Here is a 114,343-nt window from a genome sequence, read left to right as displayed (position 1 = left end):
GGGTTAGAGCGCGCCACCAATACCGATGAGGCTATCGTCTCATGCGAAAATGGCCAGCCGTGCGGACGACATGTTCGATCCATCGACGTCGCCGATGACTTAGTACTTCCAGGTCACCTTTATTGATTGGACCGGCACGGATTTCCCTCAGCCTGTCCCACCTTCCATCAATCGGAAGAGATGGGCTGCGCCGGCTTGTCCTCAGGGGTACCCGCGCGATCGCTCTGCGAAATTGCGAGCGCCGCAAGCACCGTCCGGTTACTGATCTCGAGCTTCTGAAAAATGTGATGAAGATGCACCTTGATGGTGCCGTCGGTAATACTCAGGCGCCGACCAATTTCCTTGTTCGATAATCCTTCGGACACCAAGCGCATGATCTGGCGCTCACGATCCGTCAACGTTGTCAGCGCATTCTCAGCGACCGCGCTTTGCTCCCGAGTTATCGTTTGCTCAGGCGAAAGCAGTGGCAACAGCCGCTGACCTGTCGCAACCTCGCGCAAGGCCTGCATCAGAGCTTCGGACTCCGTATCCTTCGAAATGACGCTGTAGCCTTCGGCCGCAGCTGCCATAACCAGTTCGCAGTCCTCATCAGATGCGGTGAAAAACACCAGTCGCGTGGAAAGATTCTCGGAATTGATGACGGAGAGAATTTCCGACTCGGTCACGCCAGGAATTGAAACGCCAAGAATTGCGATGTCCGGCCTGAACTTCCGCAGCGCCTCGATGCAACTCGCACCGTCACTGCAACTCGCAACAATGTTGAAGTCGCCGTCGGCGCCAAGCAGGCGGCTCAACCCCTGCAGAACGATCGGATGCCGGTCTGCGATCACTACGCTGGTACAACGCATCGGGCGGTCCTCAGCCTGTCCTCCCAATAACTTAAACCCCACTCGCCCCTGCTTGTTTCACTGCTAGCCTAAACGAGTTCGAGACAAATTTCCAACAATGCACGGCATTTGATGCCGCAACGCAAAACGAGGTTAACCTGCGTCCTGTCTGCCTGTCAGTGTCTCAAAAGATGTAACCCCTTCGCAGTGCTTCCGTAGAAGTACGGATCGGTTTCGAGTCACGCGTTACTCGCTTTCGCATTTCATCATTTGAAGCTCTCGCGCCAGTGCATCTGTACTTGGCGACACCGTCAGCAGCGCAAAAGTTTCACAACGCTTGATTAGCGTCGCGCTATCAACTCGCTCAGAGAATGCGGCAGAAGGGGTCGTTAGCCATTATGAACGACATCCATCTGCCCGAGCGGGCACTATAACCAAAGGTATATAGGGATACGGAGAATTCGAATCTAACATTCGTAAAGACTTTACTAACGCGGATCCCTCGAAACCTGCCAAGCCGATATCCCTGCGAACGTAGGAAAGCAAGCATCACAGATTCGGGGCCTTTCAAATCCGCCAACAAAAAACCCCTTTGAACGAAGGAGCAAGACGACCGGAGAAGAAGTCCGACTGAAGTACGAGCCAATCATTTAGTTCAAAACAATTGCGTTTGGCGGGAGAGTAAAATGCGGAGGCAAAAATCTTTTACAACGGTTCTCGTTGGCAAGAGCATCTTAGTTAGGGAAGGAATTGCCAGAATCCTACGCGCAGCAAATTGTCGCACATCCGCCTCGGTATCGTGCGCTGATGATTTGCCGCCCGGCAAACTCCAACCACATCAATTGCTATTTCTCATTGTCCACACCGGTGACGATTTCAGCGTCGCCCTCGAACAGATCGAAATCTTGCGACAGAGGTATCCGGGCGGCCGCTTTGCAATCGTGGCCGATCACTATCGGCTGGATGAACTGGTTTCGGCATTTCGGGCCGGCGCCAATGGCTTTTTCGTCGACGTAATGAGGTGTGACGTATTCATCAAATCCGTCGAGTTGGTGATGATGGGTGAAACATTTTTTCCGCCGGCATTCCTGTCATTGTTCCTCGATTCCAAAGGCAACCATCTGCCTGAGGCGACGCCGAGCGACGAAAGCGGCGAGGCAATCCTCGTTACAAGCGAGGACACAATCGCGCCGCAGCTTTCCCCTCGGGAGAAGTCGATCCTGCGCGGCCTGATCGAAGGCGAGTCCAACAAATCCATAGCGCGAAAAATCGACATCGCCGAGGCGACCGTGAAGGTCCACGTCAAGGCAATCCTGCGCAAGATCCGGGTCCAGAACCGGACGCAAGCGGCGATTTGGGGGATGAACAATCGGGCAAGCAGCTTTCAGCCCTCAATCGCAAGTGTGAGCGAGCGACACCCGAACACCATCGCGGCGATCTCCGAAATCAAGCAAATCGGGGGGCCGGCGCCAGTGGAAGTGCTTAACCACGAGACAAATCAAGCCGAGGTAGCGCGTTACGACGGCCTGATCCGCAAGGACATCAACCCAAGGACTGTTGGCGCAGCGCGGTTTGGTAAATAGCCGGCGATCGCGGCGGGATTTGAAAGTCAGTGCCGCCGCGGTTTGCATGCGTTGCGTGCGCAATAGCGAGGCGTGCCGCCACGACGTCTTCGCGTTGCGCGATGTCCGGCTGCCGACATCGAGATCGAGCCAGAATGGCACGCGAAAGGCCGCGGCGAAATCTCGCGGGCGCTGACGGGCAGGCGGCCCAAGCTGGCGGCCTATCTCGATCTGCACGAAGTCCTGCAATGTCACACGGACACATCGGCACCGAGGACGCTGCAGACGATCCGGCTCGTGTGCGACCACCGGGAGCCGTCGATGCCGACCTAGGTCGGGTAGCGTCCCTGCGTCTTGGCCAGGCGAAGGGCGGCGACGACAGTCGTATCCGTCGACGGTCGGGAATGCCGCTCGTTGCACGCCCTTGACCGGACCCACACGTCGCTGCGTTCAGACCGCGACGGTGCTCCCCGCCCCTTCTTGCGACGAAGCCTTCGAAGACGGGCTTGGCCGGCCCCGGGAAGCCTCGCGAGAAGCGGACGGCATCAAGACCGTACCGATGAACGCGGCGGGCCTGGCTGGGGCTCAGGGGCGCGCACACCGCTGACCGGGCACACCTGCTTCTCGATGATCTCGGCGGATGATCGGATCGTCGATGATGCGCTGGGATCATGCTGGCTGGAGCTGCGATCGCTCCATCAGACGATCCCTGAGGTTATCGTAACGACACAAACCGCATTGATGTGCGGCAGAGCGTCACGGTGCGTCCTGGTGTCAGGATGGCGGTGGCGCGCGCTTGCGCCGGTCCTAGTGCGCGAGGGCGCCTCGTCGCCGCTTGGATCGGTCCGGCGGGTTCTCGAATTTGAACTGCGCGACCTGTCGCCAAAGCTGCACCTCGTGGCCGTTCACCAACTGCTTGGCGCGCTCTTTCGCGGCATCGTCGTCAGCGCAGTCAAAGTTGACCACAGCCACCAACCGGCCGTGTTCGTCCGAAACGTAGACACGATAATGCGGCATCGTTTGTCCCTACCGTCACCGTTTTATCTGCAAGTTACGCTGCCAGGTATGGAGATTTCGGGTCTTAACGGGCTACCTCTGATGGGCGGCGTGCGCGCTGCCGCAACTCGTCCTCAAGCCCGCTCATGCGGTCGGACCATGCGGTGCTTGCTCACCCCCCTGGAGCGGACGCTCGGGCGGTGCCGGTCGGCATGCCTGGACCGCTCCTGGACGTTAAGCTCGATACCACGATAGCCGTTGGGGTTCTGCAATTGCCAACGCCAATGGTCCGCGCACATTTGCTCCAACGATCGCGCCGATTTCCAACCCAACTCCTCCTTCACAAACGTGGGGTCGGCGTAACAGATGGCGACATCCCCTGCCCGGCGCGCGCCGATTTCATACCGAATCGACCTGCCGCTCACCGCCTCAAATGTTCGAATGACTTCCAGAACGCTGCTGCCGCTGCCCGTTCCAAGGTTGACCGTGAGCACCCCGGGCCGTTTCAGGTGGCGCAAGACACTGAGGTGTCCGGATGCAAGATCGACGACATGGATGAAGTCGCGGATACCGGTGCCGTCCGGAGTGTCATAGTCGTTTCCCCAAACGAGCAGCTTTTCTCGCTTTCCAATCGCCACTTGCGCCACAAACGGCAACAGGTTGCTCGGAACGCCCAGCGGGTCTTCTCCGATGAGTCCGCTTTCGTGCGCGCCAACCGGATTGAAGTAACGCAGGATACCAATCCGCCACTCGTCGTCGGAGCCGTAAAGATCCCTCAGCATTTCCTCGATAAAGAACTTCGTGCGGCCGTACGGATTTGTCGGTCCGAGCGGGTGCTTCTCGTCGAGCGGCAGATAGCTGGGTATGCCGTAAACGGTTGCGGACGAACTGAAGACGAGCGACTTCACGTTTGCCCGTTTCATGGCCGACACGAGCCGCATCGTTCCCAAGACGTTGTTCTCGTAATACGTCATTGGCCGAACGTTGGAATCGCCCACGGCTTTCAGCCCCGCAAGGTGAATGACCGCAGTCACCCCGCAGGAACGAAGTATTTCGTAGATGGCCTCTTCATTCCGGATGTCAGCGTGCCGGAAGACGAGCGACCGCCCGCAGATGGATTGCACCCGTTGGAGAGAGGCCTTGTTGCTGTTGGAGAGATTGTCGACTGCGACGACGTCATGCCCGGCCTCCATCAAGGCGATACAGACATGAGACCCTATGTAGCCAGCGCCGCCTGTCAGCAAGATCATTTCGGCCACTTTCCGTATTGGTCCAACCGGCTTCCGTGCAATGCCTGCCTGGGCGCCGGCTACGCTCTCCAGACCCGGACCGCGATAACTATTTCTGCGAGAAAAGCTTCGGCAGCCGCGCCAAGGCGTGTCGTGGCGTAGACGAACGCCGTTGCCGCAACCCTCGTCACCTCCTCCCGACGCGCAGCGAATCGTTCCCAGTCGCGTCGACCCGGCCTATCGCTGACGGGATACTTGAACTGCTCAGGCTTCGGGGAGAAGCGTCAGGCCGGTCATGATATCGCAAGGTGACCTCGACTGCGTCACCCGGCGCCAACTCGGTATCTTCGCTTGCGATGATCCGTTCCGGGCCCTTGTCGCCTTTTCTAATGATGGCAATCTCCGTTTGGTTACCGCTTCCGCGCGCGAGTTGTGATCGCACCATCGAAGTGTACTGAAGCTTCTCGCCGACGCTCTGCAACTTCTCGCGAATCTGGTTGAGCTTTACGCTGGTGTCTTGCAGCTCACGGAGCAGATCGAGCCTGCGCTGATCGTCAAGCCTTGCCAGCCTTCTGGTGAGCTCGTCCTGTTGCTTCTTGGCCTGCAGCAGTTGCGCAGAGGTCTGCAGCTTCCGGGTTGACGACAGCAAGACCGCGCGACGCGCATCCGTAACGCGAGGGCTGGTCAAGGACCCCCTGCCGTAGAGATCGGACGCCTTTTGCAGTTCTTCGAGGTCTGTGTGAAGTCCCTCTTCCTCTTTCTTCTGCTGCTCTGAGAGCACGCGGATCTCGTCGTCTCCCCGTCGGACGCCGCCCTGTAGGAACGTCTTTTCCTGCTGAAAGTCACTCTGCTTCGTTTTCAGATATTCCGTTTCTGCATTGACTATTTCCGAGATCGCCGATCGAGCTATCGGCACGTCCGTCAGAATGCCTGGATTGAGCTGCGTCGCCTCTCCAAGCTCATTCTTGATGCGCCACATACGCGCCTGTTCTTTGGCGAGTTCTGTCCAAAGCGATCCGTACTCGCTTCTCAAATCCGCCGACTCGAGATACGGATTGTTCATTCTAATTCGCATGATGTCGTAGCCGCCTGCCACAGCAACGAGTTGGCGCGCGGTGATGGACGGACGGTAAGGGTACTCGCCCGGCTTCGACACGTCCCCATTTACGTATATCGGTCTGTATTCCGCCACCATCGTTGTGACTTGATCTGCGTCTATCACGATGACGGCCTCGCGCTGTCGAAACACCTTGCTCGCGAGTGCGGCACCAATCTTGTCCCGGGCCTGCGGCAAGGGCAGGCCGGCCACTGGAAGCATTCCGACCAGTGGTAACGAAATATTCCCGTCCATTTGGACGGCAGCACGATGCCGCAGCTCCGGAACACCCGCCACCGAGACCTCCAGCACGTCTCCGATGCTTACCCGATATTCGGCCTTTGCTTGAGGAACGAAAATCGTGAGGCCAACGGCCACCAGGCCCCATTTGATGCTGCGGCCCAGGATGCTGCCGAAGACATCGATATGGAAATCATTGCGCAGTCCGGCATTCGGCATGGTAGCAATTCCCTGCTTGGACGTGGTCTATGGTTGAAGTTCTTCAAAGCTCCTGATGGAAGGCAGCGCGCCTGCATCGCTATCGTCCGAGCGACCGTCCAGATAAGCGATCCGCACGACTTGCCGTTCTTTTGCTCTCCACATTGGCGCTGTGCCGCTCAGTGTCTCCCTCGCCGTTCGATTGATCAGTGCTGAGCATTGCGAGCGGATTTCTTTCCGGCAATTTTAATCCCGCGTTGCCGCAGCTCAATCGACCATCGTGGTTACCCCTCCCTACCCATTTATTGCCAGTTCGAAGCGGCGACTCCGATGCTACTGATTTGGCCAGGGGGACGGAATGGCTGGGTGGCAGATTGCGATGAGTTACGCCTCCTTTACCAATTTGCCGGCCTCTACACGTTCGGTCGGCGTCGGCAGGACACTTCCGGCACGCGTCGGCAAGAACCGATTAGCTGCCCTGTTGGCATTGGCAGCAAGTACCGAATTCCTGCTCATAACTGTAGCGGCCTATTTCGCCGCCATCCTTTATCATCGACTGATCCTGGGGCAGGTCCTGGTCTCGCCGGATCCCGCCAAGTACATTCAGGAATCCCTTCTGATTGCTACCTTGGAGCTGCTCGTTTCCATTGCGCTCGGCCAGTACTCCCGGATCCTGACGCAGCCCCGCCACATGTTCCTATGGAGTGGCGCAAGCAGCGTCTTCCTCGCATTCTCCTTCTTCCTTTCGACGATATTCGTTCTGAAGATCTCCGAAGAGTACTCACGTGCCACTGTCATCGCCCAGGCCGTGAGCGTCCTCCTTGCGGTACTCGGCACACGGGCAATATGGTTCTCACTACTGCAGCCAGCCATTGCAGCGGGACTGATCGACGCCAGGCGCATCGTTCTAATTGGAGACCAGGGTCACTGCCTGCAGTTCTCCGTTCGAGCGATGGGCACCGGAATTCGCACCATCCACTCGTTCGACTTTCCGACGGTTCGCACCGACGCCTCCGTACCGGCGCTTCCCGACGCGGCCCAAGCGCTACTTGATGCGCGCCAGCTTGTCGCAAACTGCCGGCCCCTCCGAGCAGACGACATTGTGATTTTACCTTCGGAAGCGGACGTTCCGTCTGCTCTCGCGCTTGCCAGCGCCCTGTCAGACCTCCCGGTTGACGTTCACGTCCTTCCGGTTGGATCCATCGATCTCATGGCCGTGTCGCGGATCACTCAGTTCGGTGACATGGTGACGATGCGGATCTTCCAGTGTCCCCTCGATCCTTTCAACCGGGCAATAAAGCGAGCATTCGACGTCGTCGCTGCAATCGCCGGGCTGATTATGGTTAGCCCCCTCTTCGTCATCGTTGCGCTCGCAATCAAGCTCGATTCCCGTGGGCCGGTTTTCTTTCGCCAGACACGGCACGGCTACAACAACGAACCGATTCGCGTGCTGAAATTCAGATCGATGACCGTGATGGAGGATGGCGACAGTTTCAGCCCTGTCACCAGACACGATCCACGGGTGACTCGTCTGGGACGCCTCTTGCGCCAAACCAATGTCGACGAGCTTCCGCAGTTGTTCAATGTTCTGGCTGGTGACATGTCGCTGGTCGGGCCTCGCCCACATGCGACCGCGCAGAACGAGGTGTTCGTCGAGCTGATTTCGTCATTTTCCCGTCGGCATAACGTCAAGCCGGGCATTACCGGCTGGGCTCAAGTCAACGGGTACCGTGGCGAGACTGATACCCTCGAGAAGATGCAGCGCCGTGTGGAGCACGATCTCTACTACATCGACAACTGGTCACTCCTTCTCGATCTCAAAATCCTACTCATGACCTTCTTTTCCAGAAAGGTGTATTGGAACGCCTACTAAGCGACTCCGGCTGCCGCATCTTCCGTCAGCTGACTTCTTATTTGGTAGTTCGCACAGCGCAACTGGCTTGGGTATCCGTGGTATCCCATTTTGCGCCCGTTGTGCGGAACCGCGGTAATACAACTAGCAGGGCTGGGAAGTGAAAATGCTGCAGAATTTTAGAACTGATAGCTCCGCAAATCAGGACACTATGCTGCCTGAGTCTCGTTCGCCTATCGAACCCCTGCTGGAAGGGTTTTCCTTCATACGCCGGCACCTCGCGCTCATGTTCCTGGCGTGTCTTGCAACGGTTAGCGCGGCTCTACTCTACCTCGCTATTGCAGTACCGACGTATACCGCCACCGCGAAACTCGTCGTGGATGCGAAAGCGACTCCAGGAGACACAGCATCCGCGTCAACGATGGTGGAAGGTCAGATCGCAGTCATAAAGTCTGAGGGTCTCGCACGCACCGTGATACGGAAGCTCGGCCTAGCAGACGATCCGGAATTTGCCAGGGGCGGCCTGCGCAGCACGATCAAGTCGACATTCCGGATGCTCGGCTTGAGTAAACCGGACACGGAATCCAGCGCGATGCGGCGCGCTCTCGAATCGTTCGATCGCAAGCTTTCGGCCAAGCGCGTCGGCACTACGTACATTGTCGAGATTGCCTTCGATTCCGTCGACCCTGAGCGCGCGGCCCAGATCCTGAACACCGTTGCGGAGATGCATATTGCGGCGCAAATGGACGCAAAGATCAAATCCTCTTTGCGAAGTGAGAAATGGGTCAGGGATCAGATAAAAGAATTAAGCAGCCAAGCGTCAGCCGCCCAAAACGCTCTGGCGAATTACCGTAAGAACAAGAGCAACAGCGCCGATCCTGCAGAGCCCGCCGATCCGGGAACATCCCCATCGCAATTGACGGCGAAAACGCAAGGCGACCTCTCCGAACTTGAAGCCACCGCGGAATCCACCGCAAAGGCTTATGATAATTTTCTTCGTGTGCTGCGTTACATGGAAGCGCAACAGCAATCCTCGCCGACGCTACAAGTGTACCTGCTGATCGAAGCGGCCCCTCCCATGGACGCCAGCTCGCCGAAAGCGGCAATCGTCCTTGGAATATCGATCGTGGGAGGCGTGCTTCTTGGTGTCGCTATCGGAATGCTGCGCGATCTGTCGGATCGAGGCTTCCTCCGCACCAGTGGGGACGGCACCGTTCCCGTGGTGGTCCTTCAGCAAGGTGAAGGGGCGCTGGCCAAACAGAACTATACACCCGCGGCCTTGTCGACGCTTCGACGCCAGAACCCGAGGGAGGAGCCCGGCGGGGTAGCGGAGCACGGCGGAATCAGGCGTGGCCTGGACGCGTGATCGAGTCCCGAGGATGACGACGTCACGGCCGGGCTCGGGCACAGCGGTGGTTCAAGGCGGCGATGCTTCAGCCGGCCTCCCTTCGGCACGAGCCGGAAGGGGTAGTCCAAAAGGGTCGCGGCTCGATGCGGCAGCACGAATATACTCGGTGGGACGTCCTCGATATAACAAACTCATTGTTGATTTTTTTTATCGTCGGCGCCAGCCGTAGATGTTCACAACGGCAGATATCCTGGACTCCTGCTCCTCCTCATCGAGTGGAGCCGCCCAGGGATTGGCTTGGTAGAGCACGCCCTCGGCGCAGCACGAAGCGTATATAGCAAGAAGCGTACATGGCAGTTTGCTTTGTGCAGTATTCAATGAAGTGAATCGAGGGCCTTGGATGCTTGGATCCCTCTTTGGGAAGTCTGTACTGGCCTTCGCTTATCGTTGCTCTGGCGCAGTGGTCACGTTCGCCTTTGGCGTCTGTTTTGCCAGGATGATGAGCATCGAGGAGTATGGCGCCCTCATGTCGCTGATGACCTTCGGGTTGATCGCCTCGACGATTGGCCTCGTCGGTCAGCAACTTCTTGTGGTTCGGGAATTACCAAGTCTCGCGGCCCGGCAGGACTATCCGGCGATCGGCTCGATCGTCTCAAGCCGGGTTCGTGTGATGTGCGTGGGCAGTATTGCTGCGACCGTGATCGCGCTCCTGATATTCGCCGTCGCTCACGGCCGGGGAGGAATATTCGGACGCTGGGAGTATTCCGCGAGCTTGCTTCTGATACTGCCATTGGCATTGATCGAAATGCAGAGCTCGGTCGGTCGCGCGCTCGGCTCCGTCTACCTCGCACTCGTGCCGAAGGACGTGTTGTGGCGATTGCTCATCATACTTTTGGGCGGAGCTCTCTTCGTAACGTATGGCCATCCGCTGAAGGCGGCAGATGTTCTCGTGATCGCAACCGGCGTCCTGATCCTGCTGATCGCCATTCCGGAAGCTTACCTGCGACATCTCGCCGACGGCCATAATAGACTGTTCACCAGGACTGCGAGGCGATCGAAGGAGAGCATTGCCGACACCCTCTCCACTTCAGCACCGTTCTGGGTGACCAGCGTAGCCCTCGTCCTGTTCGTCGCAATCGACATCGTCATCGTCTCGGTTATGGTTGGCCCGGAATCCGCCGGGTATTACTACGCCGCCAATCGAATTGCGCTCCTTCTCGATTTCTTCCTGGCGACCTTCTGCGTTCCGGCTGCACCTCTCATCGCGCGCCTGTTCGACGAGGGACGTCGCACGGAGATCACACGCGTCATGTCGGGTGCGACACTGGCTGCCTTTATCGCAGTCCTTGTATGCGTCGTGGCATTGGCACTGGTCGGCGACCTCGTGCTGATGGTGTTCGGACAGAGTTTCGTTCGCGCTCACGGCGTCCTGATGGTCCTGTCGATCGGTATGCTGGCGTGTACATACTTCGGCGTGGGCAGCATCGCATTGAACATGACGGGGCACCAGCGGGCCGCGATGTACATCATGGTCATAACTTCCGCATTGGGCGTCGTGGCCATGGTCGGCGCAACCTGGAAGTTCGGGATTTGGGGAACAGCGGTCGTTGTCGGCATCGCCTGGGTGGCGAACAGGGCATCGATGGCGGCCTACATCTATGCGAAGGAAGGGATCGATCTCACCGCCACCACGGCGCTGCTCACTGTCCTGAAACGCACAAAACGGGTGCCCGCATGAAGGCGAACCGGGACGCATTCGATCACGAGATTTTGCGAAGCCGGCTTTCGATTGGGCCGGTGAGGCTTCGCACCGCTGGTGCAGGGAAATGATGGATGAACGGTGGCTAACCGAGGTCTTGTAGAGACAGATGTTCAGCAAATTTCACAGGCAAACGGCGTCGCGGCTCACTGTCGTGGTGGTCACCCCCCTTGGTGAAGGAGGGAAGGGTGGCATCGATCGCATGATGGATTCGGTCCGATACGAGTTTCGCGAGCACCCGCGTGCCAATGTTGATCTTCGGTTTGTGGCCAGCCGCGGAGCTAATATTTATCTGTCACCCGTCGTGTTAGCCTGGGCTCTTCTAAGAATAATCTTCCTGCAAGCGTCGCAGGGGATCGATGTCATTCATATCAACCTTGCTGCAAATGCAAGCGCATACCGGAAGTTTATCGTTGCGGCAGTCGCGTCAGCGTTGCGCATTCCCTACATCGTCCATCTTCATTCAGGTGAATTCGATCACTTCTGGAACTCGTGCAATGGATTTGCGCGCCGTCGGATAGAAACTCTCTTTTCCAAAGCCGAATTCGTAATCGTTCTCGGTCAGGTATGGTCCGATTTGGTCGTTACAAATTTGCCGGAACTGGCAGACCGCATAATCATTATGCCCAATTCGACCAGGAAGCAGCGTCATAACTTTCACTCCGATGGTCCGGTCAAAATCCTGTTTCTCGGCCGCCTTAGTCCAGCCAAGGGAATTGGGGAGCTCCTTGATTCGTTCGAGATAATTCGGCATCGCAATGACTGGCAAGCAACACTCGCTGGTGATGGAGCAGTAACAGAGACCCGTATTCTGGTCGAACGCCTTGGGCTTGCCGAACGCGTGAGAATACCTGGATGGCTCGATGACGGCGGTGTAACGGCTGAACTACAGGTGGCTGATATTCTTGTCTTGCCGTCCTGGGTCGAGAACCTGCCAATGTGCGTGGTGGAAGCTTTCGCTCATGGACTAGCCGTTGTGTGCACTCCCGTCGGTGCCTTGCCAGAGATTGTGGAGCACGAAAGGACGGGTCTTTTGGTCCCTGTGAAGAACGCCCCGGCCCTGGCGCAGGCATTGGAGCGGCTTCTAACTGATCCCGCGCTTCGTGCCCGGCTCGGGATTCAAGCGCGCGCCCAGCATGCCATCCAGTTTGAGATCGGCGCCTACGTCGATAAACTCGTAGGCGTGTGGCAGGGAGCTTCACGGGCGGAAAGGCGCCGCGCCGACCCTTCAAGCTCGATGACCGCCGGCGCCCGGTGATCGCCAGCACGATTATTGGGTTGACCCACATGCGCCCTGGCGCGGGTTCCGATTGATGAGATCGTATCGGGGCAGATCATGCCGAACAGACAGGCGCGCTTCTCATAGCGTTAACCGGCGAGTTGACGCGGCCGCGTTGTATGCGGGTCCCGACCACCTTCAGGAGTACCCACAATTGGTAGCTACTCAGCGACCGGTGAACTCGTCGATGTGTTTTTATTCTCAACGCTATTGCCTACACTTGCTCAATGAGGTCGGCACCTCCAGGACGGCCGCAACAGGAGGAGAGGTAACGGGTGGATTCGATCCCGAGTAGCTGTCATCGGCACCGGGCATCACACACCCGCTGAGTGGGTCCTAATGAACCAGATTCTGAAAGACTGTCTGTACTACGGCGCCAGTCGAGTTGTAGAACTGCCCTTCTTACGCGCACGCTTCGCGGCTCGAGCAGCTATCATTCTATTTCATGAGATACAGCGGGATTGCCAGTCGGAGTTGATGACCGGAACATCCGCTTCGCTTTTCGAGTACTCACTCAGTTGGCTGCAGCGCGAAGGATGGTCAATCGTCAGCCTGGATGAGTGTCTTGAAAAGCTGGCAAGGAACGATCAATCGCGCCGATATGCTGTTCTGACTTTCGACGACGGCTATCGCGATAATGTCTCGGTGGCGCTTCCAATCCTCGAGCGGCATAATGCGCCGTTCATGATGTACGTGCCCACTGGCGCCCCAACGCGAACGATGCATTCGTGGTGGCTCGGTTTACGAAAACTGTTCCTCTCGAGCGACAAGGTTACAATCGACGCATTGGGCCGGCATTTTCAATGTTCTGATGTTCGAAGCAAGGCATCGGCATTGGCCGAGGTGTGCCAATGGGTTCACCAGGATTACCGGCGCAGTGCAATGCTCGCGCCGACGTTTCAAGAGAATGGGATTTCGCTAGCGGCATTGAATGACGAGTATTTCCTGGACGAACGCGAGCTTGGCATTCTTGCGCGTCATCCGCTTGCGTCGATCGGCGGCCATACGACCTCACATGCAGCCCTTGCCACCCTGGACGAGCCCTCAGCGCGGGCCGACCTGGCCGATAACCGCGGCTATCTTGAAAATCTGCTTCAACTACCGATTCGGCACCTTGCATATCCGTATGGCGGTCCCACGGCGTGCGGTCCTCGTGAAGAGCGCCTGGCGAACGACGTCGGTTTTCAAACTGCGGTAACAACGCGACAAGGGCGATTGTACGATCACAAGCTGAATCAATTCGCACTTCCCAGAATTGGATTTAGCAGTCGTTCAGGCTTCACGGCTCGAATGAGCGGCATCATCGAAGCGATGCAGGCGCCATGACCTTGCCCTCACAGACTTCATGCAATTTGACGCTTGATGTTGCCCACGACAGGATGACGCACGGCCGATTTTCGGACGAGCAGATCATCGGGATTGGTTATCGACGTTTTCGGATTCGCAGAGGCGTACACTAGCAGGTTCAGGATGGCCCGATGAAATTGCTCTCAGCATGAACAAGTTTAATGGATCAGCATTTCTCTCACGGACAGTCAGTTCGCTAAAGCTTGGCTTGATCGCCCGCATCTGTCTAGGCTTGAGTCCGCTTTTTCTTGTCCTTGGACCGGCGTCAACCACCGACGCCCCCCGGCTTCTTTTCAAGTCGGGTTTCGAGGGGAGCCTGCAGTTGGGTGAACCTTATGATTGTGAAACATCATGTTGGCAGGACATCAAGGGTTCTGATTCAGCGACCGGCTATAGCTGGCCACCTGAGATTTGGCAGGGCGGCGCAAAGCTTCAACTTCTCGCCGACACGCCCGTTACGCCAGACACGGTCGGCACGTATGTCTTTAATGAACTCCAAAGAGCCGTGGGGCCTCACGGTCGGCCAACCTCGGTGCTGTATAGTGAGATACGGAAGCGCGGCGGCAGTGCAACACAAACCCCGTATCTTGTCACGCCCTCCACTACCGCTTTGCAAGGCGACCTTTACGTGAGCTACTGGATCAAACTTCAGCCTGACCTTCTGGAAAGACTTGGGCCAAACAATTGGTGGGTGCTCTTCGCATGGAAGACCAATGCACAGCAGAGGCTTATTACCTATATCTACACCGACCGTATGAATAAGCCTTACTGGTATCTGAAAACGGACGATCTTTCGGGTAGTCCGACCAAGGAGTTCTGGAAAGTTGCAAACCACACCGTTCCGGTGCCGATCGGGGAATGGTTCAAGTTCGAATTTTTTTGGCACCGGAGTCCTCAACGCGACGGTCGCGCATGGCAAGCCATCAATGGACAGGTCGTGTTCGATCGCCTCGGACCATTGCTTGGCGGAAACGATCCCATAGACCGGATTATGCTAACGCAGGTCTATGCTGGTGGAACTCTGCCATTGTATCAGTGGGTCGACGACATCGAAATATGGGATGGATTTCCCTGCGGAGACGGCGCGCCCTGTGGGACCAAGGCGGCTGCCCCCCAATGACGGATGCATGGTGAAATGTGGCGGCGGACCAAGCGCGTCGTCGCAGCCGCCGCATCAAGGTTTACTATGGCTCAGCGGCACATGTCACATCAACGACAGCATCGAACTCATCCACGTGCCGGCAAACCGCGCTGCCTGATCACCTCATCATCCACGATCCCTGACAGCTGCTTTTTTCCGGCCATGAAAAGCACGAACAACAGATTGGACTGATGGAATATCACACCATTCGTGAAGAAGAGCACGAGGAACAACGCAACGCAGGGCATCCTGTATTCAGGATCCAGGCGCGACAGGATCACATACCATGCATAGAGGACGGCTGTTGTGCCGGCGAGTCCGTAACAAACCATCAAATTAAGAAGGTCGTTATGAGCAGACAACGGGAAGGATCCATATAGCCAGATCGCGCCACGCCCGAACAGCAACTCCAACAACGATGACTTTTCCAGCATTTGACCATAGTAGAGCCAAATTTCGTCGCGCCCGCTCGTCAAGTTAGTGGTGTCCTGCTCAAGGAAATCTCGATCTCGATAGAGAAGTCGTTGGAGGAATGCATCCAGCAGTTCGGAGTTCGACAGAAGAAAGGCGATACAGGCGCCCGAAACCACAAGCGTCACCAGAAACGCTCGCAAGTTGAATGAGCTGTATTTCTTGATCAAGAATGCCAGAAGGAAACCCAGGAGAGCGGATCGGACGTTGAAAGCGGTTAGCAAGATCAATGCAACGATCGGAAGACCGATCCATTGATTGATGATCAGAATTGAAAACTTGGCTATCGTCTGGGCGACGACGTGGAAAGGTTGCTCATTGAGGCTGGTCAACAGATCTGCGTCGAGCCCGCCCTCGCGCAGAAAGAAAAAGATCAATAGCCCGCACAACACGGGTGTACCAAATACCAAAGCCCGCCTGCGTAGAGCGACAAAGATTGACGGCTCGCAGCGCGACAGGAACAGCAGGAACATGATAGGCAACAGGACTGTTATGGAAAAGTAGAGTTGTGGGGTCGCTGCGCCAGGTATCCAGAGCAGGTTGACGATCACCAGCCAGAAGACGGCAAGGAAAATAGCCATGTCCCCGCGAGTGGTCCCCGATAGAGCAATCTTTATGGCCGTCAGCCCTAGCGCCACGACGACATAAAGAGCCACCACCACTGTTCCCTTATCATCGGGACTAAGAATATCGGTAGCGCACCTAAACATAAGGAAGAAGAACAGCGCGTTTACGAACATCCGCGGGTGCTCCCTAGGGGTCACAACTTTCAAGTCCTGGTTATCTTTTATGGTATGAGTTTTTGCTTGGCATTGCTACCGTTTTGCGTCGTATAGGAGCCTCAACAACGTTGCCTTCGAACGCAGCCGGATTGCTGCTTACTCTGCGGACTCGCTCCGATCATTCAGCGAGGAGACCGCGTCCTCATATTGTTGATCGTGCTGTACGATAATCAACCGATTTAGACCCACGCCGTCACGTCTGGAAACACGCCACGCATGGGACGGGTTGCCACGAAGGGGTAATCAGAAAGGGTTTTAGCCGCCCGGCGATTTACGGATTAGAGTTGCATTGCATTATTCAGGTGATCCTTTTGCCTTCCCGGAATCTGGCGCGTCGAATGGGATGCTTCACGAAACGTTCCGCTGGAGGCCATAGCCGACGCCTGATCGCGTAAAGGGGTTTGTCAGCATGTCCGGAATCGCCATGGCGGAACACGATATAGATCCAGTCTACCGTACACGGGAGGCTAACAAGAGCGTGGCTCTTGTCGATGTCATAAAAGACGAAATCCGTATGCCAATAGATGACATACTCGTTGTCGGTTGCGGATCAGGGCGTGAAGCAGGTCTTCTTGCGCGATTACTTAAGTCCAGGACAGTGGGAATCGATATCGGAGGTGAGTTCTCGTTCGATCGTGTTGGATCCGCGCCGGCAAGACTAATCGAAATGGACGCCAGGGAGCTCCAGTTCCCCGATGGTACTTTTGATTTTGTTTTCTCATTCCATGCGCTAGAGCATATTCCTCATCCCGAGAAGGCCCTCGCAGAGATGGCTCGTGTTCTGCGATCCGGTGGAACCTATCTAATCGGCACCCCAAACAAGCATCGGCTGATCGGCTACATGGGCTCACCAACCTCGATAAAGGACAAGATCCTATGGAATTTCGCCGATTTCAAGAAACGCTTGAAAGGAGAGTGGAGCAATGAAGCCGGCGCTCATGCAGGTTTCACGCAACAAGAGCTCTTCGACCTGTGTTCTGCGGCGTTTGGCAGCAATCCTATCTCTGTCTCTGGTCAGTACTATTCGAGGCTTTACGGAAGACTTGCAACTGGGTTGAGCTTGACTGGAATGCATTCAGTCATTTTCCCATGTGTCTACGTTATGGGGAAAAAGGCCTGAGAATCCGATAGAGTCCGCTTACTGACCATGGGCGGGTGATACGGCGGAGTGTAAGGCTGCTCATAGCTGCCAAACTTCGACCGCTTGATCCCTGGCATGCTTCTGCGCTTGGGCGTCCTTTTTCTTTTCCTTGGTCAGCGCCGTCCAAGGTATGCCGCCACGTTATGCATCGCCGCCCACGGTTTTCTGATCTCCGAAAGGGAGACGATTCCCCTCACGACCTCGTCGGCCCGCGTTCGTCAAAGGAATTGCGTTTCCCAAAATCAAAAGCCCTGCGGCGCTCCCGATCAGAACCGAGCGTCACATGCCGAGTTCGATCGCTGCAATGCGGCGGCGCCTCTCGAGCGTATTGATGAGGCGGCTACGTAGATATCCGTGCTGCGCAATCCAAATCGAGGTCCTGCGCCTCATGAATTGTGACGCAGTAAGATTAGGCCAAACATAAGAAATTCCTAACTTAGCGGTCATCGACCCCCTCGGTCACCGATAGCCGACAATCCAAATCTTATCGTGGTTCGAAGGTTGCAAGAATCGCCAACTCTGGCGCTTCCGACAAGGGTGATCGTAGGTACGACTACATCGTAGGATGGGGAATACCAGCCGAGTAAAGGGTCCTTCGTTTCAGAAACTGCCCGCCATTTCATCAATTCCGGCAAAAGAATCTCGGCTTGTTCTCCCCCATTCTCACCAGACCAGGAAAGCTGAACTGTGTTGCCAGCGAGAACGCATCCGATGGCCGGATGCAAGTGAAACATCAGTCGAAGCGGCACATCACCAGAACCGGAGATCTGATCATCAATAATCAACTCGCGACGTCCACGGTTGAGCTCAACACGCCGGCTGTGCGTTATTCCGAAACGTCGCTGGTAGCCATCATGTTTTCCTTCAGCAGTCGCAACGGGCAGCATCTCCTCCAGACCGCTCGCTTCAAGTAGGAGCGCCTGAGCCGCCTTCGTCCATAGGAACGGTCCACCGCTCTCCGATTGATCTGCGCCGCACACCTCGAGCGTATTGTGCGCTGCAGTCGACCGGAAATACTGTCTCCAAAACTTAGAGGCATTGTAACTAAATGTACCGGGATCGACCAAGATAGGCTGACCACCGCAGCGCAGCTCAATCGCCAGGGCATCCGCATGACCGTGGGCAGCAATTGAGAGGTAGCCGAGCGGCCCAGTGTCAAAGACACAGTAAATCTCATTCGAAGTGTTGCTCTCAGAGCGCAAGATCACGAGTCCCGCATCAGGCGCGAGCGAATTTCTGCTCTGGTGAAGTTGGCGCGTGAGTCCTCCCGGCGGTTTCACAATGCCATCCCACAACCACGACCGCAACGGCTGCTCGTTCAGACGCGGCCACCAGGCAGCTCGCCCAAACCACGCCGCACCGAGTTGGAGCAGATCGATCCATTGGCTGAAACCTGGAGCATCCAACAAAAGACCTTGCGCGTCGTCGCTGTCGCCCTGTCGAGGAGGACGACCTGTATGATCCGTAAAATCGGCTAGTCGAAAAAGAATATCCGCCGCTAAATTCCAGGCGGCAGGCGGCCAAGGATCGTCGCTCAACCGCCCTTCAATTAAGCAAAGCACTAGCGCTTCCAGCACATAAGCGTTGTAGCCACTGCCCAGCTCACGATTGATGCCGCTCTCGAAGGTCTGACTCCGGAACTCCCTCAGCAAGATAGTCCGAGCCTTCGTGCGCCAAACCGCGCTTTCCGAAAACCAAGGCATACTGCACGCCGCCAGATAAAGCCCAGTCGCCTCATAGATTAAATGGTTGTTGGCTGACGATCCCAAGCTCAAGCGGCGGACCAGTAACCATTGATGCTGGTAAACACATTCGACGAAGGCTTTGTCATTCTCAAAATTGCACTTCGCATATTCCCAATCCGCAAGTAGTCTGCGTGTCCAAACGAATGCTATCAGCCTCATACCAAGCTCGATCCCGCTGGACCAGTGTACGCCGTTGAGAAACGGGTTGGCCGTTCGCCACGAACTAATCTGATTCGCAGCGGCCTCGGCGTAAGGAATGCTACCTGTTAACCAATAGGCCATCGCGAGCATAGTAGTGTGGTGATGCCGAGATAGCTCCCACACATACTTCGTTTCGAAGCCAACTCCCTCCCCGTGTATTCGAATGTCAAACGCATATGCCTTCCGGGGAAGTGTCACTTGGCTTTTCGGATCAAGATGCCAATCGACGTTTGGTGTTACATCCTCCCGCTCGACGGAAAACGTAGACCAGCGTCCTTCTAGGAGTGCATCTGCGGACATTATTAGAGCGTCGCGCGACGCCCCCGGCGCCCCCAGCGCTATCGAGCGATTGAGCGTACCCTGGAACTGCAGCTTGTCAGCTACTGTGTTTGGCCGCGGCGTAGTACCGCGTGCATAGAAACGATGTCGCCAGTACTCCTGCGCGACCCAATCTCTAACCCGGGCGCAAATCTCACCCGGACCCATTGCTCGCAGACGTCGAAAGTACCAAGTAGCACTCATGTGAGGCGCCAATCAGCCAATGCCCTTAAGATGGTCAGCAGCGCCGAGCATACCAGTAACAAGCACGCTCTTCCAAACAGTAAGGACGTGCATCGACAACTTACCCGGGCATGGGCCAGATCATTCCGGCTGACCCCACGAGGAGTTACCCGCAAAGGCATTCGGAATTGAGCGCTCTCCCACAAGCGTTGGTCGGGATGGCGAGGCGGCTCACCAATTGGAGGTCGGGAAACTCCACGCCAAGATCGGACAATTGACGGTCGAGCGAGATTTCTTAGCCAGGAGGTCCGGAAGATGAGCGCGCCGGATCGCCGAGGATGCTTCAGCGCGATCATGAGAGTCTATCGATCCGCCGGCAATGCCAACTGCTGCGCGGCGCGATCGAGCATATATCGGCCGCCGCGGCCGGCCAATGACAACGACGTTGAGCTGATGCGGCGGATCGACCATCTGTTCACGGCATGGCCGTTCCCGGGCTCGCGGCGGATGATGGCGATGCTCAATGGGGAAGGTGGTCGCATCAATCGCAAGCGCGTGCACTCCATTACTCAGGTCGCAAAGGACCTCGGCGAAGACTGGCTGCGGAACGTCGCCAACGAAATGGAGATCGAGGATGGCGTCATCCGGGTCTACGGCGTCGGAGAAGATGGCGTCCAGGCGTTTACCGACTTCGGAATTGCCGCTATTTCAAGGGGCATGCCGCGATGAGGATCATGTTGTTTGCACGGCTCGGCGAAAGAAGAGACGCTAAGAAGCGATTGAGTCGATCTGCACCACCGAAATAAGAAAATTCAACCGGCGTAAAGCCACCAACTTCTAGATATTGTTCCAAATCAGCGAGGGTTACGAAATGCTGGAGATACTTGATATATTCCGGCCGACCAGTAATGCCATGCACCCCACGAACGAGTTTGCGTGAAATGGAATCTCGATTAGACATAGAAAAAATCAGCGTGCCCTGGTGTTTGAGCAGACCGCGCGCAAAGGCCAGCGCATCTGGCACAGAGTCCATATACTCGATGGCGCTTGATGAAATCACAATATCAGCCTGGGGCAAAGTCACCTGGCCCGGTATAGGTAACCTGCTCTGCCGGAATTCGATCCGGTCAGAGACTCCACGCGCAGCGGCATTCTTACGCGCAACAGCGAGCATGCCCTCTGCTCCGTCGATGGCAATAACACGCTTAGCATATTGAGCGAGCAGGGAAGTGATAGCGCCGCTGCCGCAGCCGAGATCGTAAGCCAAATCGACTCCAGAAGCGTATTTGGCTAGATACGCTTTCCAAATGTTCAGACGCTCCAACCGGTTGGAGTCATAGGAATAACTCTGATCGAACTCGATTGCGATCTTTGTGTGAAAATCGAGGGCGTCAACCGGTCTCTGTTTGACGCTTCTCCCTCTAAGTGCATCCATTCGAGTCCCCTTCGCAACTGCCAAAGCGGGCTGAAATTGCATCACAGCTCAGCCAGTTTACGTGACCAAACGGCAAGAGAGACGCCCGCGTCGAACGCTCGAACCGCTTGATCCTGAAGCTGCTTCTTCCACGCATAAATCTGGTTCACATGTACCTGTAGCGCCGCTGGCGGCCTGCTAAACGTCTTAGATTGAATGCTTTCTCATATGCTCCCAGGAGGTTTGCCGTCTCGTGGTCCCAGGCGAGCTCGTCATGGATCCTCTTCTGGCCGAATGCGCCCATACGGTCACGCCGCATCGGATCATCTACAAGCTCCAATACCTTGTCGCCGAAGTCCGCCGTATCCGTATTCCGCGCATATAAGGATGCCTCTCCGGCCGAGACGCGTCCTTCGGTGAGGTCAAACTGGACAATAGGCTTGCCCAGCGCCATGTACTCCATGATCTTGTTCATCGTTGATTTGTCGTTCATCGCGTTGGGGCGGTCCGGATTCACGCAGACGTCTGCTGTCGAGAGTATTGTGAACAGGGTTGCGTCATCAACACGGCCGGTGAACGTGACCAGATCGTCCAGCTTATGGGCCGTTGCTAGTTTCTTGACTTCCTCCAGCTCCGGCCCGCTCCCGACAATGACGAACTGGACGTCGTCGCGGTTTCGTCTCCTGCGGATGTGCGTGATTGCTTCCAGCAGCAGATCGATTCCCTCTTGTTTTCCAATGACACCTACGTACGCGACAAGGAACTTCCGCCCTTTCTTCCAGACCGGGTCTGGCCGAAGCGACCGAACGCGCGAAAGGCTTGGACCGGAGCGCACCACGAATACGCGATCTGGGTTCATTCGCCCTCGCTCGATGGCGATGGTGCGATATGACTGGTTTGTCGCTATTGATACGTCAGACAATGCGAATGTAATGCGTTCAAGCAGAACCATAACCCGCCAGAGAAAGCCACGTTGTCCGAATTTTGCTTCATAAAGTTCCGGGTTGATATCGTGCTGATCGAAGATGAAAGACTTTCCAAATAGAAACTTGTGAAATGCACCCACCAGGAAAATGAGATCCGGCGGATTGCAAGCGTGGACGACATCAAACCCGCGCGTGGTGAGAACTTTCAAACTCAGCACGAACTCCCAGAACAATGCCGCGCTGTACTCGGCGAGATAGCCCAGGACCCCGCGTCCTTCTCTCGGCAACCAGTGACGATAGACGGCGATTCCGTCGATAACTTCAAACGAGGCGGTCGCGCCCGGTCCCTTGGGACAAATTATGGATACTTCATAGCCATGCCGCGACAATGTGCTGGCCTCCGACCACACCCGGCGGTCGAACGGCACCGGCAGATTTTCGACGATGATAAGCACCCGGCGGCGGACCGAACCATCGATCCCGGGTTGCGCGGCCGGCGCGGCGTCGACAAAATCCGCAGAAGTGGCATTCGAACCGGCCAGTTTGTGGAGTTCGCGGTTGACGCCAGCCGACTTAAGAGAGTGCGCTAGACCCGCTTGATCAGGGCGGCTTGCACCGCGACCGTCACGAAAGAGTGTTAACATCGATGACCCGCCTGGTGCGTAACGCCATTTGCTTCGCCCATCCTCTGGTGTCGATGACCAGGTCGAACAGCTCCGACTCGGCGACCGACTTTGAGACCAGCAGTTTGCGGAGTGCGGGCAAATTCGAGAACGCATAGCCGAGATTCTGGCCCAACAATTTGGACGGCTCGACGTGAGGATCGTAGATCGACAAGCCGATATGCGACTGAAGGAATTTGCGCGCCAGGTCGATATTGGGACTCTCGCGAAGATCGTCGCTGTTGTCCTTGAAGGCGAGCCCCAGCATGAGCACCTGTCCGCCGGCCCGGACTGTTTTCACGCAGCTCTCAAACAGAAAATTCTTGTGCGCGTCATTCGACCTCAAAAGCGAATCCACAAGGTGCGTATGCGCCCCAACATCGCTTGCGATGTATTGGAGTGCGCGAACATCCTTCGGCAGGCATGAGCCGCCGAATGCGCCACCCGGCCTCAAATAATATGGCGAGATGTTGAGCTTCGTGTCGGCGACGAAGATGTTGTGGACGGTGGCTGCGCTGATATTGAGCTTATCGCAAACGCGACCAACTTCGTTGGCAAACGCAACCTTTAATGCGTGAAACGTGTTGTCGACGAATTTCGTCATCTCTGCCGCGCGATAAGTCGTATAGAAGACGGGCGCCTTGATTTTTGCGTTCAACTCGTCAAGAGCTGAGCACCTTCCCCCGTCCTTCGTCCCAATCACGATCTTCGGCGGATTGACGAAGTCCTGGATCGCTACCGATTCACGCAGAAACTCGGGATTGTAGACCAGCTCGACCAGATCCATCCTGTCTTTCAACGCTTCCTCGAAGATCGGGAGCACCAGCTCCTCGATCGTGCCGGGTCGCATCGTCGAGCGAAATACGACCGTCAACGTCGTCGTTCGAGCGGGCCCGACCAGCTCCGCGAGCTGATGGGAAACCTCGACAATAAAGCTCATATTGTGAGACCCGTCCGGCGCACTGGGCGTTCCCACACAGACTATGGCCATGTCGCAACTGTCGAGATGCGGGCTCGCATCCTTCGTCGCGAGCAGCAAACCTTTCCTGATCGCACGAGCCACAAGCTCATCGAGACCGGGCTCCGTGATCGGCGACTTACCGGCATTGACGATCGCCACTTTTTCATCGCTGACGTCAACACCAATGACTTCGTGGCCATCCCTCGAGAGGCAGGCGGCCGCCGTCATGCCAACATAACCAAGTCCGAACACTGCAATTTTCATCCCGCTACAATAGCCTTGGAGCCTGCCAGGCAAGTGTAAGCAGAAGGATTGTTACCTGGGGCTGAGTGGGTACCCAATTGTGAGTACGGTGGCGCTATAATTTCAAGTTGCCGTTGTTATGGAATGCAAGCAGAGCGGGCCGCAACCAACCACAGCCGTAATTGCTGCGGCTCGGCCTCGAGGGCGCGGTACCGGACACTCGACCTTCTCCAGGAATAGAGCCCGCCGGAGAACGCCTTGAGCTCTCTTCCGAACGCCTTGCGGCCGACGGCGCCTGCGGGTCAGCCGAGATGCTGGGTTGGTTGGTAAGCGAGCTGGCGATCGAGCCGCACATTCCGGTGTTCGATAGATTGGCCCCCTGCCGACGGGGCTCGCGCGAAGACTTCGCCTACGCTCAACGGCCCGACACTTACATCTGCCCAGCCGGCAAGGAGCTGACCTCGACCGACACTCTCGGGAATGATGCGACAACACTGCTTGTCGCGCAGCAAACCCAACTGCGACGCCCGCGAAATTCTCCGTTGCTCTCAGAAGATGCCAAGCCCGCGTTCGACCCGCGAAACCGCACGAGAAATCGCGCGCGATATCGCCAGAATCTATGCCGATGTGACGTCGCGAACGGGAGAAGAATCGAGATGCTGTTCGCACATCTGAAGCGCCGTCGCTTTCGACCTCCCGCAACGCTGACGACGAGGCAATCTGAAGGAAGAATCGTGGGAGTGCCTTGAATCGACCCGATATGGGGACGTATTAGGCCGACATACATGGGTATAAATCATACTTTGAAAGTTTTTTCGCCATTTTTGCTTATTAACCAGCCAACCAGCAGTCGGGGGGGCGAAATCCCACTGCTTTGAAATATCCTCGCGGTTCGAGGCGCAATGCTTTGAAAGTGCTCGCGGTGCTAGGCGCTGCGAGCAGCGGTATGTCGTGCACCATCGTGATGCACGGCAGTGAAATACCCTCGCGGTTCGAGGCTGCAATGCTTTGAAATGTGCTCGCGGTGCCAGGCGCTGCGAGCAGCGGTATGTCGTGTGCCTTCGTGATGCACGGCAGTGGAATACCCCTCTTCAACGTCAAAAGGATAACGGAATGGCTTCCGCACCTGTAATCAAGTCGATCTCTCCCGATACCCTCACTGCGGGTGATAGAATCACCAGCGACAATGAGCTAACGGTGGCTGGGACGGCTGGAGCAAACAGCACGATACGCGTATTCGACGGCACGACGCTTCTCGGCACCACCACGGCGAACAGCAGCGGCGCGTGGTCCTTTGCAACCAGGCCATTGTCGGATGGCGTTCACAGCTTCACCGCGACGAGTGCGGATGCAACCGGCACAAGTCCGGCGTCGGCGGCCCTCAGCGCGACGATCGTGCCGAACATCAACTCGTTCTCGGGTGCCTCTGGTTCCAGCGTAACGGTCGATGGGATGAGAGCGGGCGTCCAGAACGCGAACGAGTCATGGAGCCTGACATCGCCCGATTCCCACACGCTGCGATTCTCGCTCCGCTCCGGGGATAATTGGAGCACTTCGAGTTGGAACGACCTTACCCAAAACAGGGGTGCGGAGCGTTCCGAGATCAGGATGGTGCCGGAGTATGCACAGGGCACCCAGATCAACGTGGATTACCAGCTTACGGTACAACCGGGCGCGGCGAATACGGCATCGTGGTTGCTCCTCGGCCAGTTTCACCAGCATCCCGCGGACGGTCCGGTTCCCTTCGCTGTCGAGATGGTCGGCGAGCGTATGCGGATCACGGTGCGCTATCAGGAGCCGGGCCAGTCGGGCACAACGTCAAAGGCGGTCTATACGGATCCAAACCCCATTCAGCGGGGTCACTCCTATGACATGAACATTCAGGTCAACTTCGACAACAACGGAAATGGCTATCTCAATGTTTGGAGAGATGGCGTCCAGATCGTCGATTATAACGGCTCGATTGGATACGGGAGCGGGCAATCGTACTATTGGAAGGAAGGCATCTACCGTTCGCCGGCCGCGGAAACGATGACGGTGGATTACAGCAATTTGCACATCACGACCGGCTCGGCGCCGGTCCCCACCGTACCGACGACGCCGACGACGCCGACCACGCCCACCAACCCCACCAACCCGGTAAACCTCGCGCCGACAGTGACGCAGGCGTCCGCTTCACCGGGGACGGGAATCGAGCATGTCGGCGATACCATCACCTTGACGCTCGGCTTCAGCGAGGCCGTGACCGTCACCGGTACGCCTACGCTGTCGCTCAATGATGGCGGCAAGGCCACCTATGTGGGTGGGACGGGCACGAGCACGCTCACCTTCAAAACGACTGTCGCGGCGACCGACCGCGATACCTCGGCGCTTGCCATCACCGGCGTCGATTTGACCGGCGCGAGCATCAAGGATGCATCCGGCCTGGCGGCGAACCTTTCGGGCGCGTTGAAGACCTTCACCGGTCTCCAGATCGATGTCGATCCGATCTCACCGACGAACCCGACCTCGCCGACGAACCCGACATCACCGACGTCTCCATCCTCGGTCGCGCCGGTCCTCGCCGTCGCGGATCACACCCTCACGGTGGCCGGCAGGGGCGGTACGGTCGACCTGGGCGTGAAGGTGTCAACGACCGATCCCAACGACAGTGTGACCGTGAACATCAGGGGATTGGCGTCGTACGAGACGATCACCGACGGCCTCGGTCACACGTTCAGTGGCAGAAACATCACCTTGACGAAGGCACAGGTTGACAGCGGACTGACGCTGCACAACTACTACCGAGGCTCGCGTGATCCGGTCGACACAATCACGTTGACGGCAACCGCCAAGGATCCGGTCACCGGCGCCGTTACGACATCCGCGACGCAGAGGATGACCCTGTCGGATGCGCCGTCTTGGACCACCACGACGCCGCAGACCCCCACGGTAATGGCGCCTTCGACCTCTACCCCAGTCGTCAGCACGGTGACGGCACCGCAGCCGATCTCCGTGACGAATGCTCCTCCGGGGATTGCCACGGCCACAGCACCTGCGACCACCACGACCGCAGCGTCTTCGACGAGCCCGGGTTCGGCGTTGCTTAGCCGCATCGGCGACTTTGCCGCCGGCGGAGTTGCGACCTCTGCGCCGCAGATGATCAACGTGACCGATCTATCGCCTGCGACCAGCACTCCCGCAGGATCCCTGGCAAACCAGGGCTTTGCGCTGCTGAACCAGTATATGGCCGCCAACACCGGCCGGGTCGATCCCGGTCAGATTGTGGCGGCTACATCGAATGGCACCACTTTGGGTCAGGTTTCGTTCCTCACCAGACCACCTGCCTGATCGGCTTCCGCACCCGGGCGCTCGTCGCCCGGGTGCGCCACCATCGAAATTTGGGAATGCATGAGAAGGAACATCGGAAGCGGTCGGTAGCCGCGAAGGATTGAGTAGAACAACATGGCGATCCAGAATGGAAATGCCCACGCCGCAGATCTGGGGTTTCGAGCCTTGGCTCTGTTCCTGCGGATTCATGGCGTAGACGCTGCGCCCGACCAGCTCCGCGATCGATGCGGAAGCAACGCATTCGGCATCGGCGCAATGCTGCGCTGTGCACGCGAGTTTGGCGTCAATCTCGGTTCGCGGACGACGCATTGGAAGCGACTTGCGGGCATCCAGCTGCCTGGAATCGCATCGCTGCATGACGGCGGATTTTTGCTTCTCGGAAAGGTCGACGACAGGGGTGCGCTTGTGCTGCATCCGACCTGGTCAAATCCCCGGGTGATGACGCGCGCGGAATTCGAAGAAATCTGGGACGGTCGTTTGATCCTGCCCGGACCTCAGACCGTCGCTAATCGGGTCCTTCATGCACTCGCCGGCATCAGCACCCGCGGCGTTGACCTTGCACGCCGTGCAGGGGACGTCCTGGTGCGTGCCCTCGGGCCTTTGATGCGTCCTGGCGATGCCTTGATGAAAGCCCGCGATTCCTTGATGCGCGGACGTTTCGCCGCTCGAGGCGATATTGCTTCCCCGCCGGTAAACACCGAACTCGCGGTGGCGAGTACCGAATCCGACAATGCCGATGAATCGGCGCTCATTGCGCTGACGATATTGCTGCGTAGCCATGGTATCGCGGCCGACCCGGGTCAAATCCGCCATCGGGTAGGCGCGGCGCGCGTAGGTGTTACCGAAATCCTGCGTTGTGCCAAGGATTTCGGGCTCAAGGCACGGGTACAGAGGACGAGCTGGAGTCGGCTTGCGGTTACCCCGCTGCCGGGAATCGCCGTGCTGCGCGACGGCGGATTTCTGATCCTCGGCAAAGTGATCGACGACAATCTCCTCGTTCAACGCCCGTTGTCGCCCCGACCCGAAACCATGACGCAGGCCGAACTGGAGGCCATCTGGGACGGCGAGATCATCCTGATGGCCCGGCGCGCGAGCCTGACGGACCTCTCCCGACGCTTCGACATCGGCTGGTTTGTCGGCGCAGTCCACAAGTATCGCAGCCTGCTCAGCGAGGTGCTGGTCGCCTCGTTCTTCATTCAGATCTTTGCCGTCGTCTCACCGCTGTTCTTCCAGGTGGTCATCGACAAGGTGCTCGTGCATCGAAGCATGAGCACGCTCGACGTGCTGATCATTGGCCTGGTCGCCCTCACCGTCTTCGAGGCCATTCTCGAAACGCTGCGCGTCTATCTGTTCGCGCACACGACAAACCGTATCGACGTTGAGCTCGGCGCCCGGCTGTTTCGTCACCTGATGGCGCTGCCGATCGCCTATTTCCAGACCCGCCGCGTCGGCGATTCGGTGGCACGTGTCCGCGAGCTCGAGAATATCCGCCAGTTCCTGACGAGCTCGGCGCTTACGCTGGTCATCGATCTGCTGTTCACGGTCGTTTTCCTTGCGGTAATGTTCTACTACTCGACGACGTTGACGCTGATCGTCCTGGCGTCCTTCCCGTTCTACATCGGGATCTCCGCGGGCGTTGCGCCGCTGTTTCGCCGGCGCCTCGATGAGAAGTTCAATCGAGGTTCCGAGAATCAGGCCTTCCTGGTCGAGAGCGTGACGGGCGTCGAAACCCTGAAGGCCATGGCCGTCGAACCGCAGATGCAACGCCGCTGGGAGGAGCAACTCGCCGGCTATGTGGCCGCAAGCTTCCGCGTGCTCAGCCTGAACAATACGGCGAGCCAGGCAGTCCAGATGATCAACAAGCTGGTCATCGCCGCAATCCTTTACTTCGGCGCCAGGCTGGTGATCGGCGGGGAGCTGACGGTCGGCGAGCTCGTCGCGTTCAACATGCTGGCCGCGCGCGTCAGCACGCCGGTGCTGCGGCTCGCACAGATCTGGCAGGATTTCCATCAGGCCCGGCTGTCGATCGATCGCCTCGGCGACATCCTCAACACCATACCTGAGCCGAGCTTCAATCCCGGCCGCGCCGCGCTGCCGGCGATTCGGGGCAAGGTCACATTCGAGCACGCGACCTTCCGCTACCGCATCGACGGCCCCGAGGTGCTGCACAACGTCTCCTTCAGCGTCGAACCCGGCCAGGTCGTCGGCATCGTGGGCTCCTCGGGCTCGGGCAAGAGCACCATCACCAAGCTGATCCAGCGCCTCTATGTGCCGGAGAGCGGACGCGTGCTGGTCGACGGCGTCGATCTCGCGATGGTCGATCTGAGCTGGCTGCGACGACAGATAGGCGTCGTGCTGCAGGAGAACGTGCTCTTCAACCGCTCGGTTCGCGAGAACATCGCGCTCGCCGATCCGTCCATGCCGATGGATCGGGTCATCGAGGCGGCATCGCTCGCCGGCGCTCACGACTTCATCCTTGAGCTGCCCGAGGGCTACGACACCGTGGTGGGCGAACGCGGCAGCAGTCTGTCCGGCGGGCAGCGCCAGCGCATCGCGATCGCGCGCGCACTTATCACCGATCCGCGCATCCTCATTTTCGACGAGGCGACAAGTGCGCTGGACTACGAAAGCGAGCGCGCCATCCAGCAGAACATGAAACAAATCTCTGCCGGACGGACCGTCTTCGTCATCGCGCACCGGCTCTCTACCGTGCGCAATGCGAACCGGATCATCACGATCGAGCATGGTCGGATTGTTGAGGACGGCAGCCATGATGAGCTGATCCGCACCAACGGTCGTTACGCGAACCTTCATTATTTGCAGGCTGGTATCCATGACGTCCGCTAACCGAAACGTCGTTGCATTTCCGAGAGCCGAAGTTCGCCGGCGCGAGAACGAAATTGCGTTCCTGCCGGCGGCTCTCGAAATCACCGAATCGCCCCCCTCGCCGATCGGGCGTGCGATCGGGGCGAGTATCATCGCACTCTTCTGCGTCGCGCTGGCTTGGGCGTCGCTCGGCAGCGTCGATATCGTCGCCACCGCGACAGGCAAGATCGTGCCGGGTGGGCGCACAAAGCTGATCCAGCCGTTCGAAACGGGCGTTGTCCGCGCCATCCAGGTGCGCGACGGACAGCGCGTCAAGGCCGGCGACGTCCTGATCGAGCTCGACCCGACGATGACGGAAGCCGACCAGGAGCGCCAAAAGAGCGATCTCCTTGCGGCCGAGCTCGAAGTCGCGCGGCTGCGCGCGGCGCTGGCGGCGGATCCTCTCGCCGCCTTCCGGCCGCCGCAGAACGCAAGCGCTGCCGAGGTCGAAATGCATCGCCAGTTCCTGATCAGCCAGCGCGCCGAACAGAACGCGAAGCTCGCGGAGATCGAGCGCCAGCTGGGTCAGAAGGAAGCGGAACGGGCGACCACGTCGGCGAGCGCAGCGAAGCTGCAGGCGACGATACCCGTGCTGCAGGAACGCGTCGACATCCGCAAAGGCCTCGTCGAGAAGGCATTGGCCTCGAAGGTCATCTACCTTTCGGAGTACCAGGACCTGGTCGGCCTTCAGCAGGACCTCGTCTTGCAGCAAAGTCGACTGCTCGAAACCGACGCGGCCACCGCGCTCCTGAAGGAAACCAGGGAAAGGACCGCAGCGGAGTATCGTCGCACGACCTATGACGCACTCGCGAAGGCCGAGCAGAAGGCTGCGAACGCCGCGCAGGAGGTGGTCAAGGCGGATCGACGTACGAAACTACAGCGCCTGACCGCACCGGTCGACGGTATCGTGCAGCAACTTGCCGTTCATACGGTGGGAGGCGTGGTGACCCCGGCGCAGGCGCTGGCTGTGGTGGTTCCGAGCGACAGCCAGCTTGAGATCGAGGCCATGCTCTCCAATCGCGACATTGGCTTTGTTCATCCAGGACTGAAGGCCGAGATCAAGGTCGACACCTTCAACTTCACGCGTTATGGGCTCCTTCATGGCGACGTGATCAGCGTGTCGTCGGATGCCATCACGCGCGACAGGCCGCAGAGCGGTTCGAGTGACCGGGGATCGGGTACAGCGCAGAGCAGCAGTGAGCCGAAAGGTCAGGAACTGGAATATGCCGCGCGCATTTCGCTCGACCGTCCGGAGATGCAGGTGGAGGACAAGCTCGTCAAGCTCGGCCCCGGAATGGCGGTGACGGTCGAAATCAAGACTGGCACGCGCAGGATCATCAGCTACCTTCTGTCGCCACTAGCGCGATACAAGCAGGAGTCGCTGCGAGAGCGGTAGACAGACACCATCGATGAGCCTTGCGGGCAACAATTGCCCGTAAGGCGCTGCCCGCTTTTGAACCAAGTGCGTGCCGGGAGATGCCGGCCGGGGAGACGGTTGCGCGGCTGGCGCCGGTCGATTGGCGTATGCGCTAGCGACGCAGCGCCTCCAGCCGCGCTTTCGCCTCCTGGATTCCTGCGGCGTCGGCCGTTGCATAGAGGCCCTGCGCCTTGCTCGCATCGCCGCGCGTGCCCTGAGTTTTCCATTTCGCAAGGATCAATGGGTCGTAGGTTTCTGCCAGCGCGAAGCTCGCCTGGGCGCTGCCCATCTCGACGGCGCGCTCGAGTACAAGCCGCGCCGCGCCTATATCGCCCTGCCGGAGCAGCGCGGCCGCGCGCGCAACCAACCCTGTCGCCACCGCGGCTTGTTCGGGATCGAGCTGAGCATCGCCACGCGCGGGCGCCGCTGGTGCCCGCTCGGCACGCGCCGCCACAAGATCCTGCTGCAGCCACGCGGGCAGCTCGCGCTCCTGTGCCGATTTGCGATGCAACGACGCGCCGTTTGCAGCCGCCTCTCTGACTTCCGCCGCTTCGTCTCCAGCTTTGCGGGCCTGCGCCCTGTACGCATAGATCGCGCTCCGCGTCATCGAGAGGTCTGCTGGCAAATCGGCCGTTTCGTGCTCTTTTTGCATCGATCGCCTCGACTCCGCGGCACTGGCTACCGTCCCCTGCTTCCGCCGCGAAGCCTCCTCGCCTGCCTTTGCCGCCAGCGCGGTCTGGGTCTCGATATCGCGGCGCGCTGCCGCGATATCCTGCTCCAGCCGCGCGGACCGCTCGCGCTCCTGTTGCAGGGCCTTTTGCAGCTCCGCCACACCGCTCTCGGCCGCGGCTTTCAGCCGGGAAGCTTCCGCGCCTGCTTTCGCCGCCAGCGCGGTCTGGGCTTCGACCTCGCGCCGCGCCGCTGCAAGTTCCTGCTCCAGCCGCACGGATCGCTCACGCTCCTGTTGCCGGGACTTCTGCAGCTCCGCCGCACCGCTCTCCCCAGCCGCTTTCAGCCGGGAAGTTTCCTCACCCGCCTTCGTCGCCAGTGCGGTCTGGGTCTCGACCTCGCGCCGCGCCGCTACAAGCTCCTGCTCCAGCCGCGTGGATCGCTCACGCTCCTGTTGCCGGGCCTTCTGCAGTTCCGCCGCGCCGCTCTCCCTTTCCTGTTTCAGCCGGGAAGTTTCCTCGCTTGCCTTCGTCGCCAGCGCGGTCTGGGTCTCGACATCACGCCGCGCCGCTGCAAGCTCCTGCTCCAGCCGCGTGGATCGCTCTCGCTCCTGTTGCCGGGCCTTCTGCAGCTCCGCCGCGCCGCTCTCCCTTTCCTGTTTCAGCCGGAACGCTTCCTCACCCGCTTTCGCCGCCAGCGCCGCCTGGGCCTCGACGTCACGTCGGGCCACCGCCAGATCCTGCTCCAGACGTGAGAACCGCTCGCGCTCGTCCGGAGCGGCCTTGCCGGTCGACGGCGCGCCGTTTGCAGCTGCTTGCCTGAGTTCCGCCGCTTCGTCTCCAGCTTTGCGGGCCTGCGCCTCGTATGCATAGATCGCGCTCCGCGTCAGGGAGAGGTCTTGTGCCAGCGCGTCGGCCCTTGCGCGCGACTGCTTCAGTTCGGCAGCTCCCGCTTCCGCCGCCTGCTTCCGCCGCAAAACCTCCTCGCTAGCCTTTGCCGCCAGCGCGGCCTGGGTCTCAACATCACCCCGCGATGCCGCAAGGTCCCGCTCCAGCCGGGCGGACCGCTCGCGCTCCTGGTGCAGGGACTTCTGCAGCTCCGCCGCGCCGCTCTCCTCCGCTGCTTTCAGCCGGGAAGTTTCCTCACCCGCTTTCGTCGCCAGCGCGGTCTGAGTCTCGACCTCATGCCGCACCGTCGCCAGATCCTGCTCCAGCCGTGCGGACCGCTCGCGTTCCTGTTGCAGGGACTTCTGCAGCTCCGCAGCGATGCTCTCCCCCGCCTGTTTCGACCGGGACGCTTCCTCGCCTGCCTTTGCAGCCAGTGCGGTCTGGGTCCCGACATCGCGTCGCGCCGCCGCGAGGTCCTGCTCCAGCCGCTCCGCCAGCTCGCGCGCCTGTTGCAGGGAGTTCTGCAACTCCGCCGCACCGCCTGGCGCAGCCTGCCTCATGCGCGCGGTTTCTTCGACCGCTTTGGCCGCTAGCGCGCTCTGGGTTTCGACGTCCCTTCGCGCTGCCGCAAGACTCTGCTCCAGCCACTCGGCCCGATCGCGCCCCTGCTCGAGACGTTGCAGCAACTCGATATCGCGCCTTGCATTGGTGAGTTCGCGCGACAGGGACTCCGCCCAGTGAAGTTCCTGTTCCGGAGACTGCCTTGTGTCGCCGATCGTCGCTTGGACAACCTGCACCGATCTGTCGTTGCCGGCTCGGCTCGGCGGCAAGGCAACTGACAAGGCAACTGAATCGCCATCACCTTCCGTTCCAACAGAATCGAGATTGCGGGCAACCGTCACGTGCTGCGCATCCGCCAACGGTTGCTCTCGATCGGAGCAAGCCTGCGTTTCCGACGCCCAAGTGATTGCGAGCATGGCGGCGGCCATCCACAGCGGCGCGGATCGTCCGGGCGCAGGCAGCTGCCTCCCTGTCCTTTGCATTGTCTTCTGCGCAAACGGCGTCGTGTCCGAATTGTTGCGCGACGCGCTAGCGATATCGGAGACGGTATTTGATCCGTCACTGAGAATAACCGTGCGGCCCATCTGCAATCACCCGTCGCTTGGCGATGCGACCTGTTCAGGTCGCGCTATTATGCGCTCCGCCGCCACGCAAATCCTATGATTCGCATGGCGGACCCCCACCCCTTTCGGGTTAGGGTTTTACATAGGACCAGCCCTTCTCCTGCAGTTCCATCACGCGCACGACGCCTGACTTCACCACCTCTGCCTGACGAACAATCGGGATGCTCTTGTTCTCGGCTTTGTGCATTCGTTCCTGAGTATTGCCGCAGGCCTTGAACGATACCTCCGGCGTGCTCAGCGCCATCTCCTCGATACGGGCCTTTACCGGCGAGGTGTCATCGCGCAGCATATGCAGGCCGGGCCCGAACGTGACCACCTCGATCTTCACCTTCTCGCCGGCATCCTTGTAGTATTGCGCGACGTTCGTGGCGTTGTTGAGCGCGAGATTCATGGCGGCGGGGTCGTTCGTGTTCACCTGCAAAATCAAACGGTGCGCTTTGGAGTCGGCAAGCCGAGCGTTGGCGGCGAGAGGGGATCGCGCGGCAAGGGAGGATCGTGCCTTCTTTTGTTTGGTTGCTTTGCTATGTGTGGTGGCCTTTGCCGCAAAGCGCTGATGGTGCGTAGCGGGCTCCGTCGTTGTCGGCACCCAGTACCGTCCGCCTTGCTCTGCCGCAGCGAATGGCGCGGCGAACAGTACCGTTGCGGCTGCCATGGTGATTACCCGCGCAATATACTGAAACATGCTCATTATGCCTCTCCTATCGATACACGTCATTGGACTGCTCATCCGTTGGGTTTCGTGGCTGGATGAGGCCACCTGCACACTGTGGCGATCTTCGCACGCACCGCCTCCAACCCGCCTAGCGAGAACACTGCATCCAGAGCAGTCCCCATCCGGGATGTAAGGTGAATACTGAGGCTCCCGCTGTCTGGAAGGGACTGCAGCAACCGAACAACGTCGCCCCCGAACGCGACTCCGACTCCGGACATCGGCACGGCTGCCGCGATCTGCAGCCCCTGACCGTCGTTGACGCGATAGGAAATCGCATAATCGTTGCCGCGACCGGGAACGCCGGGCCCGGCGACCACCAGTTCGCTCCGCCCGCCGCGGCAGCGGATCGAAAGCTTGACGCCGGATTCGCCGGCAGCATCGCGTGACGATGTTGTGGCGGTAGCGACCGGTGAATAATCGACGGGTGAGATCGTCACGCTAATGATCCAGTTGTTTCCCTGGTTCGCCTGACGAGGCGCGGCGGTCCGCGGCGCCCTCTCGGGGCACTCCAGGCCTGCTGCGCGTTCCGCCGGGGAACAATCGTGAACCTGCGCTGTCGGATGATCTTGTGTCCCCTGCGCCAAAGCAGTGCCGCTTGCGAGCGTGATTCCAGCCACGAACAGACCGGCCGCGCGTCTCATTGCGATGCATGCGCAGCACGCGGCCCACGATCGAGCCATGCCTGCGCCGCAGGGAAGCGCGCAAGACCAGGAACGGTAGCCGCGAGATTGATCGATTTCCACTTCTGGTCGAAGCCAGGCTGCTGCAACTTTTCAATCCGGGAGAACAGATGGTCCACGAAGCGCGCCAACCGCTCGTAGCGGTTCGATTTGGCTGGAAAATTGAAGGCGACGAGCGCGGTCGGCACCGCAATCGTCGTTACGCGTTCGCCCGGCTTGATCAGATTTGGGTATTCTGCGGCATCGAGCGCAGCGGGAAGATAATAGTCCTCGAACTTGCGGTCATAGGGGACAGGCAGGAACTTGAAACCTGACTCCCAACGGCCGCGCACGAAAGCATCCACCGGCTTCGAGGTAATGAAGACGACCGCGGCCATCTCGCCCTTGCGCATCTGCTCGAGCGCGATCTGATGCGGGATGAAGGTCTTTTCCACGTCGAGGCCAAGACGACTGAAGATCAATGGTCCCGAATAGGCCGCAGCGGTGCCTTGGGTATTGAAGTTCACCTTCTTGCCGACGAGATCGTTCAGGCTCTGAATCTCGGGACGAACGAAGATATGAAGTTCGGACGGAAACAGGTTCAGCACATAGGCCAGCCGCTGCTGAATATCGGGCACCTGGCTCTTGTATTCCTCAAGTACGTCGGAGTTGATGATGGCGGCATCGATGCCGCGCAAATAAAGCAGTGAGTTCACGTTTTCCGTGGCTCCGCGCGTCACGATCGGAAGAACGTGCAGTTTGTCACCATCATCCACGACGCGGGCGACTTCGGCCGCCAGGCGAATGGGCGCGCCCTCGAGAAGACCTCCGGCGAGGCCAACCGTCCAGGCGTTCATCGTCACTTGCGGCTTCTGCGGCGGTGCCTCACGTCGCAATTGCCGAGCAGCAGGTTGCGTCTGTGCATCCACGTCGGACGGTTGAACGATCATGAGCAGCGGGGCCAGCGCCGCCCGCACAAGCAGCTTGCGCAGCGCAGCCTTTGCGTTCCGCGCCCCAACTGCAATCACCTGTCCCATGGTGATATCCTTTCTAATCCGTCAGCAGTTTTATGCACTTCGCCCATGCATCCTATTCCCTGCATGAAGGAACCACACCTACCCCTTCGGACTAAGCCGCGGAGCCCTCATTACGTGAACAGATGGAACGGTACGAATTCCCTCTCGCGAATCCTGTTTTCACTACGCAGCTGATATCCGTAGGTAACCCTTCAGAGGTACACCTAGCGGGGAACGATCAGCATCATTAGCCGCTCGCGGCCTGAGGACCGCCGATAAACAGCCTACCGGCGCTCCGATGCATCAGCGCGCGCAGCGGCGAGGGATCGATCGAGTGTTTGGCGCACATCAGATCGAACTTCGAGCACTACGGGGCCCTTGGCCGACATTGCTTCCGCGACGACCTCGGCTGCCTGCGCCGCGTTCGTGATCGTGTAGCCCTGCGCGCCGAATGCGCGGGCAAGGGCCGCAAAGTCGGGGTTGGACAGGTCCGTACCGCAAGGACGCTGCGGAAACGCTTTCTCCTGATACGAGCGGATGGTGCCGTACGATTGGTTGTTGGAGATCACAATCTTGATATTGAGCCGGCGGGCAACGGCTGTTGCCAGCTCATTCCCGGTCATCAGGAAGCCGCCGTCTCCGCAGAACGCGATCACCTGATTGTTCGGATAACGAAGGCTCGCGCTCAATGCAGAAGGAACACCACTGCCCATCGCGCCGCAGGCGGAGCCAAGCAGGCGGGCCGACGGCTGGAAGCGGAATATGCGGTGTACCCAAGCGGCGAAGTTGCCGGAGTCGGTCGTCACGATACCATCTGCCGGGAAGCGTTTGGCGATGGCCGCAACAGCATGCCCGAAGACATCGGCGCTGGGGATGCCCGGCTCGGGCCATGCGTGCACCGCCTCTCGCGTTTTCGCCACGGCTTCAATCCACCCACCGCGCTCGCGCGACACGACCGGTACGTCGAGCCAGGATTTCAAGAACGGATGCGCCGACGCGACGATTGGAAGATCCGTATGGAAGTGGGTCCCGATCGCATTCGGATCGGGATAGACGTGAACCAGAGGCTGAGACGGCGGCGATTGTCGCGGAAACCGAAAGCCCATGGAAGACAGGTCGCCGAGCCGTGTTCCGATCGCAACGATCAGATCCGCTTGCTCAAAGAGCGCAACGTGCGCTGGCGACGTGAAGAAGCCAAGCTGTCCAATCCAGAGCCGGTGATCGTTCGGAAACAGATCCTGCATCTTGTTGGTGGCCGCGACCGGTACATTCCAGCGCTCGCTCAGCGCGAACAAGTCCTTACGAAATTCCGCCGTTCGACACTCTCCTCCGACCAGCAGGATCGGTCGCTCCGCCTTGCCAAGCAGGACGGTCGCCTGCTCCACGGCGGCTCGACTGGGCTCGGCTCGCGCGACGCCGTGAACCCTGGCGGAGAGCGGACCCGCCTCCATCTCGAGAACGTCTTCAGGAAGCTCGATCACCACCGGCCCGGGCGTGCCGCCAAGCGCCACGGAAAATGCGCGCGCCAGCATCTCGGGCACCTGGGCCGCCGAATCGATTCTGGTGGACCACTTGATAAGGCCACCGAACGCCCGCCCGGTGTCGATCTCCTGCACTGCGTCGCGATTCAGCTCAGACGTACCGACCTGACCAACGAGCAATACGAGGGGTATGGCCTCCTGGGAAGCTACATGCAGACCAAGCACCGCGTTGGATGCGCCCGGCCCGCGGCTTACCATCACCACGCCGGCCCGGCCGGTAAGCTTGGCGTCGGCAACTGCGGCAAGACTGGCGCTTCCCTCGTGGCGGCAAGTCACGAGATCGATCTCGTCGCGTTCGTACAGAGCGTCAAGGAGCGCAAGAAAGCTTTCGCCGGGTACGCTAAATGCCCGGTCGACGCCGTGCGCGATCAGAGAATCGACGAGTAGATCGGCAACTCGAAAAGCCATGCGACTTGATCTCGGTTGAAAGGTCATCATCACGCCGCAAGCTTTACCGCGTGCGCAAATTCCCAGTACAGTTTCCGTGCACGCGTATAGAACGGCCCGGGCGTAAGCTGCCGGTCGTCAATCCGAATTACGGGCGCAACCTTGGCAAAATTGCCGGACGAGAAGATCTCGTCCGCGGCAAGGAAATCGGCATAGCGCAGCGTGGCCTCCACCACGGTGACGCCCGAACCGCGCAGGAGTTCGACCACCCGCTGCCGGGTGATGCCGTTCAGGAAGGTGCCGTTCGCCGCCGGCGTGTACACTACACCGTCTTTCGCCATGAACACGTTGGCATTGCCGAACTCCGCGACGTTGCCCAGCATGTCCAGCATCAGGCAGTTCTGGAAGCCGCGCGAGGCGGCCTCGATCAGCGCGCGCGAACAGTTCGGGTAGAGACAGGCGGCCTTGGCATCGACCGGCGCGCATTCGGCGGTCGGTCTGCGGAACGGCGACAGCGTGATCGCGTTGCCGACCGGCTTTGGTAGCGGCGCTTCGTAGATGCAAAGACACCAGTCCATCGTTTCCGGATCGAACAGCACGCCGCCGCCCACGCCATTCTGCGGCCAATACATCGGGCGGACGTAGAGTTCGGCATTGGGCGGGAAGCGCTTGATGCCTTCGCGCGCCAGACCCATCCACGTGTCGAGATCGACGATCGGCTTGAGCCCGAAGTTGAGCGCGGATTGATTGACGCGGGCGCAATGGCGGTCGAGATCGGGCGTAACGCCTTCGAAGGCGCGTGCGCCATCGAACACGGTCGAGCCGAGCCAAAGCCCATGGGTGCGTGGCCCCATGATCGGCACATTGCCCTCGTGCCACTGGCCTTGGTAGAATGTCCATGTCTGCGAATGGCTGACGGACTTGCTGTTGGGAATCATGACGGCTCTCCATTGGCAGCAGAGTTACGGTCCATAGATCACCAGCTCGGTATCCGACAGATCGGCAAGCCGGGGGCACCGCGGACCCTTGAAGTATTTGCGGCCGCGCTCTCCCCTGTAGAAGCCGACCAGATCCTTCATGCGGCCGTTGGCGTCGAGGGCGACCAGGATCCGGCCGCGCCGGAGCAGGAAGCGGCCGATGGCGCCGGCGCAGGCGACATAGTCGGCCACATCGGGGCAATAGATCAGCCGCATCGCTGGCAGGGGGATCCCGCGTTTGCGCATCGGCTGCAGGACGAAGGGGTAGCCGCGGCCGTCGCCCGCGCGGCACACCAGGCTTAGGCAGCCGTACGAGGCGTGCCGCGCAAGCAGCGCGACGTCGGCGTCGGACAATCCGTCGACCGCATGTGCGCCCTTCTGAACGACTTCGACGCGCATGCTCTTCGGACGCGACAGCGCCGGAAAGGAGAAGAACAAGCCGCCGCAATAGGGACGGAATCCCTGGGCCTCAATGGTCCGCCAGGTCGAGAAGGCCGGACTGATGTTGACGTAGGTGACGCGCTTGTGGCGCTGCGCGACGCTGGTCAGCATCGGCGCGTAGTTGCGGAAGGCAGGTTCCACATACCAGCTGGAGAGGTTGCAGCGGATCGAGGTTCCGCCGTCATCGTCCCGCTCAGTGTAGATCAGCAGCAGAACGCCGACGGGCATCCCTTCATGGTCGAGCATGTACCCGAAGCGGGGGAAACCATCGGGTACCTCGCGCACGGAAGCGCGCCGGAGCCCGTCCATCCAGTAGTCGCGCGAACGGCGGGCAAAGCCACGCGTCAGAAGATCGGCGATGGCAACAAGATCGGCCGGTCCTATCTCGCGGCATCGGATCACGGTCCGAACTCCATCATGCAATCCGCTCCCGCTTCTTCGTCGGCAGGTCGGCGATCGAGAGCCCGGCTAGCAGATCGCGGCCGTTGCTCCGGTTCTCCATGTTGCCCGCACGCACCCATGATCTACGCCGCGGCAGGCCTGGGCCTCGTTCGATAACTTCCGTTGAAGGCAAACGGCTTTGAGCGTCCAGCTCGCTGCGAGGCCATGTACAGCAGCCAGTTGCGGTAAATGCGCCTGGCCGGCTGATGCCAGGCGTTTCTCAGATCCTTCGCCAGTTGGTCGACTGGGAAATCGGCGAAAAGCTCCGGACTTCTGTCGGAAAGGGCTTTCCGCCGGAAGGCCGTCAGAATCTCTTCCGCCTCCGAGGCGAAATAGCCGCTCGGTATCGTCGGACAGACCTCGCTCTCGCTCCGGAGGAAACGACCCATGTCCCTTCTGAACTCAGCCAACAGGCTATGGGTGTCGTACTCCGGATGGCCCTGGAAATTGACGAAGAGACTCTTCCTCTGTTGCTTGACGAAGCAGTCGACGCCGGCCTCTGCCGACTTGGTGAGAACGGAATATCCGCAGCTCTCGACAGCCCTCTCCTGCACCTCGTTCCACCGGGCGTGCGGTGTTCTGAAGGTCGCCGGAACATTGCGCATCAAGGGATGATCTCTCGTCTTCGTTTGAGCGAAGACGCCGATGCATTTCGCAGGCAGCTTGTGGCGCTCCACACCATCCAGGTGCAGGACGGCACCATGGACGGCCAGACAGGAAAACACCGAAGAGACGGTGCTCTCCCTGGCCCAGTCGATGATTTGGACGAAGCTGGACCAGTATGGTTCTTCCGGCAGGTTGGCGGCTCTTGGTTCGGCGCCGGTCACGATCACTCCGTCCAGGCTCCTGTTCAGCAGATCGTCGGTGCCACGGTAGTAGCGACGCACGTAATCGCGCCCCCAGTCCGAACGGGGCGTCGTCTCCATCGTGTAGAAATGCAGCCTGACCAGGAGCTCTCCGGCCGCCGCGCCGAGCAGGTCGAACAGCTGGCGCTCGGTGGACATCAAGGCGGCATCCGACATGTTGTTGATCAGCCCGATGTCGAGGCATTCCTTCCGGTTTCCGGGGGACTCAGCGCCGCTTCCGTTCCGCGCTCTTGAGAAAAGGTGGTGTTCGTACGAGTCTATATTTACAAGGACGGGCATCTGAATGCCTTCATGGTTGACCTGCACTCAATCTGCGGCACGGAGCGCCTGATCGAGGTCGGCGATGATGTCGTCGGCGTGCTCGATCCCAACGCTCAGCCTGATCATCTCGGGCCGCACGCCGGCCCGTTCCTGCTCTTCGGGCGACATCTGCCGGTGGGTGGTCGATGCCGGGTGGCAGGCAAGCGATTTCGCGTCCCCGATGTTGACCAGCCGCTTGAACAGTTTCAGCGCATCGTAGAACCGCTTGCCGGCCTCGAACCCTCCAGCCACGCCGAAGGTCAGCAGCGAACACGCGCGGCCGCCCAAATATTTCTGCGTCAGCGCGTGATAGGGACTATCGTCAAAGCCTGCGTAGTTGACCCATCCGACGCGGCGGTCGTCGCGCAGAAACCGCGCGACCTTCTCGCCATTCTCGACGTGCCGCTCGATCCGCACCGCGACGCTCTCGATGCCCTGGAGCAGCAGGAAGGCGTTAAAGGGTGCCAGGATGGAGCCGGTGGTCCGCTGCGAGACGGCGCGGCAGCGGGCGATGTAGGCGGCGGCCCCGTAGCGCTCGGTGAAGACCATCCCGTGGTAGGATTTCTCCGGCTCGTTCAGCATGGGAAAGCGCCGGCGATGCTTCGCCCATGGGAACCTGCCGCTATCGACGATGATTCCGCCGAGCGTGGTGCCGTGCCCGCCCATGAACTTCGTCAGCGACTCGACCACGATGTCCGCACCGTATTCGATCGGCCTGAGCAGGATCGGGGTAGGAACCGTGTTGTCGACGATCAGCGGCACGCCATGCCTGTGGGCGACCTCGGCGATCGCTTCGATGTCGCAAACGTTTCCGGCCGGATTTCCCACGCTCTCGCAGAACACCGCACGCGTATCGTCGTCGATCAGTTTCTCCATGCTCGCCGGACTGTCGTCTTCCGAGAACCGGACCGTGATGCCCTGCCTCGGCAGGATGTGCGCGAACAGCGTATGCGTGGTGCCGTAGAGCTGCGGGACCGAGACGATGTTGCTGCCCATATCCGCGATGTTGACCACCGCATAGTTCACCGCGGCCTGGCCACACGCCACGCTCATCGCCTCGACGCCTCCTTCCAGGGCGGCAACGCGCTTCTCCAACACCGCGTTGGTCGGATTGCCGATCCGGGTGTAGCGAAAGCCGTCCACTTCGAGGTTGAAGAGCGCGGCGCCATGGTCGGCGCTGTCGAAGGCATACGAGGCGGTCTGATAGATCGGCACAGCGACGGCTTTGGTGGTCGGATCGTTGTCGAAGCCGCCGTGTACGGCGAGGGTCTCTCTTTTCATAGAGGTTGGCCCTTCGGCTCTTCTGTCGCGGGCTACCTCGGGAGTTCGTTGGTGCATTTCAGTTCCTCGAATGCCGACGTCGGCTACCGGTCGTTCCGCGGGAAGCCGAGCAGATCCCGCACCGCGGTCGGCCACCTTGCGACGGACTTGCCGTGGGTATGGAACATGGCCACGGCGAGACGATCCATTCCGAAGGCCACGCAACCAGTATGGGCCGGCTCACCGGTCGCGTCCGTAATGCCCCAGGTGGTGCCGAAGTGATCGCGGTGATAGTTGAAGCTCATGCATGCAGTCGGTTGCTCCTCGGAGCGCAGAGGCACCAGCAACTCGAATTTCAGCGACTGCTGCTTTTGGCTCACCGCCATCATCTGGCCGACCCGGCCGAAGAACGGATCGCTGGCATAGTCGACCCTGAAGGTCAGTCCGAGATCGCGGGCGATCTCCTGAGCGCGCACCATCCAACGCTCGCGGAACGCCGAGACGTGGTCGGGGCTGCCGATGCAGACGTATTCGCGCATCCTGAACGACTGCAGCCGGTCGAGATGGCGCGAGGGTTCGCGACGGAAGCAATCTGCGGCCACGTCGAAGCATAAGCCGCCCGCCGGCAGGGGGCCCCGGCTCGCCGCGATCGGATAGACCGGATAGCAGGCGGCCGGCGACAGCACGAGGTCGGCCGGTGAAAGTGACATGGTCCAGTCGCCGCCAGCATCGAAACGGCTGACCGCCGCGTCGATCTCACTGTCCGTGCCGTGCAGGCCGCAGACACACCCGAGCAGGTTCGGAAAGCTCTTCAGATAACCCGACTTCTCAAGCTGCGTGCGGCTCATGACGGGAGGAAAGCGCATCACCTCGGTGTCCGGTTCGCGGTGCCGCGTGATCAGCGCCGCGAGCCGCTCCACGACGTCTTCATAGAGCGCAGTGCGGGCGTAGACACCCGGAGAGCCCATCTTGTGGAACAGCACGTCGGCAAGATGGTCCAGCGGATCAGCCTCAGCCTGAGTGGGTTCCGCCGGTGCAGCAAACATGGCTACGTTCATATCAACCCCATTTCCTAGAGAAAAAAATCAATCGCGCAGTGACGCCGGGACAGCGCTCATCAGAGTGGCGCTCCCCATGCTGGCAAGGATGCGATCGTTGTTGATCATGATCGGAGCCGACAGCACGTCGCGGAGATGGCGGCCGACACTGACGTCGGTGTCGTTGCGATAGCCGGACAGGCCGCACCCGCGCATCGCATGCATGACGACCGTGACCGCGAGTTCCGAGGCCTCCACCTTGAGAAGGTTGATCGAGGACTGGAAGTCGATGGACGAAAGCGCGCGCTCGTCCTGTTCGCGGGCCGCAAAGGAGTCGAGGTTCGCGGCGATGATGGCGCGCAGTTTCGTCAGAGTCATCTTGGCGGCGGTAAAATGCGGCGCGCCGGGAGGCAAGTTGCCGCCGGCCCCGCGGGCGGCCTTGCGGATGAAGAGCTGCGCCCGGTCCACCGCCGCAGCCGCGATTCCCGCCCAGACCGACGACCAGCATAGGTGCGCGACGGGCGTCATGGTCTGCGCATGGACCTTTTCGTATGCCACGGGGAATATCTGTTCCGCGGAGCCCTTGAAGCTCAGCTTGAAGCCGGCGCTGCAGGTGCCACGCATGCCGAGCGTCTCCCATGCGAGAGTTTGCTCCAGCGTGTAGTCGTCACGTGTGATGGCCAACAGTACCTGATCGGATCCGGTGGCGTCGTCGGAGCGGCGGGCGATGGTTACGATGCCGTCCGCCTCGGCGCCGTAGGAAATCACCGTCGCGTCGCGCACCAGCGAGATCTCGGCGCCCTCGCGCTCCACCGCAGCCGAGCTGAAGCGTATGTTTCCACCGTTCTGGCCTTCCGTGGTCGAAGACGCCAGGAGCATTTGTTCGGCCGCCACGCGGCGCATGAGCCGTTCGTGCCAGCTGCTGCCCGCGCCGTGACGGACCAGACAGGCGATCTTGGTCTGATGCATCGCGAAGATCATCCCGGCCGAAGCGCAGGCGCGTCCGAGCGCGTAGCACATGTCGGCCACCTCGGAAATCGACGCGCCGTCGCCGCCGAACTCGATCGGGATCTGGGCGCCTAGAAGTCTTTCCGCGCGCGCCGCGTCAATCGCCTTCTGCGGGAAGCGCGCCTCGCGGTCGACCGCTTCGGCTTCCGACGCCGCAGCCTCCGCGACGGCGGCAGCCCGCTGCTGGAACGAGGCGCGATCGGGAGAGAATGGTACTCGGCTGCTTTCCCGGGCGAGGCTGCGGAACTGGACTTCCTGCACATTCATGGCCCAACGGCTCCCATTTGTTTGATGGTCGGAGACCCGAACCGGGTCGAGATGAATTCCGCGCGAGTTCGACGGCGGCAATCTAACCGACCGCAGTTGCGGAGTCGGCGGCGCAAAGGTGGATGTTACCGAGAACGTGCTCCCAAGCGGGGTACCCCCGAAGTGGAGCTACTGACCTGAGCTGCAGTCAGGTATCGTCACGTCCATCATGATCTGCCCCGTCACGCGATGAGTGGAGCTGAAATGCAAGACTTTGCCGCAAACGTCCAAGAGCGTGTTCTTTCCGTCGTCAGGAACGTTCTCGCGCAGAACGCTATCATCGCGGATGTCCACCCGGAATCCCGGCTGGTGGATATCGGACTGGACTCGATGGATATGGTCGCGCTGATGCTCAAGGTCGAAGCCGAGTTCGATCTCACCCTTCCCCAGCCCGAGATCACGCCCGAGAATTTCCAATCGGTGAAGACGCTGGAGGTTATGATCCTTAACCAACTCGGACCCGCGACGGGATAAGGGAGTTGGACAGAGATGCGTCTTGTGCGATCGAGCGAAACCTCATCGACAGTGATCGCAAGATCGCGCGCGGTCCGGTGCGCCTCGTCGCTCCTTCCGCCGCAGCTCTACCGCCTCGCGACCTGGTCGGCGCGAACAACGATCGAAATCATCTGGGTCAGATCATGAAAGCAGGCGCAGCTCAGCGGGCGACTGAAAGCGGTGACTCGCGACACAGACCGTCTGCCACCAAAGCCTGGCTGAAGGCCATCGAACTGACCTCGCGGATCGAGGCCGAGCCGCAACGGCTGTTCGCCGACGTCGTGGAAGAATGGGCGAAACGGCAACCCGAACGCCCTGCACTGCTCTCCGACCGCCAATCCTTCACCTACGGGGAACTCAGCGCCCGGATCAGCCAATATGCGCGTTGGGCGCGGAGCCTGGGCGTCCGCGCCGGCGACACCGTCTGTCTGCTGATGCCGAACCGGCCGGAGTACGTTGCCTGCTGGCTCGGCATCAGCAGCGTTGGCGGTACGGTGGCGCTAATCAACACCCGGCTGGTCGGCCGGTCCCTTGCCCACTGCATCGACGTTGCCCGTGCCGACCACATCATTCTTGCCGCCGATTGCATGAATGCGTTCGAAGCCGCACGTCCGCACCTTGATCGCGTGCCCCAGATCTGGAGACTGGGTCCCGGCAGCGCTGGCGCCGATCTGGATGCGGCGCTTGCCGGCACGGATCCACGCCCGCTATCCTCCGTCGAGCGCGGCGACGTCACGATCAATGAACGCGCCCTGCTGATCTACACCTCCGGCACCACGGGATTGCCAAAGGCGGTAAACGTCAGTCATCGCCGCATCCTCAGTTGGGGAGGATGGTTTGCCGGGCTGACAGACGCTTCCATCCACGACCGCCTTTACGATTGCCTGCCGCTCCATCATTCGGTGGGCGGTGTCGTCGCGCCTTGCAGCATGCTTCGCGCCGGCGGTTCAGTCGTGATCGCCGAGAAGTTCTCCGCGGAAGACTTCTGGGACGACATCATGTATTTCGACTGCACCGTCTTCCAGTATATCGGTGAACTCTGCCGCTACCTTCTGAACGCACCGGCGTCCGGGCTAGAGGTCGGACACGGGCTGCGGCTGGCCGTCGGCAATGGATTGCGCGGCGACATCTGGGAGGCGTTCGCGAAGCGGTTCGCGATTCCGCAGGTCCTGGAATTCTACGCCGCGACGGAAGGTAATTTTTCGCTATTCAACTTCGAAGGAAAACCCGGCGCGATCGGCCGTATCCCGCCGCTGCTGGCGCATCGCTTTCCCGCCTCGATCGTGAAGGTCGATGCCGACAGCGGCAGCCCGGTCCGCGGCGACGACGGGCTCTGCATCGCCTGCACCCACGGTGAGGTCGGCGAGGCAATCGGGCGCATCGGCACCGCAGATCGGGGCGGCGGACCTTTCGAAGGCTATACGGAGCCGGCCGAGACCGAGAAGAAGATTCTCCGCGACGTGTTTGCGGAAGGCGATGCCTGGTTCCGGACGGGCGATCTGATGCTTCGTGATCAGCAGGGCTACTTCTATTTCGTCGACCGGGTCGGCGACACCTTCCGTTGGAAGGGCGAGAACGTCGCGACCAGCGAGGTGAACGACGCGATCATGGACTGCCCCGGCGTTGTTGACGCCTCAACCTACGGGGCCGCCGTCCCCGGCGCCGACGGACGCGCCGGCATGGCGGCTTTGGTCGTGGACCAGCATTTCGATCTTGGGATCTTCGCGGAACAGCTGTCGCGCCGGCTCCCGGTCTATGCCCTTCCGGTCTTCGTCAGGTTCTGCGCGGAGCTCGACGCCACCGAGACCTTCAAGAGGAACAAGCAGCGGTTGATCCGGGAGGGATTCGATCCTTCGGTCGTGAACGACCGGCTGTTCCTGCGCGATCCGGCGACCGGCGCCTATCGTTCGATCGACCGGGCCGTCTACGCGCGCGTCGTGGAGGGCGGAATCAGGTTTTAGCATCGGCTCGAAGAGCCGCTTTTTGAAGAGGTGAGGTGTTCATGTCGGTAAAGTTGAGGATTTTCTCGGCGATGCAGCAGATCGCTGAAGAGCAAAAGGTCACCCTTCCGCAGCTCCGGGATGATCTGGCGCTGCAGGACACAGGGTTCGATTCTTTGGCGTTCGCGATCCTGGTCGCGCGGCTGGAGGACGATCTCGGCATCGATCCGTTCACCATCGCGGAGGACGCCGCCTTCCCGTCGACCGTCGGCGAGTTCATCAGAGCATACGAGAATGTCCCAGCCTGACGTCCTAGCACTGCGCGAATATCTCGGCCCGGAGCTGAAGGGCCGCACGATTTCCGATGCCCGGCACGTCATATCGCTGACCGACATTCTCGGGCACAGCTGTCTGATCGGCAGATATCGCGAGCTGTCCGGCCGCTCGGTGATGCTTGCGACGTCGGGACAGCTGCAGTCTGCGCTCGCGATGATCGAGCTCGACGGCATCGCCCGCCGCATGCTTCTGTGCCCGCCCGACCTCGATCCGGATCACATCGAGGCCTTGCTTGCGGATGCCGAGATCGACGCCATCGTGACCGACAGGCCGCTGCACCGATGCGATGACGGCGCGTACCTGGTCGTCGGCGCCGGTCTGCCTGAACGGCCGGGTGCGGGATGGAAGACCGAGCGCGCGACCGAGTGGCTGATGCTGACCTCCGGCACATCCGGGCCGCCCAAGATCGTCGGCCATACGCTCGACGGGCTGGCCGGCGCAATCATCGCCGACGGAGCTGCGCGCTATCAGAACGCGACCTGGGCGACGTTCTACGACATCCGTCGCTACGGCGGCCTGCAGATCTTCCTGCGCGCGGTGATCGGCGGCGGATCGATGGTGCTGTCGGAGCCCAGGGAAGCCATCGTCGATCACGTGGCACGGCTGCGCGCGGGCGGCGTCACCCATATTTCCGGGACACCGTCGCACTGGCGCAAGCTCCTGATGAGCAGCGCGGTCGCGGACTTCTCGCCACGCTATGTCCGCCTGTCCGGCGAAATCGCCGACCAGGCGGTGCTCGACGGCCTCGCCCGGGCGTTTCCGCAGGCATCGATCGGCCATGCCTATGCCTCGACCGAGGCCGGCGTTGGTTTCGCGGTCAACGACGGGCGCGAGGGTTTTCCTGCCGACCTGATCGGACGGAACCGCGACGGCGTCGAGATGAAGGTCGTCGACGGTTCGCTTCGGATCCGCTCTCACCGCACGGCACGCTCCTATGTCGGCACCGGCGCGCCGCAGCTCACCGACGCCGAGGGCTTCGTCGACACCGGTGACCTGGTCGAACTGCGCGACGAGCGCTACTATTTTGTCGGCCGGCGCACCGGCATCATCAACATCGGCGGGCTGAAGGTCCATCCCGAGGAGGTCGAGACCGTGATCAATCGACACGAGTGCGTGCGAATGTCGCGCGCCCGGTCGCGCAGGAGCCCGATCACTGGCGCCATCGTGGTCGCCGACATCGTCCTCGCCGACGGCACCGACGCTGGTCGCCACGAGACGATCCGTACGGAGATTCTCAGCCGGTGCAACGACGCGCTGGCAGCATACAAGGTGCCTGCGGTGATCCGCTTCGTCGAGCGGCTCGACCTGACGGCAGCCGGCAAACTGACGCGCGCCGATGCATAACGTCCTCGTCACTGGCGGCAGTCGCGGCATCGGGCTTGCGATTGCACGCAGGCTTGCCGCATCCGGCGACTACAATGTGGTCGCGGTCGCGCGCCGCCAGAGCGAGGAGCTGGGACAGGCCATCCGCGAGGCGGGAGCGGACCGACTGCACTTCAGGGCGTTCGACCTCGGCCAGACCGACAAGATTCCCACCTTCGTGAAGGAGCTGCGCGACGCCTTCGGCGCGATCTACGGTCTCGTCAACAATGCCGGGATCAGCAGCGAAGGGCTGCTGGCCAACACGCGCAATTCGGAGATCGAGGCGTTGATCCGTCTGAACGTGCTGTCGCCGATCGTTCTGACCAAATACGTGGTGCGCCATATGATGGCCGACGGCGCCGGGCGCATCGTCAACATCTCCTCCATCATCGCCTCTACCGGCTACAACGGCTTGTCCGTCTACGGCGCGTCCAAGGCAGCGGCCGGCGGATTCACCCGTTCGCTGTCCCGCGAGGTCGGCAAGCTCGGCATCACCGTGAACGCGATCGCGCCCGGCTTCGTCGACACCGAACTGACCAAATCCCTGGACGACGACGGCCGCCGGCGGATCGCCGGCCGCAGCGCGTTGCGCCGCCTGCCCGAGGCCGACGACATCGCTTCCATGGTCGAGTATCTCCTGGGCGAAGGCGGCCGGAACATCACCGGCACTGTGCTGACGGTGGACGCCGGCAACACCGCCTAGAGCATTATCGGTTCTGATTGAATCAGAACCGAAGCTCTAGACTCTTGTTTTGACGCGCTTTCTTCACGCGAACCGGTATCCACTTCGCTCGAAAACGCTCTAGACGTCGCCGGCCCTCACGTCCGCCTACCCTGACATGCCGGGGAAGCAGCGGCTGAAAACCTCCCGAACAGCGATCAGACTGCCAAGCTGGCTCTCCAGCTCCTGCACGCGCTTTTCGCCGGCTATCATCTGCGACTCGTATTCCTTGATCATGGACGCGTCCCTGGCATCCCGGGTCAGATATTCCTCGTAGTCCGTGCCCGCGGCAAAGGAAGCCAGATCGCGGGCCGCATCTACTCGCCCGCGCAACGCGTCCCTCTCCTTCTGAACTGACGCAACCGCAGCGCTAATCGCGGCCGAAATCGAACCGAACCGTTCGCTATCGGTCCGAGCATCGCGCTCGGCGGAACGAACCTTGAAACCTCGAAGCATAGCCAGCCTCCTTGTCGCACCAGCTTCGTCGCATCATCGACCCTTTTCGCCGGGCGCCAGCTCGCATTCTAGCTTCATCTCGAGTTTCGACACGGCGCCTGAGCTGCCTCTTTGGAGGTAACCCGCGTTGAGCGACCACTCTTCGTTCTTTTTGGGGTAATCTAATCCATCCGCCTCGCGAGAATTGGCAATCTGCAACTCGCGTGGCCGGGACGCTGTTGAGCCGTGCCTACTTATTCAATCCGCTGAGGTGATCGATGCCGCTTGCGCTTATTGAAACCGGCCATTTGAACGTGGATCTCAAGCCGTCGCCGATCGAGCCATCCTGGATCCTTGAAGGCAATCCGGAAGCCCGCTCGCATGTGCTGTCGACCAGCGCGGACGGCGCTGCCACAACCGTGATCTGGTCCTGCACCGAGGGCAAATTCAACTGGTACTACGATGTCGACGAGACCATCGTGATCCAGGAAGGATCGATCGTGCTTGAGAGCAAGGGCATGCCACCGAAACGTTACGGCGTCGGTGACGTGATCGTTTTCCACAACGGTGCCCACGCCAAATGGCATGTCGAGGGCTATGTGAAGAAGGTCGCCGTCTTCCGCCAGACCAGTCCGTTCCCGCTCGGTCTGGCCGTTCGCGCCATCAACAAGCTGAAGCGGACGCTCGCCCCCGTCCATTGACTTCCTGACTGCTGATCCGACATGCGGAGCATTCAGATATTGCTCGGCCGCGACCGCGCAAACGGTTCGCGGGCTGCGGCTATCTGGCCAAGTTCTTGAAGGGCTTGGTGGGCGCACCAGGGCTCGAACCTGGGACCCGATGATTAAGAGTCATCTGCTCTACCAACTGAGCTATGCGCCCGGACTTGGTCCGGAAAAGCCCATGCAAGAGGGCGTCGTTTAGCAAAGCGATTCCCCGATGTCCAGCAAACTGGAGCGAGTTTTCCCGGCCTTTGGCGCGGGCCCGGAAAGGCAAAAAGCCGCTGGATTTCAGCGGCTTCCGCCCCTAGAGCCTTTTCCGTTCCGATGGAATCGGAACAGGGCTCTAGATTCTTGTTTTGACGCGTTTTCTTGACGCGAACCGGTGTCCACTTCGCTGGAAAACGCTCTAGCCGGGCCGAACTCGGCAAACCTGTGCTCAGAGCCGCTCCGGGCCCCCTCGGTCCGGCCCGTCATCCCGGTCGTAGCGGTTGCGGTTGTAGCCGCGATCCCGGCCGCCATCGTCGCGATCCCGCTCAAAACGCTCCATGCGGCGTTCCCGCCAGCCCTCGCCACGGCCATGAAACCGGTCCATTCCGGTCAGCACGGCCAGGCGGCGCTTCTGGCCGTCATCCAGCGTCTTGTACAGCGGATCGGCCGCATCAGCGATTTTCTTCATGGCGGCCGCCGAAGTCGCCATGTTGTCGGCGCGCTCGCGCAGGCGCGCCACCGGATCATCCGGCTTCTGCGGGCTCGAATCGTCCCGCCGCGCATCCATTCGCGCATTGGCGCGGTCGATCCGCAGTTTGGCGAATTCCCGCACCGCGGTTTCCACCGCTGGCCAGAGCTTTTCCTGGTCGGCGGTCAGCTTGAGCCCGGCATGCACGGCGGCGATCCGCGCGTCGGCAAACGCCGCCCGGTCTTCCGGGTTCATCCGCATATGCCCGTAGCCCCAATGACGGTGCTGGGCATAGACCGCCGTCGAACCGGCGATGGCGAGCACCGCGACCGCGGCGATGGTGAACTTCCTCATGCTGACCTCCGTTGAAAGGTTGCATGAAGATGAGCCGGCCACTGCCGGCAATCAACTTAACGATAGGCAAGAGTGCCTTCCCTTACCAAGATGTAATGTCGCGCCGCCAAACCTTCCTGAACTAAAGCATCCCGAGCGTCCGCGGCAGCCAGAGCGACAATTCCGGGATGTAGGTGATGAGGCCGAGGAAAACCAGGAGCGTGACCAGCCATGGCAGCACCGCGATCGACAATTCGGTAATGCCCATCTTGGCGATGCCGGAGGCCACGTAGAGATTGAGACCCACCGGCGGATGGCACATGCCGATTTCCATGTTGACCACGATCATGATGCCGAAATGCACCGGATGGATGCCGAGCTTGACCGCGATCGGATAGAGGATCGGCGCCATGATCAACACGATCGAAGACGGCTCCATCACGTTGCCGGCCAAAAGCAGCAGCAGGTTCACCACCAGCAGGAAGGTGATCCAGGTGATGCCACTGTTCGTGATCCAGTTCGACATCGCCTGCGGGATCTGCTCGCTCGTCATCAGGAACGAGAACAGCACCGCGTTGGTGACGATGTAGAGGATCATCGCGCTCATGTTGGCGGAGACGAGCAGGACTTTTGGCACGTCCTTCCACCTCAGGTCCTTGTAGATGAACATCTCGATCAGGAAGGCATAAACCGCGCTCATCGCCGCGGCTTCGGTCGGCGTGAACCAGCCGAGATAGATGCCGCCGAGAACCACGACTATCAGGGAGACGCCCCAGAACGAGTCCACAAACGCCTTGAACGCCTCGCCCCACGAAGCCTTCTCGACCCGCGGAATGTTGTTCTTCCACGCGCGATACCACGTGGTCCCCGACAGCATGATCGCCAGGATCACGCCCGGCACCATGCCGGCCATGAACAACTGCCCGACCGAGGCAGAGGCGACTTTCTCGCCATTCGGGCCAAAGTAAACCGCCCCGCTCGTCGCCACCGCATAGATCACCATGATGATCGACGGCGGAATCAGATTGCCGAGCGCGCCGCCGGTGACGATGACGCCGGCGGCAAAGCGCTTGGGATAGCCGACCGACAGCATCGCCGGCAGCATGATCGAGCCGATGGCGACGACGGTTGCGGGCGAAGACCCCGACACCGCCGAGAACAGCGCGGCTGCCATGGTGGCGGCGATGCCGAGCCCTCCGGGCCAATGGCCGATCATCGTTCTGGCAAAAGCGATCATGCGTCTGGCGACGCCGCCATGGGTCAGAAAGTTGCCGGCCAGGATGAAGAACGGGATCGCCATGATCTCGAACTTCTCGATGCCGGTGAAAAGCTTCAGCGCCACGGACTCGATCGGCACCGAGGTCATGAAGAACAGGAACGTCAGCACGGTCAGGCCGAGCGCAATCGAGATCGGCATACCCGTCAGCATCAGGGCGACGAGCAGCCCGAAGATCATCAGCGTGATCATCGGGCGATCCCCCCAGCGCCGACACCGGGCGCATCGATCTCCACGCCCTCGACCTGGGTTTCGTCGTGATGCGGCAGATGCCCGGTATGCCAGAAATTACTGGCCACCTGCAGGAAGCGGAAGCACATCAAATAGGAGCCGAGCGGAACGCAGAGATAGGTGATCCAGCTCGGAATCTCCATGTCGGCCGTCACCTGGTCGGTGTGGTAGAGCCCCCAGACAAATTTCGCACCCATGGAGCCAACGACGAACGTAAACAGCGCACCGCACAGCAGACTGAATATGACGGTGACTTTGCGCTTATTCGGACCGAGCTTGTTGACCAGCACGTCGACGCCGACATGGATGCCGGTGCGCACGCCATAGGCGGCACCGAACTTCGCCATCCACACGAACATAATGATGCAGAGCTCCTGCGCCCATGCGAGGTTGATGGGAAACAGGTACGGGTAGAGAAGAGGAATGCCGACCAGATAGCGATGCATCACCGCGATGAAGATGATCACCGTGGCGGCCGCGATCAGGAATGTGATCAGCAGTTCCTCGAGCCGGTCGAGGATGCGTAGAAACATCAAGTCCCCCAATTATCGAAGCTCGTCATGCCCGGGCTTAGCCGTTCGAAGAACGGCGTCGCTTCCGCTCGCCTATGTCCCGGCCATCCACGTCTTTCACGCTGCTAAGCGAATAAGACGTGGATGCCCGGCACAAGGCCGGGCATGACGGATAACGATTTATTCACCCCTCCCACGAGCTTAAAAAACTCGCGGCATCCCTCTATCGCCTAGTTGGTCGCGCCCCTGGTCTCCTTCAGGAACTCGTCGATCAGCCCTTGGCCGACGCGGCCGGCGACATCCTTGTAGATCGACTCCATCGCCTTGCGCATCGCAGCGTCCTGCTCCGGCGTCAGCGTGACGATCTCCGCCTTGCCGCTCTTCTTGATGTCGGCGAGCGCTTCGTCGTTTTCCTTCTGCGACTGGCCGTTGCCGTAAGCGGTGGCTTCCTTCATGGCCTTGTCGAGCTGGCCACGAACATCATCCGGCAGGCCGTCCCAGAACTTCTTGTTCACCACCACGATATAGCCGATGTAACCGTGATTGGTGACGGTGATATGCTTCTGCACCTCGTGCATCTTCTGGGTGTAGATGTTCGACCAGGAGTTTTCCTGGCCGTCGACGACGCCGGTCTGCAGCGCCTGATAGACTTCAGAGAACGCCATCACCTGCGGGATCACGCCCAGCGCACGCATCTGCGCCTCGATCACTTTCGAGGACTGGATGCGGAATTTGAGGCCCTTGTAGTCGGCCGGCGTGATCAGCTTCTTGTTGGCGCTCATCTGCTTGAAGCCGTTGTCCCAGTAGGCGAGACCGGTCATTCCCTTGGCATCGAGCAGCTTCAGCAGCTTTGCGCCGAGCGGACCGTCGGTGACCTTGCGCAGCGTCTTCAGGTCGGGGAGGATGTACGGCAGATCGAACACCTCGAATTCCTTGACGCCGATCGGCCCGAACTTGGCGCTTGATGGCGCCAGCATCTGCACCGCGCCGAGCTGCAGCGCCTCCAGCTCTTCCTTGTCCTTGTAGAGCTGCGAATTCGGGTAGACCTCGACCTTGACCTTGCCGCCCGTGTACTTCTCGGCCAGTTCCTTGAATTTCTCCGACGCCAGCCCCTTCGGCGTGTTCGGCGCCACGACATGGCTGAGCTTGATGACGATCGGCGACTGCGCCGAAGCCGGACCCACCAGGGCCAAAGCTGCAATGGATGCCGCAGCCAAAATCAATCTCTTCATGTTTCCTCCCACGTAATTTTTTGCGGAGCGCGAGTACCCGGCCCCGAAGCTTGTATGCCACCGAACCAATACAGAGAAGCCGGGCGAAACGCCATTGCCCGTTAGCAGGGTCCGGTCTTCAAGGTTTGCTGCATCGCAAAATGCGACATCCTGTCCAATTACGGTGGTTGGCCAAGGGGGCGGCTTTCGCAGGGGCATGGTTCCGCACCCTCGCGACGCGATGCGCCCGAGTTGTGCTTGAAATCGCGCCCTCTTAATCAAAGGGCGCAGGGAATGCCGGATGCGCGCTGCACCCGCGGTCTCATGTGCGATTGTGCTAAAGGAGCTGCACATGAGCATACAGGGCAGCGGAGAGCATCCGACATTCCCTGCGCAATGGCTTTACGGCTTATGACGCACTCTCCCCGGTGAGACGGCCTCTATTGCCACCGTCGCCCCTCGGAAGCGTTGGCTTCCTCAGAGCTTGACGCCGTTACGGGCGCCAGGACCACACGCTTTCGCCGTACGCTTCAGCCGCGACCGTCAATCGCAACATCAGCGTCCACCGCGACCCGCCCCTCGTTGTGACGATGGCCAACGCCCTCTGAGTGGGACGGGATGAGTGAGAATGTGCCGGTGATTTGGGTCGAAGGGAAGAGAGATATTTTTGATTTACAGAAATTTTTGGCTTGACATGATTTCTATAAATCAGAACTGATTTGCCCGTCGTGTTGTTTTGTCGCAGCCCGGTCGCAAGATTGCGCTTGCGCGCGAGGCGACGCAGTTGGCGTTTTGCAATTGGGCCGGAAGAGAATTGCGACAGTCGCGTAGGGCGGGTTCGCTTTAACCCGCCATCTCGCAATCAAAGCGGCGGGTTAAAGAGAACCCGCCCTACGAAGCGCGCTACGCTTTCTGCGGCGAGATTCAGGGGAGCCATCATTGCGGCGACGCTTTTCCTCATGGGAGTGAATGACATGTCAAACCACGCAATCAGTTTCGAGAGCACCGGGATCGGTGTTGCGCCCGAGGGCTGGACGGCGCCCCTTACAGGATCAGGTGATCCGAAATGGACGGTCGAGAGCGATGACACGGCAACGTCAAAATCGAAGGTGCTCAAGCAATCCGGCCGGGCCACCTATCCGCTGCTGCTGAAGAACGACACCAGCATCAGGACGGTTTTGTCGAGATAAAATTCAAGGCCATCGCGGGATCGCAGGATCGCGCCGCCGGCATTGTGTGGCGGGCGAAGGACGCGAACAATTACTGCGTGACCCGGGCCAATGCGCTTGAGGACAATGTCATTCTCTACAAAACCGTCAACGGTGTTCGAAGCCCACTCGACATTGTCGGCCGCAAGGGAGGCTACGGCTCTAACGTCAAGGTTCCGGCCGACACCGGCATAGCTTGCGCATCGACTTCAGAGGCTCGCGCTTCAGCGTGTCTTTCAACGGCAAGTTTGTTGGAGGTCGAGGTCCTGTCAGATTTTATTCCGCAGTCCGGCATCCCCTCAACGTGGCGCGACAGTCGATAACGATGGGCTAGATTCCAGTCTACCGAAGTGCGGGCGAAGGCGTTTAGTCGCCGTTCGCCCGCGCACGGCACGACTGATGCGGTTAACCCATCAACGACGATACGTTTCGCAAGGCGGTGTTGATACTGGTTCTCCTGGCCGGCGTGTCACTGATCGCTTCGGCGTCGGGGCTGATGCCGGTCTCCCAAAGTCGAAACTGAGCGAGACCTTCCGTGGACGATCAAACGATACTTCACCTCCATCCGGAAACGACAAGGCGATCGATCCGAAGTCGGTCACGGCTGGGCCCGCCGCTGGACTGATGGGAATAGATGCGTCCGTGCCGGACGTCAGCGAACGTGATCCGTCAAAATCGGCAACTGGCGTCGAACTTCCAGTATAGGGAAAAACGCGGATCCCCCGTTAAGGCCCTCGCCTCTAGTTGCCGAACAGCGCCACGCGCGACGTGTCGTCACCACCAAAGGCCATGATCCGGCCTTCTTCGTGCTCTCGCGGCTCCAGCCGCTGTTTGGCGCGGGCGGCCTCGCGCTTTAATTTGCGTTCGGCGTAGCGCTTGCGGCGTTCACGCGCGTCGGCTTCGGCCTTCTTCGCGTTCGGCTTCTCAACGCGTTTTTCCGGTTGCGCTGCCTGCACCGGCTCGGGTGCCGAGTCCACCACTGCAACCTGTTGCGATGTCTGTTGCGGCGGCTGCGGCGGCTGGGCCGCCTCTGCCGTGGTAGGCAGAATGACCCTGACGGGGGACGGCAGTTCCGCGGTCGTCCGTGCCTGGTAGCCGGAGTGGTCCTTGAGCGCCGAGTTAGCCATCAGGAGTCCGCTGCCAAAGCCAACTCCCAGGATGACAAAAGTAGTTCCCACCCCTGCGAAAAAAATGCGCGCGCTCGATGCCATGACCGTGTCTCCGAGAATGCACGTCAACACAGTGATCGCAAGATATGTTCCGGGTCGGGAAAAATAGGTAGCCGGCGTTTGCCTGGCCGCCGCAATCCCTACTCACTCGCGCGCTTGAGGTTTGCGCCTCGTTTGAGAGTGCTGATGCAGTGTCCGAAAAAACGTGTCGTTGCGATGATTAGCAGCGCTGCCGAACATTATAAAAAGCCCTGCCGAGCGGGTGCTCGGCAGGGCTCACGCAGAGAAGTCGACGGACGGCAAGCGGGGACCTTGGTGGCCCATCGAAGGTCTGCGAGCGTGTTACCGTCGGCACTAACGTCCCGGATTACCACTTGTTCCCGGCAAGATTCAAGTGTCGCCTTAGTCGCCGTCCGCCTTTGAACCTGATAGCGATCATCGATGGTTCGCGAACGTAGGCTATGCCGACAGCCGTCGGTCCAACGGCCCGCAGTGGGTGCGCTCAATTTTGCCTGACGGGCTGAAACGAAAGTGCGCCCGCACCAGACTGGCTTTGTTGTTCCGATAATCAACCCAAATGCCGTCTTCCGTCACCGTGAGATCGTCGAGGGTAAAGGCAGTCGGGAGCTGGTTTTGCAGTTTGCCGGACCAGTAAGCCGACAACGGCTCTCGCCCGGTCAGGCGCACACCCTCGCAATCGCATTCAAGAATGGCGCACTCCTCGTAAAGATCGAGCAACGCGTTGAGGTCACGTGATCGACATGCGTCGAGCCAGTCAATAACAACGGCCAGCGGATCGAAATCATCAGGGGCACGCGACATAACGGTCCCATCATAAACAGTCTGCCGCCCCCGGGCGCTGAATAGGCAGTTCATTATGAATGCACCTTGAACGGCCCAAGTCTCGCACCCCGTAAAAATACGGTGGCGCCCCACTCCTCATGCGAAGGCTTCACCAGGCTGCGAAGGTCGTCGTGTTTGTGCGTGCGCGCATGCAGGAGAAGCGATGACTGGCCCATGCCGCTCGGCCAAAGGCGGACTGCGCCCAACGCAAGGCTTGTTCCCCAGGGAACAGCGCGGGGCGGCAGACGCGGGCATGGTCCGGCTCACCGATGAAACGGAGCGATGATCGCCCCGGTCGGGCACGACGGAGCAAACCGATGACCAGCAATACCGGACTTCTGAACGACGCCGAGCTTGCGACCGCTTCAGGTGGCGTCACTTCCCTGATTGGCACCAGCACCATTGCGCATCCGCACATTCCCCGGAATCACGACCTGCTGACGCCGCAGCAGATCGCGAAGCTGCTTTCGTTCAACGGCGGCTTCAGCCCCCCGATCCCCCGCAGCTGATTTCGGCAAGCCGAGCGCTGAGTTGCCTGATCTCGCCTCCCCTGACCAGGGAGGCGAGGTCTTCGCCGCGGCCTGAGCCCGGCTTCGCTGCTGCAGCATGGCGGGCTGACAGTCCGGCAACGGCCAGGCCACGGTCAATTCTGCCATCGCCCTGGCCTAGGTCAGTGCCGGTCGCAATGACGTCGTGCTGCGACCGTTGGTCCGCGAAATCAAGTTTGACCGCCGCGCCGCCGTGGAACAGACTGTGCGTCTTGGTCACTTTTAAATGGGAGGCGGACTTGAAGAAACTCGTTACGGCGGCAGCCATTTCGTTCTTTGCCCTTGGATCGTCATTGGCGTTGGCTCAGACCGCGCCGCCAATGATCGCAAAAGACTCCAGCAAGACCGGCGCGACTCCGCCCAATGCAGGCGCCAGTGCGTCCATTGCGGTTGATCCAAAAGCCAAGAAACCGACTCCTATGTCAGGCCCTGATTACCAGCACAAAGCAGGCGCCGCTCCGCCCAACGCGGGCGCCAGTGCGTCCGTCGCGGTTGATCCAAAAGCCAAGAAGCCGGTTCCCATGTCAGGCCCTGATTACCAGCACAAAGCAGGCGCCGCTCCGCCCAACGCAGGCGCCAGTGCGCCGATCGCGTCCGCGCCCGCGGCCAAAGGGAAGAAGTAGGGCCAGAGCGGTTTTTGTGCGTCTGAAGGCCCCGTCCCCACGGGGCCTTCTTCGTTTGCCGTGAGGTGCTCGCTGCGGCGCCAGTCCAGCTTTCCGGCGGCCAGAACGGACATCCGTTTGCTGGGCGTGGACCGGCGAACTGGGCCGCGAAATGTCTTTTCTCTGGTGCAAGCGTCGTTGGCCTATGACGAGACGTGCGCCAGTCCGCTCCAGTCGAAGGTGATGCCATGGCCTGGCCGCGCCGGCGCCAGTGCCATGCCCTGTTCGAGGACGAGCGGTTGCTCGATGTAGCGGTCGAGCCCGAAGCCGTGGGCCTCGAGATAGGAGCGGTTTGAGCAGGCTGCGAGCAGGTGGACGGTAATGTCGTGTGCGCCGTGGCTGGTCACCGGAAGATTGAACGCTTCGGCGAGCCGCGCGATCTTCATAAAGACTGTGACGCCACCGCAATTGGTGACATCGGGCTCGGGATACGACACCGCACCGGCCGCGATATAGTTCTTGAACTCCCACAGCGAGCGCAGGTTTTCGCCCGCCGCGATCGGCACGCCGCCGGCGGCCATGATGCGGGCGTGACCGGCAACATCATCGGGAATGATCGGCTCCTCAAGCCAGGTCAGGTCGCAGGATTGCAGGGCGCGCGCGGCGCGGATCGCCTCCTCGACCGTCCATTTCATGTTGGCATCCGCCATCAGCGGAAAGCCGCCTCCAAGATGCTTGCGCATCGCCTGCACGCGCGTGACATCGGAAGCGAGATCGGGCCGGCCGACCTTCATCTTGACGGCGCGAAAACCCTTGGCGAGATTGTCGTCGGTTTGCCGCAGCAGCGCCTCCACGGAAAGATCGAGGTCGATGCCGCCGGCGTAACAGGGCACGCGCGCGTCGAAGCCGCCGAGCAGACGAAACAGCGGCACGTTGGCGCGGCGCGCCTTGAGGTCCCACAGCGCGATATCGAGCGCGGAGAGCGCGAGCACGGGCGGCCCGCCGCGGCCGCCATAGTGCAATGCCCACCAGACATGATGCCAGATCGCTTCCGTGTCATCAGCTTCGCGGCCCTCGATCAGTCCGGGAATTTCCCGCCGCAGCGTATCGGCAACCGCGCCGCCATTGCGGCCGACCGTGTAGGTATAGCCGACACCTTCGGCCCCGTCGGAATCGCGGACACGGCACGTGATCAATTCGAAGGCGTTGATTTGGCCGTGCGTGCTGTCGGAGAGGCTAACGGTCAGCGGGATCCGATAGAGCCCGGTGTCGATCGTCCTGATAAGCGCCATGGTCCGCCCTTTTTGGTATCCTAGGCTGACGCCGTTAGCAGGGCAATTGCTTCAACAATTTACATCGGATGGGTGCTCTCCGGAAGGAACGGTCGTGATCGGCGGCCTGGTTCACCTTGGTCGCATGCTCCCCCAAGGTGTGAATGTCTGCCTGGCAAGTTCGCGGTAGAGCTCGCAAATCTTTTGCGTCTCGGCAACAAACGTCAAATAGGCCTGCCTTGCAAATTCGGTCTGAATCTCAATTGCCTTGTCGAACGACCGCGCGCCGATGAGCTTCTCGACGAGCAACCCGCTCTCCTGAAGCGACATCCTGGTGTAGTCCCGGTACGCATTCGCGATGGTTTGAATACTGACTGGGTTCTCTTCAATACTGACTGGGTCCTCGTTCGCAGGAAGAACTGCGATAATCGAGGGCACATCCGCCTGTTCAACTTCGCCGATGACGGCCGCAGGCGCGGCTGTGTCGTCCGTGGAAACCTCAGGTGACACCATTTCCGTGGAAACCTCAGGTAACGCCATCGCCATGGAAACCTCAGGTGACGCCACCATTGGGCCGATCTGAGCTTCATTCTGCGGATCAAGATTCGGACTTGGCTGTTGTCCTGACTTCCGGCTCTGCTGGTCCGTCTTCCGGCTGCGCTGGCGGGGCTTACCGCCGGATTTGCCCTGGTGCGTCGTCGACATTGTTGAACTCCACTAAATTCCGCTGTCGAAATCAGACCAGACATCAAGACTTCGCCATGTTTGCGATGGAATCGCGGTTCTGGCTTGTCCCTTGGGCGGCTTTGGTGTGGTAGCGGAAAATTTGAACGGAACGCGGAACGCGGAACGCGGGACGCTTGCGCGGAGCAAGGTTCCTTGTCAGGCATCGAGGAGGACGGCCGCTCTTGGCGCAAACGGGCATGCTGGAAGCTCGACGTCCGGCAGCTTCTATCAGCGGACGTCACCGGGCTCATTCCGCTTCCTTCATCCAGCGCACAATCCCGGGCCAATACTCCTCAAGCGTGCGCCTCCCCATGAACAGACTTAGATGGCCGCACGGAGCGATCGCGTGGCGCAGAGATTGCGCCGGCGTTCCGACCAGTCGTTGCACTGCAAGCAATTGTTCCGGGGCGACCACGTCGTCGGCGCTTCCGGCCAGAAGATACATCGGAAGCAGCAGCCGCGAGAGGTCGATATCCTTTCCCAGGGCGACGAAGTTTCCGCTGGCGAGCGCGTTGCATTTGTACAGTTTCTCGACAACTTCGAGATAGTATTTTCCGGGAACGTCGATCGTCCAGGAATTCCAGTTCTTGAAGATGGCTTCTAATCGGGTGAATTCCGGCGAGCCGATCGGGTGCACACTCTGCAGAGCGTTTCTGATATCGTTCGGGTCAGTCTCGTTCCCCCAGAACGGCGCGACCTTGCGGCCGATAACGAGACCATCGCCTGACTTGACCAGGCTCTCAAACACGAACCGCGGGGTCGCCTCGGCGATAACAGACAAACCGGATTGCTGCGCGGCAATATCAATCGGCGCGCCGGCCATCACAAGCTTGCGTACCTTGGCCGGGAAGCGCCCCGCATAGACCAGGGATAACCAGCCGCCCTGGCAAAGCCCCACGAGATCGACCAGACCGCCGAGATGATCGACAAGGACATTGAGATCGGCAAGATATTCGTCGATCCCGAGAAATCGCATGTCAGCGCTGGCAGAGCGCCAATCGGCCATGAACAGACGTTCAATTCCGGCGCCATGAAGGGCATCAACGAGACTGTGGCCGGCTGCGAGGTCGGCGATCGCGGCTCCATGCAGCGCGAGCGGTGGGCACAGCAGGGCGGGAACGCCGCTTCCCCCCACAGTAAAGTCACGCAGCCGGACGCTGTGCAGATCCAGCGCGATGGTGCTTGGCGTGGCTCCTTCCGGCTCCTGCGCAGGACCGGCGCCGCCAGCATCGGCGGAGAATCCAAGAAGCTGCGCCGCGACGGACGAGGCGGTTTCAGCGGCCGATGCAGCGACGATCGCAGGCCAGAAGAACGCCGCATAAGGGAATTGATCGCCTGGATACCGATCCATTTGACAGATGTCCCGTGCGCCCCCACGCGACAACCTAGCACTTTTCGCTGGGCCATCGAGCCGGGAAATGGCGCGACCGGGCTCACGTTGCAAGCCATCAAGAACGCGTCACGAATGCCACGATCGCGAGGAGTTCATCTCACCGCTTGAACAAAGAAAAAGACCGGTGGGCATTACGCCGAAATTGCCTTGCGATCGTACGCCCGCAATTGCGGTGCAGCAGGCCATTCATTAGACGCCAGGTACAAAAAAGCTTACGGTCTTGACCGGCGATCGGCGCTGCCGTTCGCTGCAAAACAACATGCGGGAGGGACCGATGGCTTCGATGATTATCCATCACAGAGTCCGTGACTACGCAGCATGGCGTCCGGGCTATGACGCCCACGAATCGAGCCGAACCGCGGCTGGAGTCACTAACTGCCGCGTCTACCGCAACACGGAAGACGCTAACGACCTTGTCATCGTAGGCAACGTATCGGACCTGGCCAAGGCGCGCGCCTGGACGGCAAGTGATGATTTGAAGGCTGCGATGCAAAAGGCCGGTGTGGAGGGTGCGCCGACAATTCATTTCATCGACTGATCCTTGATCGGCTGATACTCTCGATAAGGCGACATCGGCGGGCGGTTAACCCTGTCGGCAAACATCGTGCGCGTGGGTGAGGTTCCTGCGCGGACCGCCGCCAGATTGCCCCATTAGATCGGAGAATTTGCACCGGCACTATAACGGCCGGAGAAGCATCATGTTGAGAATGGTGTTGTTGGGCCTCCTCATCCCATTGGGGATAGGAGCACTTGCGGCGATGGAACTCAGAACTCCGCCGCGTACTGCAACAGCGGTCGTTCAGCCCCTTGCCGAAACAGCCGTCGACATTGCCGATTCACATGGTGCGTTGGCGAAGGCCGACAAGCTGGAAGTTAACTATGCGAAAACCGAGACGCCAGCGCAGCCTGCTCTGGTCAACGAACCCATTCCTCCTTCGCCGCCCGCGGAAGCCACCATTGTACGGCCTTCGGAGGCCCCGAAGATTAACCGCCACCGGCACGATCCCAAAGCAAAGAAGGTCACTACCGCTGCCCTTCCCAAGCCGAAGCCAAAGAGCATCGATATCAGGCGAACCACCGATATCAGGCGAACTGCCAATTCCGAGCGTTCAAAAGCGGCCGCCAGCGAGCCCCTGCACTGTCGGCTGAGCGCATTTGGTGGCTTGCGCAAGGCCTTGAATACAGCCGGCTGCGAAATCTAGTTCAGCGAGCCGCGATCCCCGCGGCGCCGGCGATCAGTTCGAAGGATCGCAGCCGCTTGGCGTGATCGTAGACATCGGACACGATCATGAGTTCGTCGGCTCCGGTTTCCGCAACCAGCGCATCGATGCCGGCGCGAACCGTCTCGGGCGAGCCGATGATGGAGCGTGCGAGCATGCCCATCGCCTGCTTCTTTTCCGCCGGCGACCAATAGCTCTCGATGTCGTCGATCGGAGGTTGGCTGAGGCCGCGCGCGCCGCGGAAGATGTTGGTGAACGACATCTGCTGCGTCGTCGCCAGCCGGCGCGCTTCGTCATCGCTGTCGGCGGCGATGATGTTGACGCCGACCATCGCGTAGGGACGGTCGAGTTGCTCGGACGGTTTGAAGCGGCTGCGGTAGATCTGCAGCGCCGGGATCAGGAGCTCGGGTGCAAAGTGCGAGGCGAAGGCATAGGGAAGCCCGAGTTCACCCGCCAGCATCGCGCCGAAATTGCTCGATCCCAGAATCCACAGCGGCACTTCCGTGCCAGCCGCCGGCACCGCCCGGATGCGTTGATTGGGACCCGCGGGCGCCAGGAAGGCCTGGACCTCCAGAACGTCCTGCGGGAAGTTTTCGGCGGCTTCAGGCGTGCGGCGCAAGGCGCGCAGCGTGAGCTGGTCGGTGCCGGGAGCGCGGCCCAGCCCAAGGTCGATGCGGCCGGGAAACAGCCGCGCCAGCGTGCCGAACTGCTCGGCGATGACGTAGGGCGCATGGTTCGGGAGCATGATCCCGCCCGCGCCGACCCGGATGGTCTTCGTTCCCGCTGCGATATGACCGATCACGACCGAGGTCGCGGCGCTCGCGATGCCGGCCATGTTGTGATGCTCCGCCACCCAGATGCGGCGATAGCCCCAGGCCTCGGCATGAACCGCGACATCGCGGGCATTATAGAGCGCGCCCCGCGCATCGGTCTCTTCGGTGACGCGGACGAGATCGAGGATAGACAGTGCGGTCATGAAAACTCCCGAACGAAACCACTTGAAATGACGCCGCCCGAGCTACGAGGCCGCATGCTTGCTAGTCCGAAACGGCAGGCTTCATCCGATTCTTAGCTCCCATATGGATACTGTCGCCGTGTGGGTCAATTGCTGAAATCGAATGGCGACCAACCGATAGCGCCGGGCGCGTCGCTGCGCCGACGACCGCTATGGCGCAAATGCCGTGGCAGCGAAATTCTTCCGTGTCGGGAAACGGGTGGTTGGAACATCGGTCGTGCAATAGGTCAGAGGACGATGACACGCGGCAAGAGTTTGAACGCGACTCTGACTCTGAAGGCCGCGGCGTACGTTTCACTTACGACCTGTGAGCACACAATGGAGAAGGAATTACGAATGTCGAAGGAAGAGGAAAATAAAGCTATTGTTGGCCGCTGGTTCAAGGAGTTCTGGGGCAACCCCTGGAATCCCGACATCGTCGACGAACTCGCTGCGCCTGACATGCTGTTGCAGTATTCGCTGCATGAACCGCGTCGGGGTCGCAAGGACGTGAAGGAATTCATGACTGGATTCCGCGATGCGTTTCCAGATCTCGGCTTTGGGGGCACTGCGGACTTGATCGCGGAAGGTGATTACGTCGTCGGTCGTTGGGAAGGCGGCGGAACACACACGGGGTCCGCTTTCGACGATTTCATCATCGGATCACTGCCGGCGGCTTCCGGCCGGAAAATGCGCTTCAGCGGAATAACGGTGCTCCGCGTCGAGAATGGCAAGATCGCAGAAGAGGTCGGCCTGGACGATGGCGTGACCGCGCTGCAGCAGCTCAATATCTTGCGCGCGGCCTGATCAATCGTGATGGCCGTCTCCGACAATGTTGGCAGCAGCCATCCGGAAACGAGTTGGACCGGGTAGTCCCCGGTTCGGCTCGCTGCTGGGAAGCTGTGAGATCAAAAACAAGCAGGACAAGTTCCATGAGCATGAGTCGCAAGGAATTAACGTTCGCCTCCGGTCGGGACACATGCGCTGCGTGGTTTTACCCCGCGGCGGCGGATGAAGGGTTGAGACCTGTTATCGTCATGGCCCACGGATTGACCGGCACACGCCGAGATCGGCTTGGTGCGTTCGCCGAAAGGTTTGCCGCCGCCGGTATCGCGGCACTCGTTTTCGATCATCGAGGCTTTGGCGACAGCACGGGTGAGCCGGACCTGTTCGAGCCGTCCCTGCAGTTGGAAGACTGGCGCGCTGCCATTGCGTTTGCTCGTTCGCTGCCCGATATCGATGCCGGACGCGTGGCGACGTTTGGCTCCTCGTTGGGCGGCGGCAACGCGCTCGCCGCGGCAGCGGAGGACCGCAGGGTGGCCGCGGCTATCAGCCAGGTCCCATATCTCGACAGGGATTCTCAGACTTACATCAAACCTCAGCATGTCGTAGAGGCAATGATAGCTGCAGCGGCCGAAGGTGGTTATTTGGCTGCTGTTGGTCAGCCCGATGAGGCGGCATTCATCAGCGCGCCCGGATCTGAGGTCGGTTGGCGCCGCGTTGTCGCAATCGGCGAGGAATCTCGATGGCGGAACCGCGTCTCCGCGGCCTGGCTGCTCGGTCCTCCATATAGTCCCATCCGACATGCCGCCACGCTGCACTGTCCCTGGCTGGTTTGCGTCGCTGCGGACGATCAGGTTGCCAAGCCGGGACCTGCAGTTGAGGCCGCGCGCCAAGCCCCGAAAGGTGAGCTCCGCATCTATCCAGGTGTCGATCACTTCGACATCTACGACGGGCCGGCTCACGAGGCAGTGGTCGCGGACGAGATCGAGTTTCTTCACCGCCACCTTCTAGGCCGAAGCCTCTGCGGAACAACCAAAGCAGCTTCGGAACTGGCGCGGGTCCATCTACCCACGTTAGCCTCGGGTGACAGTCGCGTTGGAGAAGATATTGCGACAGCACGAAAGTAGCGTCGGCAAACTGCATGGCCGCGAACCAGGGCTCCTTTCGGCGGCTCTGAGATGGGTCAATAGCAATCATCCCGGAACGGCGCGCTGCTGGCGCAAAGCAGCCGCCCAGCAAATGCGGTGCTATTGATTCCGGCCGGACGCGACGACATCGCGATACAGGGCGGCGTAGCGGCTCGCCCGCTTGCGCCATGATACATCCGTCGACAAGCCATTGTATTGCAACCTTCGCCAGGCTTGCTGGTCGTGCCAGAGGAGACTGGCTCGTTGCAGGGCGCCAGCGAGGGCTTCAGCCGTGACGGGCCCAAACTTCAAGCCGGTTGCAGCGCCACCGGCCTCACTTACGTCAATGACGGTATCCGCAAGGCCGCCGACCTGCGATACGATCGGGACAGCGCCATATCGCAGGGCGCAAAGCTGGGTCAGGCCGCATGGTTCGAAGCGTGACGGCACGACGAGGGCGTCGGCGCCGGCTTGAACGAGATGGGCGAGCGCTTCGTCGTAGCCGATCAGAACCGCGATCCGGCCCGGGTGCGCCGTTGCGGCGGTCTGATAAGCATGCTGGAGACCCGCCTCTCCGCTCCCGAGCAGGACGAGTTGCATTCCTTCACCGAGGATGGTCGGCAGGTTCTCGAGGAGGATATCCAGTCCCTTTTGCCAGGACAGCCGGCTCACCACGCCGAGCAGCAGGGCGTTTGGCGATGGATCAAGAGCAAACCGGCGCTGCAGGGCCAGTTTGTTCGCCGCACGGGAATCCAGCTCGGTCGCGCTGAAACGCGCGGCGATGTCGGGGTCGGTTTCCGGATTCCAGACCGACATATCGATGCCGTTGAGGATGCCGCTCAGAACCTGTGACCGTTCGCGCAGCAACCCACCGAGCCCCATACCTCCCTCATCTGTCTGAATCTCGCGCGCATAGGTCGGCGAAACCGTCGTGATGCGATCGGAGAATTGCAGGCCCGCCTTCAGGAAGCTGATCTCACCATAATATTCGACGCCGTGCATCGAGAAAGATTCCGGCGGCAAGCCGAACGCACCGAGCATGTGATGCGGAAACTTGCCCTGGTAGGCCAGATTGTGGACCGTCATCACGGTGGCGGGCCGGCGCTGATGGGTAAGGTGCAAATAGGCAGGCGCGAGGCCGGCCTGCCAGTCATGAGCATGCACCACATCAGGCACGAACGACGGAATGGCGCCCTGGCCGATTTCGGCGGCCATCTTCGAAAGCGCGGCAAAACGCACGCCGTTATCAGGCCAGTCCTTGCCATCAGGGGTGACGTAGGGGTTGCCGGGCCGTGCAAAGAGATGCGGCGCGTCGAGCACGAGCAAATTGAGGTTGCCATGCACGCGACCGAGCAGGCGGGCCGGTCCGCCAAAAAATTCCGGCACATGGAGGAACTCCTCGGCGACCGTCAGCCCCTTGATGACATCGGGATATCCCGGCACCAGGGTCCGCGTTTCGATGCCATGCGCTTGGAGCGCAGCCGGGAGCGCGCCGACGACGTCGGCAAGACCTCCTGTCTTGACGATCGGATAGATTTCAGAGGCGACCGCGAGGACGCGAAGCTCGCTCATGCATCGAGCCTGTCGATCATCGGCTGCGTGATCAGCGTGATACCCTGCGCCGTGGTTCGAAACCGTTTCGCATCGAATTCGGGATCTTCGCCGACCACGAGACCTTCCGGGATGCGAACGCCTCGATCGATCACGACATTCTTCAATCGCGCATGCCGGCCGACGTTCACGTAAGGCATGACGACGGCATTTTCCATGTTTGCATAGGAATTGACGTGCACGCCGGTGAACAGCAGCGAGCGGCGCAATGCGGCGCCGGAGATGATGCATCCTCCTGAGACCAGCGAAGTCACCGCCTGTCCGCGCCGGTCGTCCTCATCGTGAACGAATTTGGCGGGAGGCGTGATCTCGGCATGGGTCCAGATCGGCCATGCGCGGTCGAAAAGATCCAGCTCCGGGACGACGTCGGTGAGATCGATGTTGGCGGCCCAGTAAGCGTCGACGGTCCCGACATCCCGCCAATAAGCGCGCGGATCATCGCCGGACCTGACGCAGGAGGTAGAGAATTGGTGCGCCACCGCCCGGCCGTGCTTGACGAGGTAGGGTATCACGTCCTTGCCGAAATCGTGGCTCGAATTCGGGTCGTTGGCGTCACGCCGCAACTCGTCGAACAGGAATTTCGAATCGAATACATAGATCCCCATGCTGGCCAATGACGTGTCAGGCTTGCCGGGCATCGCCGGCGGATCGGCCGGCTTCTCGAGAAAGGATTTCACGATGCCCTCGTCGTCCACGTGTATGATCCCGAAGCCGCTCGACTCCGCGCGCGGCATCTCGAGACAACCGATGGTGACGTCGGCACGTTGCTCGACATGCTGCTTCAGCATGCGCTCATAGTCCATCTTGTAGATGTGATCTCCGGCGAGCAGCACGATGAATTTGGCATCGTGCGACTCGATGATGTCGATGTTCTGATAAACCGCGTCCGCCGTTCCGAGGTACCAGTTGGTCTCCGAGACGCGCTGGCTCGCCGGCAGGATATCGAAACTCTCGTTGCGCTCCGGACGAAAGAAGTTCCAGCCCATCTGCAGGTGCCGGATCAGGCTGTGCGCCTTGTATTGGGTTGCAACCGCGATCCGGCGAATTCCGGAGTTCACCGCGTTGGAGAGGGCAAAATCGATGATGCGCGATTTTCCGCCGAAATAGACCGCGGGTTTGGCGCGCTTGTCGGTCAGCTCCAGGAGCCGGCTTCCACGACCGCCCGCAAGAACGAAGGCGAGCGCATGGCGTGAAAGCGGTTCGTTGACGATGGCCATTTTTGTCCTCCCTGTGAACCACAACGCATGCCCCCGACACCTTCTCTTGTCCGGAAGGCAGGGTCGAGGGCCATGGGACTGATAGTAGCGGGACGATTGGTTGATCGGAAAGTGGTATGTAAAACGGCCGAGTTCTGAAGTTTGTTCCTTCGACGGCAGTCGGAGGTTCGCCGTTCCACCGGGCCGAACGGTTGCTGCTGGCGCAAAGCGGGCATTCGACGATTGGGCGGCGTCGGCTAAGTGCCGATAATGGAAATTGTCCAATTCATTCGATGACCTTGTCCGTTCGGGCTAGAATGGTGTCGGGAATGGTTAGGCCAAGCGCCGCGGCCGTTTTTACATTTAGAGCAAATTCAAAGACAACAGGCTGTTCTACGGGAAGTTCTGCCGGGTTGGCTCCTTTGAAGATCTTGTCGACGTAATGCGCCACCTTGCGATAAACCGGCTTTAAATCGGGGCCGTAGCTCGCTAGTCCACCCAAATCAACAAAAGTGCTGAGTTGATAAAATGCCGGTAGTCTTGCTTTGGCGGCTAACGAAACAATCTTCGGCCGGGTTGGATCGGCAAGGACAAACAGAGCGTCGCAGTTTTCCTGCCGCATCCTGTCAAACGCCTGTTCGAGATCGTCAGGCGTGGGTGCCATCACTCGAACGACGGTAAGGTCAAACGTTTTCGCAGCAGCTTCCACTAACTCGTATTGCTGCGGGTGGGTCGGATTGGTAGACATTAGCACCGCAATACGCTTGGCGGACGGCAGTATGCTGTGGAGGAGTTCAACCGACTTGCCGACGGCGTCGCCAAACATGTTGGCCATACCGGTAATGTTTCCTCCAGGATGAGCCAAGCTCTTGATGAAGCCTGAGCGAACCGGATCAGTGGCAGGGGCCATTACAATGGGAATGGTCGAGGTGGCGCGCTGGGCAGCAGCTATGGTTGGGGTTGCGACAGCAACAATAACATCCGGCCGGCGCGTAACCAGCTCGGTTACCAATGAAGGCAAGCGTTCAGCTTTCCCCTCTCCATTCCTACTATCGATGACAAGGTTCTTGTCCTCAATGTAGCCAAGCGCCCGCATCTCCGCGCGGAAAGCGTCAAATAGCGCACGGGCAGCGGGATGATCCAAAGTTTCCGGATGAAGGTATGCGATACGCCACACCTTGCCAGCCGGTTGCTGCGCAAGCGCTATGCCCGGCCACAAAGCAGCCGCACGCACAACCAAGGTGACGAACTCCCGGCGTCGCATGGCGCCTCCGAGGGACACGCACGATCCGATGCGCGGACCTTAACACGTCGCGAGCGGACGGACAGATACCCGGAACAACAATGTTCGTGGAAGCCGACGTCCGTTGTGGGTCAAAAAACCGCCCCAGAGGAACGTCAGCTGCTGGCGCCCAGCGGGCATTCGAACCCATCAAGAAGCTCGGCGCGCCGCGCGATAAAAAGAAAAAGGCCGGCGGGCATTACGCCGCCGACCTTGTCTTGCAACTGCCGGCTCGGGGGTCCGGTTCCGTTGCTTGCATTCCGTCGTGCTGGATTGGTAGCGCGACGCGTCGGCAGGCACCATTGCACGCAGGTATGGCTCGGCCGTCCCGAGGTAGCCTTCCGCTACACAGTTGGGATGGAGCCGGCTATCCCTTGGTTTAGGGCACATATCGTGCGACCGGACTGACATCGTCATTTCCGGCGGGGTCGCCTCGCCGCTGGTTCTGGAATAACCGCTCCCGGCGCCGAGCGGCCGTCCGGCGCTGACCCGTTACGGGCCGCCCGCCTTCAACACTTCGAACACCGCGGCCGTATCCTGATCGCCCAATCCCATCGCCATGGCCTGTGTGTAAACCGGTAGCGTCATTGCAAAGAGCGGCGTTTCGCAGCCGACCTCGCTGGCGAACTCCGCGATGATGGCCATGTCCTTTTTCCAGGTCGAGATTCGCATCGTTGCCGGTTCATAGAGGCGGCTTGCCATCATCGGGGCCCGCATCTGAAACATCCGCGAACCGCCCGCGCCGGGGGCGATCATCTCGATCACCTGATTCAAATCGAGGCCGGCCCGTTCTGCGAGCAGCATCGCTTCCGCCGAGGCGACGTTGTGAATGGCGACCAGATGATTGGCGACGAACTTCATCCGGCTGCCATTGCCATATTCCCCGAGATCGGCACTTTGCTTGGCAAAGTCGGCAAACAGGCCGCCACAGCGCGCGATCGCGGCTTTATCGCCGCTCGCATAGACGACGAGGTCCCGGACCGCGGCCTGGGCGCCGGTGCCGCTGAGCGGACAGTCGAGCGCGATATGACCTGCAGGCTCGAGAATTTGCTTGAAGCGCACCTTGTCGGCGATGGTGAACGTACTGAGTTCTACAACGATGCGCTCACCTATCGCACACGCGGCGATTTCCGCAGCAACCGCATGGGCAGCCCCGGCGTTGGGCAGGCTCGTCATGATCGTCGAGGCGCGGGCGGCGACGGCGCTGGTGCCATCGACGATATCAACGCCGGCAAGCGCAAGCTCGCTCCTGCGCGCCGGCTCGGTGTCGAATCCGGCGACAACCCAGCCGCGCGCGACGAGGTTGCGGGCGATGGCGCCCCCCATTATGCCCAGTCCAATGATACCCACTGTCCGATCTGTCACGTGACCTCCAGCCTGTTGACTCCTGAGAATAACCAACTCGCCCGACGATTCCCGGCCAACCGCGGCAAATCATATCATTGGCGTTGCTTCGCGGTCCGGTGCAAATCCGGACTTCCCCTCGGACGGCCGATTTCGCCAGTTGAGCGATGCCCGAAATACTGACTTGTTGCCAGTGGTGCTGGACGCTACCTTCGATTGCTCGATTTTTTCGATTATCCTATTTTATCCTGGAAGCTCACATGATCTGCCCGGGTTGCCAGCACGAAAACAGCGCGCAAGCGAAGTTCTGCGAGGAATGCGCTTTGGCCCTGGCTCCTGTCTGTACGAGCTGCGGCAACCAGCTTTCGCCCACGGCCAAGTTCTGCTCGCATTGCGGTCACCCCACGGGCCGGAGCGTGCCGACGTTTTTGTCTTCGCGCTCCCTGGCGCTGAGACCGCCGACCCCGCGCCACCTCGCCGAAAGAATCCTCACGGCCAGAGCCGAAGTCGAGGGCGAGCGCAAGCAGGTCAGCGTGCTGTTCGCTGACATCACGGGGTCATTGGAGCTGATATACGGCCGCGATCCCGAGAGTGCGCAGGCGATCCTCAATCCCGTGCTCGAGCAGATGATTGAAGCCGTCCACTACTATGAGGGGACGGTCAACAGGCTTTTGGGTGACGGGATCATGGCGATCTTCGGCGCGCCATTGGCGCACGAGGATCATGCCGTGCGCGCTTGCTACGCTGCGCTGATGATACAGGAATCTGCCGCCGAACTGGCGGACCGTGCCGAACGGCCGCTCAAAATTCGCGTCGGGATCAACTCGGGGGAAATTGTCGTCTGTGCCATCAGTAAAGATCTCGACATGGAATACACCGTCGTTGGCGAGACCGCGCATCTGGCGGCTCGCATGGAGCAGATGGCCCGGCCCGGCTCGATCCTGACGACAACGCAAACTATCCGCCTGGCGGAAGGATACATCACCGCGCGGTCTCTCGGTCCGATGCCGATCAAAGGACTTGCCGAGCCCGAGGAGGTCTATGAACTCGTTGGCGCCGGCCCCGCGCGCACCCGTTTGCAGGCGGCAACCATTCGGGGCCTAACCCAGTTCGTTGGCCGCGAGACTGAACTGGATCAGCTCCGCCGTGCCCAGCAGCCAGTGGCCACCGGGGCGGGCCAATTGGTCGCTGTTATCGGAGAGGCCGGCGTCGGCAAATCGCGTCTGCTTCATGAGTTCACTCACTCGCATCGGCTGCTTGGCTGGCTGGTGCTTGAGACCACAGCGATCTCGCTCGGACGAGGAACGAGCTACCTGCCCGTGGTCGCGCTTCTCAAGAGCTATTTTGCGATCCAGGACCGGGACGAGCAGCACGAAATACGCCGCAAGGTCGTCGAGAAAACAATCGCGCTCGACGAAGGGCTTGAACCGGCGCTTCCGGCGCTATTGGCGCTGCTCGACATACCCGTCGATGACGCCGGCTGGCTCACGCTCGATCCGGCTCAGCGCCGGCGTCGCTATCTTGATGCCGTAAGAGGCCTGATACTGCAGGCAGCCCGCAAGCAGCCGGTTCTGCTGATCTTCGAGGACCTTCATTGGGTGGACAACGAAACGCAAGCATTGCTCGACGCCCTGGCGGGCGCTCTCGGCTCGGCCCGGCTGCTGCTGCTGGTCACCTATCGTCCCGGCTACCAGGATGTCTGGGGCTCGAGGCCAAACTACCGCCAGGTCAGGTTAAGCGCGCTGCCGACCCATGACACCCATGATCTGCTGGAGGTGCTGCTTGGCCGGGATCCCGAGCTTGATCCGCTCAAGCAGCTTCTCATGGGACGCGGCGGCAATCCGTTTTTTCTCGAGGAAACTGTCCGTGCCCTGGTGGAAACGCAGGCCTTGTCGGGAGAACGAGGTCATTATCGGCTGATGCGCCCGATCGGAAATATTCAGGTGCCACCCACGGTACAAGCCATCCTGGCGGCGCGCATCGATCGGCTTCTCCCCGGCGACAAAAATCTGCTGCAGATCGCTTCCGTCGTGGGCCGGGAGATTCCGCTGGCGGTGCTTCGACCGATGGCCGATTTTACCGAAGATGCACTCGAGCATGCGCTCGAACATTTGCAGACGGCCGAGTTTCTCTTTGAGACCGGACTTTACCCGGACGTTGAATACTCATTCACCCATGCGCTCACGCACGAAGTGACCTACAATGGACTGCTGCGGGCACGGCGGAGCTCGCTCCATGCGCGACTGGTCAATGCGATAGAGACATTGTACCGGGACCGGCTCGGCGAACACATCGAGCGTCTGGCGCAGCATGCCGTTCGTGGTGAGCTGCTGGAGAAGGCTGTTCGATACCTCCGGCAGGCCGGACAGAAAGCGCTGTCGCGTTCGGCGCTCGAGAACGGACGGGTCTGGTTCGAACAGGCCCTCTCCATCCTCGAGAAAGTGCCCGAAACCAGGGAGAATATCGAACTTTCCATCGATATCCGGTTTGATCTGCGCAACTCGCTTCACCCGCTGGGCCACCTCGAGCGATGCCTGGATCACCTTCAGAAGGTGCAGGTGCAGGCCACACAGCTCGGCGACAAGCGAAGGCTTGGTCAGGCCTCATCGTTCCTGTGTCAGTATTACCGCCTGATGGGGGAGCTCGATCCCGCCACCGAGGCCGGCGAACGCGCCATGGCGATCGCGGAAGAGCTCGACGAACTGCCGCTGCGGATGGTGGTGAGCGGACATTTTGCGGCCCTGTGTGCCGCCAGGGGAAATCACCGTCGCGCAGCAGAGATACTGGACGCGGCCGTTGAGCGCCTTCGCGGTGACATTGCCACCGAGATGATGGGCACCACGGGAGTTCTTGGCGTATTCATGCGCGGATATCTTGCGTGCTCGCTCGCCGAACTCGGCGAGTTCGAGCGCGCTGCGTTTTTCGCCAAGGAGGCCGTCGAAATCGCCGAAAGCGCGAACCAGGTCTACAGCCTTGCCTTTTCCTATTACTGCAAGGGCACCGTTCTGGCGCTGCAGGGCAACGTGGCGCAAAGCATCGCGGTGCTCGAGCAGGCCCTCAATCTCGGCCGCTCGTGGACGCTTCCCCTGGTGCTACCGCTCATCGGCCTAGCGCTCGGGCACGCTTATTGCCTGGCGGATCGCGCGGACGAGGCGATCGCGCTGCTGGAGGAAACCGAACGCGACGGAAACACCATGCATCGCCTCGGCGGCCACGCCATGATTCTGGTTCGCCTGGGCGAAGCCTATCTCCAGGGCGCCCGCACGGCCGACGCAGAGCGAACCGCCCGGCGAGCGCTCCTGATTGCGCGCAAACAGGGAGAGTACGGTTATGAAGCCTACGCGCTTCGGCTGCTTGCCGAGCTTGGACTGAGTGACCCCTCCCCCCTCGACGAGAGCGAAACCAATTTTCACGAGGCCCTCCGAAAGGCCGAGGCGTTCGATCTGCGCCCCCTGGCGGCTCAATGTCACCTCGGGCTCGGAAAGCGCTACAGATCGGCCGGCCAGAGCGGAAGCGCCGAGCAGCACCTCAATGCGGCCGCAGCCCTGTTCCAGCAACTTGGCATGCAATTCTGGCTGGAGCAGACGCAGTCGCAGCTTGCTTCATTGTCCTAATCCAGGTCGAACAGAAGAGCCGGAAAAGGCAGACGCCATATCCAGCGCAAAACCCCCTTACGAGGGATTTGTTGATGGTTCGGTAATCTTCTGCATTCAAGATTCGGGCAGTTAGTTGCGTTGGAGTACTGACCTTGGAAAATTTTGATGAGCTGCGCGATCTCGCAGCGGACGTTCGCACATTCATTGAAAATTCAAGAGATCCAGCCGCCGCATTGAGGGATGTGGTCGCGGCCTATGATGTCGTTTTGGGTATCTTCCCCTCGGAAGAGGGAATGGGCCTGCACGTCGTCAAGGGCAGCAGTTTGCTCGACCGCCTCGCCACCCTTCAGTCGAATGCCCTCTATAGTCACACCGCTATTGCCCTGCATAGCCGGGAACAGGCGGTAAAGCTTCAAGCGCTGGTGGCTTAACGGCGCCCTCTGACATCGTTCAAACTGATTTTGACCTGCGCCGCATCGTAGCGATCCGGCGCTTGGCAGCCTTGGCTTCCGGGGCTGCAACTTCCAGGGCGGTGACCTCCAGTCCGCAAGCGCTGGCCAGCGCTCGCAGCTCGAGTTGAAGGGCCTCGAGCTCATGGCTGTCGAGGCCTCCATCGATTGCGAGCGCGGTGACGACCGGATCCCGGATCTCGGGAGACTTACTTCCTGGAGGCTTTCTTTTTCTTGGCAGCTCTCTTCTTGGCTCTTGCTTCCCTTGCAAGACGGTCCTTTTTTGCGGCCGCGGTCGCTTTCCACTTTTTCTCAAAATCCTTCACTCCGGCGACGAACTGACGAAGCATCGCCTTCCCTTCGGCGCTCTTCGGCGTGACCGCCACCCGAATATAGGTACGGCCTGTGGTGCTTATCTTCTTGTTGACTTGAATGTACGCCATCCGCTCTTGCCCCTTCCCGTTGTTTTCAGGCGGCCCCGATCCGAGGCGGCCCCTTGCCAAGTACTTCGAACGTTATCAGCGAATTGGGAGGCGTGGAAGATGCGCGGCGCGCTGTCGAGGTCTCGCATCATGTACCAGTCCGGCGAGGCCTCGTAGCTGTCTTCGATTTTGACCTTCAGGCCTCGCGCCAGCTGAACGAAGGTCCTCGCCATGTTGTGCTTTCCGACCATATCGAAAATGTTGGTCGAAGACGTAAACCGGCCGACGCCGATTTCCGTGATGCAGGGAATGCCGCGCACATCTTCCTTGAGATCCACGCTGAAAACGCCGGACGCCCTTGCATCAAGCAGCTTGATGGCCCGCACGCAGGTGTCCACGACTTTCGGTTCGAAGACCGTCTTTGCCAGCCCCGCCACCGAGGAGACCCGCGACGGCTGACTGCCCATGCCAAGATAGGAAAGCCGTTCGTAGGTCTTGATGAGCACCAGCTCGCCGTCCCTCCAGACGCTCTGGCAGCCGAAATCCCGCCCCGGCAAAAACTCCGACAGCAAGAACGCTGCGACCGGCACGCCGCGCATCTCCTTCCAGTATCTGATCCAGCTCCGTGCCTGCTCGGCGGTCTGGACCGGCAGTGCGCCGAGTGCGCCGGCCCCGCTCCGGACGCGGCACCATAATGGCCTGCCGCCCTTGAGCTGCTGGAAGATTTTGCTGACGTTGTTCAGGTCCCGCACCGGATAGGTTTCGGGAGCGTCGATGCCGTTGCGGCGCAACAGTGAAACGAGACGGTACTTGTCGCGGGAAACACCCAAAACGGCTTCGCTTGGCAGAAACAGATATTCGCCCAGCGTCTTCCGGGCGCGCGACAGGCTCTCAACATCGTAATCAACGGTTGGAATAATGAGATGCAGGCGTTCGGTCTTCATGATCCAGCGCAGCACCTCGCTCCATTCCGGGTGATCGGCGGGCGGGACGAGGTAATTCCTGTCGGCGTCCGATTTCTTCAGGGCGAACTGGTCGTCGTTGCAGCCAACGATAAAGGAAGGGCCGGCGCCGGCCCGCATGCTGCGGACCAAATTATTGCTCGAACCGTTACCCGCGCTCGTAAACAGCAATCGCGCAGCCACCAACTTCTCCCGTATCGCCTAAATTATGATTTCGCCTGAAAGGAAGCTAACGATGAACCTCACGAGGGTATGCAACAAACCCTGCTGAAGCAACCAGGCATGGGCCGTATCCCACAGCGACAGGCATTCGCGAAGCTCGCAATGCGGCACGGTGGTCAAGCCTGTGAAACCGCACAGGAGGCATCATTGTTGGACCGCCTGATGGAACGCATTGGAGGGAACCGAAGTTGTCAATCAAACGTGCGGGAGAACCTCTCATGTCCTACCGAAGCAAGCGCGAACTCCGTATTGTTCTCTTCGGCCTCGCCTCCGCTGCGAGCCTCGCCGTCTCTCCGGTGATGGCCGGAAGTCAGTCATCGAATTCCTCATCCAACTGCTCAAACGGCCGCTGCAGCCGCGTCGACACGCTGGTGATTGAGGACGGCCGCGGCCGCAGCCGCGGATGGCAGCGTACCGAGGCCTGGGAGGAGCGGCGGAGCCGCTCGATCCGTGTCCGACCGCCGTACCGCTACCGCGACGACTGATATCGAGACTGCAGTCTACACGGTGACGCCCCTGCCCTGCGGCGAATATCTAGCGCTGTTATCGCACGGCTGGTGCCACGTCGATCACGCCCAGATCCACCAGGGTCCGGTGAAACCGTCGTTTCCGTTCCGACGAAGATGCGAAGTAGGCGCCGCCGCACTGTTCAAGCAGGCTCGCGCGCGTCGCGAAGATCTCATCCAGCGGCAGACCGGCATGCTGCAAGGCCACGGTGCCGAGAAAGGCGATATCCAGGTCCGGGCCGCGTCCACGCGGAATTCGATCAGGGAAGTCATTCAAGGTTTCCATGGCGTAGAACGTGCGGAACTGCCGCCTCGCGTCCGGGCCGAGCTTGAGTTTTTTCTCGATCCGCCGGGTCATGACGGGCTGATGATCGCCATAGTGCACAATGAGTGTCGGACGCCTGGGAAAACGGGAGGAAAGCTCGGACTTGAGTTTATTCCAGGTCACGGCGGTCTCGACCAGCCGCGCGTAATACTCGGCATAATGTGCATCGGGAAGGCTCGCGGCGGCAAACGCCCGCTCGCCTTCATAGCGCCCGGGGGCAACCAGGTTTCGGTTGTGCGGGCCGTGATTGAAGTTGGTCAGCGCGTATAGAAAGCGAGGTGAGGCATCGTCGGCAATGCCGTTCATATGCGCATTGAGCGCGGCGTCCAGAAACAGCGCATCGGAATTCGTGGTTTCGAAACGATCGACGTCGAAGGGCGGTTCAAAATCATCCGTGAAGAGACGCTCGTTGATCCCTATTGAACGGTAGAACCTGTCATAGCTGAGAAAGCTGCGGCGGCAGCTCGAAGTCAGCATTGTTCTGTATCCGAGCGCCGAGAGCGTCCCTGGAAGACTGCTGTGGAAGCGGCCGGCCCCGCGCTTGAAGAGAAAATAGGCGTTCGAACCGAAGCTCGCGCTTGAAAGGCCCGTCAGCAGGCTGAATTCCGATTGCCACGATCCTCCGCCGAAAATATCCACGTTGAGGCTGCCATGGAGTCCGTCTTCCGGTGACAGAAACGATTCGACAATCGGCTCAACCGGGAGACCAAACAGGCGCGGATCGAAGATCGACTCGTGCTGGATCACGATGATGTCGGGATAGTCGAGGCTGCGCGCCGGTACGGCCGCCATCAGCGGCAGCGGGTCTTTGGCGATATCGCTCAGCGCGAGCCCGCCGGACGGCCGCCAGGAAAGCGGGTTGAGCAGCGAAGCGATGAAGCTGGAAAGAAAACAGCGGCGGAGCGCCGCATTGCGCTGGAAAGGTACCGGCCCGCCGCTTGCTTGGTAGGCTGCCACCAGGCCAATACAAGCCATGCCGAAAAACAGGATTTGGAGTTCAAACGCTACTGGCGGTCCGCGCACATAGATCAGGGTCGCGACCGCGGCCAGCATGAGCGTGATGCTTCCGGCCAGCGCAGCCGACAGTGCGAGTGGATACTGCACCAATAAAAATGGAACTGTTCCCGCAAAAGCCAGCGGCAGATCGGTTGCAATGAGTTTGATCCCGCTGTGATCATGTTTGACTCTCGACGCTCCGAAAATTGCCGCCGCCGCGATGGATGACAACAGGATCGCGCGTTCCAGATCGCTAACGACAAACAGCAGCATTGCGGTGCACAAACACAGCCCGGCCGCAGCCAATGCAAGGTGCTCAAGGCTGCGTTCCGCAAACCAAAGAACGGCGAGAGCGATCAGGATGATCAGGGCCAACGACATCTCGACAAGATGCCAGAGGAATGAATCGACGTCCACGATGGCGAAAGCGTGCATTCGCGAAGGACCTTGAAATCTGCTAGGGGTCATCAAGATGGAGCAGACATGACCGACCCCTTCGCCATCAATCGCCGGAACTGGGATGAGCGCACCGCCATTCATGCACGCGATACCAACGGTGAATACATGCTCGACCGGTTTCGGGCGGGCGCGGACGCGCTGAGTGCGATTGAAGTGGCGGAACTCGGTGACATCAGGGGAAAGCGCGTCCTGCACCTGCAGTGCCACATCGGCCGCGACACGCTGTGCCTGGTGCGGCGCGGCGCAATAGCGACCGGGCTGGATTTTTCTCCAGCCGCACTGGATGTGGCGCGGCGCCTCTCCGATGAGACCGGGCTGAAGGCGGACTTCGTCGAGGGGACCGTCGATCAGGCCCCTGTCCTGACGCCGGGCCCATTCGATCTCGTCTTCACCACCTGGGGCACCATTTGCTGGCTGCCCGATATGAAGAAATGGGCAGAGACCATTGCGTCCGTGCTGGCGCCGGGTGGCGAGCTCTATTTCGCGGACGCGCATCCAACCTTCACGGTGATGGAAGAATTCGACGGCAGGCTTGTTCCCACCTACGATTTTCAAACGCCTGCCGACCGGCCGCTGCAGTTCGCAAACGAGACCACCTACACCGGCGATCCCACGATCATGTCGCATCGATCGACCCGCGAGTGGATCCACTCGCTCTCGGCCGTGCTCGGCGGCCTGATCGATGCCGGACTGACGATTACGATGTTCAGGGAGCACGAAGTGTTGCCCTGGCGCGGTCTGCCAAGCCTGGTACCGGCATCGGAAAGGCTGTGGCGGCTTGCCGATGGCGTGCCGCGGATGCCGTTGTCGTATTCGGTCAGGGCTAAAAAGGGTTCGTGAAAATCGGCGCCGCGAGGCATCCAGCCTCAGGCGCTCCTGGCTTCAGGCGCTCTTACATCAAGAGCTCCTGTATCAGGCGCTTCTGGCATCAGGCCAAGCGACGACTTGTCCTGACATCACCAGCCGATCGCGCCCTCCATTCTTGGCCGAATAGAGCGCCCGATCCGCTGCGGCAATCAGGGCCGCGTGCTCGGTCATGCTCTGGGCCGGGACATTCGTCGCACCGCCGAGACTGACCGTAATGAGTTTGGAAGGCGGGTTGAGCGCGTGCAGCATGCCGAGTTCGAGAAGCGCTTCACGCACCCTTTCGCCGACCTGCATGCAGCCTTCCGAATCGGTGTTGGGCAGGAGCAGCACGAACTCTTCGCCGCCGTAGCGGGCTGCCAGATCTGCCGGCCTGCGAATTTGCGCGTCCAGGATCCGCGCCAGCGCGCGCAGGCAGGCGTCTCCGGCCTGGTGACCATAGTGATCATTGAATTTCTTGAAATGGTCGACGTCGATCAACAATAGCGATAACGGCGTGCCATCGCGCTTGGCGCGCGCCCATTCCTCCGACAGGCGTTCGTCGAAATGGCGGCGATTGGCCAGTCCTGTCAATCCATCGGAGGTGGCAAGCGCCTCTAGCTTGTGCTGCAAATCCTGTTGCTCGGTCATGTCGCGCGAGATTGCGACCACGCCGTCGATCTTGTCGGTCTCAGTCGCGCGAGTGACGCGCAGGGCGGTCTCGACCCAGATCTCATTCTTTTCGCGGTGACGGACGCGGTAGATGAGCCGCGCCTCTTCGGCCTCGCCGTTTTTCAATGCCGCGATGGCCTGCTCAACCCGCGGCCGGTCCTCGGCGTTGATCGCCGCAAGGGCCGGCGCTCCCAGCAACTTGGCGGGGTCGTGGCCGAAAACGCGGGCGCATGACGGCGAAACGTAGAGAATCCGCTCATCCAGCCCGACACGCATCACCACATCGCTGCACTGTTCGGCGAGCAGGCGAAAATCCGCCTCCTTGGCCACAAGGGCTGCCGCCATGCGTTGCCGCTGCAGCAGGTAACGCACAAAGGCAAAGCCGGTCAGCGCGATCACCAAAGTAAGGCCTGCGACGACAGCCAGACGTATGAACGATTGCTCGCGCCATGGCGCCAGCACATCGTCTCGCGCCTTGGTCGCCAGAACCATGATGGGATATCGGCTGCTCAGCTGGTAGAAGCTCAAGCGCTCAAGGCCGTCCAGCGGCGATTTAAAGTAATAGACGCTGGCACTGGGGCGGTCTTTCAGAGTCCGGAACAACGGCGCCTTGGACATATCGCGTCCGACATTGCTGCCGTCTTCGTCACGGCTGCGCGCCAGCATGATGCCATCGGCATTCAACAGCGACACCGAGCCGTTCGGCCCGATGTCAAATCGCCGGTAGAATTGCGTGAAATAGGCCACGTCGATGCTGGTCAACACCACGCCGGCAAAACTGCCATCGGGGTGATTAAAGCGGCGGGACAGGGTGATGATCCACTGCCCTCCCGAACGGCTCTTGACCGGCCGGCCAACCAGCGTCCCGCGGTCGGTGGAGGCACGATGTTGTTGGAAATAGTCGCGATCGCCGTTGTTGAGACCGGCGAGATTGACGTCTTCGGTGGTTGCGAGCCAGCGACCGGTTTCGTCATAGACGAAGATGCCGCGGATACGCTGCCGGTTGTACTTGCGCGATTGAAGAAACGTCCGGATCTTTTCGACCGCTGCGGGGCTGGTTCCGCCGGTCTCCATGCGGTCGGTCATTCCGGCGAGGATGGTGTCAGCCAGATCAAAACTATCTTCGGCATGCTGCGTCAGCGAGCGGGCAAGATTGGCCATGTCCACTTCGGCGTTCTTCAGGTCGACCTGGCGGGATTCCCATTCGCGCCAGCCGCTTAACGCAAGAATTGCTACGCAAGCCAACGCCACAAATCCCGCCGCCCACAACGGGAGATGTGTTTTGCCAAGTTCCCGGCGGCTGCTGGTCATCTGAGACTGCTCCGATCCGAGCAAACTTCCATGGAGGGCTTAACGCCGCGTTGCCTCTACAACAGCAACGGCGGAATGGGTGAGTGTTTCGCCCTCGTGCTGTATCGGATGTTAAGAAATGCGATCGTACTTCATTAACCATGGAGGTTGCTTTGGGCACGGCCCGCAGCAAAGCTGCCCCAGCGGGAGCGTCCGCCCCGGCGCCAAGCGGGCATCATGCGAGGCGCACAGCTACGCCGCGTTCAAGGCCTGCGCGATATCGGCGATCAGATCGGATGGGTGCTCGATGCCGATCGACAACCGGATCGTGGACTCGAGCACGCCGATTTTCTGGCGGATGTCGGCGGGAACGCCGGAATGGGTCATGCTCGCCGGCAGGCTGGCCAGCGACTCGGTGCCGCCGAGACTGACCGCCAGCTTGAAGATCTGCAGCGCGTTGAGGAATTTGAAGGCGGCGGCCTGGCCGCCGACGATGTCGAACGAAAACGTCGAGCCCGCGCCGGTGCATTGCCCCGCGAAAAGACGCCCGGCCGGCGAGTTCGCATCGTGATGGCCGAGGTAATGGACATGCGCCACCTTGGCGTGGTCGCGCAGAAAATCCGCCACCAGCCGTGCGTTTGCGTCGGCTTTTTCCATGCGGATGCTCAAGGTCTCGAGCGACCTGGAAAGCATCCAGCAGGAATGCGGGTCGAGCTGGGTGCCGATCGCGCCGCGCAGCGCCTTGATGTCCTTCATCAGGGCTTTCGAGCCGAGCGCCGCGCCCGCGATCAGGTCGGAATGGCCGCCGATATATTTGGTCAGCGAGTACAGTGACAGATCCGCGCCGTGTTCGATCGGCCGCTGAAACACCGGCCCGAGCAGCGTATTGTCGCACGCGACGATCGGCGTGTGATCCTGCGCCTCGCCAATGTTCTCGGCGACGCGGCGGACCATCGCGATATCGACCAGGCCGTTGGTGGGGTTGGCCGGGGTCTCGATGAAGATCATCGAAACCCGTCCCTTGCGCATGGCGTCCTCCGCCGCCAGCTGCACCGCGGCTTCGTCGATGCCGTCGGCAAAACCCACCGAGCTGATCGAGAGGCCCGCAAGCGTTTTCGTGAACAGGGTTTCTGTGCCTCCATAGAGCGGTTGCGAGTGCAAAATGACGTCACCGGGGCGGACGAAGGCGAGGATCGCCGTCGAAATCGCCGACATGCCGGACGAGAACAGCGCGCATTTCTCGGTGCGCTCATAGACCGCAAGCCTGTCCTCGACGATCTCGCTGTTGGGATGATTGAACCGCGAATAGACCAGGCCGGCGCCCATCCCCTCGGGCGGCTCGCGCCGGCCCGACACGAAATCGAAGAAATCCTGACCGTCTTCGGCGGTCCGAAACACGAAGGTCGAGGTCAGGAACACCGGCGGCTTGACGGCGCCTTCCGACAATTGCGGATCGTAGCCGTAGTTCAGCATCAAGGTTTCCGGATGCAGCATGTGGTTGCCGATGTGGGTCTTGGATGGAAACGGTTTCACCATGGCCTGCCTCGCTGGCTGCATTCAGAAACGTTCCCCTTTGTGGGGGGTCGTCGGCAAGCGCCGGTAGTATTGGATATGACGGCATCCAACGACTCGGGTCACCGATCCGAGGAGCAGCCTAGCAACATCCGGAGCTGAATTCACTGCGTTCGCAGGCAAGGCGATCATTGCGCCCGTGCGAGCTACTGTCGCAGCTGGGCCGGCAAAACCGGCGCGAGGCAAGGAGTATCGTTCATCTCAGCCTGGTCAGCGCTCGGACCGCATATACGGGCTGCGCTCAGTCACATGCTTGAGTTCCGGCGCAGCGTCGATCGCCTGAGTCACGTGCTGCGCTACATTGGTTCGCTTCGTGCTGGCCGGATTGCCCACGAACGCCCACATGATCACGCCAATTGCGAGCGTCGCGCCGCTTATCACCCCGATGTCTCGCTTCATTGCGATCTCCCGTTTTGTTTTCGGGTGCGCGCAAATCAAGCCAGCGGCTCGTGGTCGAAGTATGGCTAATGCAAGATTGGCCGGCCTATCGCGGCAATGTGATGGCTGAACCGCGGCAGCGCTCAGCTCTTGGTTGGCGTGGCCGCATCCGCAGACAATTTGCCGAGCATGGCGGTGAGTTCGTCATCAGCGCTGATGATCGTCTTGTTGCGGTCTCCCTCGCCCGGTGCAGGATCCACTGCAGTTGGCGGCTCGGCGGGTACGCCAATAGCTTCCTGTTTGGCCGGTTCGACCGGCGAGGCCGCGGAATCGGGCGATTTTTCGGAAAGCTTTAATGTCGCCTCCGGCAATAACTTCGGCGGCCGATCCGGCCGACGGGCCGCCGTTGAGGCACCAACCGGATTGGGCGGCCTGTCGTCGACAGCCAGCCTGCCATTGCCACGCGGCGCAGCACTCTTGCTCGCTCTTCCGATGATGCCCTCAACGATGGCGGGAAGGCGCTGCTTGTCGACGTCAGCCATGTATTCGCTGGCTAACTCGTCCACATATTGCTGGCCGTAGTCGGCCAACACGGAGGTTATCCGCGCGAGATCGGCATCGCTTTCAACTAGCTGGCGCCATGCCTGCCTGTCATAGGAAACCGCCGGTGGGCTTATCGGCTTCAGGGGTTCGTGAGAGACGACCGGTTCAGGAACCGGTGGCTGCGCCATTCGCTCATCGGCTGGCGCGCGGCTTAACGTTGCGACACTCACCCGCCGTCGCTTGTTCTCTGCCACCAGGAGTGACAGCAGGCCGACGCCCATCAGCAGGAACCCAACCGTCGCCCATACCAGCGTGACGCAAAGCAGAGCCCCGGCAATCAGCAATATCCACCCGGCAACGCGCACTAACAGGACCTTTTCCGCGACAAGGGCCAAATTCAGTTGCTAAACACGAGCGCTAATTCTCAACACTTCCGGCAAGCTGCGCAACACAAGATTACCGCCACATCCGTGACGGCCGGCCGGCGCTTTCGTTCGCCGATCCAGCCGTCGCGGGCACGCTCAGTTCTGCTACGCGCCGGTGACGCGCCAGATCACGTCGCCGACATCGTCCGCCATCAGGAGCGACCGGCCGTCGGGACCGACCACCACCCCGACCGGTCGTCCATAGGATTCCTTCTCGTCGGGTGCGAGGAAGCCGGACAGAATATCCCGCGCCGGCCCTGACGGACGCCCGTTCTCGAACGGCACAAAAACGAGCTTGTAACCGCTCAGCGTGCTGCGGTTCCAGGAGCCGTGCTGGCCGATCGCCATGCCATCGGGAAAACCCGGCAGCGTGCCTGCGGGCACCCAGCAAAGACCGAGCGACGCGGTGTGCCCGCCGAGCGCATAGTCCGGCGTGATCGCCTTGGCGACCATGGCCGGATCCTGCGGCACCCGATCGTCCACCGTCTGGCCCCAGTAGCAATAGGGCCAGCCGTAGAAGCCGCCATCGCGCACCGAGGTCAGATAATCCGGAGGGGTCTCGTCGCCGAGGCCATCGCGCTCGTTGACCACAGTCCAGAGCACGCCGGTCTGCGGTTCCCAGGCCATGCCGACCGCATTGCGCAGGCCGCCGGCAAAGATGCGGCTGGTGCCGCCGGCGAGATCGAGCTCATGGATCGCGGCACGGCCTTCTTCCACTTCCATGCCGTTGTCGGCAATGTTGGTGAGCGAGCCGACACCGGCGTAAAGCTTCTTGCCATCCGGGCTCGGCAGCAGGCTCCGCGTCCAATGCCCGCCCGGCTTGAAGGTGACGAGTTTGCGACCTGTTGCCGTAATCCTATCGGCGTTCGCCACATAGGGGAACGCCACGACGCCGTCAGTGTTGCCGACATAAAAGGTGTCGCCGACCAGCGCCATGCCGAACGGCTGGTTCAGCCCTTCCATGAAAACCCCGCGCTTCTCGGCGACGCCATCGCCATCCGCGTCGCGGAGCAGCGTGATGCGGTTCGCGCTTTCGCCAAGCGCCGCGGCCCGCCGCATCGTCGCCTGCATCGCATAGCCGAACACGTTTCTGACCGGACCTGCGACCTGGTTAGATTCCGCAATCAGGACGTCGCCGTTGGGCATCATGTTGATCCAGCGCGGATGTTTCAGGCCGGTCGCAAATGCATTGACCTTGAGCCCCGGTGCTGCCGTCGGCTTCTGCCCGTCATCCCAGCCCCTCGCCGACGGCATCTTGAGCGTTGGAATGGCGCCCTGCGGCTTCGCCTCCGGCACCACGGGCGCGCTGCCCCAGGCAGGCTTCGGTGCGTCGCCCTGCAATTTGCGCCAAAACAAGGCAGCCCCGCCGATCAGCGCGACGATGCGCGCAAAAATTGCAGAAAAACTCATGCTATTCCCCTTTGGATCGCGCGCACACTAGAACAAGATCGGTTCTGATCAAATCAGAACCGATCTTGCTCTAAATTCCTGTTTTGACGCGTTTTCTTGACGCGAACCGGTATCCACCTCGCTCGAAAACGCTATAGCCGACGTCTCCGCGCGTTGAAACCTCGTGCGCTGAACTGCAAGTCTGGATTGCGTCGAAAAAGCAGATCGTGAAAGTCAGCTTGATGCTGTAAAAGCCGATCCGCTGTCAAAGCTCAATCTGCGGAGGGTCACGCTCGGCGAGGAACCCGCGAATCATGAACGGGATTTATCGATGAGCGTCGGACTGATCGCCCTTCTCGACGATATCGCGGCGATCGCAAAGGTGGCAGCGGCTTCCCTCGACGATGTGGTCAGCCAGGCCGCCAGGGCGGGGGTAAAGGCGGCCGGTGTCGTCATCGACGATACCGCGGTGACGCCAGGTTACGTTATCGGATTCGCAGCCAAGCGCGAACTGCCGATCGTGGGCAAGATCGCGGCGGGATCGCTTCGCAACAAGCTCCTGATCCTGCTCCCCGCTGCGCTGGCGCTCAGCTACTTCCTGCCTTCGGCGATCACGCCGCTGCTGATGTTTGGCGGCGCCTATCTCTGCTACGAAGGCGTTGAAAAACTGTACGAAGCCGTCATGCCCCATCATGCGCACCAGCATGAGGCCGAGCTCGGCACGGTGGCGTTGCAGGCGCAGACGCTCGAGGACCAGAAAGTCGCGAGCGCCATCAAGACCGACTTCATCCTTTCGGCGGAGATCATGGCGATTACACTGGCGGCCCTGCCCGCTGGCAGCATCCTGAAGCAGGCCATCGTGCTGGCGGTTGTCGCAATCGGGATCACCGTCGCGGTGTATGGCGTGGTAGCGCTGATCGTGAAGGCCGACGACGCCGGTGTGGCGCTGGCGCAGAACGACAATGCCTCGGCCATTGGCAGTATCAGCCGCGGTCTGGGACATGCCCTCGTCCGGGGCATGCCCGTCTTCCTGATATTTCTCAGTGCGGTCGGCACCGCAGCCATGATCTGGGTCGGCGGCGGCATCATCTTGCACGGTATCGAGGCGTACGGACCGCCTTCGATCGGTCATGCCGTCCACGCCGCCACCGACGCTGCGGCCCACGCCCTGCCGGCGGTCGCCGGTTTGCTCAAATGGATCGTCGAGGCGGCCATCTCAGGCGTGATCGGACTGGTGGTCGGCGCGGCGTCAATCCCGGTCATCGGATATGCCGTGGCGCCCGCGTGGAAACAAGTGAAGCGGCTTCTGCCGGGCTGACAGCACGCGCTTCGGGTCTGGTGGCCGAAAACTAATCGGTCTTGACCGTCTCCTGCGCGGGGTTTGCGGCAACCGCCGGTCCACCGCCGAGCAGCCTTGCGAGGCTGCGGGCGCGCCTTGTGTCGATGCTGACATAGGCGGTCATGCCGGCGCGCAGCGGCGGCTCGCCTGATCGTGCAACCAGCTGCAGCCGCACCGGCAGGCGCTGCACGACCTTGACCCAATTGCCCGAGGCATTCTGCGCCGGCAAGATCGCGAACTCCGCGCCGGTCGCCGGGCTGATGCTTTCCACTACCGCGTCCCAGGTGACGTCGGGATGCATATCCAGCACGACCTTGGCCTTCTGCCCCACCGTCACATAGGTCAGGTCAGTTTCCTTGAAATTCGCCTCCAGCCAAGGCCTGCGGTCGGTGACCAGCGCGAACAGCGGCGACTGCGCCTTGACCTGCTCGCCGAGCTGCAGCTTGAAATTGACCACCACGCCCGCCTTCGGCGCCTTGATCTCGGTATAGGCAAGGTCGAGCGCGGCACGATCGCGCACCGCCAGTTTTTCGCGCACGGCGGCGAACGCATCGGTCGGCCGGTCGGGCTTGCCGCCGAGGGCGGCCTCGACGCGCGCGATGCGCTGGTGCAGCACCGCGACGCGATCTTCGCCTTCCTGCTCTTCGCTGTTGGTCTGCTCGACCTTCGCGGTCGAGGCGACGCCACGTCCGGACAGTTCACGCTGGCGTCTGGCCAGCGTCTGGAGATACGACAGCTTGTTCTCCGCCTCCTTTGTCTCGGCCCGGATCTCGCGCAGGCTGGCCTTGAGCTGCTCGACGGCGGCGCGCGCGGAATCGATCTCCGCTTCGGCCTTGGCGAGCGCCAATTGGTAGGGCGTCGGATCGAGGCGAAGCAGCACGTCGCCGGCGGCGACGGCCGAATGATCGCGGATCCGCAACTCGGTGATGCGCCCCTGAACCTCGCTGGCGATCTGGGCGATGTCAGCCTTGACGAACGCGTTCTCGGTCGAGATGTGGCGGCCGCCCTGCAGCCAGAACGCCAGCGCGCCCACCAGGACCAACAGGGGCACGCCGACCAGTGCCAATCGCTTCATCCGCTTGGTCATGGCGCGGCCCTGCCGTTGAGCCGGCCGGTCGTCAATGAAACTCGCTTTCGCGGGGCGGTCGCCAACTCACCCTCACCCTCGCCGTTGTCCGTCGACACCAGGGTTTTCTTGATGCGCTGCAACAAAGTCATCAGCTGTTTGCGTTCGGGCCCGGCGAGATCGGCGAGCCCGGCATCGACCGTATCCTCGGCGATGCGCCAGATCCGCTTGTGGACCCGCTCGGCCTCCTTGGTCAGATACACGCGCTTGACGCGGCGGTCGTCCGCTTGCGTGCGGCGCTCTACCCACCCATTGGCCACCAGCCGGTCGATCATGCGGCCGGCGGTGGCCTTCTCGACCTCCATCATCTCGGCCAGTTCGGAATGCGAGGCGCCGGGGCGCCGGTGCAGGCGGGTCAACACCAGCCATTGCGCCCGCGTGATGCCGAGGCGACGCACGCGGCGATCGAACTCGGTCCGCAACAGGCGGGCAACGTCCGAAATCACAACCCCAATATATTCGTCGGTATTCGGCATGGCGCTGTTGTAGCCGCCCTGAAATTAGTAAGCTAGGTTAGTATTTGACATCAGCTGCCGCAAGGGACATCACCCTGAGTTCCACCAGCATGGAAGTCGAGGACCCCGCCGGGACCCTGTCCACGGCGCAGCGATATTTGACGCTGATGACGGTCGTGCTCGGCTCTTCGCTGTACGGCACGGCGTTGCTGACGACGTCGACCATCCTGCCGCAGATGCAGGGCGCGCTGTCGGCGACCCAGGACGAGGTCGCCTGGGTGATGACCTTCAACATCCTGGCGACCGCTGTCGTGACGCCGATGACCGGCTGGCTGGTGTCCCGCTTCGGCAGCAGGCGCGTGATGGTGTGGTCGGTCGGATGGTTCACGCTGGCGACGTTGCTCTGCGGCATGGCGCAATCGCTAGAGGGGCTGGTGCTGTGGCGCATCCTGCAGGGCGGCGCCGGGGCGCCGCTGGTACCGCTGTCGCAGTCGATCCTGTTCGCGACCTTCCCGCGCCACCAGCACTCCATGGTGATGTCGATCTTCGGCATGGCGGTCGCGGTCGCGCCGGTGTTCGGCCCGGTGTATGGCGGCTATCTCGCCGAGGCGCATAGCTGGCGCTGGTCGTTCTACATGCTGGTGCCGATCGGGATTGCGGCCACGGTCGGCATGGCCTGGACGCTGCCTTCAGACAACCAGTTGACCAAGGTCCGCTTCGACTGGACCGGTTTCATCGCGCTGGCAACGGCGCTGGCGGCCATTCAGCTGGTGCTCGCGCGCGGCGCACGGCTGGACTGGTTCGACTCGACCGAGATCGTGGTCGAATGCCTGATTGCGGGCATCGCGTTCTATGTTTTCCTCATTCACAGCCTTGGCGCCCGCAATCCGTTCGTGAACCTGAAACTCCTGACCGACCGCAATTATGCGATCGGGCTGGCGCTGGTGACGATCTACGGCATGCTGAACTTCACGCCGATGGTGTTGCTGCCGCCGCTGCTGCAGCAGCAGGCCGGTTATCCCGACGCCCTGGTCGGACAGGTGATCGGATCGCGCGGCCTCGGAATGCTGGTCGGCTTCATGATGGCCGGCTTGATGAACCGGCTCGATCCGCGTCTCACGATGGCCTTCGGCTTTGGCCTGCAGACCGTGGCCGGGCTATGGATGCTGACCTTCGACCTCAACGTCACAATGGAGATCCTGGTCATCAACAGCATGATCCAGGGCTTTGCCGTCGGCGTCGTCTGGGTGCCGATCACGGCGGTGGCGTTCGGCACGCTGGACGCCAGGCATTACGCGGAAGCGTCCGCCATCTTCCATTTGCTGCGCAATATCGGATCGAGCTTCTTCATCTCGCTGTCGATCGCCGAAATCGTGCGCACGTCAGGGGCCAACTACAGCCGGATGACCGAGATGATCTCACCCTATAACCGGGCGTTGACGACACCGGGCCTGACCGGAGGCTGGAACTTCGACACCGTGCCGGGTCTTGCCAGGATGGCAAAAGAGATCGGCCGCCAGTCGATGATGATCGGCTATCTGAACGCGTTCACGATGTACACGGTGACGTCGGGCCTCGCGGTTTTGTTCGTCCTGATGGTGCGGGGCCGCAAGACGGTTTGAGAGGCGGCTGATGCGATGCGACATCACCGGGTTCTTACGGACGCCGGCAGTCGCGTTTCCGTGATATGTGTTTCGGGGACCGGCCCTGATGAAATAATTCTCCTCATCAATGAAGCCATTTTAGTGATCTGACGAACACTTCCTGAAATAATTGTCAGGTATACTGGCCCGTTACTGAAGAAGCGAATTTCACCAGATTAGCGGTGGCATCCTCAATGAAGTGGAGCACGCCATGCTTTCAGAAAAATTCTTTCTCCTGTTGGAAACCCTCCGGAGCGAGGCCGAGCGGAGCCCGACCTATTCGGACGGCAGCACAAGGGTGATCAGCACCTCGCCGCACGTCCCGGTCCAGCTGCCTGCCGCCAGCCGGAAGTAGAGCGGGCTTCAACAAGTCGCGCTTTCGTGACGCCCAAATGCACGACGCCGCACCCTGTTGGGTACGACGTCGCTTCGCGGCAACCGGACGAACCAATCAACCCACGTTCTTCGGACCGATCGGGAAGTCACCCTTCGGGCCCGGCTTCGGGTCGAGCGTTCCATCCACGATGCAGTAGCCGATTCCCAATGCAACGCCCAAGGCGATGAAGGGAAACCAGCCGCCGCTGACCTGGTCCAGCTTGGCATCCGACAACGGCGCAAGGCCGTCGGCGTTCAGAGTTGCTTGCGTGTTGGCCATGATTGTCTCCTTCAATAGGCCGTCCACTCCCCGACGCCCATCCAAGGGATCGTCGAGGGTCGGCATCGAGGCTGGTCAAAACCGGATGTTTGCGCTGTGATTGGAGTCACGGTAGCAGCGCGCCACTGGCGCTCAACCCGAGCACCCAACGCAAAAACGCGGCGCCAAAGGCGCCGCGTTTGGTTTTTCATCGTCATTCCGGGGCGATGCGAAGCATCGAACCTCAGGTGCGCAATTGCGCACCGGGGAATCTCGAGATTCCGGGTTCGCTTCGCGCCCGGAATGACGGCGCAATTAGCGCCGTCAGCTCGCCACGGCCGACGACGGCATGTCGCGCTCGCGCTTCATGACGATCTTGTTGAGCGCGCCGAGATAGGCTTTTGCCGAAGCCACCAGCGTATCCGGATCTGACCCCTTCGAGGTCATCGAGCGGCCTTCATGGGCGAGCCGAACGGAAACCTCGGCTTGCGCGTCGGTGCCCTCGGTGACGGCGTGGACCTGGTACAGCTCGAGCTTGGCCTCGTGCGGCACCAGCGCCTTAATGCAGTTGAACACCGCATCGACCGGACCGTTGCCTTCGGCTTCCTCGATCTTGATCTGGCCGCCGATGTCGAGCTTCATGGTGGCGCGCTGCGGCCCATGGGTGCCCGCGATGACCGTCAGCGACGTCAGCTTGATGCGGTCATGCGAGTTGGCGATTTCCTGGTCGACCAGCGCCTCGATGTCCTCGTCGTAGATGTCCTTCTTGCGGTCGGCCAGCGCCTTCATGCGCACGAACGCGTCTTCCAGCTGGTTGGCGCCGAGCTTGTAGCCCATCTCTTCCAGCTTGTGCACGAAGGCATGACGTCCGGAATGCTTGCCGAGCACCAGCGACGACTTCTTCAGACCGATCATCTCGGGGCGCATGATCTCGTAGGTCGAGGCGTCCTTCAGCACGCCGTCCTGATGGATGCCGCTTTCATGGGCGAACGCGTTACGGCCGACGATCGCCTTGTTGTACTGCACCGGGAACGAGGTCGCCGCCGACACCAGTTTCGAGGCCCGCGTCAGCATTGTGGTATCGATCTTGTTCCACCACGGAAACACGTCGTTGCGGACGTTCATCGCCATCACGACTTCTTCCAGCGCGGCGTTGCCGGCCCGCTCGCCGATGCCGTTGACGGTGCATTCGATCTGGCGCGCGCCGCCGGCGATGCCGGCCAGCGAATTCGCCACGGCCATGCCGAGGTCGTTGTGGCAGTGCACGGAGAAGACCGCCTTGTCGGAATTCGGCACCCGCTCGATCAGCGTGCGCATGAAGCGGGTGTATTCCTCGGGCGTGGTGTAGCCGACGGTATCGGGAATATTGACCGTGGTGGCGCCGGCCTTGATCACAGCCTCGACGATGCGGCAGAGATAGTCCATCTCGCTGCGGGTGGCATCCTCGGCCGACCATTCGACGTCGTCGATCTGGTTGCGGGCGCGGGTGACGTTGGCGATCGAGAGCTCCATCACCTGCTCGGGCGTCATGTTCAGCTTGACGCGCATGTGCAGCGGCGAGGTCGCGATCACGGTATGGACGCGGCCGCGGCGAGCGAATTTCACCGCTTCGGCGCAGCGGTCGATGTCCTTTGGATTGGCGCGCGACAGACCGGCGATGACCGAGTTCTTGGAGCGGCGGGCGATCTCGCTGACGGCCTGGAAATCGCCTTCGGAGGTGATCGGAAAACCGGCCTCGATGACGTCGACGCCCATGTCATCGAGCATCTCGGCGATCTCGATCTTTTCCTCGAATGTCATGGTGGCGCCGGGGCACTGCTCGCCGTCGCGCAAGGTGGTGTCGAATACGATTACGCGGTCCTTCTCGGACTTATTGGCTGTGGTCATCTGCAACTTCCTTTGGGTGGTGCGCCGTTTTTTGGGCGCCGAAGGGTTCCTTGGTCTCACGCAACCCCTGAGTGCCCAGGCGCAACCGCCCAGACGGCCCTCAGGGGCCGATAAGAAGCAGAAGCCCGCCAATAAGGAGGGTGGGCAAGGACGCAGCCGGAATCGCGGGAGCACGAACGGCCGAGGCCGCTCCACCCTGAACTCCAACATTTTCGCTGCGAATCAGCATTGCCAGACCCTTGAGGAGACGAAATCCTTAGCCAAAACCATTGACAGTTCGTTGCCGGGACCACGTTCCATGGCCGTTCTAGACGAGAAATATGGCCGGCCGCAATGCCAAAAGATGGTCAGGATGGGTGACCTAACGGGGCAAAAGCGCGGCAGGGTAAATGGCGTCCTGCCGTCAGCCTCCCCGGACACGCAGCCGTGAGGTGTAGGCTCCCCCCTTCCCCGTCGTCGCGCCGGGTTGAAAGCCAGGCCGCGCGAACCATCTCTTGCCAGGGTGGAGATTTGTAAAATGGAGCGGCGCATGAGCCCTCGGTTTCTCCTGCTGACCTTGCTGGCGGCCTTTGGCCTTGCGGTTCTGTTTGCAACGCTCACAACGGTCCGGCAGCTGCACATCCAAACGTCCGCGATCACGCAACCGCAGCATCGGGGTTGAGCGGAGCGGATACGCGTTACGCTGATGTCACATTTGTTCCACCATCCCTGAGCGCTTAAAGCCGCATGGTGATGCGTGGATGCCGACTGTATGACCGGTGATCGGTTCATGGACGAGGCGCGCATTTGGACAGGTTTCAGATCGGCAGTCACTTTCTTGCGCTGGCCGCCGCCTTCGCGCTCGCGGCGCCGATCGGCTGGGATCGCGAGAAGCGCGCGCGCAGCGCCGGCTTAAGGACCTTTCCGCTCGTCGCTTTGGCCAGTTGCGGCTTCGTGCAGGCCAGCGAAAACCTGCTCGTGCACTCCCCCGACGGCATGGCGAAAGTCATCGAAGGGCTGATTACCGGCATCGGCTTCATCGGTGGCGGCGCGATTCTCAAACAGGGCAGTTCCGTTCACGGCACCGCGACCGCGGCAAGCCTGTGGGCGACCGGCGCGATCGGCGTTTCCGTCGGGCTCGGCAGTTATGACGTCGCCGTCACGGTTGCCATTTTTACCTTCCTGACGTTGCGCCTCCTGACGCTCGTCAAGGACGAGAGCGATGAAGGCGAAGGCGGCAAGCCCGATCGGACCTAACAGCTAACAGTGCTTTGTTGCGTTAGCCGCTGCCTCAACTTTTGCGTAAAGCCGGATTATGGACGTAAGCTGCCGGGTACCGATCCGACGGGAGGCTGTCTCATGCCAAAGAAGGGGGTTACGGGCCATGACGAGTGGGTAGTGACCCAGGCACTCGCCACGGCCCTGGTCGCGCTCGAACAGCTTCCGGAGAAGATTCAGCCGCGACCCCATATGGAGGATCTTCGCAAACTCCTGATTGCCGGTTGCGCCCCCGGTAGCGAGGGTCTGCATCTGGCTCAGGCGAAGTGCCGGTTGTTCCCACAAACCGACCCGGAGACGATCTACCGGGAGTATGGCCTGGAGGGCGGTCGGGATTGAGGGTCAGTAGGATGGGTAGAGCGGCGCGAAACCCATCCTACTTCTTCGCAACCTTCGCCCCGCCATTGCCTTCCGCCAGCAGCGCCTCACGCACCTGCTTGAACTCGCTGCGGTCGGCCTTGTCGACCTCGGGGAAACGCAAATCCAGCCTGTCGAGCGCGCTGACGATGGTCGAGCCGATCACGACGCGGGCGAACCATTTGTGGTCGGCCGGCACCACATGCCATGGCGCGTGGCGCGCCGATGTGTGACGGATCATATCCTGGTAGGCGGCGTGGTACTTTGCCCACAGCTTGCGCTCGGCAATATCGGCCACCGAGAACTTCCAGTTCTTGGCAGGCTCCTCGAGCCGGGCGAGAAAGCGCTCGCGCTGCTCTTCCTTGGAGATGTTGAGGAAGAACTTCAGAATCACCGTGCCGTTGCGCGCGAGGTAACGCTCCATGGCCGAGATATCCTCGAACCGTTCGCGCCAGATGTTCTTGGTCACCAGCTTCTTCGGAATCTTCTGCTTGCCGAGAATCTCGGTGTGCACGCGCACCACCAGGCATTCCTCGTAATAGGAGCGGTTGAAGATGCCGATCCGGCCACGCTCGGGCAGCGCGATCATGCTGCGCCAGAGAAAATCGTGGTCGAGCTCCTTGGTCGATGGCTGCTTGAACGACGTGACCTCGCAGCCCTGCGGGTTGATGCCGTCGAACACGCTCTTGATCGCCGAGTCCTTGCCGGCGGCGTCCATGCCCTGAAACACCAGCAGGAGCGACCAATTGTCCTGCGCGTAAAGCTTTTCCTGAAACTCGCTCAGCCGCTTGCGATTGGCTTCGATGATGCTCTCGCCCTTTTCCTTGTCGAGACCGCCCTTCTCTCTGGTCTTGTGCGACTTCAGGTGAAACTCGTTTGTTCCGTCAATGCGGAACGGGGCAACGAAAGGCCTTAAGGCATCGCTCAGCGGCTGCTGGGGTTTCGTGCTCATGAGGCTGCGGGCTTCGCCACGGGTTTCGTCACGGCTTTCCTGGGTTGCGTCCTGAAACGATCGATGACGCTACCAAGAATGCCCTTGGGAAGGAATATGATGAACAGCACCAGCAGCACGCCGTAGACCAGATTGTCCCAGCCCACCGCCTTGGTCCCGAACCAGATGCGCAGAAATTCGGCAAGCAGGATCGTGATGATGGCGCCGACCGTCGGCCCGAACGACACGTAGACGCCGCCGACGATGACGGCGAACACCATCTGCAGCGACACCGCAATGCCGCTGACCGTGTCGGGCGAGATGAACATCTGGTACTGGCAGTACAGCGCGCCCGCCAGCGCCGTCATCAGCGCGCTGATGATGGTGATCTTGAGCTTTTCGAAGGTGACGTTGACGCCGGCGGCGGCCGCCGCGTCCTCATCGTCCGAGATCGCCTCCATGGCGTAGCGGCTCATGCTGCGGTCGACCCATTGCCAGATCAAAAGCCCGACCACCCAGACGAACAGCGCGATCAGATACCACGTCGTCTTGTCGTCAAACTGCAGCGCCAGCAACTGGCTGCCCTTGGTGCGGTTCGGCGTGTAGCCGAGCGAGCCGCCGGTGTAGTCGCGCGTCGCGGTGATGACCTGCAGCACGATGCCGGACAGCGCCAGCGTCACCAGCACGAAATAATGCCCGGTGATGCGGAAGCGGAAGCAGGGATAGGCGACGATGACCGCGAGCACGCCAGCCGCGACCATGCTGAGCGGGATGCCGATCCACGGCGAGACGCCGAGATGGTTCCAGAGCAGCGCCGTGACATAGGCGCCGACGCCCATGAAGCCGCCATGGCCGAGCGACACCAGGCCGAAGCGGCCCATGATCGACCACGAGGTGTAGGCGAACGACCAGATCAGGATCAGCACCAGGATGTGCAGATGATAGGGGTCGCGATAGACGAAGGGCAGCGCAATCAGCGCCGCCAGCCCGACGGCCCAGGTGATGGTTCGTGTGTTCACGAGCGCCTCGCGAAAAGCCCGGCGGGCCGGATGAACATCATGACGATGAAGAAGGCGAAGGCGAGCACATAGCCCCATTCGAGGTCGGAGAACAGGCCGCCGAGCGAAATGATCTCGGCGAACACGAACGCGGCGATGAAGCCGCCCACAAAGTTGCCGAGCCCGCCGAGCACGCAGATCAGGAAGGTGATCGGCCCGAACGACAGGCCGACAAAGGGATGCACGTCGTATTGCAGCACCAACAGGCAGGCAGCCAGCCCCGCCAGCGCGCCGCCCAGCGCCGAGGTGACGAGGTAGATGCGCTTGGTGTCGACGCCCATCAGCGACATGATCTGGCGGTCCTGCGAGATGGCGCGGATCGCGGTGCCGGTATAGGTGCGGGTCATGAAGAAATAGACGCTGACCATGCCGATCAGGGCTGCCGCAAACGACAACAGCCGCGAATAGCTGAAGTGCATCTCGCCGAGCGCCAGCACCGGCAGGCGGATGCCGAGATTGCGGAAGTCGATGCCGAAGGCGACGGTGGCAAAGCTCTGCAGGATGAACAGCACGCCGCCGGTGGCGAGCAACTGGTTGATCGGCGGCGCGGTGAGCAGCGGCGCGATCACGATGTAGTGCAATGCTGCTCCCAGCAGCGCCACCAGCAGGATGGTCAGCGGCGCCGCCGCCCAGTACGGCAGGCCGTAGAACTGGACCAGATAGTACATGCCGTACATGCCGATCATGACCAGCTCGGCATAGCAGATCCAGGTCACGTCGATGACGCCGAAGATCAAATTGAGCCCGAGCGCCAATAGCGCCAGCACCCCGCCGAGCAGGATGCCGTTGACCACGGCCTCCAGCAGATAGATGTCGAAGATATCAAGAAATCCCTGCATCGCTTTGCCCGTCCTAAACGCCGAGATATGCCTGCTTGATGGTGTCGTTGTTCATCATCTCCGCCGAGGTGCCGGATGCGCGGATGCTACCGGCCTCGAGCAGATAGGCGCGGTCGACCACCTTTAGCACCTGCTGCACGTTCTGCTCGACGATCAACACCGTCAACCCGCTGGCGCGGATCCGCTTCACCAGTTCGAACACCTGCTGAACCACGACCGGCGCCAGACCCGCCGACGGCTCGTCGAGCAGCAGCAGTTTCGGGTTCGACATCAGCGCGCGGCCGATCGCGCACATCTGCTGTTCGCCGCCCGACATGGTACCCGCCATCTGGCTGCGGCGTTCCTTCATGCGCGGAAACAGGTCGAACACGAATTCCAGCCGCTCGGCATATTTGGCGCGGGCGCCCTCCATGTAGGCGCCCATCTTCAGATTGTCGTCGACCGTGAGCCGCGGAAACAGCCGGCGGTTTTCCGGCACATGGGCGATGCCGAGGCTGACGATGCGATGCGCCGGCGTCGCCAGCACGTCGGTGCCTTCCATCGAGATCGAACCTCTGGTGGGCCGGATCAGGCCGGAAATCACCCGCATCAGCGTGGTCTTGCCGGCGCCGTTAGGGCCGATCACGCCGACCGCCTCGCCCGCCTTGACGTCGAGGCTGACGCCGAACAACGCCTGGAAAGTGCCGTAACCCGCATCGACCGATTTCAATTCGAGCATGCCTAGTCCCCTGCCCGCCGGCGCGCTTCCCCGGCCGCGGCCAGAGTCGAATCCGCATCGGTGCCGAGATAGACCTCGATCACGCGGGGATCGCTCGACACCGCACTCGGCAAGCCTTCGGAAATCTTCTCGCCATGATCGAGCACCATGACGCGATCCACCACCCGCATCAACACGCCCATGATGTGCTCGACCCATATGATGGTGATGCCGAGTTCGTCGCGGATCTTGCGCAGCATGTCCGCCGCAGCATCCATCTCTTTCTCGTCGAGGCCGCCGAGGCTTTCGTCGGCGAGCAGAAGTTTCGGTCCGGTCGCCAGCGCTTTCGCAAGCTCGAGCTTCTTCAGGCCGGCGGCCCCGAGGCCGTCGACAGTGGCATGGCGATCGGTGGTCAGGCCGACCATATGAAGCGCCTTTTCGGCAGCCTCATTGGCCTTGGCGCGGCTGTGGCGGCCCTGGCCGTAGTAACCGGCCAGCGCCACGTTTTCGAAGATGCTGAGCCGGTGAAACGGCCGCGGGATCTGGAAGGTGCGGCCGATGCCACGGTTGATGATGCGATGCGGCGCGACGCCCGCGATCTCCGCGCCGTCGAACAGAATCGAGCCGGCGGTCGGGACCAGCGTGCCCGACAGCATGTTGAAGATCGTGCTCTTGCCGGAACCGTTCGGCCCGATCAGGCCGAGAATCTCGCCCTGCTCGACCCGGAACGACACGTTGTTGACCGCGGTGAAGCCGCCGAAGCGCTTCACCAACCCGTTCACCGTCAGCACCCCAGATACTCCGCTAACCTACTGGCTGCTGAACGTGGTGCCCTTCGGCAGGGGCAACACGGCCTCGCGTTGCGCCTGGCTCTTCGGCCACACCACATACGACTTGTCGTCGACATACTGGATCACCACCGGGAACGAGCGCTCGTTCTGGCCCGCCATCTGCTGGCCCTCGCCGTAGAACTTGACGCCGAAGCCGAGCATGGTGCCGCCTTCCGGCAAATCGACTTCGAGCGAGGCCTTACGCAACGCCTCGGGATCGACGCCGCCATATTTCTTGATCGCGCGCGGCAGCACCTCGGTCATGAAGACGTAGGTGTTGGACGCGGCCATGCCGACATGGGCGGAACGGATGGCGACACCGGGCTTGGCCTTGTCGAACTCCTCGCCCACCATCTTGATGATCGGCGGCAGCTTCGGATCCATCGACTTCTGGTTGGCAAGCCAGATCGAGATCGGGTCGGTGTTGAAGACGTAATTGACGTCGCCGCCGAGCCCTTCCTTCAGCTTCTCGTAGACGCCATAGCCCGCGCCATGACCGACCAGCGCGCCGAACTTCAGGCCCTGCTCGCGCGCCTGGCGCAGCAGCAGCGTGATGTCCGGGTTGTAGCCGGTGTGGAAGATCACGTCGGGCCGGCCGCGCTTCAGCTTGGTGACGAGCGCGGAAAGATCCGGCGCGGTGGCAGCATAGCCCTCCTTCAGGACGACGTTGAAGCCGGCCTTTCTGGCGCCCGCCTCGTTGCCCTTCGACACATCGACGCCATAGGCGCCGTCCTCATGGATGATCGCAACCCGCAGGTCTTTCGGCTCCTTGCCGAATTTCTCCTTGGAGTTCTGGGCGATGAAATCCATCGTCATCAGGCCGAACTGATCGCCGCTGGCCTGCGGACGGAAGACGTATTTGAAGTTCTTGTCGGCAAGCACCGCCGAGGAAATGCAGGTGGTGATCCACATGAACTTCTTCAGCTGCTCGACACGGGCGGCCACCGGCACGCACTGCGCCGACGAGAAGAAGCCGAGCAGCATGTCGACCTTTTCCTGCTCGACGAGGCGGATCGCCTCGTTGATGGCGACATCGGGCTTGCTCTGCGCGTCGGCGTAAACCGCCTCGATCTTGTAGCCTTCGACGCCGGTCTTGCTGAAATGGTCCAGCATGATCTTGGCGCCGGTGTATTGCAGCTCGGAACCGCCGCCGGCGAGCGGGCCGGTCAGGTCGTAGATCACGCCGATCTTGATCTTCTTTTCCTGGGCCTCGGCGCCAACCGCCATTCCCAGCACCGCGATTGCGGCGGACAGCCCGACAAACAGGCGCGCAACCTTATGCCCCGGCATCAAATCCTCCCTATATATGGTGCGATGCACCTTTTTGTTTTTTGTCTTGTCTTTTTCGCCATCACACGGGTAGCGCCGCGTGATGTCAAGGCAATAACCGAGGTTACACTGTCGCGGCACCTCGGCACTCATACCAACTGCAACGCAACCGATGCGCGCAACCCCACAATCATCGGATGTTAAACATCGGATGATTGCTAGCATACATCACCCATGCTAGCAAATCGCAAATCCTCTAAGTCAAAAGGAGAAGGAGGTGACCAAGCGGGGGATCGCCGACAAGCGTGTCAAGCCGGGGCGCATTCGCAACGTGTTGACGACACTCGGCCGCGAAATTGCGCAGGATCGCATTCCGGTCGGAGCGGCCCTGCCGCCGGAGCCGGATCTCGAAACCCGCTTCGGCGTCGGGCGCGGCGTGGTGCGGGAGGCCATCAAGACGCTCGCCGCAAAAGGACTGGTCAGCGTCCGCCCCCGGCATGGCACCCACGTGCTGCCGCGCAGTGAATGGAGCCTGCTCGACCGCGACGTCTTGAGCTGGCTGGTCGGCAAGGACGAGCCGGGCCGCGATCTTCTGCTGGCAATCCAGGAAGTCCGCTCGATCATCGAGCCGGCGGCCGCCGCGCTCGCCGCCGAGCGCGCCACCAAGAACGACCGCTGGCGGATCAATGCGGCCTTGGCCGCGATGGAAACCGCGCAGGACCAGGCCAGCACCATCGCCGCGGACAAGGCGTTTCATCTCGCGATCCTCGACGCCACCCACAACCCGGTGCTGCAGGGCTTTCGCGGCGCCATCGACACCATCCTGAGCACGGTCTTCATTGTCGCGATAGGCAGCGCCGGCTGGTTCCGGGACAATCTGCCTAATCATGCCGCGGCCGCACGCGCGATCGAGAGCGGCGATGCCGAGAAGGCGCGGATCGCGATGGAGCGGGTGCTTGGCTACACCAAATTCAAACTGTCGAACCGCAAGACGGCAACCGCCGCCGAACGACGATTGGCCGGCACGGGCGCAAGCACGCCGACGAAAACAGCGATCGTCAAGAAGGCGGGCGCCAACAAAAAGCGAAAACGCCATGTGTCGTAACACGAAGCGCTCGACCCCTATCCCAGTTACGCCGTAAACTGCGCCTCGATGAACTCCGTCACGAAGCGTGGCATCGCGTCGGTGAGATCGCGCGTTCCGCGCACCAGATGAATGGCCGACAATTCAGGCGATTGCTGCAAGGCGAGATTGGCCTCGATCCGGCTGCGCAATGCCTCGCCCGACATATCGACGTGCAACAGCCGGATCATTGCCAGCGCCGGGCCGGTGTAGACGCAATGCCAATCCGGATCGCTCCTGTATTCCCCCGGCCCAAGGCCGGTTTCTTCCTCGAGCTCGCGCGCCACGCTGCCGGATATGTCGAGCGCGCCATCCCTGACGTCGTCGAGGTCGGGCGTGCCTGACGGAAAATAGATTCGTCCGGCGTTGGAGGTGTGCTGGCCCATCTCGCCGAGCACGAACGCGCCGTCGGCGCAGCGCAGCGCGCCCATCCCAAAACCGTTGAACACGTCCCGGTCCGGAAAGCCCCAGTCACGCCAGGCCAGGAAGCTCGCGAAATCAGTCTCGAAATAGCCGGCCGTGAGGTGACTGCCGGCAAAGACCGGATGGCGCCCGAGCAGCACACGCCCGTTCCACAGTTGCGGAGTGTCGCGCTGCGCCTCTGCAAAATGCGCATCGATCTCCGCCCGCCGCGCGGCGGCGAACGGCCAGGACCAGGATTCGACCGGCAGATCGAGCGAGGTAACGCGATGAATGACCGGTGCCGTCGTGCCATTCATCGCCAGATCACTTCCAGCATTGCGTCACGCACGACTTCACGTGTTATTTGGTGCTCGATCCCGTCGTCTTCTTGACCTGATCGACATATTTGTTGGTGTAGGTCTTGGTGACGTCGATGTTGGCTTTTGCCACCTCGGGCGAGCCCTCGCTGAACACCGCCAGCACCGCATCCGCGCCCTTCGGGTCCATCTTGCCGTTCAACGAATACATCGGGATCGTGTTCTTCAGCGCCGCCAGATACAGCTCCTTGTTCTTGCCGACGATTTCTTCCGGCATTTTCGCCATGATCTCTTCCGGCGAATGGGAGTGAATCCAGGCCAGCGTGTTGACGATCGCCGTGGTCAAAGCCTGCACTTCCTTCTCGTGGGATTTGATCCATGCCGCCGTTGTGTAGAGCGAGCCGCCCGGATATTCGCCGCCGAACACTGCGAGCGTATCCTTTTGCGTACGGGTGTCGCTGAGGATCTTGAGGTCGGGATAGCTGCCCTGCAGCACCGTGACCGACGGATCCAGCATCACGGCCGCGTCGATCTGACCCTGCTGCATCGCCGCGACGGCGGTGGCGCCAAGGCCGACGCCGATGACAGAGGCGCTGGTCGGATCGAGGCCGTTCTTCTTGAGCAGATATTTCAGGAAGAAGTCGGTCGAGGACCCCGGCGCGCTGACGCCGACCTTCTTGCCGGCGAGATCCTTGATCGAGTTGATTTCCTTGTTGTGCGAGGGCGACACGACAAGCACCAGCCCCGGATAGCGGTCATAGACCACGAACGACACCAGTTCCTGCTTCTTGGCCGCCAGATTGACGCAATGGTCGAAATAGCCGGACACCACGTCGGCGCTGCCGCCGAGCACGGCCTTGAGTGCATCCGAGCCGCCCTTGAGATCGACCAGCTCGACGGCAAGGCCGGCCTTCTCGTATTCACCGAGCTGCCTGGCCAGCACCGTCGGCAAATAGCACAGGCAGGAGCCGCCGCCGATCGCGATGGTGACCTTGCTTTGCGCTGCGGCAAAGCCTGAGGTCAGCACCAGCGCCAGCAGCGCCCCGGCCAGCCGGCCAACAATTTTCTTCATGGTTTCCTCCGATGGGTTGCCGACAGGATAATGCAGTGCACAGGCCTTGAGAAGGCGGCTTTGGCGACAATGCGAGGCCATTATTGCAATGCTGTGCCGCTCGCTGCGATTTATTCCATCGCAGATGCGTGGTTTTTCGTCGCGCTGGCGAATACCGCCGTCGCGGCGTAGCATCGCCTGACAAGAAAATACAACCGGGGAGGACTACCCATGAATCGCATCGCCATCACCTTGTCGATCGCCACCGCCTTTGCCACCGGCTGCGGCGTCACGCATCTGCTGCGCCCTGCCCTTGCCGCCGAAAACATCACTGCGCAGGTCATCTCGACCGGCGATCTCGAAGGGGACAAGCTGTCTCCTCTCAACGCCGGCGGCATGCGCAACAAAATGCTGGTCTCCGCGGATGGCGTGACCATCGCGATCCAGGATGGCAGCCCGCCGAAGCATCTGCATGCCAACGCCAACGAGATTCAGTTCATCCTCGAAGGCACCGGAACGATCTGGCTTGGCGACAAGGAAGTAACGGTGAAGCCTGGCGACCTCGTCGTCATCCCCAAAGGCACCCCGCATGGCGGCACCAAGCCTGTCGGCCGCACCATCAAGGCGATCGCGATCAAGACCCCGCCGCAGGCGCCCGACGATACGAAGATTCTGAACTGACGGTATCACCGTCGTCCCGGCGAACGCCGGACCCATAGCCACCGACTTTCGTTTGGCGGAAGGCGTCAGCCAGATGTCCCTCAATCGAGAGATCACGCGGTATGGGGCCCCCGATGCGCAATTGCGCATCTGAGCCCAAGGCCGGGACGACGAGAGAGACCCTACCCCGGCGCCTCAACCGACCTGCTCGACCCGCGCTGGAGCACGATCACCGCTGCGATCAGCTGTAGCGCGATGCAGAGCGCAGTCGGCGTCTCGTACCCACCGCTCCAGCTCTGAACGACGCCGAGAAAGGCGGGCCCCAATGAGCCAACGGTTCCGCTGATCGCATTCGACAGCCCCATGACGACGACAAAGCTCGCCGCACTGAACTCGCGGTGCATGATGAGCGGCGGCAGTGTGATGAGATTGCCGACCGAAAAGCCGAATACTGCGCAGGCAGCCAGTACGATCGGAATCGCATCGAAATGCAGGATGCTCAGGAGTGCCGCCGCCTGACTGACGATCGAGATAGCGGTGACGCGCCGCGGATCGAACCGGTCGACGACCATGCCGAGGCCAAAGCGGCCGGCGATCGCCGTGAATGTCATCACCGAAACCGCCAGACCGGCATTGGCGCGGCCGATCTTCGGCTCGAGCATGGCGATCTGGTGCACGATAAATCCGATCTGGGCCACGAGCGCCAGTGCAAACGGGATCGAGATGGTCCAGAACGCGACGCGGCGGACAAGCGTTGCGCGCGAAATATCACTCGGGACAGAAGGCATTTCGGCACGCAGCGGATCAGCCGGACCTCCGGCCGATGGCGGGCCTATAAAGGCGAGCGTGACAGGTACGAGAACGGCGACCATGACCGCTGTTCCGGTCAGCATCGCGGCGGCAAAGCCGAACCGTTCGATCAAATATACCAGTGAGGGCGTCACGATGACGCCGCTAAAACTGGCGCCCGTGAAGGCCAGGCTGATCGCGAGACCGCGGCGGCGGACGAACCAGAGGCTTACGATGGTCGCGCTCACGATCGTCCCCATCCCGATCCATCCAAGCGACATCAGGGCGAAAGCGATATAGAGCTGCCACGGCGCGGCCGCGAACGCGAGCAGCGTCGTCGACGTCGCCAGCGCGGCAATTCCGAGCAAGACCAGCCGCCTGGCACCCAGCCGGGACACGAGTTCGTTGGTAAAGGTCGCGAATATGTTGGCAAGCAGGAGCGACAGCGTGCTCGCGCCCGAGATCAGGGCCGCCGGCCAGCCGTTCAGACGCTGCAGTTCGGCCAGATAGACGCCATGACCGTAAAGGCCAAAGCCGAACAGAAACAGCGCCATGAGGAAACACGCGAGCACGACACGCCAACCGGCATAGCGCAGCAAGGTCTCATCGGATTGGCCTGCGTCCTGTGCGGGGATCATTTGCTTTCGGGCGGTCGCGCCGATCAAGCCGCGCATGGGGCGGCGCGGCTTGATCATGCGTCAGTTTGCTCGCCGAAGGCGAGTAACAATTTAAGCAGACGTCTGTAACAAGGCCGCGGCCTCCGACGGCGTCGATCAATCCCGCGCCACGGGCGCCGGCCGCCATACCAGGAGCCGTCGCTCGACCAGCGTCACGCCGAAATCGATCACGATCACGAAGGCCGACAGCACGAACATGCCGGCGAAGACAGCGCCGACGTCGAACACGCCCTCGGCCTGCTGGATCAGATAGCCGAGGCCGGCCGCCGATCCCAGATACTCGCCGACAACGGCGCCGACCACCGCGAAACCGACCGCGGTATGCAGCGAGGAAAACATCCACGACAGCGCCGAGGGCCAGTACACATGCCGCGTCAACTGCCGTTCGCTCATGCCGAGCATGCGGCCGTTATCGAGCACGGTGGTGCTGACCTCCTTGACGCCCTGATAGACGTTGAAGAACACGATAAAGAACACCAACGTCACGCCGAGCGCGACCTTGGACCAGATGCCGAGCCCGAGCCACAGCGCGAAGATCGGCGCCAGCACCACGCGCGGCAACGCGTTCATCATCTTGACATAGGGATCGAACACCGCGGCGACGCGGGGCTGGCGTGCGAACCAGAATCCGACCAGCACGCCGCCGACCGAACCGATCACGAAGGCCAGGACCGACTCCCACAGCGTGATCATCAGATGCTTCCAGATCACGCCGGTCGCGAACCATTTGTATATCTGGCTGGCGACATCGACCGGGGTCGAGAAGAAAAACGGCGGCAGCAACATGCGGCCGAACACCGGCACGGTGGCAAAGAACTGCCACAGCGAGAGCGCGACCACGGCGACCATCAATTGCCAGAACAGCAGCGTCAGGCGGGACATCAGGAGGCCTCCGCCGCTTGCGAAGACTGCGCGTAACCCTTCATCACTTCATCCTTCAGCACGCTCCAGATTTCCCGGTGCAACTCGTGGAACTGTTTCTCCATCCGCACTTCCGAGATGTCGCGCGGGCGCGGCAGGGTCACCTTCCAGTCGCCGATGATGCGCGCGCCGGGTCCCGCCGACATGATCACCACGCGGTCGGCCAGCGCGATCGCCTCTTCGAGATCGTGGGTCACGAACAACACCGCCTTGCGGTCGGCGGTCCATAGTTCCAGCAAGAGATTGCCCATGATCTGGCGGGTTTGGGCATCGAGCGGCCCGAACGGCTCGTCCATCAGCAGGATCTTGGGATCCCGGATCAGCACCTGCGCGAGCCCGACGCGCTTGCGCTGCCCGCCGGACAGCATATGAGGATAGCGGTTGCCGAACGCGCCGAGCCCGACCGACGTCAACCAGCCCTGGGCGCGCTCCAGCGCCATCGCCCGCGGCGCGCCCTTGATCTCGAGGCCAATGGCGACATTGTCGATCGCGGTCTTCCAGGGAAACAGCGCATCGGCCTGAAACAGATAACCGGCGTCCCGATTGAGCCCGGTGAGCGGCTGGTCGAAAATCCGCACCGCGCCCGCGGCCGGCTTCAACAGGCCGGCAGCGACGTTGAGCAGCGTCGATTTCCCACATCCGGTGGGACCTACGATGGCGACGAACTCGCCATGCGCGACCGAAAGCCGGGCCTTTTCCACGGCCGTATAGACCCGTGCGTCGGCCAGGCGGAATGCCACCGTCGCCTCATCAAGCGCGACCGCCGTAGGCTGTACCGTATCCACTCCGTCCCCTCCCCAATTTGGGTCATGCCTTAGCGGTTACGAACGATAAGTTCAACGCGGTACCGCAACGTGGTAATGGAGCTTATTGCCATTGCTAGAGGCCGGGCCGCCACCCCGATCACGACCCGTTTTGCCGGCTTGACCGGTCTGCTTTGGTGAGCACCAATCGACAGACCCATCGCCATGCAACGAATTTGGGTATCTACTGATCTGTTCGGAATTCATACCGGAGACGTTCAATGAAGCGGGGGTTTCACCTCGTCGGATCGGCGCTACTGCTGGTCATCACGTGGGCCGTGATCTTTGAGATTGGGTTTCGGCTGCAGCAATATTTCGGTCCCCTGTACGATCTCGAAATGGCCAGCGTCAATTTGAACTGGCAATCCGACGTGGTGAACCATCAGCCCACACCGCAAGACCAGAATCTGTGCATCTACGGCGACTCGACCGGCTTCAGCTACAAGCGATCGTTTGACGCGAACGGCATCCGGATCACCGCCGATACGGCACAGCAGGCCGAGTGCGAAAACCCGGTTTCGGTCCTGTTCCTCGGCGATTCCTTTATGGAAGGCTACGACGACAAGAACACGCTGCCGTATCACGTTGCAAAATACTTCAAGACAGAGCGCGGTACCTGCCTGAAGACTTACAATGCCGGATATACTTCGTATTCCCCGGCCATCTTCGTGCCGCAGGCCAAGAAGCTGCTGCCGGTGCTGCGTCCCGATTATATCGTGGTCGACGTGGACGAAACCGATCTGTACGACGACTTCGCCCGGTACCGCGGACTGATTGTCCGCAACGAACGCGGACAAAATGTCGGCGTCAAGGCTTCACCCATTGGACGCGAATGCAGTGTCGGCCTGATGGAGGCCCGCAAGCATCCCTTGTACCTGATGCGGTTTGCGGCGAGGCTTTGGCATTCCTTTGTCCATATGCCGGCGGTGGTCGAGAAGAACCGATCGGACTTCACCCTGTTTTCCTATTCCCAGGACCAGGACAGCGATCTCGAACGAAAATATGCAGCGCCGCTCGCAAGTTTCAGGACCAATCTGCAGGAGCTGGCTGAGGTGCTGAAGGATTACACTGGGGACGGCAGCCGCGTGCTGTTCATCTCTCATCCGCATCTCCAGCACCTCAGACCCGACGCCAAGGGCCGCCTGTGGAACAATCTCGTCAGCTCTTCGGTACAAAAGATTTGCGTCGCCAACAGCTTTCTTTTCTTCAATGCCACCGACGCACTGAAGAAGCGGTCCGGATCGCGCCCCGACCGCTTCTATTGGGGAGGTAACGATATGCATTTCAGTCATGAGGGACTGGCGGAATATTCCGCTGCCGTCGCAGCGTTTATGGCCTCGGCGATGATCCCGAAGGACTGACCGCGTCACCTCACGGGCCTGCCGGCCGACGGGCCATCGAATGGCGTTACCGCGTGCCGGCGGCAGAAAAAGGTTGGCACCCGGCTCACGATTGGCCGATTGTTCGGCTAGCGCCGTTTCCCTTGCAGAGAACCCACGCCGAATGCCCGCCGCGTCCCTCATCTCCTACGCCCATGTCGGCAAGACCTTCGACGGTGGCCGGGGCGCGGGCCGCGTGGTGGCGGTCGACGACGTCTCGCTCGATGTCGCCGAGGGTGAGTTCCTCGCCGTTGTCGGCGGCTCCGGGTCAGGCAAGACCACGCTGCTGCGGCTGGCCAACCGGCTGATCGACGCCGAAGAGGGCCACATCACGGTGGAAGGCCAAGACGTCCGCAATCTCGACCCGATCGGTCTGCGCCGGCGGATCGGCTACGTGTTCCAGAGCGGCGGACTGTTTCCGCATCTATCCGTCGCCGGCAATATCGGCATCACGCCAAAGCTGCTCGGCTGGCCTGCGGACGAAATCGCGGCGCGGGTCGACGAATTGGTCGATCTGGTGCGGCTCGACCGCGCGCAGCATCGCGACCGGCTGCCGCATGAATTGTCCGGCGGCCAGCGCCAGCGCGTCGGCGTGGCGCGGGCCCTTGCGGCGAAACCGCGCATCGTGCTGATGGACGAACCGTTCGGCGCGCTCGATCCCCTCACCCGGGACGCGCTCGGCGACGATTATCGCGAATTGCACCGCAGGCTCGGGCTGACCACGGTCATGATCACCCATGACATGACCGAGGCCATTCTGCTCGCCGACCGCATCGCTATCATGCGCGGCGGACGGCTTCTGGCCCAAGGCACGCCCGCCGAACTCTCTGATAGCGGCGACGCTTACGTCGGCGAGTTGCTGCGCACGCCGCGGCGGCAGGCGGAACGGCTCGGCGCGCTGCTGCCGCGGGATGGCGCGGCATGAACCTGTTCGCCGATCCGCGCTGGAGCGAGGCGCTCGGGCATCTGCCCGATTATCTCGGCAACCATGTCCGCGTCAGCTTGACCGCGCTGGCGTTGGGGCTCGCGGTCAGCCTGCCCCTCGCGATTGCGGCACGCAATCGTCGAGCACTGCGCGGCGCGCTGCTCGGGCTTGCCAGCATCGTGCAGACCGTGCCGGGGCTGGCGCTGCTGGCGCTGTTCTATCCGTTGCTGCTGGCGCTCGCGGCGGTGTCGCTGTCGTGGTTCGGATTTGGATTTTCCGCCTTCGGCTTCCTCCCCGCCGTGCTGGCGCTGGCGCTGTATTCGATGCTGCCGGTGCTGCGCAACACCATCACCGGCCTGCAGGGCGTCGATGCCGCGATCCTCGAAGCCGCACAGGGCGTCGGCATGACGCCGCGGCAGTCGCTGTTCACGGTGGAACTGCCGCTGGCATTGCCGGTCATGATGGCGGGCATCCGCACCGCGGCGGTCTGGGTGATCGGCACCGCGACGCTGTCGACGCCGATCGGCCAGACCAGCCTCGGCAACTACATCTTCGCGGGGTTGCAGACCCAGAACTGGGTGTTCGTGCTGTTCGGCTGCCTGTCGGCCGCAGTGCTCGCGCTGACCGTCGATCAATTGCTGGCGCTGATCGAGAACGGCTTGCGCAACCGGAGCCGCGTGCGCGCCATGCTTGGCGGCGCCGGCATCGCGGTGCTGGTCGCGGCGACGCTGGTGCCCGCCATGACGCGCTCGCAAACCAACTATGTCATCGGCGCCAAGACCTTTGCCGAACAGTATGTTCTGTCGGCGCTGATGGCGCAGCGGCTGAGGGCCGCCGGTCTCTCCGCCAGTTCGCGCGAAGGCCTCGGCTCGAACGTGATCTTCGGGGCGCTGGCCGCCAACGATATCGACCTCTATGTCGATTATTCCGGCACGCTGTGGGCCAATCAGTTCCAGCGCAGCGATATCAGGCCGCGCCAGGAGGTGCTCGACGAGCTAAAGACCATGCTCGCCAAGCAGAACATCACGCTGCTCGGCGAACTCGGTTTTGAGAACGCCTATGCGCTGGTGATGCCGCGCAAGCGGGCCGAGCAACTCGGCATCCGCAGCATCGCCGATCTGGCGCCGCACGCGGCCGGAATGTCGATGGCCGCGGACTACGAGTTCTTTTCAAGGCCGGAATGGGCCGGGCTGAAAAAGGCCTATGGGCTGTCGTTCCGCGCGCAGCGGCAGATGCAGCCGGACTTCATGTATGCGGCGGCAGCTTCCGGCGAAGTCGATGTAATCGCGGGTTACACCAGCGACGGACTGATCGCGAAATACGATCTGGTGGTGCTCGCCGATCCCAGGCACGCGATCCCGCCTTATGATGCGATGGTGCTGCTTGCCCCCAAGCGCGTCGGCGATGCGGCGTTGCGGGCAGCGCTGCAGCCGCTGCTCGGCAAGATCGATATCGCCGTGATGCGCGAGGCCAATCTGCGCGCCTCGGGCAACGACGCGACTTCATCGCCCGATGCGGTGGCGAAGTGGCTGTGGGAGAAGATCGGGACGAAATAGGTGACCTGCGCTAAGGTGTTCCGGCTCACATGGAACCGCGACTTGAATTTTTCGCGCTCGCTCGTACTGCCTGCCGTGGGTATCGCTGCGATGTCGGTACTGATATCCGGAACGACCGTTGCCACCGCAGCATCCCTACCCGCGCGCGTCACCTTTGCTAGCGCCGACGGGCGGACGACGCTGGTTGGTTATGTCTTCAGGCCGGAAGGGTCGCATGCGGCGCGCATGCCGGCGGTGGTGATGATGCATGGCCGCACCGGCGTCTATTCCTCGGCCGCCAACGGCAAATACGACGCCTCGACGCTTTCCAAACGCAACCAGCAATGGGGACACATCTGGGCCCGGCAAGGCTATCTCTCCATCCTGGTCGATGGTTTTGGTCCTCGCGGCTATCCAACCGGTTTTCCCCGTTTCAGCTACGATTCCCGGCCGGATGAATTGAATGAAATCACCATTCGCCCGCTCGACGCCTATGGCGCACTGGCTTACCTGCGGACACGCAACGATGTGATCGCCGATCGGGTCGCGCTGCAGGGCTGGTCCAACGGCGGCAGCGCCACACTCGCCACGATGTCAGCATCCGCGCCGGGTATCACAGCGCCGACGCCCGCAACCGGCTTCCGGGCCGCCCTGGCATTCTACCCCGGCTGCGGCCTGAAAGGGCAGTTCGCCGACGGCATCAAACCCTACGCGCCGGTGCGCGTGTTGCATGGATCGGCCGATGAGGAAGTCTCGCCGCGGCGCTGCGCCGATTTCGTCGCCAAGAGCCGCGCGATCGGCGGCGACATCCAGTTCCAGCTCTATCCCGATGCGGCGCATGGTTTCGACGATCCCAGTCCCTCGCGCCAGAGCGACGCCGCCAATGCGTCCGCGACCCGCGACGCGATCGCGCGCGCGATTGCGTTCTTTGCAGCCGTATTGAAGCCTTAGTCAGGAGAATGTCTCAAATGACCGTTGTATCGACCGACCCAAGACAGTGGAACGTAGGCCTCGTCGGCTATGGCGAGGTGGGTCGCATTCTCGCCGAGGACCTGCGCAAACAGGACGTGAAGGTCGCGGCCTACGATATCAAGCTGCGCAGCGATCAGACAGGCTCCGCCTTGCGCGATCATGCTTTCGCGCATGGCGTCGCGCTTGCGGCCTCCCATGCCGATCTCGCCGCGACTGCCGATTTCATCGTTTCCGCCGTCACCGCGAGCCAGGCTGTCCCGGTCGCACAGGCTTGCGCGCCGGCCGTGAGGCAGGACGTCTGGTTCCTCGATTTCAATTCGGCATCGCCGGGCGCCAAGCAGCGCGCCGCCGGCCTGATCGACGGCAAGGGCGGCCGCTATGTCGAAGGCGCCGTGATGACCTCGATCCCGCCGTACCGCATCAAGGTGCCCTTGCTGCTCGGCGGCGCCGGTGCCGAGGCGCTCGCGCCGTTGCTGGTGCAACTCGGCTTCGACGCCAAGGTGGCAAGCCGGGAATTGGGCGTCGCTTCGGCGGTCAAGATGTGCCGCAGCGTGATGATCAAGGGCCTGGAAGCGATGGTGATCGAGAGTTTTACCACCGCGCGCGCCTATGGCGTCGAGGACGCGG

Annotated in this window: 98 protein-coding genes, 1 tRNA gene and 1 pseudogene (1 of these 100 cut by a window edge); 41 read left to right on the top strand and 59 right to left on the bottom strand. The window is 61.1% G+C overall.

Features of this window, described 5'->3' with window-relative positions:
- Positions 1-167: 167 nt before the first annotated feature.
- Positions 168-848 carry a response regulator transcription factor gene (locus JQ574_RS15645; RefSeq protein WP_212211103.1) on the bottom strand — a complete coding sequence of 227 codons (681 nt, stop codon included), beginning with the start codon at positions 846-848 and terminating at the stop codon, positions 168-170.
- A 665-nt stretch (positions 849-1,513) separates the two neighbouring features.
- Between JQ574_RS15645 and JQ574_RS15640 the strand changes: the two genes are divergently transcribed.
- Complete coding sequence (locus JQ574_RS15640) at positions 1,514-2,410, top strand: response regulator transcription factor (RefSeq protein WP_212211101.1); 897 nt, start codon at positions 1,514-1,516, stop codon at positions 2,408-2,410.
- Positions 2,411-3,196: 786 nt separating this feature from the next.
- On the opposite strand, the gene JQ574_RS15635 is transcribed toward JQ574_RS15640, so the two are convergent.
- From JQ574_RS15635 to JQ574_RS15625, 3 genes and pseudogenes are all read right to left on the bottom strand, one after another.
- Positions 3,197-3,406, bottom strand: a complete 210-nt coding sequence (locus JQ574_RS15635; RefSeq protein WP_212211099.1) for a hypothetical protein — start codon at positions 3,404-3,406, stop codon at positions 3,197-3,199.
- A 230-nt stretch (positions 3,407-3,636) separates the two neighbouring features.
- Positions 3,637-4,635 (bottom strand): annotated as a pseudogene (gene galE, locus JQ574_RS15630) (UDP-glucose 4-epimerase GalE); the annotation flags it as partial.
- A gap of 166 nt (positions 4,636-4,801) precedes the next feature.
- Positions 4,802-6,169, bottom strand: a complete 1,368-nt coding sequence (locus JQ574_RS15625; protein ID WP_212383672.1) for a polysaccharide biosynthesis/export family protein — start codon at positions 6,167-6,169, stop codon at positions 4,802-4,804.
- A 337-nt stretch (positions 6,170-6,506) separates the two neighbouring features.
- Between JQ574_RS15625 and JQ574_RS15620 the strand changes: the two genes are divergently transcribed.
- From JQ574_RS15620 to JQ574_RS15595, 6 genes are all read left to right on the top strand, one after another.
- Positions 6,507-8,021: an undecaprenyl-phosphate glucose phosphotransferase gene (locus JQ574_RS15620; protein ID WP_249119363.1), complete on the top strand. Its 1,515-nt coding sequence runs from the start codon at positions 6,507-6,509 to the stop codon at positions 8,019-8,021.
- A 145-nt stretch (positions 8,022-8,166) separates the two neighbouring features.
- Positions 8,167-9,366, top strand: a complete 1,200-nt coding sequence (locus tag JQ574_RS15615; RefSeq protein ID WP_212383670.1) for a Wzz/FepE/Etk N-terminal domain-containing protein — start codon at positions 8,167-8,169, stop codon at positions 9,364-9,366.
- Positions 9,367-9,748: 382 nt separating this feature from the next.
- Positions 9,749-11,086, top strand: a complete 1,338-nt coding sequence (locus tag JQ574_RS15610) for a lipopolysaccharide biosynthesis protein (RefSeq protein ID WP_212383668.1) — start codon at positions 9,749-9,751, stop codon at positions 11,084-11,086.
- Between the two features lie 130 nt (positions 11,087-11,216).
- Positions 11,217-12,365 (top strand): glycosyltransferase family 4 protein, encoded by a 1,149-nt coding sequence (locus JQ574_RS15605; RefSeq protein ID WP_212383666.1) that lies wholly within the window; start codon positions 11,217-11,219, stop codon positions 12,363-12,365.
- Positions 12,366-12,725: 360 nt separating this feature from the next.
- Positions 12,726-13,712, top strand: coding sequence for a polysaccharide deacetylase family protein (locus JQ574_RS15600; RefSeq protein ID WP_212383664.1), 987 nt, complete (start codon positions 12,726-12,728; stop codon positions 13,710-13,712).
- Between the two features lie 169 nt (positions 13,713-13,881).
- Positions 13,882-14,853, top strand: a complete 972-nt coding sequence (locus tag JQ574_RS15595; RefSeq protein ID WP_212383663.1) for a hypothetical protein — start codon at positions 13,882-13,884, stop codon at positions 14,851-14,853.
- Between the two features lie 107 nt (positions 14,854-14,960).
- On the opposite strand, the gene JQ574_RS15590 is transcribed toward JQ574_RS15595, so the two are convergent.
- The gene (locus JQ574_RS15590; protein ID WP_212383662.1) at positions 14,961-16,085 is read right to left on the bottom strand and encodes a hypothetical protein; all 1,125 of its coding nucleotides are present in this window, start codon (positions 16,083-16,085) and stop codon (positions 14,961-14,963) included.
- Between the two features lie 451 nt (positions 16,086-16,536).
- Here JQ574_RS15590 and JQ574_RS15585 point away from each other — a divergent pair, with 451 nt between their 5' ends.
- Positions 16,537-17,247, top strand: a complete 711-nt coding sequence (locus JQ574_RS15585) for a class I SAM-dependent methyltransferase (protein ID WP_212383661.1) — start codon at positions 16,537-16,539, stop codon at positions 17,245-17,247.
- A gap of 464 nt (positions 17,248-17,711) precedes the next feature.
- On the opposite strand, the gene JQ574_RS15580 is transcribed toward JQ574_RS15585, so the two are convergent.
- The gene (locus tag JQ574_RS15580; RefSeq protein ID WP_212383660.1) at positions 17,712-19,514 is read right to left on the bottom strand and encodes an alginate lyase family protein; all 1,803 of its coding nucleotides are present in this window, start codon (positions 19,512-19,514) and stop codon (positions 17,712-17,714) included.
- Between the two features lie 555 nt (positions 19,515-20,069).
- Here JQ574_RS15580 and JQ574_RS35125 point away from each other — a divergent pair.
- The gene (locus tag JQ574_RS35125) at positions 20,070-20,444 is read left to right on the top strand and encodes an IS3 family transposase (RefSeq protein ID WP_212383659.1); all 375 of its coding nucleotides are present in this window, start codon (positions 20,070-20,072) and stop codon (positions 20,442-20,444) included.
- On the opposite strand, the gene JQ574_RS15570 is transcribed toward JQ574_RS35125, so the two are convergent.
- The 3 genes from JQ574_RS15570 to JQ574_RS15560 form a co-directional block, all read right to left on the bottom strand.
- Entirely contained in the window at positions 20,419-21,150 is a 732-nt protein-coding gene (locus JQ574_RS15570) for a class I SAM-dependent methyltransferase (RefSeq protein WP_212383657.1), read from the bottom strand. The genes JQ574_RS35125 and JQ574_RS15570 overlap by 26 nt on opposite strands.
- Before the next feature lie 145 nt (positions 21,151-21,295).
- The gene (locus JQ574_RS15565) at positions 21,296-22,699 is read right to left on the bottom strand and encodes a glycosyltransferase family 4 protein (protein WP_212383655.1); all 1,404 of its coding nucleotides are present in this window, start codon (positions 22,697-22,699) and stop codon (positions 21,296-21,298) included.
- Entirely contained in the window at positions 22,680-23,942 is a 1,263-nt protein-coding gene (locus JQ574_RS15560; RefSeq protein WP_212295812.1) for a nucleotide sugar dehydrogenase, read from the bottom strand. The genes JQ574_RS15565 and JQ574_RS15560 overlap by 20 nt, the downstream gene beginning before the upstream one ends.
- A 1,092-nt stretch (positions 23,943-25,034) precedes the next feature.
- On the opposite strand from JQ574_RS15560, the gene JQ574_RS15555 reads away from it, so the two are divergent.
- From JQ574_RS15555 to JQ574_RS15545, 3 genes are all read left to right on the top strand, one after another.
- Positions 25,035-27,251 (top strand): heparin lyase I family protein, encoded by a 2,217-nt coding sequence (locus JQ574_RS15555; protein ID WP_212383653.1) that lies wholly within the window; start codon positions 25,035-25,037, stop codon positions 27,249-27,251.
- Between the two features lie 114 nt (positions 27,252-27,365).
- Entirely contained in the window at positions 27,366-30,098 is a 2,733-nt protein-coding gene (locus tag JQ574_RS15550) for a type I secretion system permease/ATPase (protein WP_212211073.1), read from the top strand.
- Positions 30,085-31,512 (top strand): HlyD family type I secretion periplasmic adaptor subunit, encoded by a 1,428-nt coding sequence (locus JQ574_RS15545; RefSeq protein WP_212211071.1) that lies wholly within the window; start codon positions 30,085-30,087, stop codon positions 31,510-31,512. The genes JQ574_RS15550 and JQ574_RS15545 overlap by 14 nt, the downstream gene beginning before the upstream one ends.
- Positions 31,513-31,645: 133 nt before the next feature.
- Here the strand turns inward: JQ574_RS15545 and JQ574_RS15540 are convergent, their stop codons facing one another.
- The 11 genes from JQ574_RS15540 to JQ574_RS15490 form a co-directional block, all read right to left on the bottom strand.
- Positions 31,646-34,234, bottom strand: a complete 2,589-nt coding sequence (locus JQ574_RS15540) for a hypothetical protein (RefSeq protein ID WP_212383651.1) — start codon at positions 34,232-34,234, stop codon at positions 31,646-31,648.
- A 109-nt stretch (positions 34,235-34,343) separates the two neighbouring features.
- Positions 34,344-34,961 carry a DsrE family protein gene (locus tag JQ574_RS15535; RefSeq protein ID WP_212215094.1) on the bottom strand — a complete coding sequence of 206 codons (618 nt, stop codon included), beginning with the start codon at positions 34,959-34,961 and terminating at the stop codon, positions 34,344-34,346.
- A gap of 35 nt (positions 34,962-34,996) precedes the next feature.
- On the bottom strand, positions 34,997-35,422 hold the full coding sequence (locus JQ574_RS15530; RefSeq protein WP_212215092.1) for a hypothetical protein: 426 nt from the start codon (positions 35,420-35,422) through the stop codon (positions 34,997-34,999).
- 200 nt (positions 35,423-35,622) lie between these two features.
- Complete coding sequence (locus tag JQ574_RS15525) at positions 35,623-36,621, bottom strand: TAXI family TRAP transporter solute-binding subunit (RefSeq protein ID WP_409363451.1); 999 nt, start codon at positions 36,619-36,621, stop codon at positions 35,623-35,625.
- A 323-nt stretch (positions 36,622-36,944) separates the two neighbouring features.
- Positions 36,945-38,609, bottom strand: a complete 1,665-nt coding sequence (locus JQ574_RS15520; protein ID WP_212215090.1) for a thiamine pyrophosphate-dependent enzyme — start codon at positions 38,607-38,609, stop codon at positions 36,945-36,947.
- Positions 38,610-38,638: 29 nt separating this feature from the next.
- Positions 38,639-39,526 carry a branched-chain amino acid aminotransferase gene (locus JQ574_RS15515; RefSeq protein ID WP_212215088.1) on the bottom strand — a complete coding sequence of 296 codons (888 nt, stop codon included), beginning with the start codon at positions 39,524-39,526 and terminating at the stop codon, positions 38,639-38,641.
- A 24-nt stretch (positions 39,527-39,550) separates the two neighbouring features.
- Positions 39,551-40,429 (bottom strand): acyl-CoA acyltransferase, encoded by an 879-nt coding sequence (locus JQ574_RS15510; protein WP_212215086.1) that lies wholly within the window; start codon positions 40,427-40,429, stop codon positions 39,551-39,553.
- A gap of 101 nt (positions 40,430-40,530) precedes the next feature.
- Positions 40,531-41,619 carry a homoserine O-succinyltransferase gene (locus JQ574_RS15505; protein WP_312017867.1) on the bottom strand — a complete coding sequence of 363 codons (1,089 nt, stop codon included), beginning with the start codon at positions 41,617-41,619 and terminating at the stop codon, positions 40,531-40,533.
- The gene (locus tag JQ574_RS15500; protein WP_212271841.1) at positions 41,620-42,894 is read right to left on the bottom strand and encodes an O-acetylhomoserine aminocarboxypropyltransferase/cysteine synthase family protein; all 1,275 of its coding nucleotides are present in this window, start codon (positions 42,892-42,894) and stop codon (positions 41,620-41,622) included.
- Between the two features lie 83 nt (positions 42,895-42,977).
- Positions 42,978-43,931 (bottom strand): amino acid--[acyl-carrier-protein] ligase, encoded by a 954-nt coding sequence (locus tag JQ574_RS15495; RefSeq protein ID WP_212215081.1) that lies wholly within the window; start codon positions 43,929-43,931, stop codon positions 42,978-42,980.
- Between the two features lie 27 nt (positions 43,932-43,958).
- Positions 43,959-45,185: an acyl-CoA dehydrogenase family protein gene (locus tag JQ574_RS15490; protein ID WP_212215096.1), complete on the bottom strand. Its 1,227-nt coding sequence runs from the start codon at positions 45,183-45,185 to the stop codon at positions 43,959-43,961.
- 243 nt (positions 45,186-45,428) lie between these two features.
- Between JQ574_RS15490 and JQ574_RS15485 the strand changes: the two genes are divergently transcribed.
- The 5 genes from JQ574_RS15485 to JQ574_RS15465 all read left to right on the top strand — a co-directional run bounded on the left by JQ574_RS15485 (position 45,429) and on the right by JQ574_RS15465 (position 50,060).
- Entirely contained in the window at positions 45,429-45,698 is a 270-nt protein-coding gene (locus tag JQ574_RS15485) for an acyl carrier protein (protein WP_192738752.1), read from the top strand.
- A gap of 164 nt (positions 45,699-45,862) precedes the next feature.
- Positions 45,863-47,680, top strand: a complete 1,818-nt coding sequence (locus JQ574_RS15480) for a long-chain-acyl-CoA synthetase (protein ID WP_212215079.1) — start codon at positions 45,863-45,865, stop codon at positions 47,678-47,680.
- Between the two features lie 41 nt (positions 47,681-47,721).
- Positions 47,722-47,967, top strand: coding sequence for an acyl carrier protein (locus JQ574_RS15475; RefSeq protein ID WP_212215077.1), 246 nt, complete (start codon positions 47,722-47,724; stop codon positions 47,965-47,967).
- Entirely contained in the window at positions 47,954-49,339 is a 1,386-nt protein-coding gene (locus tag JQ574_RS15470) for a class I adenylate-forming enzyme family protein (protein WP_212215075.1), read from the top strand. The genes JQ574_RS15475 and JQ574_RS15470 overlap by 14 nt, the downstream gene beginning before the upstream one ends.
- Positions 49,332-50,060, top strand: a complete 729-nt coding sequence (locus tag JQ574_RS15465; protein WP_212215074.1) for an SDR family NAD(P)-dependent oxidoreductase — start codon at positions 49,332-49,334, stop codon at positions 50,058-50,060. Before JQ574_RS15470 ends, JQ574_RS15465 begins: the two co-directional genes overlap by 8 nt.
- A gap of 126 nt (positions 50,061-50,186) precedes the next feature.
- On the opposite strand, the gene JQ574_RS15460 is transcribed toward JQ574_RS15465, so the two are convergent.
- Positions 50,187-50,534 (bottom strand): hypothetical protein, encoded by a 348-nt coding sequence (locus tag JQ574_RS15460; protein ID WP_212215073.1) that lies wholly within the window; start codon positions 50,532-50,534, stop codon positions 50,187-50,189.
- 257 nt (positions 50,535-50,791) lie between these two features.
- Here JQ574_RS15460 and JQ574_RS15455 point away from each other — a divergent pair, with 257 nt between their 5' ends.
- Positions 50,792-51,214: a cupin domain-containing protein gene (locus JQ574_RS15455; RefSeq protein ID WP_212215072.1), complete on the top strand. Its 423-nt coding sequence runs from the start codon at positions 50,792-50,794 to the stop codon at positions 51,212-51,214.
- A gap of 105 nt (positions 51,215-51,319) precedes the next feature.
- On the opposite strand, the gene JQ574_RS15450 is transcribed toward JQ574_RS15455, so the two are convergent.
- The 5 genes from JQ574_RS15450 to JQ574_RS15430 all read right to left on the bottom strand — a co-directional run bounded on the left by JQ574_RS15450 (position 51,320) and on the right by JQ574_RS15430 (position 55,495).
- Positions 51,320-51,395: transfer RNA gene (locus tag JQ574_RS15450), tRNA-Lys, on the bottom strand.
- Between the two features lie 276 nt (positions 51,396-51,671).
- Positions 51,672-52,265, bottom strand: a complete 594-nt coding sequence (locus tag JQ574_RS15445; RefSeq protein ID WP_212215071.1) for a Spy/CpxP family protein refolding chaperone — start codon at positions 52,263-52,265, stop codon at positions 51,672-51,674.
- Positions 52,266-52,386: 121 nt separating this feature from the next.
- Positions 52,387-53,712: a TRAP transporter large permease gene (locus JQ574_RS15440; protein WP_212215062.1), complete on the bottom strand. Its 1,326-nt coding sequence runs from the start codon at positions 53,710-53,712 to the stop codon at positions 52,387-52,389.
- Positions 53,709-54,284 (bottom strand): TRAP transporter small permease, encoded by a 576-nt coding sequence (locus JQ574_RS15435; protein WP_212215060.1) that lies wholly within the window; start codon positions 54,282-54,284, stop codon positions 53,709-53,711. Before JQ574_RS15435 ends, JQ574_RS15440 begins: the two co-directional genes overlap by 4 nt.
- Before the next feature lie 209 nt (positions 54,285-54,493).
- Positions 54,494-55,495, bottom strand: a complete 1,002-nt coding sequence (locus tag JQ574_RS15430) for a TRAP transporter substrate-binding protein (RefSeq protein ID WP_212215058.1) — start codon at positions 55,493-55,495, stop codon at positions 54,494-54,496.
- Positions 55,496-56,448: 953 nt separating this feature from the next.
- On the opposite strand from JQ574_RS15430, the gene JQ574_RS15425 reads away from it, so the two are divergent.
- A complete protein-coding gene (locus tag JQ574_RS15425; protein WP_212207062.1) occupies positions 56,449-56,664 on the top strand; it encodes a hypothetical protein in 216 nt (71 codons plus the stop codon).
- Positions 56,665-57,422: 758 nt separating this feature from the next.
- On the opposite strand, the gene JQ574_RS15420 is transcribed toward JQ574_RS15425, so the two are convergent.
- Entirely contained in the window at positions 57,423-57,893 is a 471-nt protein-coding gene (locus JQ574_RS15420) for a hypothetical protein (RefSeq protein WP_212207061.1), read from the bottom strand.
- 417 nt (positions 57,894-58,310) lie between these two features.
- Positions 58,311-58,673: a nuclear transport factor 2 family protein gene (locus JQ574_RS15415; RefSeq protein WP_212207060.1), complete on the bottom strand. Its 363-nt coding sequence runs from the start codon at positions 58,671-58,673 to the stop codon at positions 58,311-58,313.
- Between the two features lie 338 nt (positions 58,674-59,011).
- Here JQ574_RS15415 and JQ574_RS15410 point away from each other — a divergent pair, with 338 nt between their 5' ends.
- Together JQ574_RS15410 and JQ574_RS15405 are read left to right on the top strand one after the other, a co-directional pair.
- Positions 59,012-59,203 (top strand): hypothetical protein, encoded by a 192-nt coding sequence (locus tag JQ574_RS15410; protein WP_212207059.1) that lies wholly within the window; start codon positions 59,012-59,014, stop codon positions 59,201-59,203.
- A 278-nt stretch (positions 59,204-59,481) separates the two neighbouring features.
- Positions 59,482-59,865 carry a hypothetical protein gene (locus JQ574_RS15405; protein ID WP_212383649.1) on the top strand — a complete coding sequence of 128 codons (384 nt, stop codon included), beginning with the start codon at positions 59,482-59,484 and terminating at the stop codon, positions 59,863-59,865.
- Positions 59,866-60,047: 182 nt separating this feature from the next.
- On the opposite strand, the gene JQ574_RS15400 is transcribed toward JQ574_RS15405, so the two are convergent.
- From JQ574_RS15400 to JQ574_RS15390, 3 genes are all read right to left on the bottom strand, one after another.
- Positions 60,048-61,136: a mandelate racemase/muconate lactonizing enzyme family protein gene (locus tag JQ574_RS15400; RefSeq protein ID WP_212207057.1), complete on the bottom strand. Its 1,089-nt coding sequence runs from the start codon at positions 61,134-61,136 to the stop codon at positions 60,048-60,050.
- Between the two features lie 111 nt (positions 61,137-61,247).
- Positions 61,248-61,820 carry a phasin family protein gene (locus JQ574_RS15395; protein WP_212207056.1) on the bottom strand — a complete coding sequence of 191 codons (573 nt, stop codon included), beginning with the start codon at positions 61,818-61,820 and terminating at the stop codon, positions 61,248-61,250.
- Between the two features lie 268 nt (positions 61,821-62,088).
- Positions 62,089-63,192: an alpha/beta fold hydrolase gene (locus tag JQ574_RS15390; RefSeq protein ID WP_212207055.1), complete on the bottom strand. Its 1,104-nt coding sequence runs from the start codon at positions 63,190-63,192 to the stop codon at positions 62,089-62,091.
- A 316-nt stretch (positions 63,193-63,508) separates the two neighbouring features.
- Between JQ574_RS15390 and JQ574_RS15385 the strand changes: the two genes are divergently transcribed.
- Positions 63,509-63,772 carry a cyclase gene (locus JQ574_RS15385; protein ID WP_212207054.1) on the top strand — a complete coding sequence of 88 codons (264 nt, stop codon included), beginning with the start codon at positions 63,509-63,511 and terminating at the stop codon, positions 63,770-63,772.
- A 160-nt stretch (positions 63,773-63,932) separates the two neighbouring features.
- Entirely contained in the window at positions 63,933-64,436 is a 504-nt protein-coding gene (locus JQ574_RS15380; protein WP_212207053.1) for a hypothetical protein, read from the top strand.
- 1 nt (position 64,437) lies between these two features.
- On the opposite strand, the gene JQ574_RS15375 is transcribed toward JQ574_RS15380, so the two are convergent.
- Positions 64,438-65,430, bottom strand: a complete 993-nt coding sequence (locus JQ574_RS15375) for an LLM class flavin-dependent oxidoreductase (RefSeq protein ID WP_212207052.1) — start codon at positions 65,428-65,430, stop codon at positions 64,438-64,440.
- A 375-nt stretch (positions 65,431-65,805) separates the two neighbouring features.
- Here JQ574_RS15375 and JQ574_RS15370 point away from each other — a divergent pair, with 375 nt between their 5' ends.
- Complete coding sequence (locus JQ574_RS15370; protein WP_212207051.1) at positions 65,806-66,255, top strand: ester cyclase; 450 nt, start codon at positions 65,806-65,808, stop codon at positions 66,253-66,255.
- 125 nt (positions 66,256-66,380) lie between these two features.
- Positions 66,381-67,358 (top strand): alpha/beta hydrolase, encoded by a 978-nt coding sequence (locus JQ574_RS15365; protein WP_212207050.1) that lies wholly within the window; start codon positions 66,381-66,383, stop codon positions 67,356-67,358.
- Between the two features lie 120 nt (positions 67,359-67,478).
- Here the strand turns inward: JQ574_RS15365 and glgA are convergent, their stop codons facing one another.
- The 4 genes from glgA to JQ574_RS15345 form a co-directional block, all read right to left on the bottom strand.
- On the bottom strand, positions 67,479-68,930 hold the full coding sequence (gene glgA, locus JQ574_RS15360) for a glycogen synthase GlgA (RefSeq protein ID WP_212207049.1): 1,452 nt from the start codon (positions 68,928-68,930) through the stop codon (positions 67,479-67,481).
- Positions 68,927-70,186, bottom strand: coding sequence for a glucose-1-phosphate adenylyltransferase (glgC, locus tag JQ574_RS15355; RefSeq protein WP_212207048.1), 1,260 nt, complete (start codon positions 70,184-70,186; stop codon positions 68,927-68,929). The genes glgA and glgC overlap by 4 nt, the downstream gene beginning before the upstream one ends.
- Positions 70,187-70,451: 265 nt before the next feature.
- The gene (locus JQ574_RS15350) at positions 70,452-71,429 is read right to left on the bottom strand and encodes an ABC transporter substrate-binding protein (protein WP_212207047.1); all 978 of its coding nucleotides are present in this window, start codon (positions 71,427-71,429) and stop codon (positions 70,452-70,454) included.
- A 510-nt stretch (positions 71,430-71,939) separates the two neighbouring features.
- The gene (locus tag JQ574_RS15345; protein ID WP_283813733.1) at positions 71,940-72,848 is read right to left on the bottom strand and encodes an NAD(P)-dependent oxidoreductase; all 909 of its coding nucleotides are present in this window, start codon (positions 72,846-72,848) and stop codon (positions 71,940-71,942) included.
- A 203-nt stretch (positions 72,849-73,051) separates the two neighbouring features.
- Here JQ574_RS15345 and JQ574_RS15340 point away from each other — a divergent pair, with 203 nt between their 5' ends.
- Both JQ574_RS15340 and JQ574_RS15335 read left to right on the top strand, forming a co-directional pair.
- Positions 73,052-76,405, top strand: coding sequence for an AAA family ATPase (locus tag JQ574_RS15340; protein WP_212207045.1), 3,354 nt, complete (start codon positions 73,052-73,054; stop codon positions 76,403-76,405).
- A gap of 134 nt (positions 76,406-76,539) precedes the next feature.
- Positions 76,540-76,818, top strand: coding sequence for a hypothetical protein (locus JQ574_RS15335; RefSeq protein ID WP_212207044.1), 279 nt, complete (start codon positions 76,540-76,542; stop codon positions 76,816-76,818).
- Between the two features lie 227 nt (positions 76,819-77,045).
- Here the strand turns inward: JQ574_RS15335 and JQ574_RS15330 are convergent, their stop codons facing one another.
- Positions 77,046-77,279: a hypothetical protein gene (locus JQ574_RS15330; protein WP_212207043.1), complete on the bottom strand. Its 234-nt coding sequence runs from the start codon at positions 77,277-77,279 to the stop codon at positions 77,046-77,048.
- A complete protein-coding gene (locus JQ574_RS15325; RefSeq protein ID WP_212383647.1) occupies positions 77,249-78,340 on the bottom strand; it encodes a hypothetical protein in 1,092 nt (363 codons plus the stop codon). The genes JQ574_RS15330 and JQ574_RS15325 overlap by 31 nt, the downstream gene beginning before the upstream one ends.
- Positions 78,341-78,660: 320 nt before the next feature.
- Between JQ574_RS15325 and JQ574_RS15320 the strand changes: the two genes are divergently transcribed.
- A complete protein-coding gene (locus JQ574_RS15320) occupies positions 78,661-78,927 on the top strand; it encodes a hypothetical protein (protein ID WP_212207040.1) in 267 nt (88 codons plus the stop codon).
- A gap of 58 nt (positions 78,928-78,985) precedes the next feature.
- Here the strand turns inward: JQ574_RS15320 and JQ574_RS15315 are convergent, their stop codons facing one another.
- Positions 78,986-80,704, bottom strand: a complete 1,719-nt coding sequence (locus JQ574_RS15315; RefSeq protein ID WP_212207039.1) for a sulfatase-like hydrolase/transferase — start codon at positions 80,702-80,704, stop codon at positions 78,986-78,988.
- A 48-nt stretch (positions 80,705-80,752) separates the two neighbouring features.
- Here JQ574_RS15315 and JQ574_RS15310 point away from each other — a divergent pair, with 48 nt between their 5' ends.
- Entirely contained in the window at positions 80,753-81,568 is an 816-nt protein-coding gene (locus JQ574_RS15310; protein ID WP_212207038.1) for a bifunctional 2-polyprenyl-6-hydroxyphenol methylase/3-demethylubiquinol 3-O-methyltransferase UbiG, read from the top strand.
- A 72-nt stretch (positions 81,569-81,640) separates the two neighbouring features.
- On the opposite strand, the gene JQ574_RS15305 is transcribed toward JQ574_RS15310, so the two are convergent.
- The 5 genes from JQ574_RS15305 to JQ574_RS15285 all read right to left on the bottom strand — a co-directional run bounded on the left by JQ574_RS15305 (position 81,641) and on the right by JQ574_RS15285 (position 87,861).
- Positions 81,641-83,554, bottom strand: coding sequence for a diguanylate cyclase (locus tag JQ574_RS15305; RefSeq protein WP_212207035.1), 1,914 nt, complete (start codon positions 83,552-83,554; stop codon positions 81,641-81,643).
- A gap of 231 nt (positions 83,555-83,785) precedes the next feature.
- Positions 83,786-85,069 (bottom strand): cystathionine gamma-synthase family protein, encoded by a 1,284-nt coding sequence (locus JQ574_RS15300; RefSeq protein WP_212207034.1) that lies wholly within the window; start codon positions 85,067-85,069, stop codon positions 83,786-83,788.
- A 246-nt stretch (positions 85,070-85,315) separates the two neighbouring features.
- Positions 85,316-85,504 (bottom strand): hypothetical protein, encoded by a 189-nt coding sequence (locus JQ574_RS15295; protein ID WP_212207033.1) that lies wholly within the window; start codon positions 85,502-85,504, stop codon positions 85,316-85,318.
- Between the two features lie 122 nt (positions 85,505-85,626).
- Complete coding sequence (locus JQ574_RS15290) at positions 85,627-86,421, bottom strand: hypothetical protein (protein ID WP_212207031.1); 795 nt, start codon at positions 86,419-86,421, stop codon at positions 85,627-85,629.
- 135 nt (positions 86,422-86,556) lie between these two features.
- Positions 86,557-87,861 (bottom strand): sorbosone dehydrogenase family protein, encoded by a 1,305-nt coding sequence (locus tag JQ574_RS15285; RefSeq protein ID WP_212207030.1) that lies wholly within the window; start codon positions 87,859-87,861, stop codon positions 86,557-86,559.
- 310 nt (positions 87,862-88,171) lie between these two features.
- On the opposite strand from JQ574_RS15285, the gene JQ574_RS15280 reads away from it, so the two are divergent.
- The gene (locus JQ574_RS15280) at positions 88,172-89,158 is read left to right on the top strand and encodes a DUF808 domain-containing protein (RefSeq protein ID WP_212207029.1); all 987 of its coding nucleotides are present in this window, start codon (positions 88,172-88,174) and stop codon (positions 89,156-89,158) included.
- Between the two features lie 31 nt (positions 89,159-89,189).
- Here the strand turns inward: JQ574_RS15280 and JQ574_RS15275 are convergent, their stop codons facing one another.
- Positions 89,190-90,266: an HlyD family secretion protein gene (locus JQ574_RS15275; protein ID WP_212207027.1), complete on the bottom strand. Its 1,077-nt coding sequence runs from the start codon at positions 90,264-90,266 to the stop codon at positions 89,190-89,192.
- Positions 90,263-90,781, bottom strand: a complete 519-nt coding sequence (locus tag JQ574_RS15270) for a MarR family winged helix-turn-helix transcriptional regulator (RefSeq protein ID WP_212207026.1) — start codon at positions 90,779-90,781, stop codon at positions 90,263-90,265. The genes JQ574_RS15275 and JQ574_RS15270 overlap by 4 nt, the downstream gene beginning before the upstream one ends.
- A gap of 89 nt (positions 90,782-90,870) precedes the next feature.
- On the opposite strand from JQ574_RS15270, the gene JQ574_RS15265 reads away from it, so the two are divergent.
- Positions 90,871-92,382 (top strand): DHA2 family efflux MFS transporter permease subunit, encoded by a 1,512-nt coding sequence (locus tag JQ574_RS15265; RefSeq protein WP_212207025.1) that lies wholly within the window; start codon positions 90,871-90,873, stop codon positions 92,380-92,382.
- 232 nt (positions 92,383-92,614) lie between these two features.
- Positions 92,615-92,758, top strand: a complete 144-nt coding sequence (locus JQ574_RS15260; RefSeq protein ID WP_212207023.1) for a hypothetical protein — start codon at positions 92,615-92,617, stop codon at positions 92,756-92,758.
- 96 nt (positions 92,759-92,854) lie between these two features.
- On the opposite strand, the gene JQ574_RS15255 is transcribed toward JQ574_RS15260, so the two are convergent.
- Together JQ574_RS15255 and JQ574_RS15250 are read right to left on the bottom strand one after the other, a co-directional pair.
- Positions 92,855-93,058: a hypothetical protein gene (locus JQ574_RS15255; RefSeq protein WP_192737942.1), complete on the bottom strand. Its 204-nt coding sequence runs from the start codon at positions 93,056-93,058 to the stop codon at positions 92,855-92,857.
- A gap of 303 nt (positions 93,059-93,361) precedes the next feature.
- Entirely contained in the window at positions 93,362-94,924 is a 1,563-nt protein-coding gene (locus JQ574_RS15250) for a 2-isopropylmalate synthase (protein WP_192737943.1), read from the bottom strand.
- A 786-nt stretch (positions 94,925-95,710) separates the two neighbouring features.
- Here JQ574_RS15250 and JQ574_RS15245 point away from each other — a divergent pair.
- Together JQ574_RS15245 and JQ574_RS15240 are read left to right on the top strand one after the other, a co-directional pair.
- A complete protein-coding gene (locus JQ574_RS15245; protein ID WP_212207021.1) occupies positions 95,711-96,160 on the top strand; it encodes an MgtC/SapB family protein in 450 nt (149 codons plus the stop codon).
- 102 nt (positions 96,161-96,262) lie between these two features.
- A complete protein-coding gene (locus JQ574_RS15240) occupies positions 96,263-96,520 on the top strand; it encodes a hypothetical protein (protein WP_192737945.1) in 258 nt (85 codons plus the stop codon).
- Between the two features lie 37 nt (positions 96,521-96,557).
- On the opposite strand, the gene JQ574_RS15235 is transcribed toward JQ574_RS15240, so the two are convergent.
- From JQ574_RS15235 to JQ574_RS15210, 6 genes are read right to left on the bottom strand one after another with little or no spacing between them, the layout of a single operon-like run.
- Positions 96,558-97,490 (bottom strand): polyphosphate kinase 2 family protein, encoded by a 933-nt coding sequence (locus JQ574_RS15235; protein WP_212207020.1) that lies wholly within the window; start codon positions 97,488-97,490, stop codon positions 96,558-96,560.
- Entirely contained in the window at positions 97,487-98,488 is a 1,002-nt protein-coding gene (locus JQ574_RS15230; protein ID WP_312014663.1) for a branched-chain amino acid ABC transporter permease, read from the bottom strand. Before JQ574_RS15230 ends, JQ574_RS15235 begins: the two co-directional genes overlap by 4 nt.
- Positions 98,485-99,366, bottom strand: a complete 882-nt coding sequence (locus JQ574_RS15225) for a branched-chain amino acid ABC transporter permease (protein WP_192737948.1) — start codon at positions 99,364-99,366, stop codon at positions 98,485-98,487. The genes JQ574_RS15230 and JQ574_RS15225 overlap by 4 nt, the downstream gene beginning before the upstream one ends.
- A 13-nt stretch (positions 99,367-99,379) precedes the next feature.
- Complete coding sequence (locus JQ574_RS15220) at positions 99,380-100,084, bottom strand: ABC transporter ATP-binding protein (RefSeq protein ID WP_212000239.1); 705 nt, start codon at positions 100,082-100,084, stop codon at positions 99,380-99,382.
- Between the two features lie 2 nt (positions 100,085-100,086).
- Entirely contained in the window at positions 100,087-100,854 is a 768-nt protein-coding gene (locus JQ574_RS15215; RefSeq protein ID WP_212207016.1) for an ABC transporter ATP-binding protein, read from the bottom strand.
- Positions 100,855-100,872: 18 nt separating this feature from the next.
- Positions 100,873-102,183, bottom strand: a complete 1,311-nt coding sequence (locus tag JQ574_RS15210) for an ABC transporter substrate-binding protein (RefSeq protein WP_212207015.1) — start codon at positions 102,181-102,183, stop codon at positions 100,873-100,875.
- 256 nt (positions 102,184-102,439) lie between these two features.
- On the opposite strand from JQ574_RS15210, the gene JQ574_RS15205 reads away from it, so the two are divergent.
- Entirely contained in the window at positions 102,440-103,267 is an 828-nt protein-coding gene (locus JQ574_RS15205; RefSeq protein WP_212207014.1) for a FadR/GntR family transcriptional regulator, read from the top strand.
- A 26-nt stretch (positions 103,268-103,293) separates the two neighbouring features.
- On the opposite strand, the gene JQ574_RS15200 is transcribed toward JQ574_RS15205, so the two are convergent.
- Positions 103,294-104,004 (bottom strand): NUDIX hydrolase, encoded by a 711-nt coding sequence (locus JQ574_RS15200; RefSeq protein ID WP_212207013.1) that lies wholly within the window; start codon positions 104,002-104,004, stop codon positions 103,294-103,296.
- 43 nt (positions 104,005-104,047) lie between these two features.
- Positions 104,048-105,076: an ABC transporter substrate-binding protein gene (locus JQ574_RS15195; protein ID WP_212207012.1), complete on the bottom strand. Its 1,029-nt coding sequence runs from the start codon at positions 105,074-105,076 to the stop codon at positions 104,048-104,050.
- 210 nt (positions 105,077-105,286) lie between these two features.
- Between JQ574_RS15195 and JQ574_RS15190 the strand changes: the two genes are divergently transcribed.
- Positions 105,287-105,736 carry a cupin domain-containing protein gene (locus JQ574_RS15190; protein WP_212207010.1) on the top strand — a complete coding sequence of 150 codons (450 nt, stop codon included), beginning with the start codon at positions 105,287-105,289 and terminating at the stop codon, positions 105,734-105,736.
- A 161-nt stretch (positions 105,737-105,897) separates the two neighbouring features.
- Here the strand turns inward: JQ574_RS15190 and JQ574_RS15185 are convergent, their stop codons facing one another.
- The 3 genes from JQ574_RS15185 to JQ574_RS15175 all read right to left on the bottom strand — a co-directional run bounded on the left by JQ574_RS15185 (position 105,898) and on the right by JQ574_RS15175 (position 108,887).
- The gene (locus JQ574_RS15185) at positions 105,898-107,199 is read right to left on the bottom strand and encodes an MFS transporter (RefSeq protein WP_249119362.1); all 1,302 of its coding nucleotides are present in this window, start codon (positions 107,197-107,199) and stop codon (positions 105,898-105,900) included.
- Between the two features lie 78 nt (positions 107,200-107,277).
- Positions 107,278-108,063: an ABC transporter permease gene (locus tag JQ574_RS15180; RefSeq protein WP_212207009.1), complete on the bottom strand. Its 786-nt coding sequence runs from the start codon at positions 108,061-108,063 to the stop codon at positions 107,278-107,280.
- Complete coding sequence (locus tag JQ574_RS15175) at positions 108,063-108,887, bottom strand: ABC transporter ATP-binding protein (protein WP_212207006.1); 825 nt, start codon at positions 108,885-108,887, stop codon at positions 108,063-108,065. The genes JQ574_RS15180 and JQ574_RS15175 overlap by 1 nt, the downstream gene beginning before the upstream one ends.
- A 239-nt stretch (positions 108,888-109,126) precedes the next feature.
- Here JQ574_RS15175 and JQ574_RS15170 point away from each other — a divergent pair, with 239 nt between their 5' ends.
- The 5 genes from JQ574_RS15170 to JQ574_RS15150 all read left to right on the top strand — a co-directional run.
- Positions 109,127-110,266 carry a hypothetical protein gene (locus JQ574_RS15170; protein ID WP_212207005.1) on the top strand — a complete coding sequence of 380 codons (1,140 nt, stop codon included), beginning with the start codon at positions 109,127-109,129 and terminating at the stop codon, positions 110,264-110,266.
- A gap of 142 nt (positions 110,267-110,408) precedes the next feature.
- The gene (locus JQ574_RS15165) at positions 110,409-111,209 is read left to right on the top strand and encodes an ATP-binding cassette domain-containing protein (RefSeq protein WP_212207004.1); all 801 of its coding nucleotides are present in this window, start codon (positions 110,409-110,411) and stop codon (positions 111,207-111,209) included.
- On the top strand, positions 111,206-112,765 hold the full coding sequence (locus tag JQ574_RS15160) for an ABC transporter permease/substrate-binding protein (RefSeq protein WP_212207003.1): 1,560 nt from the start codon (positions 111,206-111,208) through the stop codon (positions 112,763-112,765). Before JQ574_RS15165 ends, JQ574_RS15160 begins: the two co-directional genes overlap by 4 nt.
- A gap of 42 nt (positions 112,766-112,807) precedes the next feature.
- Entirely contained in the window at positions 112,808-113,695 is an 888-nt protein-coding gene (locus JQ574_RS15155) for a dienelactone hydrolase family protein (RefSeq protein WP_212207002.1), read from the top strand.
- A gap of 17 nt (positions 113,696-113,712) precedes the next feature.
- Positions 113,713-114,343, top strand: the 5' portion of a protein-coding gene (locus tag JQ574_RS15150) for a DUF1932 domain-containing protein (RefSeq protein ID WP_212207001.1). Its footprint extends 302 nt past the window's final position; 631 of the gene's 933 nt are visible here — the first part of the coding sequence; the start codon lies at positions 113,713-113,715; its stop codon lies beyond the right edge, outside the window.

This window comes from Bradyrhizobium sp. AUGA SZCCT0158, from assembly GCF_018130065.1.
GTDB lineage: Bacteria > Pseudomonadota > Alphaproteobacteria > Rhizobiales > Xanthobacteraceae > Bradyrhizobium.
Note: the sequence above shows the minus strand (reverse complement) of the source record. Positions and strands in the feature narration are given on the sequence as shown.

What these genes read in the sequence shown, in the direction of transcription:
- JQ574_RS15645 (WP_212211103.1), bottom strand. Translation starts at nt 848, where the DNA reads ATGCGTTGTACCAGCGTAGTGATCGCAGACCGGCATCCGATCGTTCTG.
- JQ574_RS15640 (WP_212211101.1), top strand. Translation starts at nt 1,514, where the DNA reads ATGCGGAGGCAAAAATCTTTTACAACGGTTCTCGTTGGCAAGAGCATC.
- JQ574_RS15635 (WP_212211099.1), bottom strand. Translation starts at nt 3,406, where the DNA reads ATGCCGCATTATCGTGTCTACGTTTCGGACGAACACGGCCGGTTGGTG.
- JQ574_RS15625 (WP_212383672.1), bottom strand. Translation starts at nt 6,169, where the DNA reads ATGCCGAATGCCGGACTGCGCAATGATTTCCATATCGATGTCTTCGGC.
- JQ574_RS15620 (WP_249119363.1), top strand. Translation starts at nt 6,507, where the DNA reads ATGGCTGGGTGGCAGATTGCGATGAGTTACGCCTCCTTTACCAATTTG.
- JQ574_RS15615 (WP_212383670.1), top strand. Translation starts at nt 8,167, where the DNA reads ATGCTGCAGAATTTTAGAACTGATAGCTCCGCAAATCAGGACACTATG.
- JQ574_RS15610 (WP_212383668.1), top strand. Translation starts at nt 9,749, where the DNA reads ATGCTTGGATCCCTCTTTGGGAAGTCTGTACTGGCCTTCGCTTATCGT.
- JQ574_RS15605 (WP_212383666.1), top strand. Translation starts at nt 11,217, where the DNA reads ATGTTCAGCAAATTTCACAGGCAAACGGCGTCGCGGCTCACTGTCGTG.
- JQ574_RS15600 (WP_212383664.1), top strand. Translation starts at nt 12,726, where the DNA reads ATGAACCAGATTCTGAAAGACTGTCTGTACTACGGCGCCAGTCGAGTT.
- JQ574_RS15595 (WP_212383663.1), top strand. Translation starts at nt 13,882, where the DNA reads ATGAACAAGTTTAATGGATCAGCATTTCTCTCACGGACAGTCAGTTCG.
- JQ574_RS15590 (WP_212383662.1), bottom strand. Translation starts at nt 16,085, where the DNA reads ATGTTCGTAAACGCGCTGTTCTTCTTCCTTATGTTTAGGTGCGCTACC.
- JQ574_RS15585 (WP_212383661.1), top strand. Translation starts at nt 16,537, where the DNA reads ATGTCCGGAATCGCCATGGCGGAACACGATATAGATCCAGTCTACCGT.
- JQ574_RS15580 (WP_212383660.1), bottom strand. Translation starts at nt 19,514, where the DNA reads ATGTCCGCAGATGCACTCCTAGAAGGACGCTGGTCTACGTTTTCCGTC.
- JQ574_RS35125 (WP_212383659.1), top strand. Translation starts at nt 20,070, where the DNA reads ATGAGAGTCTATCGATCCGCCGGCAATGCCAACTGCTGCGCGGCGCGA.
- JQ574_RS15570 (WP_212383657.1), bottom strand. Translation starts at nt 21,150, where the DNA reads ATGGATGCACTTAGAGGGAGAAGCGTCAAACAGAGACCGGTTGACGCC.
- JQ574_RS15565 (WP_212383655.1), bottom strand. Translation starts at nt 22,699, where the DNA reads ATGTTAACACTCTTTCGTGACGGTCGCGGTGCAAGCCGCCCTGATCAA.
- JQ574_RS15560 (WP_212295812.1), bottom strand. Translation starts at nt 23,942, where the DNA reads ATGAAAATTGCAGTGTTCGGACTTGGTTATGTTGGCATGACGGCGGCC.
- JQ574_RS15555 (WP_212383653.1), top strand. Translation starts at nt 25,035, where the DNA reads ATGGCTTCCGCACCTGTAATCAAGTCGATCTCTCCCGATACCCTCACT.
- JQ574_RS15550 (WP_212211073.1), top strand. Translation starts at nt 27,366, where the DNA reads ATGGCGATCCAGAATGGAAATGCCCACGCCGCAGATCTGGGGTTTCGA.
- JQ574_RS15545 (WP_212211071.1), top strand. Translation starts at nt 30,085, where the DNA reads ATGACGTCCGCTAACCGAAACGTCGTTGCATTTCCGAGAGCCGAAGTT.
- JQ574_RS15540 (WP_212383651.1), bottom strand. Translation starts at nt 34,234, where the DNA reads ATGGGCCGCACGGTTATTCTCAGTGACGGATCAAATACCGTCTCCGAT.
- JQ574_RS15535 (WP_212215094.1), bottom strand. Translation starts at nt 34,961, where the DNA reads ATGAGCATGTTTCAGTATATTGCGCGGGTAATCACCATGGCAGCCGCA.
- JQ574_RS15520 (WP_212215090.1), bottom strand. Translation starts at nt 38,609, where the DNA reads ATGGCTTTTCGAGTTGCCGATCTACTCGTCGATTCTCTGATCGCGCAC.
- JQ574_RS15515 (WP_212215088.1), bottom strand. Translation starts at nt 39,526, where the DNA reads ATGATTCCCAACAGCAAGTCCGTCAGCCATTCGCAGACATGGACATTC.
- JQ574_RS15500 (WP_212271841.1), bottom strand. Translation starts at nt 42,894, where the DNA reads ATGAAAAGAGAGACCCTCGCCGTACACGGCGGCTTCGACAACGATCCG.
- JQ574_RS15495 (WP_212215081.1), bottom strand. Translation starts at nt 43,931, where the DNA reads ATGAACGTAGCCATGTTTGCTGCACCGGCGGAACCCACTCAGGCTGAG.
- JQ574_RS15490 (WP_212215096.1), bottom strand. Translation starts at nt 45,185, where the DNA reads ATGAATGTGCAGGAAGTCCAGTTCCGCAGCCTCGCCCGGGAAAGCAGC.
- JQ574_RS15485 (WP_192738752.1), top strand. Translation starts at nt 45,429, where the DNA reads ATGCAAGACTTTGCCGCAAACGTCCAAGAGCGTGTTCTTTCCGTCGTC.
- JQ574_RS15480 (WP_212215079.1), top strand. Translation starts at nt 45,863, where the DNA reads ATGAAAGCAGGCGCAGCTCAGCGGGCGACTGAAAGCGGTGACTCGCGA.
- JQ574_RS15475 (WP_212215077.1), top strand. Translation starts at nt 47,722, where the DNA reads ATGTCGGTAAAGTTGAGGATTTTCTCGGCGATGCAGCAGATCGCTGAA.
- JQ574_RS15470 (WP_212215075.1), top strand. Translation starts at nt 47,954, where the DNA reads ATGTCCCAGCCTGACGTCCTAGCACTGCGCGAATATCTCGGCCCGGAG.
- JQ574_RS15465 (WP_212215074.1), top strand. Translation starts at nt 49,332, where the DNA reads ATGCATAACGTCCTCGTCACTGGCGGCAGTCGCGGCATCGGGCTTGCG.
- JQ574_RS15460 (WP_212215073.1), bottom strand. Translation starts at nt 50,534, where the DNA reads ATGCTTCGAGGTTTCAAGGTTCGTTCCGCCGAGCGCGATGCTCGGACC.
- JQ574_RS15455 (WP_212215072.1), top strand. Translation starts at nt 50,792, where the DNA reads ATGCCGCTTGCGCTTATTGAAACCGGCCATTTGAACGTGGATCTCAAG.
- JQ574_RS15445 (WP_212215071.1), bottom strand. Translation starts at nt 52,265, where the DNA reads ATGAGGAAGTTCACCATCGCCGCGGTCGCGGTGCTCGCCATCGCCGGT.
- JQ574_RS15440 (WP_212215062.1), bottom strand. Translation starts at nt 53,712, where the DNA reads ATGATCACGCTGATGATCTTCGGGCTGCTCGTCGCCCTGATGCTGACG.
- JQ574_RS15435 (WP_212215060.1), bottom strand. Translation starts at nt 54,284, where the DNA reads ATGTTTCTACGCATCCTCGACCGGCTCGAGGAACTGCTGATCACATTC.
- JQ574_RS15430 (WP_212215058.1), bottom strand. Translation starts at nt 55,495, where the DNA reads ATGAAGAGATTGATTTTGGCTGCGGCATCCATTGCAGCTTTGGCCCTG.
- JQ574_RS15425 (WP_212207062.1), top strand. Translation starts at nt 56,449, where the DNA reads ATGTCAAACCACGCAATCAGTTTCGAGAGCACCGGGATCGGTGTTGCG.
- JQ574_RS15420 (WP_212207061.1), bottom strand. Translation starts at nt 57,893, where the DNA reads ATGGCATCGAGCGCGCGCATTTTTTTCGCAGGGGTGGGAACTACTTTT.
- JQ574_RS15415 (WP_212207060.1), bottom strand. Translation starts at nt 58,673, where the DNA reads ATGTCGCGTGCCCCTGATGATTTCGATCCGCTGGCCGTTGTTATTGAC.
- JQ574_RS15410 (WP_212207059.1), top strand. Translation starts at nt 59,012, where the DNA reads ATGACCAGCAATACCGGACTTCTGAACGACGCCGAGCTTGCGACCGCT.
- JQ574_RS15400 (WP_212207057.1), bottom strand. Translation starts at nt 61,136, where the DNA reads ATGGCGCTTATCAGGACGATCGACACCGGGCTCTATCGGATCCCGCTG.
- JQ574_RS15395 (WP_212207056.1), bottom strand. Translation starts at nt 61,820, where the DNA reads ATGTCGACGACGCACCAGGGCAAATCCGGCGGTAAGCCCCGCCAGCGC.
- JQ574_RS15390 (WP_212207055.1), bottom strand. Translation starts at nt 63,192, where the DNA reads ATGGATCGGTATCCAGGCGATCAATTCCCTTATGCGGCGTTCTTCTGG.
- JQ574_RS15385 (WP_212207054.1), top strand. Translation starts at nt 63,509, where the DNA reads ATGGCTTCGATGATTATCCATCACAGAGTCCGTGACTACGCAGCATGG.
- JQ574_RS15380 (WP_212207053.1), top strand. Translation starts at nt 63,933, where the DNA reads ATGTTGAGAATGGTGTTGTTGGGCCTCCTCATCCCATTGGGGATAGGA.
- JQ574_RS15375 (WP_212207052.1), bottom strand. Translation starts at nt 65,430, where the DNA reads ATGACCGCACTGTCTATCCTCGATCTCGTCCGCGTCACCGAAGAGACC.
- JQ574_RS15370 (WP_212207051.1), top strand. Translation starts at nt 65,806, where the DNA reads ATGTCGAAGGAAGAGGAAAATAAAGCTATTGTTGGCCGCTGGTTCAAG.
- JQ574_RS15365 (WP_212207050.1), top strand. Translation starts at nt 66,381, where the DNA reads ATGAGCATGAGTCGCAAGGAATTAACGTTCGCCTCCGGTCGGGACACA.
- glgA (WP_212207049.1), bottom strand. Translation starts at nt 68,930, where the DNA reads ATGAGCGAGCTTCGCGTCCTCGCGGTCGCCTCTGAAATCTATCCGATC.
- glgC (WP_212207048.1), bottom strand. Translation starts at nt 70,186, where the DNA reads ATGGCCATCGTCAACGAACCGCTTTCACGCCATGCGCTCGCCTTCGTT.
- JQ574_RS15350 (WP_212207047.1), bottom strand. Translation starts at nt 71,429, where the DNA reads ATGCGACGCCGGGAGTTCGTCACCTTGGTTGTGCGTGCGGCTGCTTTG.
- JQ574_RS15340 (WP_212207045.1), top strand. Translation starts at nt 73,052, where the DNA reads ATGATCTGCCCGGGTTGCCAGCACGAAAACAGCGCGCAAGCGAAGTTC.
- JQ574_RS15330 (WP_212207043.1), bottom strand. Translation starts at nt 77,279, where the DNA reads ATGGCGTACATTCAAGTCAACAAGAAGATAAGCACCACAGGCCGTACC.
- JQ574_RS15325 (WP_212383647.1), bottom strand. Translation starts at nt 78,340, where the DNA reads ATGCGGGCCGGCGCCGGCCCTTCCTTTATCGTTGGCTGCAACGACGAC.
- JQ574_RS15320 (WP_212207040.1), top strand. Translation starts at nt 78,661, where the DNA reads ATGTCCTACCGAAGCAAGCGCGAACTCCGTATTGTTCTCTTCGGCCTC.
- JQ574_RS15315 (WP_212207039.1), bottom strand. Translation starts at nt 80,704, where the DNA reads ATGCACGCTTTCGCCATCGTGGACGTCGATTCATTCCTCTGGCATCTT.
- JQ574_RS15310 (WP_212207038.1), top strand. Translation starts at nt 80,753, where the DNA reads ATGACCGACCCCTTCGCCATCAATCGCCGGAACTGGGATGAGCGCACC.
- JQ574_RS15305 (WP_212207035.1), bottom strand. Translation starts at nt 83,554, where the DNA reads ATGACCAGCAGCCGCCGGGAACTTGGCAAAACACATCTCCCGTTGTGG.
- JQ574_RS15300 (WP_212207034.1), bottom strand. Translation starts at nt 85,069, where the DNA reads ATGGTGAAACCGTTTCCATCCAAGACCCACATCGGCAACCACATGCTG.
- JQ574_RS15295 (WP_212207033.1), bottom strand. Translation starts at nt 85,504, where the DNA reads ATGAAGCGAGACATCGGGGTGATAAGCGGCGCGACGCTCGCAATTGGC.
- JQ574_RS15285 (WP_212207030.1), bottom strand. Translation starts at nt 87,861, where the DNA reads ATGAGTTTTTCTGCAATTTTTGCGCGCATCGTCGCGCTGATCGGCGGG.
- JQ574_RS15280 (WP_212207029.1), top strand. Translation starts at nt 88,172, where the DNA reads ATGAGCGTCGGACTGATCGCCCTTCTCGACGATATCGCGGCGATCGCA.
- JQ574_RS15275 (WP_212207027.1), bottom strand. Translation starts at nt 90,266, where the DNA reads ATGACCAAGCGGATGAAGCGATTGGCACTGGTCGGCGTGCCCCTGTTG.
- JQ574_RS15270 (WP_212207026.1), bottom strand. Translation starts at nt 90,781, where the DNA reads ATGCCGAATACCGACGAATATATTGGGGTTGTGATTTCGGACGTTGCC.
- JQ574_RS15265 (WP_212207025.1), top strand. Translation starts at nt 90,871, where the DNA reads ATGGAAGTCGAGGACCCCGCCGGGACCCTGTCCACGGCGCAGCGATAT.
- JQ574_RS15260 (WP_212207023.1), top strand. Translation starts at nt 92,615, where the DNA reads ATGCTTTCAGAAAAATTCTTTCTCCTGTTGGAAACCCTCCGGAGCGAG.
- JQ574_RS15255 (WP_192737942.1), bottom strand. Translation starts at nt 93,058, where the DNA reads ATGGCCAACACGCAAGCAACTCTGAACGCCGACGGCCTTGCGCCGTTG.
- JQ574_RS15250 (WP_192737943.1), bottom strand. Translation starts at nt 94,924, where the DNA reads ATGACCACAGCCAATAAGTCCGAGAAGGACCGCGTAATCGTATTCGAC.
- JQ574_RS15240 (WP_192737945.1), top strand. Translation starts at nt 96,263, where the DNA reads ATGCCAAAGAAGGGGGTTACGGGCCATGACGAGTGGGTAGTGACCCAG.
- JQ574_RS15235 (WP_212207020.1), bottom strand. Translation starts at nt 97,490, where the DNA reads ATGAGCACGAAACCCCAGCAGCCGCTGAGCGATGCCTTAAGGCCTTTC.
- JQ574_RS15225 (WP_192737948.1), bottom strand. Translation starts at nt 99,366, where the DNA reads ATGCAGGGATTTCTTGATATCTTCGACATCTATCTGCTGGAGGCCGTG.
- JQ574_RS15220 (WP_212000239.1), bottom strand. Translation starts at nt 100,084, where the DNA reads ATGCTCGAATTGAAATCGGTCGATGCGGGTTACGGCACTTTCCAGGCG.
- JQ574_RS15210 (WP_212207015.1), bottom strand. Translation starts at nt 102,183, where the DNA reads ATGCCGGGGCATAAGGTTGCGCGCCTGTTTGTCGGGCTGTCCGCCGCA.
- JQ574_RS15200 (WP_212207013.1), bottom strand. Translation starts at nt 104,004, where the DNA reads ATGAATGGCACGACGGCACCGGTCATTCATCGCGTTACCTCGCTCGAT.
- JQ574_RS15195 (WP_212207012.1), bottom strand. Translation starts at nt 105,076, where the DNA reads ATGAAGAAAATTGTTGGCCGGCTGGCCGGGGCGCTGCTGGCGCTGGTG.
- JQ574_RS15190 (WP_212207010.1), top strand. Translation starts at nt 105,287, where the DNA reads ATGAATCGCATCGCCATCACCTTGTCGATCGCCACCGCCTTTGCCACC.
- JQ574_RS15185 (WP_249119362.1), bottom strand. Translation starts at nt 107,199, where the DNA reads ATGATCAAGCCGCGCCGCCCCATGCGCGGCTTGATCGGCGCGACCGCC.
- JQ574_RS15180 (WP_212207009.1), bottom strand. Translation starts at nt 108,063, where the DNA reads ATGTCCCGCCTGACGCTGCTGTTCTGGCAATTGATGGTCGCCGTGGTC.
- JQ574_RS15170 (WP_212207005.1), top strand. Translation starts at nt 109,127, where the DNA reads ATGAAGCGGGGGTTTCACCTCGTCGGATCGGCGCTACTGCTGGTCATC.
- JQ574_RS15165 (WP_212207004.1), top strand. Translation starts at nt 110,409, where the DNA reads ATGCCCGCCGCGTCCCTCATCTCCTACGCCCATGTCGGCAAGACCTTC.
- JQ574_RS15160 (WP_212207003.1), top strand. Translation starts at nt 111,206, where the DNA reads ATGAACCTGTTCGCCGATCCGCGCTGGAGCGAGGCGCTCGGGCATCTG.